This is a genomic window from Dokdonella sp. (genome assembly GCF_044227025.1).
Taxonomy (GTDB): Bacteria; Pseudomonadota; Gammaproteobacteria; order Xanthomonadales; family Rhodanobacteraceae; genus Dokdonella_A.
Map to the genome: position 1 here is coordinate 851,922 of NZ_JBGAFX010000001.1, position 115,343 is coordinate 967,264.

The following is a 115,343-nucleotide window of genomic DNA, read 5'->3' on the forward strand; positions in this document are numbered from 1 at the left end:
CCGCGCAATACGCTTTGCAGCCGGTCTATCTGCATCTGGTGGACGGTCGCCATCAACCCATGCGGGTCAGCGCGGCGCCGCTGCTCGACTACGTGGCCGAAGACCTTGCGCGGGTGCGCTACACCAGCATGATCCTCGCCGCCCTGTTCCTGCTTGGCCTGGTGGCGGCGATCTATTCGGTGGCGTTGCGACGCTGGCACCTGCTGCTGTTCGCGTTCTGGGTGTTGACCGCGGCGATCTACGTGATGGTGATGAGTGGCGAGATCGTCGCGTTCGTGCATGATGCGGGCCTTTTGCGGCATTCGATGCGCTTGCTGTCGGTCTCGATCAACATCGGCCTGGTCGCGGTCTATTTCTTCATCATCCAGTTCCTCTCCATCCCCGACCACTATCCGCGCGTGGCGCGGCTGATGTACGCGATCCTGATCGGCAGCGTGGCTTTGCTCGGCCTGCTGATCGTCGATCCGGGTTCTTCGTTCGGCAATCAGGCGAACAACATCGCCGTCATTGCGCTGGCGCTCCTCTCGCTCGGGGTTGCGGCGGCGCGCGCACGCGCGGGTTCCATGCAGGGCTGGTTCTTCCTCGCCGGCTGGGGAGTGCTGTCGATGGCCGGCACGTTGCGCGCGGGATACTTCCTGCAATTGCGCGGCACGCCCGACTGGCTCGAAGTGCTGCACCCGGCCGCGCAGGTGTTCGGTGCGCTGGTGCTGGTGCTCGCCACCGCGCGCGCGGCGCGCTACGCCGAGCGCGAAATGCAGGTGGCGCGCAGCGTCGCGCGCACCGATCCGCTGACCCGCTTGCCGAATCGGAGCCGCCTCGATCGCGACCTCGGCGAGCTCATGCTGCAGGCGGACCAGGGCGGGCAACCGCTGTGCGTGTTGTTCCTCGACCTCGATCACTTCAAGGCGATCAACGACCGCCATGGCCACGCCGTCGGCGACCGCTGTCTGGTGATGGTCGGCAACCTGTTGCGTCGGCACGTGCGCGCGAGCGACCTGATCGTGCGCTATGGCGGCGAGGAGTTTGTGATCGCCCTCGACGGTGCCGGTCGGGAGCGCGGCATCGCGGCCGCGGAAACCCTGCGCGCGGCGGTAGAGGAGACCGGAAAGGAAATCGACGGGCGCAGGATCGGCCTTACGGTTTCAATCGGGCTTGGCGACTACCGATCCGGCGATCGCGTCGAAACCCTGCTTGCCCGCGCCGATGCAGCCTTGTATTGCGCCAAACGCGAAGGACGCAACCGCGTCGCGGTCGATCTGCTGTAGCGCATTCCCGCACTCGTATCGCGGAGCTCGCTCCGTTGCCTGGGTCGATCCGGGTCACCGGCCGCGGAGGAAGCGCCGGTAGCCGCCGGCGACCAGTGCGGCGATGTCGATGAGCAAGCCGGGTACCCACAGCCCGCGCGGGTACGCGAGGTAGGATCCGGTCCATTCGGGCTGGAATTTCTCCTTGTAGCGACGCAGGCCCTGGTAGTTGTAGAAGCGCCCGCCGTACTGGAACGCGAGTGCGGCGAGGCGCTCGTTGATGCGCGCGTAGGGGTTGTCGCCGACGGCGGACAGGGGCGCCATGCCGAGGCTGAAGCTCGCGTGGCCGCTGTCCTTCGCCCACTGCATCACGCGTGCGAACAGGAAGTCCATGGTGCCGCGCGGGGCATCGTCGACGTGGCGCATGAGGTCCACGCTGGCAGTACCGTTCGGTCCGTATGGCGGCAGCACGTTCGCGAATGCGATCAGTTTGCCCGAGCGGCGCACCAGCGCGAGCGGGCTCCACGCGAAATAGTCCGGATCGAAATGGCCGAGCGAAAAGCTCTTCTCGTGCGCGCCCTTGTCGGCGAGCCACTGGTCGGAGACGTGCTCGAGTTCGCTCATCAGCACGGTGTCGAACGGCGGTTCCACCATCTCGAACGTGAGCTGTTCCTTGACCGAACGGTTGACCGCCTGGCGCAGGTCCTCCCAGCGCTTGCCGGCGAGCGTGAATTCGTCCAGCCGGATGGTCGCGAGTTCACCGAGCTTGAACAGGTCGAAGCCGAGGTCGTGGTACAGCGACAGGTCGGGCTCGAGGACTTCGTAGAACAGCGGCACGCGGTCCTGCGCGTCGGCGAACTGGCGGAAGTCGAGGATCGCGCGCTTGATCGCGGCCTCCGGTCCGCACGGTGAGCCGAGTGCGACAAGCCGGTCGCGCACCACGCCGTAGGCGACCACCGCATGATGGTCGCCGGACCAGAACAGGTGCTTGTCGCGCATGAACGAGAGGTGCGCGAACTCGCCGCCGCCGTGCGCGTGGTAGATGTCGCGCGCGCGTTCGAGTTCCTCGCGCGCGGGCAACTTGAGCGCCGGCCTGCGCACCGCAAAGAACTGCCAGACGAAATACGCGAACACGCCGACCAGCGCGGCGAACAGACCGCGCACGAAGCGCGAGGAATGTTCGCCGAAGCCGAAGTACCACAGGTCGAAGCTGTCGTCGCCGAGCATGGTGCCGACGCCGACCGCGAAGAATGCGAGCACGACCACGATCAGGCCGGCGAGCCAGGTGAAGGTGGTGAGCGAGGTCAGGCTCATCGCGCGCTGGGTGAACTCGCGCTTGCGCAGGCGCAGCAGCGCGGCGATCGTGAGCAGGAACAGTGCCTCGCCGAAGTGCAGGCCCTTGGTCACCGCCAGCAGGGCGGCGAAGATCAACAGCGGCTGGGTCAGGTTGTAGGCCACGCGCAGGCGGCCGTCGATGCCACGACCGAGGCCGAGCAGCAGCACGCCGGCGAGCACCGACAGCCAGTACGAACTCTCGACCGCCGCCAGCGGCAGGAACTGCCGCACCACCACCGTGTGTTCGTGCACGGCGGGGATCGCCGCAGATGCAAGCAGCAGCAGGCCGGCGCCGAAGGTGAGGATCGCGAGTGCGCGCATGCCGAGGCCTGCGAGCAGGTTGGCCGGCAGGCCGAGTACGCCGAACAGCGGATGGGTCTGCAGGCGCTGTGCCGCGCGCGTGACACCGGGCAGTTGCCCGACCAGCATGCCGGAGCCGACATAGAGGCCGCCGAGCAGCGGCAGCAGGTAGTAGGCGATGCGGAACAGGAACAGGCCGGACAGCACCTGTGCATTGTCGTAGCCGCCGCTGGAAAGCGCGAGCAGCATGAGTCCGTCGAACACGCCGAAGCCGCCGGGAATCAGGCTGAGCAGGCCGAGGGTTTGTGCCGCGGCGAAACTGCCGAGCAACGGACCCGGTTTCACGTGCGCGCCGGAAAGGTACAGGCAGCCGTACAGCACCGCCGCGCTCAGCACCCAGTCGATGAACGACAGCGCGGTGAGTGCGAGCTTGAGACGCAGCGGCGGCAGTTCGCTTCCGTGCGGCAACCAGCGCATCACGCGCCGGCGCGAGGTCAGCACGAAGAACGCGGGCAGGTAGCAGGCAGCCGCGAACAACACCGCCAACGCGATCCAGTGCATCGTCTCGGTTGGCGTGATCGGACGTGATCCGAGCGCAAGCGTGATCAGGATCAACACCGACAGACCGAGCGGCAGCGACAGCACCTGCAGGCCGATCAGCGCCGCGCCGCGCGCGAGTTCGACCTTGCGCGCGGCAAAGCCGAGCAGGCGCACGCCCGATCCGATCGCACCGGACAGGTTGAGGATGTTCGCCAGCGCATTCGCGACGAACGCGAGCCGCAGCATGTCGCGGGTCGGCACCGGCAAGCCGAGCCAGCGCGCGATCACGACATCGATGAGTCCGGTGAACGCGACCGCGGCGAGCGCGAGCACGCCGACGCCGAGCGCGGGAAGAGTAGGCACGCCGAGCAGGGTGCGCTGGATCTCCGGCAGGTCGAACTCGTCGACACCGAGCCACACCAGCCAGCCGACCAGCAGCAGGAATGCGACCGGCACGAGCCAGCGCAAGTGGGCGCGACGGCTGCGGGCGGCCGGTGCGTTCGATGCAGCGGATTCGGTGGCGGCGCTCATCGGCTTGGCATCATCCCTGATTACGCGGGGATGCGATTCTAGTGCGCGGTCCCGCAACCGGCACAGCCACCGTCAAGCAGGTCGTGCAGGCTTTGCTGGTACTGCGGCATCCAGTTCTTCGGCACGCCGAAGCCGTGGCCGACCTTGGGCAGCAGGATCGCCTTCGAGTCATGCTGGCCGGCAGCGAACTCGCCGGCGAACTTGGGGTCGCAGACCTGGTCACTCTCGCCCTGCAGGATGCGCCAGCGCGCCTGCACGGTATCGATCTTGTCGAACACCCAGGTTGGCGGCTGCTTCTGCCAATGTGCGGTCAGGCCGCCTTCGCCGCGGCAGAACGGCTTGTGGATCAGCAGGTCCGGGCAGAAGCCGAGGCTGATGCCGCCATCGAAGCGCTTGCCGGCATCCGCGGCGAGTGCGGTGTAGACGACCGTTGCGCCGGACGAATATCCGACGAGTACCGGGCGCGTGTCCGGTGGCAGCTTCAGTTCGCGCATGAGGCTGGCGCCAAGCCGCGCCAGCGCGCCGTCGGCGTCGCTGCACTGGCCGTCGCCGCCATCGAGTGCCTTGAGGTACTCCGGCGTGCTGAAACCCGCGACCCAGTAGCCGAGCGCGGACGCCTGGTGCGCCATGTCGGTCACGCCAAGGTTCCAGCCGCCGTCGCCCGACGCGAACAGCACCAGCCCGCGACTGTCGACCTTCGGCCGGTAGACTGCGATTTCGCCGAAGCCGCCGACATGGATCCAGCGGTCGACCTGCGGGTCGCGCACTGGCGCCTTGGTCCCGTGTGGTTTGGGTGCGCTCGCGACTGCGTGTGCGCTGACAACAGCGGCAAGGGTGAGGGCGGCCAGCGGCCAGATGCGGCGGATCACACGGACATCCCGTGAAAGGATGGCGCACGCTAGCGGATGCGCGCAGTGCTGTCACGCTTTGCTGCGCTCGCCCATGGCCAGCGTTCATCTTTCGCCCCGCCCTTGTAGCGAAGCTCGCTCCGCTGCTCTTCTGCCGTGTGGTCCTTGTGACGGATTGCCGCTGCGGCGCATCATGCCTGACGCAGGAGAGCGACGATGAATCCGGACGCGAACGGTGGAGACGAAACCGCTGAGTTGTTGCGACGTTGTTCGAGTGGCGATGCGCAGGCCTACGACACGCTGTTCGCCGCGATCTATGCGGACCTGCACCTGCGTGCGCGCCATCTCGCGCGAGGCGCTGGTGCGACGCTGTCCACCACGGCGCTGGTGCACGAGACCTACCTGAAACTCGCCGGCCGTGGCCTGGCCCTGAACGACAGGGCGCACTTCTTCGCACTTGCCGCGGGTGCAATGCGTCAGGTGCTGCTCAACGGAGCGCGCGACGCGCTCGCGCAGAAGCGCGGCGGCGGCATGAAGGAGACGACGTTCGATGGCGCGCTGGCGGTGCCGTCGGAAGCCGACGATCGGGTCGACATGATCGCCCTCGATCACGCGCTGCAGCAACTGGCGGCGACCGATGCCAGGCTCGCCCGCGTGGTGGAACTGCATTTCTTCGCCGGACTCGGGTTCGCCGAAGTCGGCGAGTTGCTCGGCCTCGCCGAACGCACGATTGCGCGCGACTGGCGCGCCGCGCGCGCGTTGCTCCAGATGCAACTCGAAGCAGGCGAGCGCGGATGACTGGGCAAAGGGTCGGGCCGCTTTCCGAAGGGGTCGCCGACCGTCTGCGCGAAGCGCTGGACCTGGCCGTCGACGATCGCGCGGCATGGCTCGATCGCATCCGCGTCGAAGATGCCGCTCTGCATTCGACGCTGCAGCGCCTGCTGCAACTGGATGCCCGCGACGATCTTGTCGTCGACCGTTCGCTCGATTCGCTCGCCGCCAACGCGTTGCAGGTGTGCGAGACGACGCGGACCAGCGAACGCATCGGTCCGTACCGGTTGCGGCGCAAGCTCGGCGAAGGCGGCATGGGCAGCGTGTGGCTGGCCGATCGCGTCGAGGGGGGATTCAGTCAGCAGGTCGCGTTGAAGCTGATCCGCCTCGGCATGGACAGTGCCATCGTGCTCGCGCAGTTCCAGCGCGAGCGCGAACTGCTCGCGCAACTGAATCATCCGGACATCGCACGCCTGCTCGACGGCGGACTGGACGTGCACGGCCGTCCCTGGTTCGCCATGGAATACGTCGAAGGCAGCGACCTGCACGAGTGGATCGCGCACACCGATGCCGACACGCATGCGCGGCTCGACCTGTTCCTGCGTCTGTGCCGCGCAGTTGCCTACGCCCACCAGCGCCTGATCGTGCACCGCGACCTGAAGCCGTCGAACGTGCGGGTGCGCGCGGACGGCACGCCGTGCCTGCTCGACTTCGGGATCGCCCGGCTGGTCGAAGTCGAGAGCGCCGAAGACGCGACCACCGGGCATCGCTTCCTGACCCGCGCCTACGCCGCGCCCGAGCAGCTGAGCGGCGGCGTGCTGACCACGGCGACCGATGTGTTCGCGCTCGGCGCACTGCTGTTCGAGCTGCTTACCGGGCTGCGCTACTCGAGCCAGCGTCGCGAAGATGGCGCCGTGACCCGGCCGAGCGCGGCCGTACGCACCGCCGCGGGAACGACATCGCGCCACGCCGGTACGTTGCCGTTGCGCGGCGATCTCGACGCCATCGTCCTGCGTGCCCTCGCCGCGGAACCGCAGCGCCGATACGCCGGCGCCGAAGCGCTCGCCGATGACGTCGAGCGCTTCCTCGACGGGCGTCCGGTAGTGGCGCGTCCGGACAGCGCGCTGTACCGGATCGGCAAGTTCGCTCGCCGCAATCGCCTTGCCACGGCCGCCGCCGGTGTTGCCGTGCTCGCGATGATCGTCGGCACCGCCGCCAGCCTGTGGCAGGCACAGCGTGCCGAGCGCATGGCCGATCGCGCCGAACGCAGCAAGGCGTTCCTTGCCGGGTTGCTCGAGGACGCCAATCCGTTCGACGACCATCCCGGGCGCAAGGCACCGCCCGATCGGCTGCTCGACAACGCCATTGCGCGCATCGAGCGCGACTTCGCCGATGCACCCGAGGTGCAGATCGAGATGCGCCAGCTGATCCAGATGACCCTGGTGCGCATTGGCGATCCGCAGCGCGCGCGCCTGCTCGCCCAGCGCAATGCCGATGCAGCGCGCCTGCGCTACGGCGATGATTCGCCCGAGTTCGGCGTCGCCCTGGCCAACCTCGGACTGGACCAGGAGCAGAGCGGGGACGCGAAAAGCGCGATGGCGACGTCGACCCAGGCCGAGCGCCTGCTGCGCGATGCCGGTCCCGCCTACGCGCGCGAACACATCTCCTCGATGACCAGCCTGGCAAAGCTGGCCAATGCGCGCGGCGACGCAGCAGAAGCCTTGTCGCTGCACGAAGCGGTGTTGCGCGAGCGACAGGAACTCGATGGTCTGGAGAGCCGCGACGTCGCGATGGACCTGATGAACCTTTCGGCCGACGCGTTCTACGCCGAACGGTACGACGAGGCCGAGGCGCTGGCACTGCGCTCGCACGCGATGGCGGTCAAGCTCCTCGGCGCGGAGCATGCGCGACTCATCTATGTCGACAACATGCTGGGCCTGGCACAGGCGCATGCCGGTCATGTGAGCGAAGCACTCGCGACGTTGAACGCGACCGAACGCCGGGCGCGCGCCACCCTGAAGCCGGATGCGCCGATGCTCGGCAGCGTGCTCGGCTCGCTCGGCACTGCGCGCTATCTCGCGCATGACTACGATGGCGCCCTCGTCGCGCTGGGAGAGTCGCGGCGCATCCTCTCCGACAGCAAGCAGACGATGCGGGGACGCGTGACCCTGCGCCTTGGATTGGTGCAGCTGGCGCTGCGCAGATCCGAAGCGCTGGCGACGCTGGAGGCGAGCCGTAGCGAACTGGCCGAGTCGGGCGGAGGCGCAGGGTACGCGGCGTGCGCGCGCGCCGCGTACGGTGTCGCGCTGGCGCGTACGGGCGATGCCGCGGGCGGCGAGAAGGAAGCACGTGGGGCGAGGCAAGACGTGCGCGCCGGAAAGGATGCAGGCAGCACGCGGTCCGGCGAAATCGACCTCATGCTGGCCGACCTGCTGCAACGGCCCGAGCAGGCGCAGGAAGCGCTCGGCCTTCGGCGTGAAGCGCTCGCCGTGTACCAGCGCGTGCTCGGCCCTGCGCACCCGCGCACCCGCGCGCTGGCTGTCCTGCTCGGAAGCCGGATCGACGCCTGAGTCGGCGGGTTGGCGGTCGGTCCGCCATCGACCATGTCATGAATTGCCGCGAAAGCGGGATTGCTTGAGTCACACCGACTGGAGCGAGTCTCATCGCCCGCTGCAGCACAAGCGATGGCCTCGCGGGAGAACCCCATGCGCGACTATCAGTGCCCGATCCCTTGTCGGCGTGCGCACACCTCCAACCTCTTCCAGGATGACTTCCAATGAAATCCCCAGGCCACCCGCCGCGGCGTACCGACGTCGTGGCGACGAGTCGTCGCCGCGCCATTGCAGTGCTGCTGCTCGCATCCCTGTTCGCGCCGGTTTCCGCGGCCACATTCTGCGTGCACGATGGCGTCGAACTTGAAGCCGCACTCGCGAGCGCGTCGACCAATGGCCAGGACGACAACATCAAGCTGGCGCCCGGGGCGTACACGCCGAGCGGCGCCAGCTTTGCATACCACTCCAGCGACCTGCACGGACTGACGATCAGCGGGGGTTACGCCGCTCCGCCGGGGTCGCCGCCCTGCGGGATCTTCCTCGGCGGTGCGCAATGGAGCGTGCTGGACGGAGCCGGCAGCAAGCGCCTGCTCGACACGTTCGTGCAGGGCGCGTCCGCTGCGCCGGTTTTCGTTCATGACCTGAGTCTTGCGCATGGCGCGGCCGACAGCTCCGCAGTTCTCAACATGAGCGGATCGAGCGACTGGACCGGCGATCTCATACTGGAGAACGTCTCCGTGCACGCGAACACGAGCTGGCTCGCGATCGCGCAGCTCAGCGCGAACGGGCGCATCTTCGTTCGCAGCAGCGAATTCTTCGACAACACGTCGACCGGCGGCTCCGGCGTCATCGTCGCCCTGGCCACGAATCGACCCGGCAGCGGCGTCGCGATCGCCTTCAACAACAACAGTATCGCCGGCAACAGCGTGCCGGCGACTTCAACCCGGGCGGGTCTTGCCGTCGGGGGCAATGGTCCGGGCGACGTGCACATCGCCAACAGCATCTTGTGGGGCAATGGTGGTACCGACCTCAGCCTGACCCCATCCGGCGCCGTAATCCTCGATCACGACGACATCGGCACGCGCGCAGTGGGCGGCGGCGTAGTCGTCACGGACACGAGTCCGTACCTGGTCGATCCGCATTTCGTCGCGCTTCACGACCTGCGCCTGCGCGCCGACTCGCCGCTGCGCGATGCCGGCCACACCGCGCCGATCGGCGGCAGCGGCGGCACCGACGTCGACGGCGCAGCGCGCGTCGTGTTCGGAATCGTCGACATCGGCGCCCACGAAGTGCAGGACCGGATCTTCGACGAAGGCTTCGATTCAGAACTTGGACCGTGACGGCGAGCACTCGAGCGCCTTCCGCTGGCGGGCGATCGAAAGCGAGCCCAGCGCCCTGTCATAGGACCAGGCCACCAGCTCCTTCAGGTAATCCGCAGGCACCGAATGCACATCGACGATCGTGACCCAGTGGAAACGCGCCATGTAGCGCGCCGGCTTGATGCCTGGAATGCCGGTCAGCTCGAGGAAGCGGTCGGGCGTGGTGCGCAGACTGAATCGCCATTTCTCCGGCTCGGACAGCTTGAAGTACGCGAACTGCCTGCCGCCGACTTCGTAGAGCAGGATGTTGTATGGCGGATCGAGCGCGCGCGAGGTCGCGCCGGGGAAGCGCGCGCAATACGCTCTGAGCGCGCGCGTATCCACTCCCGCGCTCGTATCAGCCGAGCGCCGCGAACGCATCGCGCGTGAGGTTTTCCGGCTCGCCCTCCGTGCAAACGACATCGTCCTCGATGCGGATGCCGCCGTACTTGCGGAACGCCTCGACGCGCGTCCAGTCGACGTCCTTCGCCGCGGGCTTGTTCTTCAGTTCCGCGAGAAGCATGTCGATGAAGTACAGGCCCGGCTCGATCGTCACGACCATGCCCGGCTCGAGTGCGCGCGTCATGCGCAGGTACGGATGGCCGGGCGGGCGCGGCAGCGTGCCGCCGCGGTCGCTCGCCATGAAGCCGGCGACGTCGTGCACCTGCAGGCCGATCGGGTGGCCGAGTCCATGCGGGAAGAACGTCGAGGTGACGCCGCCGTCGAGGGCGGCCTCCGGGCTCATGCGGACGAACCCGTGGTCTTTCAGGATGCCGCCAAGCACGATGTGCGCGTGCACGTGCAGGTCGGGATAGCTCTGGCCCGCGCGCACCTTCGCGACGAAGCCGCGCTGCGCCGCGTCGACCGCATCGATCAGTGCCTGGAATTCGGTCGCATCGGCGGCGGCGTAGGTGCGCGTGATGTCGCTGGCGTAGCCGTGGAAGCTCGCGCCCGCGTCGATCAGGAACGAGCGCGCATGCGCCGGTGGTGCATGCTGCAATTCCATGTAGTGGAGCACCGCGCAATGCTCGTTCAGCGCGATGATGTTGTTGTATGGCAGTTCATCGATCTGGCGCGCCGCGGTCATGTAGGCAAGATGGATGTCGAACTCCGACACGCCGGCGCGGAACGCACGCTCGGCGGCGCGGTGTGCGCGCGCGCCGATCTTGCTGGCGACGCGCATCATCGCCAGCTCGTAGGCGGTCTTGCACGACCGCTGCCAATGCAGGTAGTCGAGCACGCCCTGCGGATTGTTCGGCGCGAAGCCGTCGAGGCCGGTTTCGGAGACGATCGCGCAGCGCGCGGAATCGCCGGGCAAGTGCGCGCGCGCGTCCTTCGCTTCGCGGATGATGACGACGTCGAAATGCTCGACCCAGTAGCCGGCCGGTGCATCGGGCACGACGTGCCAGTAATCGTGCGGTTGCAGGTAGACGAGCCTGGGCCGCTTGCCCGGCGTGTACACGAGCCACGAGCCCGGCGCCTTCGTCACCGGCAGCCAGTGCTTGAAATGCGGGTTGACCGCGAATGGATACGGTCGGTCGTCGAGGAACTGCATGGCGGGCTGGCCCGCGCCAATCACGAGGTGCTCGAAACCTTCACGCGCGAGCGCCTCGTCGGCGCGCGCCTTCAGCGTCGCGATGTGCGCTGCGTACAGCGGGTGCAGGTCGGGATGCTGGGTGTCCATCGCGGGCTCCGGGCAGGGAACCCGCATTGTGCCGCGATCGGCGCGCGCCCGGTAGCGTGCTCAGCGAGGCCCTGCCGCGAACTCCTTGCGCAGCCACTGGTCGAGCAGGCGCTTCTCGAAGCGCAGCGAATCCGTCTCGTGCGCCCCGTCGCGCATCAGGAACGCGCTGTCGCGCAGCATGCGCTCGCCTTCGCGCACGATGCCACCGTTCGCATCGATCAGGCGGAAGCGGAGGTCGATGCGCGGCGGGTAGATGTCCCTGACGATGCGCACGTCGTCGAGGCGTGGCCCGTGCCAGGGTTCGTAGTTGCCGGCACGTTGCACATCGGTGAAGGTGACCTCGAGCCGGTCGCCCGGCGGCAGCACGCGTTCGGCGCGCTTGCGCAGATGCTGCGCGAGCGGGTCGAGCCACTCCGCCGGCCGCATGTCGCGGAAGCTGCGGTAGTGCTTGAGTTCGGTGAACTGCGCCGGATCGGTCCAGTCGACGCGCACGCGCGCGTCGTCCGCCGCGACTGCGGAGAGCGAGACGAACAGCAGCGCGAAGGCGACGAACGGCGTGCTACGACGGCGGGCGGCAATGTTCATGCACGGGTTCCAGGGATTTGATGTCCTGAGGACGTGGCTTGGACGCCTGCCGTCGCAGGAAAGTGCCGTCAGGTCGCCGTGCGATTCAGCCGCGGTTGCGTCAGCGCCACCAGCTGCGCTTGGTGCCGGCGAGGATCTTCAGCATCTGCGGTTGCAGGTACGGCAGGCGGCCGAGCGGACCGAAGCAGGCATCGCGCAGCGGCCCGAGCGTGCGCGAGCCGGACTGGAACAGCGGTGTCAACCAGCGGCTGACGAACTGGTAGATGGCCACGTGGCGCGCACGCTCGCGGGCGTACGCCGCGAGCGCGTCGTCGAGGCGCGCCTGCGCGCCGATCGCCGCCGCCAGCGCCTGCGCATCGAGCAAGGCCATGTTCGCGCCCTGGCCGAGTTGCGGGCTCATGCCGTGCGCGGCGTCGCCGATGAACACGACACGACCGCGCCATGCCTTGCGCAGAACGACGTCGCGATAGCGCGCGCGATTGAGTTGTGCCGGACCGGTCAGCGCGCGCGTGCGCTCGGCGAGCTCCGGCCAGATCGCGGCGACGTCGGCCTGCATGCGCTCGAACGCGGCATCATCGAACGTGTCGACGGCGCTGCCGGGCAGGCTGTAGTAGAACGTCAGCCAGCGGCGCGTGCCGGTGTCCGGTCGCAGACCGACCGGCAGCACGCCGAACATCGTGCGCGTGCCGTCGTAGCGCTGGCGCAGTTCGTCCATGGTCGGCCAGTCGTCGGCCGGCAGCAGGCACCACATCGCGCCCCACGGATAGAGCGGATCGCGTCGCGCCAGTCCGCTCGCGCCGCGCAGTGCCGAATGCGCGCCGTCGGCGACGACAACCAGATCGAAGCCGTCGTGCGAGCGACCATCGGCCGCGACCACGGTGCCGTCGTGTACTTCGACGATGCGTGCGCCGGTGCACACCTCGGCGACGCCGGCGCAGCAGCCGTGCAGAAGATCGAACAGCGCGCCGCGCGTCATGCCGAGGCCGAACGCGTCCGGCGCGAGCCGCGCGTAGCGCATGTCCATGACCAGCCGCCCGCGCGGATTGATGCCATGCAGGCGCGTGATGCGCGCGCCGCGTTCGAGCGCGGCATCGCGCAGGCCGAGCGCCGCGAGCACGCCGAGGCCGGTGGGTTGCAGCAGGAAGCCCGCGCCCACCGGACGCAGTTGCAGGCTCTGCTCGAACACGCTGACCGCATGGCCTGCACGCGCGAGGAAGATCGCCGCGGCCTGGCCCGCCGTGCCATAACCGACGATCGCGATGCGCATGGGCGTGGACTGTAGCAGCGCGTAGTGCCCGGTTCGAAGGGTTTGGCTGCTGCATGGCGCGTTTCGTACTCCGCTGCGCTCGACACGAACGGCCGGAAGCGCCGTACCAACGAACAAGAATCCGTTCGCCCTGAGCCCAGGCGCGTAGCGCCGGAGTCGAAGGGTCCGCAGCCGATTCGACTCCGCTCGCTGCCGCTCGCTGCGCTCAACGCGAACGGTGTGAAAACCGCCGCGGGTGGCCGCGGCGGGGCGAACGTGCTTCAATGCCGCCCTGAAGCGGGGGTGCCCGGCATGGCCGGGCTGAGAGAGTCCCTTTGAACCTGATCCGGCTGACACCGGCGTAGGGAGCTTGATGAGGCTTTGCGTGCATCCCCGCGCGAAGCGCGAAGACCGCGCATCCGCTGCGGGCTTCCCACAAGGCTCCTCGCCGCATCGATATCGAGGAGCCTGCAATGAATGCCCTGCCTTCCGACCTGCTGCGCGAGACCGCGGAGCTGTCCGAATCCGTGACGCGCCCGATCCCGGGCTCGCGCAAGATCCACGTCGAGGGCTCGCGAGCCGACCTGCGCGTGCCGATGCGCGAGATTGTATTGGCCGACACGCCGTCGATGTTCGGTGCGGAGAAGAACGCGCCGTTCACGGTCTACGACACCTCCGGTCCGTACACCGATCCGGCGTACGCGGTCGACCTCGCCGCCGGCTTGCCCGCGTTGCGCGCGCGCTGGATCGACGAGCGCGGCGACAGCGAACGCCTCGCCGATTTCACCTCGCCGTTCACGCGCCGTCACGCGCTCGCGCCGTCGCTGGCCGCGGTGCGCTTCCCGGAAATCCCGAAGCCGCGCGTCGCGAAGGCGGGCTCGAACGTGTCGCAGATGCACTACGCTCGCCGCGGCATCGTCACGCCCGAGATGGAGTACGTCGCGATCCGCGAGAACCAGCGCATGGAGGCGATCCGCGAGGCGCACCTGCTGCGCCAGCACGCGGGGCAGTCGTTCGGCGCATCGATCCAGAAGCTCATCACGCCGGAATTCGTGCGCGAGGAAATCGCGCGCGGCCGCGCGATCATCCCGAACAACATCAACCACCCGGAAAGCGAGCCGATGATCATCGGTCGCAACTTCCTCGTGAAGATCAATGCGAACATCGGCAATTCCGCGGTATCGAGTTCGATCGCCGAGGAAGTCGAGAAGATGGTGTGGGCGATCCGCTGGGGCGCCGACACCTTGATGGATCTCAGCACGGGCAAGCACATCCATGAAACGCGCGAGTGGATCCTGCGCAATTCACCCGTGCCGATCGGCACCGTGCCGATCTACCAGGCACTGGAGAAGGTCGGCGGCGTCGCCGAGGACCTCACCTGGGACCTGTTCCGCGACACGCTGATCGAGCAGGCGGAGCAGGGCGTCGACTACTTCACGATCCACGCCGGCGTGCGCCTGCCGTTCGTGCCGCTGACCGCGAAGCGCGTGACCGGCATCGTCAGCCGCGGCGGTTCGATCATGGCCAAGTGGTGCCTCGCGCATCATCGCGAATCGTTCCTCTACGAGCGCTTCGAGGAGATCTGCGAAATCATGAAGGCGTACGACGTCGCCTTCTCGCTCGGCGACGGCCTGCGCCCCGGGAGCATCGCCGACGCGAACGACGAAGCGCAGTTCGCCGAACTCGACACGCTCGGCGAGTTGACGCAAGTCGCATGGAAGCACGACGTGCAGGTGATGATCGAAGGCCCCGGCCACGTGCCGATGCACCTCGTCAAGGAAAACATGGAGCGCCAGCTCGAGAAGTGCGGCGAAGCGCCGTTCTACACACTCGGGCCGCTGACGACCGACATCGCGCCCGGCTACGACCACATCACGAGCGCGATTGGCGCCGCGATGATCGGCTGGTACGGCACCGCCATGCTCTGCTACGTGACGCCCAAGGAACACCTTGGCCTGCCCGACAAGCAGGACGTACGCGACGGCATCATCACCTACAAGATCGCCGCGCACGCAGCCGATCTCGCCAAGGGCCATCCCGGCTCGCAGGCGCGCGACAACGCACTCAGCAAGGCGCGCTTCGAGTTCCGCTGGGCCGACCAGTTCAACCTCGGTCTCGATCCGGAGAAGGCGAAGGAATTCCACGACGAAACGCTGCCGAAGGATGCGCACAAGACCGCGCACTTCTGCTCGATGTGCGGCCCGAAGTTCTGCTCGATGAAGATCACCCAGGACGTGCGCGACTACGCCAGGGAACACGGCGTCGGCGACGCCGAAGCGCTGGATGAAGGCATGGCGGAGAAGGCGAAGGAGTTCCGCGAGCAGGGCGGCGAGGTGTACCGGGCCGGTTGACCGCGACGAGCATCCGCGCGCGCCTCGTCGGTCCCGCGAACGACCGATGCGCCCCGGATCCGGCGCGATTGCGCGCCCTGCGACCCCGCGTCGCGGGCTCGGCCGGGCGCATGCGGCGTCCGGCCGGTATCATCGAGAATTCTCCCGCATGCCGGCCTGGTGCGAGGCACCTGCCACAGGATTCCCGATGAAGCTCCCGGTCCCGTTCATCCAGTTGCCGCTGTTGTTCGACGCGGGTGCGCTGCGGCGCGAGATCGCCGCGTTCGACGAGGGCATGTGGACCGCGCATCCGACCGGCATGCCGGGCAACTCGGCGCTGCCGCTGGTCACCGTCGACGGGGATCCCGCACGCGGTGATGCGCTCGATGGCCCGATGCGTCCGACGCCGGCGCTGCGGCAGAGCCCCTACCTGCGACAGGTGCTGGCGAGCCTCGACGCGGTGATCGGGCGTGTGCGCCTGATGCGCCTGGCCGGCAACGCGGAGGTGCGCTCGCACATCGACACCGACTACTACTGGCACGAGCGCGTGCGCGTGCACGTGCCGATCGTGACCCAGCCGAGCGTGCGCTTCTCGTGCGGCGACCAGCACGTGAACATGGCGGCCGGCGAGTGCTGGATCTTCGACACCTGGCGCCTGCATCACGTCGCCAACGAGAACGACGACGCGCGCATCCACCTGGTGGTCGACACGGTCGGCGGCGCCGGGTTCTGGAATACGGTCAACGCGGGGCGCGCTCACACGTCGCCGCGCGACGGCTTCCGCGCGCGCTACGTGCAGGCGCAGCCCGAGGCCGCGCCGACCATCATGTTCGAGCGCGTCAACAGCTGTTCGCCGATGAGCTACTGGGAACTGCGCGGCCTGATCACGTTCCTGTTCGGCGAGGCGCAGCCGCACCCGCGCGTGCAGGCGGTGTCGCAACTGGCCAACGGGTTCGTGGCGTTCTGGCAGACGCTCTGGTTCCGCCACGGCGAGGACCCGGCCGCGCAGCCGGAATACCTGCATGCGCTGGACCTGTTCCTCGCAAACGCGCTGCCGCTCGCGCGCGGCGTGCCGCTGCGCAACGGTGGCGACATGGGCGATGCGCTCGCCGGCCTGCTCAAGCGCGCGGTGCGTCGCAGCGGCCCGGGTGGGAGCGAGGAGGAATCGCGCAGCACGCCGATGCACAGCGCGCATGCATCCGCGCATGCGGCCGCGAGTGCGCCAAGAGCGCGGCACATCGAGCGGCCGGTGTTCATCGTGTCCTCGCCGCGCTCGGGGTCGTCGCTGCTGTTCGAGACGCTCGCGAAGAGTCCGGATGCGTGCACGATCGGCGGCGAGAGCCATCTGCTGATCGATGCCATTCCGGCGCTCGACGCGGCCAGGCGTTCGTTCGAATCAAATCGGCTGGTCGACGCGGATGCGAGCGCGGAGGTCATCGCGACGCTGCGCGAGCGGTTCGCCGCCGAAGTGTTCGATCGCGACCTGCGCATGCCGGCGGCGGGAGCGATCCGGCTGCTCGAGAAGACGCCGAAGAACTCGCTGCGCATTCCGTTCCTGCGCCGGGTGTTTCCCGACGCGTTGTTCGTCTATCTGCATCGCGACCCGCGCGAAACGCTTGCGAGCATGCTCGAGGCGTGGGAATCGGGTCGTTTTCGCACCTATCCGAACCTGCCCGGCTGGAGCGGCCTGCCGTGGTCATTATTGTTGACGCCGGGCTGGCGCGAACTGGACGGAAAGCCCCTGCCCGAAGTCGTCGCCGCGCAATGGGAGACGACCACGCGCATCCTGCTCGATGACCTCGCGACGGTGCCGCCGGCGCAGCGTGTCGTCGCGCGCTACGACTCCCTGGTCGCTGATCCGGCCAAGGAAATCGCGCGCCTGTGCGCCGCAGTCGGCTTCGGTTGGGACCGGGCGCTGGAAGGCGGGCTGCCGTTGGCAAACCACACCGTGTCCGCTCCTCGCGCGGACAAGTGGCGCACGCGCGAATCGGAGATCGCACCGCTATTGCCCGCGCTTGCAGCGACGATGGAGCGGGCCGCTGCCTTCGCGTCGCGTTGAGCGCCCGGCCACGGCGCAGCCGCAGCCTGCGTTCATCATCGCCATGCGACAAAGGCTACAATCGTTGCCCGTCTCGTTGTCGTGTGCGGGGCGAACGTTCCGAGCATTCAATCGACCCACCGAGGAGGCAGGCATGGCCGCGAAACCGTTCCTTTCCGACATCAAGGCGATCCGGCAGCGCGCCCGCGCGCACATGGAGCGCGGCGCGGTCACCGACAGCTACACGCTCGACCGCGACACGGTGTTGAAACTGCTCAACGAGGCACTGGCGACCGAGATCGTCTGCGTGCTGCGCTACAAGGCGCACTACTACCTCGCCTCCGGCATCAACGCGAAGAGCGTAGCAGCCGAGTTCCTCGAACATGCGGGCGAGGAGCAGGGCCACGCGGACCTGATCGCCGAGCGCATCACCCAACTCGATGGCACGCCGAACTTCTCCCCGGACGGCCTGTCCGGTCGCAGCCATTCCGAGTTCGTCGTGCCGGACGATCTCGCAGCGATGATCGAGGAGAACCTCGTCGCCGAACGCATCGCGATCGACAGCTATCGCGAGATCATCAACTATGTCGGCGATCGCGACACGACCACCAAGCGCATGCTCGAAGGCATCCTGGCGTCCGAAGAGGAACATGCCGAGGACATGAAGACATTGATGGAAGACTTCGGCAAGAAGGGCGAGCCGGCCAAGCCTGCCGGCCGCGGCAAGAAGAAGTAGGGCGGGCACGCGCGCCAGGCCCGCACTGGCCTAGAATGAGCGCTGCGGCGGGGAGACGGATCTCCGCTGCATCGTCTTTGTTTCCGATCGGAGGCCGTGGTGGACGGAACCCTGCTGGGTCGCGCGCGAGCGTGGATATTCGGTGGCATCGGCATCATCGCCGCCGCCGGCGTGATCGGACTGCTTGCGCTGATGTGGTGGTGGGACTATGAGCCGCCGCATTTCGACGTCGCGGCGACCACCCAGACGCGCATCGCCGCGAAGGGCGGCCGCCTCGTCACGGGCGCGGTGACGACGTCCGCCCTGATGAGCTCGGCCGAAACCCTGCTCGACAAGCGCGGCGGCTACCTCAGCAACGACCGCCTGCCTCCCGGCGTGTTGATGGACAACGTGCCGAACTGGGAATTCGGCGTGCTGACCGCGACGCGCGATCTCGCGCGCGCGCTGCGCAACGATTTCAGCCGCTCGCAGACGCAGTCGGTCGAGGACAAGGACCTGCAGGAAGCCGACCCGTTGTTCAGTTCGCCGAACGACCGCTGGCTGTTGCCGAGTTCGGAAAGCCAGTACCGCAAGGCGATCGACCACGTCGGTGCCTACCTGGCCCGCCTCGGCGACAACGACGACAGCAACGCGCAGTTCTACGCGCGGGCGGACAATCTCGCCGACTATCTGCAAGTGGTTTCCGCGCGACTCGGTTCGCTGTCGCAGCGCCTGTCGGCGGCGGCTGGCCAGGTGCGGCTCGACACCGATCTCGGCGGCGACCCGCATGCGCAGCAGTCGACGCCGGCGCCGAGCCCGCGCCTGGTGCAGACGCCGTGGGCGAAGATCGACGACAACTTCTACGAAGCGCGCGGCTACACCTGGGCGCTGCGCGAGCAGTTGGAGGCGATCCGCATCGACTTCGCGCCGATCCTCGCCAGCAAGAACGCGGCGGTGAGCCTGGAACAGGTGATCCGCGAGCTAGAGGAGTCGCAGAAGTCGCTCGGCAGCCCGATCGTGTTGAACGGCACGCCGTTCGGTTTCTTCGCCAACCATTCGCTGGTGATGGCGAACTACATCTCGCGCGCAAATGCGGCGGTGATCGATCTGCGCGAGCTGCTCAAGCGCGGATAGGACCGCGTTCGACGACCTGCCAGCGTGCCGACGCGACAGTGCATATCCCGGCGTGAGAACATCGGCGGCCTTGCTCCATCGCGTCCCGGGTTCCAATGACGTCCACGCTTCCGATCCGCGCCGCCGCACCCCCCTGGCGCGATCTCGTCGACCTGCCGATGCTCGCCGCGATCGCGCTGCTGCTGCCGGTGGTGTTCCTGCTGGCGCCGTTGCCGATCGACGAGACACGCTATCTCGCGGTCGCGTGGGAGATGCGCCAGACCGGCGAGTTCCTCGTGCCGCATCTCAACGGCGCGACCTATGCGCACAAGCCGCCGCTGCTGTTCTGGCTGATCAACGCGGGTTGGGCGCTGACCGGCGTGCACGCGTGGACCGCGCGCGCGATGACCTTGCTGTGTTCGTTCGCGAGCCTGGCCCTGCTGCATCGCCTCACCTGGCGCCTCACCGCTTCGGTCGCTGCGGCGCGCATTGCGGTGTGGGTGCTGCTCGGTGCGATCTACTTCGCGGCGTTCGCCAATGCGATCATGTTCGACGTGCTGCTGGCGACCTGCGTACTGCTCGCCGCGCACGGCGTGTGCGATCTCGTCGACGCACGCACCGCGCGTGGTGTCACGCTGACCGGCGTGGCACTCGGACTCGGCATCCTCGTAAAGGGGCCGGTCATGCTGCTCGACATCGCGGCGTTCGCGCTGCTCGCGCCCTGGTGGAGCGCGGACCGTTTGGCCGGCCGACGCGCGCGCTATTTCGGCGCCCTTGCGGCGTCATTGCTGCTCGGTGCGGTGATCGGTCTCGCCTGGGCGATTCCGGCCGCACTGCATGGTGGCGATGCGTATGCGCATGCGATCTTCCTGCGCCAGACATTCGATCGCATCGAGGGCGTCAAGGGCGCCAGCACGCACGGCCGTCCGTTCTGGTGGTACGGCATGATCTTCCCGTTCATGCTGTTGCCGTGGCCGCTGGTGCTGCGCGGACGCTGGAATGCACTGCGCGACCTCGCCGCTGCGCGCGACGTGCGTTTCGCGCTGGCCTGGCTGGCGCCGACCTTCATCGCGTTCTCGCTGATCGGCGGCAAGCAGCCGCACTATCTGTTGCCCGCGATTCCTGCATTCGCGCTGCTGGTCGCTGCCGCGATCGATCGCGGCGGCTGGCGCGTGCGCCATGGCCTGCTCGGCCTGTGCATGCTCGCGGTTGGCGCTGCGGTTGCGTATCTGCCGCACTATGCGCGCACCCATGGCGGTCCGATCGTGCTCGAAGACGTTTCGCCCGGCTGGGGCATTGCGACGGCCTTGCTCGGCGCGGCGATGCTCGTTTTCGCACGCCGCCTGCGCGGACCCGCGTGGGCGACCCTCGCAACGATTGCCTGCGTGCTGATGGTGAAGCTCGCGATCGTGCAGGGCACCGGCACGCGCTACGACATCGGTCTGGTTGCGCAGCGGATCCAGGTGGCGCAGGAACAGGGCAGGCCGATCGTGCACATGGGCTGGCACCACGGCGTGTACGAGTTCGCCGCGCGCCAGAGCGAACCGCTGCAGGTGCTCCACGACATCGGCGAACTCGAACGCTGGGCCGCGACCCATCCGGACGGCTTGGTGGTGAGCTTCTACGAGCGTTTCCGCTTCCGCGCGACGCCGGTGTTCACCACGCCGTTCCGCGGCGTCGAGGTATCGATCTGGAACGTGCGCGAGGCGCTCGCGTCCGGCGTCGACCCAAGCGTCGCACACAGCCGTGACGCCGAAGAGGATGCGTCCGACGATTGAGCGTGCGATCGAAGGCAGAAGCTGGACTCCGATCTACGCGGAACACCGTGTTCCCGCGTTCGGAAGGACATTCGCGTCCCGCCCACGCGTGATCAGAACGCCGGTTTTTCCTTGGCCGAGTCGTAGCGTGCGACGCCCGCGAGGATCTCGCGTTTCGCCTCGGCGGCATCCACCCAGCCGTCGATCTTGACCCACTTGCCCTTCTCGAGATCCTTGTAGTGCTCGAAGAAGTGGCCGATGCGTTCGAGCCAGTGGCCGGAGACCTGGCCGATGTCGGCGATGTGCGCGTAACCGGCGAACGTCTTCGGATGCGGCGCGACGACGAGCTTCTCGTCGGCGCCGGCCTCGTCGGTCATGCGCAGCATGCCGACCGGGCGACAGCGGATCACCGAGCCGGGTACCAGCGGCAGCGGCAGGATCACCAGTGCATCGAGCGGATCGCCGTCGCCGCCGAGCGTGTGCGGCACGTAGCCGTAGTTGCACGGGTAGCGCATCGGCGTCGACAGCACGCGGTCGACGAAGATCGCGCCGGAGGCCTTGTCGACCTCGTACTTGACCGGCTCCGCGTCCTTCGGAATCTCGATGATGACGTTGATCTCGTCCGGCACCTTGTTGCCGGCGGGAACGCGTTCCAGACCCATGATGATTCCTCTCGATGCCAGGCGCCCGCGGGCGCGTCGCGGACGCACGATCCGCAGGGGCGCGCAGGATACGGCAAAGGGTGCGGCGGCGCAGCATACGCGGCGCTGCGCGTCATCCCGCGGGCGTAACCGGCGGTGATAAGCTACGTCTGCAGGACTAGGTCTGCAGGCCGATCGAATCGGCTTCGGCGCGCCGGGTGGCTGCTCGAAACAGGGGAAAACTCATGTACCGTATTCGTGCTTGTTTTGCGGCGCTGGCACTGTCGTGCGCGCTGTATTCGTCGGTGCAGGCTGCCGAAGCGTCATCCGACCCCGGTGTGCGCATTCCGACCGCGGCCGGCGTTGCCCTGACGTCTGCCGAACTCATGCAGCGCCAGGCCGCCACCCCACCGCGCCGTGGCGAGCGGCCCGAGCACGAGCTCGAAGGACCCGATCGCAGCCAGCTGAAGTCGAACCCGAATGCCCTGCCAGTAGCGCGCTTCCCGGTCGGCCTGCCGAGCGCCAGCGATCATCCGCGCAACATCCATACGCCGTCGACATCGTTCAACGGCGCAACCCTGTCGGACACCGGCGCTTTCCCGCCCGATTCGATGGGAACCGTCGGGCCGACGCAGTACGTGGTCGCCGTCAACGGTCGCATCCGCTCGTTCACCAAGGCCGGCATTGCCGACGGCGTGCTGAACCTCGATCCGGACGTGTTCTTCGCCTCCGTGATGACGCCGGTCGTCGCGCCCGTCGTGCTCAATTTCACCAGCGATCCGCAGGTCCGCTACGACCGCTTCAGCGGGCGCTGGTTCCTCAGCATCATCGACGTGCCGTGCACCAACGCGGGCTGCACGACGACTGCCGCCAATCGCTGGCTGCTTGCCGTGAGCGACGCCGCCAGCGCCGGCACGATCAGCGGCAGCACGGTGTGGACCTTCTTCTTCGTCACGACCGATCCCGGCTCGAACTTCTGCGACTACCCGTCGCTCGGCATCGACGTCAACGCGCTGTACTTCGGCTGCAACATGTTCTCGAGTGCGGGCTCGTTCATCGGCACCAACGGTTACGTCGTCCGCAAGAGTTCCGTGCTTGGCGCCGGGCCTGCCGTCGTCACGTCGTTTCCGAACCTTGTAGTAGGCGCGGGCGCAGGACCTTACACGCCGCGTGGCGTCGACAACTTCGACCCGGCTGCGACCGAGGGCTATTTCGTCGGCGTGGACAACGCAACTTTCAGCACCCTCGTGTTCCGTCGCGTCAGCAATCCCGGCGGTACTCCGACGATTTCGGCCAACATCTCGGTAACGGTGCCGACCACCGTCTACCCCAATCCGGTCGAACATGCGGGCAACACGGGCGGCCTCAACGGCCGCCTCGATTCGCTCAACGACCGCCTGTTCGCGGCGATGATCCGCAACGGCCGCCTGTGGACCGCGCACAACCTGCGCGTGAGCACGACCGGCGTCGCAAGTACCTCCGCCACGGCGCGCAAGGCCGCACGCTGGTACGAGCTGCAGAACCTAACGACGACACCGACGCTGGTGCAGTCGGGCACGGTGTATGACAACGCAGCGACGCTCGCGACCGCATTGCAGTACTGGATCCCTTCGGTCGCCGTGACCGGCCAGGGCCATGCGGTGATCGGTTTCAGCCAGGCGGGAACTCCGCTGGGCGCGACGCCCGCCTATGCGGGTCGCCTCGCCGGCGACACGCTCGGCACGATGGCGGGCCCGCCGACCGTCGCCGCCGTGCAGTACGGCATAACCTCGGCGAACTACAACCCACCGTCCGATCCCGGCGGCGCGTCCGGTAGACGCTGGGGCGACTATTCGTTCACCGTCGTCGATCCGCTCGACGACATGACCGTGTGGACGATCCAGGAATACAACCAGGCGGCGAACAGCTACGCGGTGCGCGTCGGCAAGCTGCTGGCACCGCCGCCCGCGACGCCGACGTGCTCGGGCTCGCCGATCTCATTCAGCTCGGGAACCGGCAACGTCGTCATCAACGCGACATCGAGCGGCGGGTCGGGTTTCTACGATCCGGGCGCGAACCTGCCGGCGCCCGCGCTGCCATTCAGCCATCTGACGGCAAGCGTCACCAACGCAACGGTCAATGCCGTCACGTACAACTCGCCGACGCAGGCGACGCTGAATATCACCGCGGCGGTTGCCGGACTGCAGAACGTCACGATCACGAATCCGGATGGACAGTCGGTCACCGCGAACAATTGCATCAATGTCACGGTGCCCAACTTCACCTTGACCTACACGGCGGGCGCGAACGGCACGATCTCGGGCACGTCACCGCAAACGGTCAGCAGCGGTGGCAGCGGAACGCCGGTGACGGCTGTGCCGAATACGGGCTATCACTTCCTGCAGTGGAGCGACGGTTCGACCGCGAATCCGCGCACCGACACGAACGTGACGGGTAACATCAGCGTCACCGCGAGCTTCGCGATCAACACCTACACCCTGACCTACACGGCCGGCGCGAACGGCACGATCACGGGCACCTCGCCGCAGACGGTCAACCACGGTGCGAACGGCACGGCGGTGACTGCGACGCCGGATACCGGTTACCACTTCGTGCAGTGGAGCGACGGTTCGACCGCGAATCCGCGCACCGACACGAACGTGACGGGCAACATCAGCGTCACCGCGAGCTTCGCGATCAACACCTACACCCTGACCTATACGGCCGGCGCGAACGGCACGATCACGGGCACGTCATCGCAGACCGTGAACCACGGCGCGAATGGCACACCGGTGACCGCGACGCCGGACGCCGGCTACCTGTTCGTGCAGTGGAGCGACGGATCGACCGCGAACCCGCGCACCGATACCAACGTGACCGCGAACATCAGCGTCACTGCGACGTTCGCGATCAACACCTACACGCTGACCTACACGGCTGGCGCGAATGGCACGATCTCCGGAATTTCGCCGCAGACGGTCAGCAGCGGAGGCAGCGGCACGCCGGTAACGGCGGTGCCGAACACCGGCTACCACTTCGTGCAATGGAGCGACGGATCGACCGCGAACCCGCGCACCGACACGAACGTCACCGCGAACATCACGGTGTCGGCGAGCTTCGCGATCAATACCTACACGCTGACCTACACGGCGGGCGCGAACGGCACGATCACGGGCACCTCGCCACAGACGGTCAACCACGGAGCGAACGGCACGCCGGTCACCGCGACACCGAACGCGGGCTACCATTTCGTGCAGTGGAGCGACGGGTCGCTGGCGAATCCGCGCACCGACACGAATGTCACCGCGGACATCGCGGTGTCGGCGAGCTTCGCGATCAACACCTACACGTTGACCTACACGGCCGGCGCGAACGGCACGATCACGGGAACCTCGCCGCAGACGGTCAACCATGGCGCGAACGGCACGCCGGTTACGGCCACGCCGAATACGGGCTACCACTTCGTGCAGTGGAGCGACGGGTCGCTGGCGAATCCGCGCACCGACACGAACGTCACCGCGGACATCACGGTGTCGGCGAGCTTCGCGATCAACACCTACACCCTGACCTATACGGCCGGCGCGAACGGCACGATCACGGGAACCTCGCCGCAGACGGTCAACCATGGTGCGAACGGCACGGCGGTGACTGCGACGCCGGATACCGGTTACCACTTCGTGCAGTGGAGCGACGGTTCGACCGCGAATCCGCGCACCGACACGAACGTCACCGCGGACATCACGGTGTCGGCGAGCTTCGCGATCAACACCTACACCCTGACCTACACGGCCGGCGCGAACGGCACGATCACGGGCACGTCGCCGCAGACGGTCAACCACGGCGCGAACGGGACGCCGGTCACGGCAACGCCAAATACGGGTTATCACTTCGTGCAGTGGAGCGACGGGTCGCTGGCGAATCCGCGCACCGACACGAACGTCACCGCGGACATCACGGTGTCGGCGAGCTTCGCGATCAACACCTACACCCTGACCTACACGGCCGGCGCGAACGGCACGATCACGGGCACTTCACCGCAGACCGTGAACCACGGCGCGAACGGCACGCCGGTCACGGCCACGCCGAATACCGGCTACCACTTCGTGCAGTGGAGCGACGGTTCGACCGCGAATCCGCGCACCGACACCAAAGTGACCGCGAACATCAGTGTCAGCGCGAGCTTCGCGATCGACACGTTCACGGTGAGCGCCACGAGCGGCGGGAACGGCACCATCACGCCGGCCAGCCAGACGGTCAGCTTCAACGGCGTCGCAAACTTCACGGTCACGCCTGCACTCGGCTACCACGTGGCCAGTGTCACGGGAGATACCTGCACCGTCACGCATGGCAGCGGGCTGAACTGGTCGAGCAGCGCCATCACCGCGAATTGCGCGGTGTCCGCAACCTTCGCGATCAACACCTTCACGGTAACCGCGAGCTCCGGTCCGAACGGCACGATCACGCCAGCCACGCAAACGGTGAACTACAACAGCTCCGCGAGCTTCACGGTGACTGCGGCGAGCGCCTACCACGTCGTCCTGCCGGCGGGTGGTTCGTGTCCCGCGGGTACCCTCACCGCGGGCACGTATTCGACGGGACCGATCACCGGCAATTGCAGCGTGGCCGTCATCTTCGCGCCCAATCCGCCCGATCACCTGATGTTTGTGCAGCCGCCCACGGATGTCCCGCAGGGCGATCGCCTCGGTGCGGTCCAGGTTGCAATCGTCGACGCATTCGGCAACACGATAACGACCGACTCCACGTCGCAGATCAGCATCGCGACGCTTGCCTGTGGCGGTTCGATAGTCCTCGGACAGGCGACCGTGGTGAATGGCGTCGCAGCGTTTCCTGCGAACGCAGGTCAGCGCTTCTACACGCTCGCGAGCGGCAAGACGCTGTCGGCGACGAGCGGGACGCTGACCGGGACCAGCCCGACATTCGGGGTGGTGAGCAGCGGCGGGTTCGTCTTCGCCGATTCCTTCGAGACCTGTCGCCTGTAGCGCCGTCGGCCGCACCGCCGATCCGGTCGCACCCATGCGGACCCCGCTTCGGCGGGGGCCATCGTTCCCGGTGTGGCATTCAGGCGGGTCGAACTGAAGGAGCATCGGTCAGGTCCGGGTTGCGGAGTTCGGTGCATGGGACGACGATCCGGTGAATCATCCCGTTGGAAACGCGCATGTCCGAATCGATTCTTCGCCATGGCGTGCGCGCCGCCGCGAGCGTGTTGCTGATCGCGAGCGGCGTGCATGCGACCGCGCACTACCGCGCCTACGTGCGCGCTGACGAGGTCGACGCGCCGCGTCGCGCGTTGATGGCTGCGATGCAGGCGTATGAGATCCTGCCGCGCTGGCATGTCACTGTCTGGACGATGTTGGCCGCCTACAGCCTGTGTTTCGCGATCCTGCTGATGTTCGGCGGCACCTTGCTGTGGTGGCTGGGCAAGGAGTTGCCGGCCGCGCGCCTGCGTCCGCTCGCGGGGGCGGCGGCGTTCGTGCTGTTCCTCGGTGTCGCGCTGCTTGGCCTGCTCGATCCCGCTCCGGTGCAGATGAGCATTCTGCTGATCGCGGCGCTTTGCCTCGGTGTCGGCAGCGCATTCGGGTCACGCTCCAGTCGGGTGCCAGTCGACTCCCGCTAGGCGGTACGTGTCGCGCGCGCCGCCGGGGCCGCCGCGGCGCGTGATGATGCGATCGGCAGGACTCGCGCAGCGCGCTCGACCCGCCCTACGCGTTGCATGATGGCAAGTAGGGCGGTACGCGCGAAGCGCGTGCCGCCGGGGTCGTCGCGGAGCGTGATGATTGCCCGATCGGCGGGACTCGCGCTTCGCGCTCGACCCGCCCTACGTGCGTGATGGCGCGTAGGGCGGTACGCGGGAAGCGCGTGCCGCCGGGGTCGTCATGGCGCGTGATGATGCGCGATCGGCCAGACTCGCGCTTCGCGCCAGACCCGCCCTACCAGCGTGCTTCGAGGTCGAGCACCACGCGCCGGGTATGTTCGGCGACGCCGTCGCGTTGCTCGCGGAAGCCGGCGAGGCGAACGCTGAGCGAGTCGGTGAGGCCGTAACCGAGCCATGGCATCGCGCCGTGCGCGAAGCTGTGGAACCACCAGTCGTCTTCGGTGAACGCCGCGAGCACCGCGTCGCGTTGCTGGCGCTGCAAGGCGAAGCCGAACTCCCATGATCGTGCGCGCCGGCGGTCGCCGGCGACGATGCTGAAGCGCGCCGCGTCGGCGTCGTTGTCGGCGCCGAGGTTGCGCACGAGATCGAGGCGTGCCTCGAACGGCCAGTCGCCGAACTCGTGGCGCCCGACCAGTTGCAGGTCGAGCAGGCGGAAATCGCTGACGTAGCCGTTCGCATCGCGCAAATTGGTGCGGCCGAGGCCGTTGCGCGCAAGCGCGTCGAGGTGGGAGAAGTCGAGGTAGCCGAGCAGCACGGCGCCGCTGCTCGGCGCGCCTTCGTGCCAGCGCCATGCGGCTTGTACAGCCGCGATGCGCGAATGGTCGTGGTAGAGATGATCACCGACGAACGCGCCGGCGGTGAACTGCAGGCGGTTGAAGTCACCGAGCGCTAGGCCGTGGTCGATGCTGACGCCCGCGGGGCGCAGGTCGCGATCCCACACCAGCGGTGACAGTTCCAGCGGCAGCGCGCTCTTGCCGAACAGCAGCGAGGTCGATTCGCCCGGGCGCCAGCGCACGAACAACTGGTCGAGCGCGGCGCCGTTGCTGCGCTCGTTGTCATTGTTGATGCGATTGTCGCGATTGGAATCCGAACCGAGCGCGCCCTTCAGCGCGCCGCGGACTTCGACCGCGGCGTTCGGTGTCCACGTCACGCCGACGCGCACGCGCGCGCGTTCGCGATCGAGGTCGGGCGACGGCCGCGCACCCGGGATGTTCGTCGTGCGTTCGATGCGCAGCAGCGCTTCGCCGTCGAACGTCAGCGTCGATGCCGGCGCAGCTTCCTGCGGAGCCTGCAGCAGCGGATCGTCCTGCGCGCACGCGAGTGCGGGCAGGAGCAGGGCGAGCGAGCAGGAGAGTGCGGTGCGCAGCATCGGTCAGACCCTCAGTCGTGCGAGTGCGGCGCCAAGCTCGGCGGCGGACGCGAACCGCTCGCCCGGCACGCGGCGCAGGCAGCGCAGGATGATCGCTTCGAGGTCGGGTGGAATTTCCGGCCACAACGTCGATGGGCGCTTCGGCTCGTCCTGCATCTGCGCGATGTAGATGTCCATCGTCGACTTGCCGCTGTAGGGCAGCGCGCCGCAGAACATCTCGGTCATCAGCACGCCGCACGAATAGAGGTCGGCGCGTTCGTCGATTTCCTCGCCGGCGAGCTGCTCGGGCGCGCAGTAGTTCGGCGTGCCGAGGAAGGTGCCGGGCTCGGTGTTGCCGGGCTGCACGCGCGCGGTCGGGCGCGCGATGCCGAAGTCCATCAGCTTCGCGTTTGCGTTCGCTTCGAGGATGAGGTTTTCCGGCTTTATGTCGCGATGCAGGACGCCGACCGCGTGCGCCGCGCCGAGTCCGGCGGCGAGCTGGCGCGCGACGCGCAGTCCCGCGGAGTACGGCACGCGCTTGGCGTCGCGCAGCAGGTAGCGCAGGGTCAGGCCGCGCACGTATTCCATCGAGATGTACGGCAGGCCGCCGATCTCGCCGAAGTCGAAGGTACGCAGCACGTTCGGATGGGTGATGCGGCGCGCGAGCTTGATTTCATCTTTCAGTCGTTCGAGCTGGCTGCCGTCGGCGAGCGCGCCGGGCTTGACCATCTTCAATGCGACCAGATCGTCGAGTTCGAGATCGTGCGCCTTGTAGACGACGCCCATGCCGCCTTCGCCGAGCACGGAGACGATACGGTAGCGGTTGCCGAGCACGGAGCCGGGCGCTATCGCGAGCGCTGCAGCGCCACTGCGCACGGGCGACGCGGCGGGCGTGCTGCGGGCCTTGTCGAGCACCACGGTTTGCCCGGCGCCGGATGCTGCTTCTTTCGCTGCGCGCTCCCACGCGCTCGCGAGCACGGCCGCGCGCGGCTTGGTGCTGTAGGCGCCGGTGATCGTCTGCACCGCCACTTCGCCGTGCTCGCGCGAGAGCACATCGGCGAACGCGGCGAGCGTCAGCAACTGGCCTGCCGCAGCGTCGCACAAAAGGCGATGTACTTGCGCCTGCGCCATGCCGAGCAGGAACTGGCCATCGTGCAGCAACTCGCCATCGGTGATCGCGCCGCACGGCGGCGGATGGGCCTGGCCGGTGGCCATCTCGAGCAATGCCTGCCAGCATGCAAGGGCCCGTGCGTGCGGCGCGTCGCCTTCGAACGAGAAGAACCAGCGCGCGCCTTCGGCGACGTGCAGTTCCGCGCTCCACTGCCGCGCGAGTTCGTCGAGGCGCGCCTTGAGCGCGACACTTTCGGTCGCGGCCTGCTGTACCGGCGCGTCCGGCTTGTCGGCGAGCAGGTGGCGGAACTCGACGCCGAGCAGGGTTGCGCGCGTGCGGCGCACCGCGAGTTCGTTCGCCGAAGCGCGCTTGCGCGTCGGCGCATCGGTCACCCCTGCACCGGTCGGCTCGGGCAGGAAGCGTGCGAGATGGCCGACGTAGCCTTCCATGTCGCTCTTCTCGCGCAGCTCCGAAAGCAGCGTGTCGAACGCGCGCGACAAGCGGCCGAGCTCGTCGCTGCCACCGCTGTCGATGCGCGCCTGGTAGTTGCCGCTGGCGGCTTCCTCGGCCGCCAGCGCCATCGAGCGCACCGGGCTGAGGATGCGCTTGGACAGCAGCAGCGACAGCAGCAGCGCGGCGACCATCGAGGCCAGGCCGGCGAGCAGAACCCAGTTGAGGATGCTGCGGTAGCCGGAGACGAAGCGGTCGGCGGAAGCGAGTACCACCACGCTGCCGAGCTTTCCGTCGCCGCTCGCGCCCATCGGGCGGGCGCGACCGACCCATTCCTGGTTGGCGAACCGCACGCGGAACTGGTTGAGTGCGCGACCATTGTCGAGGGCGGCACGCTGCGTCGGATCCAGTGCCGCGATCGCCTGGCCGAGTTCCGGCGCCGCCGATGCATCGAGCGAGCTCGCCGCGAGCGCGGCCTTGCCTGCTGCCGGAATGCGGAATGCGACCTGCGCGCCGCTTGCCTGCGCGACTTTCTGCGCGAGCGTGTCGTCGACGTTCTGCGCCAGCAGCAGGTAGCCGAGCAGGTCGTTGTCCTGCACCACCGGCATGATCGTCGCCTGGTACAGGCGGTCGCCCTGCCGCCAGTAACCGGCGAATGGCGGCGTGTCGTGCAACGCGGCGGCGACCAGCGCATCCGAAGCGAGCGATTCCTTGACCGCTTCGGCGCGGTCGGTGCGCGCAAGCGTGTTGCCCTGGCCATCGAGCAGGATGCCGAGGTCGAAACCGAACTCGCGCTGGCGTTCGAGCAGCAGGTCGCGCATCGAGCGCAGGTCCGGTCCGCTCTGCGTCTCCACGCCGGGAAGGGCGCCTCCACCGGAGGCGCTGCCGATGTAGCGCGCGAAGCCGGAGTCGGCTGCGATCAGGCGCGCGTTCGATTGCAGCAGTTCGAGGCGATGCTGCTCGAACTCGCGCTGCACCGCATCGCTGGTTGCGACCGCCTTGTCGAGTGCGTCGGCGGCGATGCGCTGTCCCTGCGTGTAGGTCACGAAAACGGCGGCGCCGAGCGCGAGCGCGATCAGGATCGCGGTCGCGAGGAAGAATCGCAGCGCGAGCGGCAGCGTGAAGCCCTTCTGCTTGTCTTCAGTAACCGGCATCGCTGGACCTTCCGTATGGCTTGCCGAACTTGTTGAGATGCGGTGGCACCCGCTTCTGGATCAGATCGAGCTGGATCGCCAACCCCTTGCCGCCCGGGGCAAGCTTCTGGTGCCAGGGCGTCGCGCGGTCGTGCCAGACGACGAGGTCGCCATTGCCCGCGGGCAGGCCCTTGAGCACGAACTTGCCGCTCGCATCCGGACGCGTGAAGTACGGCGTGTCGAGCACGAGGATGTGACCGACCATCGACTGGTGCACGTTGCAGAACACGCGCACGTAACCGGCCTGCGCGAACGTGACGGCCTGGCCGTCGCCGTTGCCGTACACGCCGACATCGAACGTGCTGGCTGGCGAAGTCGAGAAGGCGTTGTGCAGGATCGGATCGCGGTTCGGGAAGCGCACCTGACTGCCGACCGTGATCGGCAGGATGCGTGGCACGAATTGCTTGCGCTGGGTGCCCATCACGTACGGTTCGACCGCGGGCGTCACCTTCGGGGGCGTCGCAGGGCGAAAGTACACGACCGCCTCGGCGGCTTCCTCGCTGCGAAGCGCCTGTCCGTCCGAAACCAGCGCGACGCTGCCCGACAGCTCGGCCGCGCCGACTGCATGCATCACGAGAATCCCCGCCAACAGCCACCCTCGACGCATCATGCGCTGAACCCCCAGACCGCGACGAAGCACCGCCGCATTCGCGCGGCCGGCTCGACTCCCCTCGGTCGCATCATAAGACACTGCGAGGGGGCGGCAACTTTCAGGGCCTGAAGAGGGCCGGGGCCAGCCACCGGTTTCCCGTTGCCGGACGCCATGCCGCGCCGTCTCATCCCGTGACACGACCGCATGGTCCAATCCTTCCGTGCTGAAAAGCACCCCGGCCGGCGCCATCGGGGCCCGACCGGTTTCCCGTCCTGCCCAGGAGAGAGCACCATGGCACAGAACATCGTTTCGCTGAACCTCACCCCCGACCAGCTGACCGCCGTCGACGTGGCCCTGACCGCACTGGAGACCCAGCTGTCAGGCCTGATCGCGCTGCCGGTCGAGCAAAAACGGTCACTCAAGAAGATGGGCGAAAAGTCGGAGGCGTTCTGCCGGCAGGCCCTGCGCGTGCTGGAGCAGAATCCGCAGATGGTGCCTGCCAACGTCCCGCTCGTGGATGCGATGGCGGACCTCGCGGCGCTGGATGCCCTGCGTCCGCGCATGGTCCGCCTGTCGCGGCTCAGCGAGCGTTTCGCCGATACCGACATCGCGCTCGGCAGCGACGTCATGAGCGTGGCGCTGCAGGCCTACAGCCTGCTCAAGGTCACCGGCAAGACGGACGGCCTGCAGGCGATGCGCAGGGAACTCGGGTCGCGGTTCGCGAAGGCATCGAAACCGCCCGCGACCCGGGCGGCCTGACCGCCCAGCGGTTTTCCACTTCGCACAATCTTCCGGGCCGCAGCAATGCGGCTTTTTTGTTGCCTCGCGTCCGGGTCGCCGTCGGCGCTCGGCAATCCGGGTTACCGCTTCAGCGATTTCCGGTGACGGATCAACACCTCCTGCTCATGAGTGTCCGGATCCGTGTAACGCGAGTCCGCGGCGCGGTCGGCGCTGTCGGTCGCTTGCTGTCGAGGGACCGGCTTTCAGTGATCCGTCACCGCCAGATGGTCGTGCATGACGAACCCAGCGCCCAGCGATGACTGCCCCGCGGTGATCGATCACCAAAAAAGGGACATCGCTGGAAGTCCGACCTTCGCGCGTCACCACAAATCGGTGGTCGATCACCGCGCGGCGGTCATCCGTGAGTCCGCAGATGTAACCGATGGTCCGCCGGGGCGCTCGCCCGTGCAGCGAATCGCCGATGGCCGTACCCGTCGGTCCGGACTAGACTGCGGCTACAGGCTTTCCCATAACCGAACGGAAGTTGGCCTCCATGAAGGAGTGGCTTCTCTATCCGCTTCTGGCCACCGCAGCGACCGGCTTGCTGTGTGCGCTCACCAGCATTCCTCTTGCGTGGGCCGCGTTCATCGCGTTTCTCGGTTGGCCAATCCTCGGCACGCTTGTAACAGCCGACGACGATCTGCCTGGCGGCTGGGCAAATCCGGATGGCTTGGCGGTGCCATCCTGGGAAACGTCAGCGTTCCGAGGGCAATTGTTCGGCGGCGCCGCGATTGTTGCACTCGCCTTCGCATTTCAGGAGCGTTACTCGAGAGCCTGGTTCTGGCTTCTGCTTTGCATGTCCTTGGCCCTCGCAGTGTGCTCGGGCTACCTGGTGTTTCGAGCCCTTCGGAGCGTTCGTCGTGATGTCGCTGTCCGCAAGGACAATACGACCCTTTTCCCACCCTAGGTCTCAGATGAGACTCCCGCCTCCGGCGCTGGATTGTGCGCATGCGATCGAATTCGCGATCGTTGACGACGCCGTCACATTCGTGCAACGACATGTGCTCAACGTCGGTGGAGAGTGGCTTGGTCGGGCCTCCAACTTGGCGGTTTGTCAGAACTTGGACGAAGCAGAATTCATGGTGTTCCACTGCGACTGCGAGTGGAATGTCCTAGGCGTGGCAGCTGGCTACGACACAGCAGAAGAAGCAAAAGCAAAAACCGAGCGCTCCTATCACGGCATCGCTACGAAATGGACGTCAACAGGTTACTCGCGTGAGCAAGCAACGAACTATGTCGCCGAACAGTTCAACGGTCAGGATTGCTCATTTTGCGGCCGGACGCCGCTGCAGTTCGAGTCGATTGCCGGTCGATCGGTTCGTATCTGCAATCATTGCGTAGATGGATTTCACGAGGTCATGCACCGTGAATTTTCAGAGACCTGACTATTAACAACGGGAGCAAATCTTGTGTTGTGTTTGAACCTCTTCGGCTTACTGGCCTTCTTCTTCTGTTCGTCGCCTGCCTGGGCCGCATCCATCGGCGTCCCGGGCAGGACCGCATCTAAAGACATTGCTTGCCCGAAGGTCGCCGACGCCGGAACGCCAGCTGCTGTTGTCGACGTTCTAAAGCGGGTTTTGGACACGGCGGAATCGCTCGCGCAGCTGCGCGTGCAGCAGCAAGCCCAAGGAAGCGAGATTTACGTGCTCATGCGCATCCAGGTCGTGAGCAATATCATGATCAGGAGCGCCGAGACACTTTCTCGCTCTCCAAACGATGCCGAGGCGATTGAAACGTCTCTCGATGAGCTGTCGATGCATTCCACGTTGTCAGCCAAAATTGTGGATGCCCTGATCGACGGCGATGCGACCCTTGCAATCGACAGGATCAAAGATCCGAATTCAGTCAAATTTCTGCAGGATCTCCATTGCCAGATGGATGCTCTTCGCATCAATCGGGAGCTGCTGGGGCAGAGATATCGATAGTGGACCGTTGCAGATCCGCACGATGTAGCATCACATCTCTCGCGGCATGTGCCGCCATTCTGGGGCGTTGGCGCTTCATCCCATGAAGATACTCATCGCCATCCTGCTCGTGGTTTCCGGCTTCGCCTTTGCAGAAGACCCATCGCCGGCGACGAACCGCGAGATCGACCAGCTGTTCGCCGCGCTGCAGGGTTCCGGGTGCGAGTTCAATCGGAACGGGTCCTGGTACGACGCGCAAAAGGCGACCGAACACCTGCACCGCAAGTACGACTACCTGCTCGGCAAGGGGCTGGTGACCACCACGGAGTCCTTCATCGAGCGTGCGGCCACCGGGAGCAGCGTGTCGGGCAAGCCGTATCTCGTCCGTTGCGGCGGCGCGCAGCCGGTGCCGAGCAGGTCGTGGTTCGGCGACAAGCTGAAGGACCTGCGTGCGCACGCTGCCGGCGCCGGCAAGTCCTAGCGCCATGGCCGCGACTGCCGACTCCTGGAAGCACGAACCGTTCACGGCGGGGACACGCATTTCCTACGAAGCGACGTTCGCTCCCCACGAGGTGGCGCGCCTGGAAGCGGGCCTTGTCCCCGAAGCGATGGAGGACAAGTGGTTCATCCATTTCCAAGCGCCCTGGCTGTTCCTGCATCGCAGCTGGACCGGCAAGCCCGTCTACCGGGTTGAGCTGAAGCGCGAAGCGAGCGGCGCGTCGGTCGTCGAAGCGCTCTGGGCCAGCGATGCCTCGCCCGCCGACGAGGCGGACCTCGCCTACCAGGCCTCGTTGCTGGAATTCCTGATAGCGAATCTGCTGCTCGGGCAGGCGAGGCCCTTTCCGCGTCCGGCGGATGCGAAGGAAGCGGTGCCGGGCATCCTTCAGCATCATGTTGCGGGGACGGATTTTCAGGAACTCACGGTGCCGAAGAAGACGAGGTGAGGATGCTGCCGCTGCCGACTGGAGCCGATTGAAACCCGGAAATCCCACCGATATTTTTTCGTCCCGGCTCGAAGCGCCGGATTGCCATTGCACTGCTACCAACACCGATGACTCTACAACCGCGCACCAAGGCAAATGTGATCGCCGGAATTCTTGTTTCGTTCGCCGCAAGCGGATTCTTCGACGCGAATGGCGAGTCGTTTGCGGTCGTCGCAAGCGTTGCCGGTGCGCTGGTTGCCATCGCTGCGAGTCTGGTTTTCCGCTGGCCTTTCGCTCGCATCGCTGCGCTTGTTCCAATGGCACTGACTTCGGTACTTGCCGTTCTTGCTGTTGCCTACAATGCCATCATGTTGTTTGCATATCGCCCGCCGACGCCCGGGCAAGTCGCGGCGCTCGTCGTGTCCGTGATCATTGGCATGGCTGCGGCACTGTCTGCTCGGTGGCTTGATGGTGCGCAAGCCAAGGCCTACTTCTCTCGTTCGGCAGCCTGAATCGGATCGAAGCTCAACGTGCTGCGCGGCGCGCGAAGACCGCTGCCCTCAGCATGAATTCGTCCATGACCGTGCGCGCGCATGGCGCATGAAAAGGCCGCCCGGAGGCGGCCTCTTCATTTGCGCGTCTGCAGGTTCCGTTACAGCAATGGGACGAGCAGCAGCGCGACGATGTTGATGATCTTGATGAGCGGGTTCACGGCCGGGCCGGCGGTGTCCTTGTACGGGTCGCCGACGGTGTCGCCGGTGACCGCCGCCTTGTGCGCGTCGGAACCCTTGCCGCCAAAATGGCCGTCCTCGATGTACTTCTTCGCATTGTCCCAGGCGCCGCCGCCGGTCGTCATCGAGATCGCGACGAACAGGCCGGTCACGATCGTTCCGATCAGCACGCCGCCGAGCGCCTGCGCGCCGGCAAGCGTGCCGCCGGCGATCCAGCTGAAGCCGAACGCGACGACGACCGGAACCACCACGGGCAGTATCGACGGGATCATCATTTCCTTGATCGCCGACTTGGTCAGCAGGTCCACCGCGCGCGAGTAGTCGGGCTTGGTCGTGCCTTCCATGATGCCCTTGATCTCGCGGAACTGGCGGCGCACTTCCTCGACCACCGAACCGGCGGCGCGACCGACCGCTTCCATCGCCATCGCGGCGAACAGGAACGGGATCAGGCCGCCGATGAGCAGGCCGATGATGACGAGGTGATTGGACAGGTCGAACGTGAAGATCTGACCCGGGTGCTCGACGCCGAGCTTGTGCGTGTAGTCGGCGAACAGCACGAGCGCGGCAAGGCCGGCCGAGCCGATCGCGTAGCCCTTGGTGACCGCCTTGGTGGTGTTGCCGACCGCGTCGAGCGGATCGGTGACGGCGCGCACTTCCTTCGGCAGTTCGGCCATCTCGGCGATGCCGCCGGCGTTGTCGGTGATCGGGCCGTAGGCGTCGAGCGCGACGATCATGCCGGTCATCGACAGCATCGCGGTCGCGGCGATCGCGATGCCGTACAGGCCGGCGAGGTGGTAGGCGCCCCAGATCGCGGCGCAGACCGCGAGCACCGGCCACGCGGTCGACTTCATCGAGATGCCGATGCCCGCGATGATGTTCGTCGCGTGGCCGGTCGTCGAGGCCTGCGCGACGTGGCGCACGGGCGCGTATTCGGTCGCGGTGTAGTACTCGGTGATGACGACCATCGCGCCGGTCAGCACGAGGCCGATCACCGCGCAGCCGAACACGTTCATCGCGCCGTAGGCACTGCCCGACATCAGCTGCGTCGTGACCGGGTAGAACGCGATCAGCGCGAGCACGGCGGAGACGATCACGCCCTTGTACAGCGCATTCATGATCTTGCCGCCGGGGCTCGCCTTGACGAAGAACGTGCCGATGATCGAGGCGACGATCGACACGCCGCCGAGCACGAGCGGATACAGCACCGCGTTCGCGCCGGCCTGCGCGGCCATCACGCCGCCGAGCAGCATCGTCGCGATCAGCGTGACCGCGTAGGTCTCGAACAGGTCGGCCGCCATGCCGGCGCAGTCGCCGACGTTGTCGCCGACGTTGTCGGCGATCACCGCGGGGTTGCGCGGATCGTCTTCCGGGATGCCGGCTTCGACCTTGCCGACGAGGTCGGCGCCGACGTCGGCGCCCTTGGTGAAGATGCCGCCACCGAGGCGCGCGAAGATCGAGATCAGCGAGGAACCGAACGCGAGGCCGACGAGCGCGTGCAGCGCCTCGTCCTGCGTCTTGCCGAAGTGCATCAGCGCGACGAAGTAGCCGGCGACGCCGAGCAGGGCGAGGCCGACCACCAGCATGCCGGTGATCGCGCCGCCGCGGAACGCGACCGCGAGCGCCGCCGGGATGCCGCTGCGCGCGGCTTCGGCGGTACGCACGTTCGCACGCACCGAGATGTTCATGCCGATGTAGCCGGTGAGCCCCGACAGGATCGCGCCGAGCGCGAAGCCGATCGCGGTCGTCCATCCAAGCGCCGGCACGAAGCCGATGATGACGAACAACGCCACGCCGACCATCGCGATCGTGCGGTACTGGCGATTGAGATAGGCGCGCGCGCCTTCCTGGATTGCTGCGGCAATCTCCTGCATGCGCGCGTTGCCAGCGGGCTTGGCCAGGATCCAGCGGATGGACCAGGCGCCATAGATGATCGCGAGGACCGCGCAGGCCAGCGCGATCGACAAACCGTGTTCATGGAACAACATCGAACCTCCCTTGACTCACAGGACCAGAGGAAAACCCCGAAAAACAACGCGCCCCCCAGAGAAACGGCGCGATATCCGCCCGAGTATAGCCATGCCCCGCGCGAACGCGCATTGGCGCGGCGCAACACGTGCGCCGGGACTGCGCGTGGCGGTCCGGCGCGAAGCGCGCAGCCTCCAGCGTGCGGCGCAGCCCGCCGATGCGGAACCCGCGGGCCGAACCCGTTCGCGGCGACGTTCCCTGGACGCGCCTGCGCGCCTTCGTCGGTCGCTTCAGTCGGCGATGTCGTACTCGGGAAGCTTCTTCTTCACCGCCGCGTTCTTCAGGCGCACGTAGTCGGGCAGGCCGTCGCGCAGGTATTTCGGCGGATCCTCGCCGCGGATCAGCGGTTCGAGGTAACGCCGCGCCGCCGCCGTGATGCCGTAGCCATCGCGCGTGATGTAGTTCTTCGGCAGCTTCTTCTCGTGGTTGGCGACCTTCGAAAGCGGCGCCGGCTCGATCTTCCAGCGATACGGCGCGTTCGAGGTGCGCACGATCACCGGCATGACCGCGTTCCTGCCGGCGAGCGCGTACTGCACCGCGGCCTTGCCGACCGCCCACGCCTGCTCGGCGTCGGTCTTCGAGGCGAGATGGCGGGCGGATCTTTGCAGGTAGTCCGGCAGTGCCCAGTGGTACTTGTAGCCGAGCTTCTGCTTGACCAGCGCGGCCAGCATTGGCGCGACGCCGCCGAGCTGGGCGTGGCCGAACGCATCGCGCGTACCGGCGTCGGCGAGGAACTTCCCGGCCTTGTTGCGCAGGCCTTCCGAGGCGACCACGGTGCAGTAGCCGACCTTGCGCACGGTCGCGCGCACGCGCAGCAGGAACGCCTCCTCGTCGAACGGGATTTCCGGGAACAGGATCAGGTGCGGCGGCTCGCCCGCCTTGCGCGCGGCGAGGCCGGCGGCGGCGGCGATCCAGCCGGCGTGGCGGCCCATCACCTCGACGATGAATACCTTGGTCGACGACGCGCACATCGACTCGACATCGAGGCTCGCCTCGGCCACCGACACCGCGGTGTACTTCGCGACCGAGCCGAAGCCGGGGCAGCAGTCGGTGACGGCGAGGTCGTTGTCGACCGTCTTCGGCACGCCGATGACATTGACCGGATAGCCGAGCTCGCGCCCGATCTGCGAAATCTTCAGGGCGGTGTCGGCCGAATCGTTGCCACCGTTGTAGAGGAACCAGCGGATGTCGTGCGCCTTCAGCACCGCGATCAGGCGTTCGTACTCGGCGCGGCTCTGCTCGATCGATTTGAGCTTGTAGCGGCACGAGCCGAACGCGCCGCCCGGCGTGTGGCGCAGCGCCTTGATCGCGGCGGCGCTCTCCTGCGAGGTGTCGATCAGTTCCTCGCGCAGTGCGCCGATGATGCCGTTGCGCGCGGCGAGCACCGGCACCTTGCGGCTGCGAGCAGTGTCGATGACCGCGGCGGCGGTCGCGTTGATGACGGCGGTGACGCCGCCCGATTGCGCATACAGCAGCTTGCCCTGGATCATTCTCGCTCCTTCCCTCGTTTTTCGGCGCGGTTTGACACTATTCTGGCCAGCCGCTAGCGTTGCCATCATTGTGGGGTAGCGCGCGCGGGCGTGGCCATCCCGTCCCGCTTTTCCTGCGAATCAAGCGCCTGGCGGCGCGATCGGAGCATCATGCGACTCGTTCTACTCGGCGCGCCCGGTTCGGGCAAGGGCACCCAGGCCGAGCTGCTCAAGGCGGAACTCGGCGTGCCGCACATTTCCACCGGCGACCTGCTGCGCGCGGCGGTCAAGGCGGGCACCCCGCTCGGCCTCAGGGCCAAGGCCGTGATGGAGGCGGGCCAGCTCGTTTCCGACGAGATCGTACTCGGCATGCTGGAGGAGCGTCTGGCGCAGCCGGACGCCGCCGCCGGTTTCATCCTCGACGGCTATCCGCGCAATGTCGCGCAGTGCGAAGCGCTCGAAGGCCTTCTCGCGCGCATCGGCCAGCCGCTCGAAGTCGCCATCAAGCTCGACGTTCCGACCGAACTCATCGTCGATCGCATCGCCGGGCGCGCTGCGAAGGAAGGGCGCAAGGACGACACGCCGGAAACCGTGCGCGAACGCCTGCGCGTCTACACCGAGCAGACCGAGCCGGTCGCCGGTCATTTCGCCGCGATCGGCAAGTTGACCAACGTCGACGGCGTCGGTGAGCTCGCCGAGGTATCGCGGCGCATCCTCGCGGCGCTGCCGCGTTCGGGTGCGCCTGCCTGAACCCGCGTTGCCCGGCCGCCGCTGCGCCGGGCCTCCGATCCGTGCGATGAGCATCCTGCCGCGACCTTTCCCCGACGCGTTCACGCGGCATGTGTTCGCGCTGTGCCGCCTGCGCGGCGATCCGCAGGACACGGTGTATTCGCGGCCGCTGCTGGTCGTGCTGCTGCTGGCGACCTTCGCGCTCGACGCGCTCGGCGGCGCCCTGCTCGGCGACGTCGCGGATGCGTTGGCGCATTCGCTGCTCGCGAGCGCGGTCGTCCTCGGCCTGTGCGCGGTCGCACTCGCCCTGCGCGGACTGCTCAACCGCTACGTGCAGACCGCGACGTCGCTGCTCGCGACCGGCATCGTCGTCTCGCTCGTGCAATTGCCTATCCTCGGCCTGCTCGGCTCGTTGGTCGACGGGGCAACGCTTTCTTCCGCTGACATGGCGTGGAACCTGCTTCAGATATTGCTGCGCTGGGCGGGACTGGCCACACTGGTATGGCAGGTGCTCGTGTACGCGCATGTCGTCCGCCATGCGATGGACAGCGGCTTCGGCTTCGCGCTCGTGCTGGTGGTGACGTGGTTCGTCGCCAACTGGGCGCTCGCCAGCGTGCTGCTCGGCGGCTGAGCATGCTGCCATCGCGCCTACCGACCTGACCGGAGTCACGAGCTTGAAGCTGCACATCCTCGGCATCTGCGGCACCTTCATGGGCGGCATCGCCGCGCTCGCGCGCGAACTCGGCCATGAGGTGGAAGGTTCCGACGCGAACGTGTATCCGCCGATGTCGACCCAGCTCGAACAGCTCGGCATCGTGCTGAAGTCGGGCTATCGCGCCGAACACCTGCAGCCGGCACCCGACCTCGTCGTGGTCGGCAACGCGCTGTCGCGCGGCAATCCCGCGATCGAGCACGTGCTCGATGCGCGCCTGCGCTACATCTCGGGTCCGCAGTGGCTCGGCGAGACCCTGCTCGCGGACCGGCGCGTGCTCGCGGTCGCCGGCACGCATGGCAAGACCACGACGACTTCGATGCTCGCGTGGATCCTCGACTGCGCCGGGCGGGATCCCGGGTTCCTCGTCGGCGGCGTGCCGGCGAATTTCGGAGTGTCGGCGCGGTCGGGGGAAAACGGAAACGACCGCGTTGCGATTCCCCTCACCCCAGCATCGGCATCCGCCGATGGTCCTCCCCTCTCCCGCGCAGCGGGAGAGGGACGATCGATGCGGTCTGCGCCCGCTGATTTCGTCTTGGAAGCCGACGAATACGACACCGCGTTCTTCGACAAGCGCTCGAAGTTCGTGCACTACCGGCCGAGCATCGCGATCCTCAACAACCTCGAGTACGACCACGCCGACATCTTTCCCGACGTCGCCGCGATCCAGCGCCAGTTCCACCACCTCGTGCGCACGGTCCCCGGCAACGGCCGGTTGATCGTCAACGCGGAGGACGCGCGCCTCGCCGAAGTGCTCGGACAAGGGTGTTGGACGCCGGTCGAGACATTCGGCATCGAAGCCGGCGACTGGCGCGCGCGCCTGACCGCGGCGGATGGCTCATCGTTCGTCGTCGCGCACGCGGGGCGCGAACTCGGCGAGGCGCGCTGGAACCTGAGCGGCCGCCACAACGTCATGAACGCGCTCGCGGCGATCGCCGCCGCGCATGCGGCCGGCGTCGCGCCGAGCGCCGCGATCGCCGCGCTGGCGACGTTCCGCAACGTCGCACGACGCATGGAACTGGTCGGCGAGCACGCCGGCATCCGCGTCTACGACGATTTCGCGCACCATCCGACCGCGATCGCAACCACGCTCGCGGGTTTGCGCGCGAAAGTCGGCACCGCGCGCATCCTGGTCGGCATGGAACCGCGCTCCAATTCGATGCGCATGGGCGCGCACGCGGACGAACTCGCTCCTTCGCTCGCCGATGCGGACGCGGTGGTGTTCCTCCAGCGCGCCGAGCTGCCGTGGGACGCGTCCCGCGTCGTCGGTGCGCTAAACGGTCGTGGCCGCACCGCAGCGAGCGTCGACGCGCTCGTCGCCGAATTGCTCGCGCAGGCGCGCGTGGGCGACCATGTCGTATTCATGTCGAACGGCGGCTTCGAGAACGCGCCGCGACGTTTCGCGACCGGCCTCGCCGCGAGAACGGAACGGGGAAAGGAATAGACTAGCTCCGTGCCGCTCGCCGACATACCGCTGTTCCCGCTGTCCGCCGTGCTGTTCCCCGGCGGGCCGCTCAACCTGCGCATCTTCGAACGCCGCTATATCGATCTCGTGCGCGACTGCTCGCGCAGCGACAGCGGCTTCGGCGTGTGCCTGATCCTCGAAGGTCGCGAAGTCGGCGAGCCGGCGGTGCCGGCGGCGATCGGCACGCTCGCGCGCATCACCGACTTCTGCACCCTGCCGGATGGCCTGCTCGGCATCAGTGCCGAAGGTGGCGAGCGTTTCCAGGTCGCGACCACGCGCGTGCGCAGCGACGGCCTCATGCACGGCGAAGTGCGCTTCTGGCCGGACGAGCCGAACGTGGCTATACCTGCGGAACACTGCCTGCTCGCGATGATCCTCGAACGACTGGTCGCGCAGATCGGTGGCGCACTGGCGAAGGTCGAACGCGCGCGCTTCGACGATGCGAGCTGGGTCGGCTTCCGTCTTGCCGAATTGCTGCCGCTGGCGCAACCCGAGAAGCAGCACCTGCTGCAGATGACCGACCCGCTGCAGCGCCTCGCTCAGCTGCAGCACTACGTGCCGCGCTTCCAGCGGGCATGAGCATGGCGGGAGCGCCTGGCGGCGCGATGCTATTGAGGGCCGAGGACGGCGCGGCGGCACGCGCTGCGCGCGTACCGCCCTACAGTATCGCGGACGAAGCCAGATGTTCTTGCTTTTGCTTCTGCGCGCAGGAGCGCGCTCGCAGGGATGCGAGTGGAAAGCGCATGGACGCGGGCCGGTCGTCGCGAAAAATGCATCCCCGGACGAACAAACCAACAGGACCAAGGAATCACGATGAGATACCTGCACACGATGATCCGCGTACGCGATCTCGATGCGACGCTGCGTTTCTTCTGCGAAGGACTCGGCTTGCGCGAGACGCGGCGGATGGAGAATGCGGCGGGGAAGTTCACCCTCGTCTTCCTCGCTGCCGACGAAACGCCCGATGCGGAGATCGAGCTGACCTACAACTGGGGCTCGGACGAGGACTACGGCTCGGCGCGCAACTTCGGCCATCTCGCGTTCCGCGTCGACGACATCTACGCGACCTGCGCGCACCTCGTGGCGATGGGCGTGACGATCAACCGCCCGCCGCGCGACGGTCACATGGCGTTCGTGCGTTCACCGGACCTGATCTCGATCGAACTGTTGCAGAAGGGGGCGCACCTCGCGCCGATGGAGCCGTGGGCGTCGATGCCGAACAGCGGGGTCTGGTGACGCCGTCGCCACCCGTACGACTCAACGCGGGCCGAGGCGGAAGCGGCAGGCGTGGCCGCCACGCACGAGGCATTCCAAATGCTGCACCGGGCGGCCGGTCGCGGCCTCCATGAACGCAAGGTCGAAGCGGCACACGTCCGGATGCGCCTTGGCGAGTGCATGGAACACGCAGTTGTAGGCCTCGACCTGGGTCTCGCCGTCGCGCTTGACCGCGAGCGCCTCGTAGCCGAGCGCGTCGAGTTGCTCGGCGAGGGCGCCGACGACTTCCTCCTCGGGCACCGCCGCGATGCGCTCGGCTGCCGCCGCGCCGAGCGCGCGACCCATGTCGGCAAGCATCGCCTGCACGCCGGGCTTGCCGGCCTGCGCGTACAGCTGCTCGATCAGGCCTCCCGCGATGAGGCCGTAGTTGCGCGGGAACAGCTCGCGCCCGCTCGCCGTCAGCACGTAGCGCGCCTGCGGCCGGCCACCGGTGAGGCGCGCCTCGCCGCGTTCGGCGAAACCGCCCGCGATCAGCGCGGTCAGGTGTTGCCTGACCGCGTTGTGGGTGACGCCCAGCGATTCGCACAGCGCCTCGACCGTCGCGCCCTGCGGTGCCAGCAGCAGGCGCCGCAGCAGTTTCTGCTGGGTCGTGCCGAGTTGGCGCAGGGCAGACGGTCGCTTCATGTCGCCTTCTGCGGGAACTGCTTCGCAATCGCGCCGGACAGCGCATCGGCGAGGGTGTCCATGTGCGCGCGCATCGCCGCCCAGGTGGTCGCCTCGGCCTGCATGTCGCCCTGCATGATCTCGCCGATCTGCGCCGAGTGATGACCGACATGGGTGGTGAGCAATCCGCGCACCGCGTCCTCGGGCAGGTTCGGATTCGCGCCGGACAGGAATCTCGAGATCTCGCTGCCGTTCGCGACGAGATCGTTCATCGCCTTGTCGCGCGCGGCGTTGTCGCCCGCATGCACGGCGTCGGTCATTGCCTTCACGCCACCCCAGTGGCCGGCGAGCAGGGTCAGCATCTGCTTGCCGGCGTCGGCGCCGTAGAAACCGCCGACTGCGTCGGCGATCTGCTTCGCATCCGCGACCACGTCGTCGGCGGCCTTCTTCGACGCCTTCGCGTCGTTCGCCTTCACCGCAAGTGCGTACGCGCGCGTCGCTTCGACGTGACCTTGCCACAGCGAACGCATCGCCGCGTGCAGCTTCGGTGCGGACGGAACTGCCGCGGGCGCATCGGCGCGCGCAGGTTGCGCGACGAGCGCGAGGCCGGCACTGCCGGCGACCATCAGGGCCAGCGCGAGCGCGCGGGCAACAGCCTTGGATTTCATCGGTTCGACTCCGGAACGCCGCCGGGCGGCGGCTGCGGGCATCCTGCCCGAGCCATTCCGATAGTAAACCCTGGCATGTGCAAAGCGCTTTCCTGTGGGCCGGATCAGCCCGCGGCGGCTTCCGCGAAGGCCGCGCGCGCGGCCGCATGGGTGTCGGCGATGATCTGCTCGCCGTGTGCGATCGAGACGAAACCCGCCTCGAATGCGCTCGGCGCGAGATAGACGCCGCGCTTCAGCATGGCGTGGAAGAAGCGGTTGAACATCGCGACGTCGCAGGCAGTCGCCTGGGCGAATGTGGCGACCTTGGATTCTTCGGTGAAGAACAGGCCGAACATGCCGCAGACGCGGTTGATGCTGAGCGGCACGCCCGCTTCCGCGGCAGCAGACGCGAAGCAGTCGGTGACGAGGCGCGTGCGCCGGTCGAGCTCGGGATAGAACTCCGGCGTCTGGATCAGTTCGAGCATCGCAAGGCCCGCCGCCATCGCGACCGGGTTTCCGCTGAGCGTGCCGGCCTGGTACACCGGTCCGGCCGGTGCGACCTGCTGCATGATGTCGCGACGACCGCCGTACGCGCCCACCGGCATGCCGCCGCCGATGATCTTGCCGAACGTGGTCAGGTCCGGCGTGATGCCGTACAGCGCCTGCGCGCCGCCGAGCGCGACGCGGAAGCCGGTCATCACCTCGTCGAAGATCAGCAGTGCGCCATGCTGCGTGCACAGCTCGCGCAATGCGGCGAGGTAGCCGTCGCGCGGAAGGATGCAGTTCATGTTGCCGGCGATCGGTTCGATGATGAGCGCGGCGATCTCGTCGCCGACGTCGGCGAACAACTGCTTCGCCGCGTCGAGGTCGTTGTAGGGCAGGGTCAGGGTGAGATCGGCGAGCGCCTTCGGCACGCCCGGCGACGTCGGCACGCCGAGGGTCAGCGCACCGGAGCCCGCCTTGACCAGGAACGCGTCGCCGTGACCGTGATAGCAGCCCTCGAACTTGACGATGCGCGAGCGCCCGGTGACGCCGCGCGCAAGGCGGATCGCCGACATCGTCGCCTCGGTGCCCGAGTTGACCATGCGCACGACCTCGACCGACGGCACCAGGCGCGTGATCGTCTCGGCCATCGTGACTTCGGCTGCGCATGGCGTGCCGAAGGAGAGGCCGTCCTGGATCGCGCGCGCGACCGCCTCGCGCACGCTCGGATGGTTGTGGCCGACGACCATCGGGCCCCATGAGCCGACGTAGTCGATGTAGCGCGTACCTTCGACGTCCCACAGGTATGCACCATCGGCGCGCGCGCTGAAGAACGGCTCGCCGCCGACCGACTTGAAGGCACGCACCGGCGAGTTCACGCCGCCGGGGATGCGCGCCTGCGCGCGCTGGAACAGTTCGTGATTGGTGGTCATGGGCAGGTTCCGTTGATCGTCGGCCGCGCGAACGCCGCGATCCAGCGGACGTCCGGCAGGCACTGGGTCCCGGCGTTCGCCGGGACGAAGAGGGAAGCATCGGGCCGGTATTGTGTTACGAAGGCAAGGTCTCGAACAGCGCGGCAAAGCGCCGCGCCGCCGCATGCACGTCGCTGGCGTCGAACAGCGCCGAGATGACCGCGACCGCGTCGGCGCCGGCGTCGATCAGCAACGGTGCATTGGCGTGCGTGATGCCGCCGATTGCCACCACCGGCAGGCCGAGCGTCTTCGCTTGGCTCAGCAGCTGCGGCGTCGCCACGCGTGCGTGCGGCTTGGTCGGCGAGGGAAAGAACGCGCCGAACGCCAGGTAGTCGGCGCCGGCTGCGGCGAATTGCCGCGCGCGTGCGAGCGAGTCGTAGCACGACACGCCGATGATCGCGTCGCGCCCGAGGCGTGCGCGCGCTTCGCCGATCGGTGCGTCGCCCTCGCCCAGATGCACACCGGCGGCGCCGCTCGCGGCGGCGAGGTCCACGTCGTCGTTGACGATCAGTGGCACGCGATGCCGCGCGCACAAGGCCTGCAGCGCCCGTGCTTCGTCGAGACGGCGCGGATGCGCGTCGGTCTTGTCGCGGTATTGCAGGATCGTCGCGCCGCCTGCAAGCGCCGCGGCGCACGCGTCGAGCAGGTCTGTGCGCGGTCCGTTGCTGATCGCGTACAGGCCACGCAGGGGCGGAAACTGGTTTGCGCTCATCGACGATCCGGCGGCGTGCTTTCGCGGGCGCGGGCAAGCTGCGAGAATACAGGGCCTTTCATTGATCCGATGCCGTCCGCGATGTCCGAGTCCGCTGCTGCCGCCCCCGTCGATGCGCCGTTCCGCACCTTCATGTGCGTCGTCTGCGGTTTCCTCTACAGCGAGGCCGAAGGATGGCCGTCCGACGGCATCGCCGCGGGCACGCGCTGGGAAGACGTGCCGGAGACCTGGACCTGCCCCGACTGCGGCGTGACCAAGTCCGATTTCGAGATGGTCGAGATCTAGGGTTTCCTGCAGCTCGCCCTGGATTTGCAGGGTGGGCTCAAGCCCACCGAACAACCGGACCGCGGGTCCGTGCCTGCCCCTGCGCTGCTCCAGCACCGACCTCCCTGCCCGCGTCCGGACATGCGGCGCACTGTTTCTGCCATGCCTGCGACATGCGGGCAGCATCGACGCGTGATGGACTGTGCTCGTCCATCAGGCGGAGGCACCATGCAGGTTTTCGTTCCGATCGAAGATGCCGGCGTCCAGCGCGGCGATGGTCCACTCGTGCCCTATCGCTGCGGGCTCGCCTGCGCGCACGAACTGCGCGGCGAGCTCGTCCTTCGAGACGGCGTGTGGGTCGAGCGCGCCCTGTTCAGCGCTGGATCTGCAGCTCGTCGCCCGGCGCCAGGCCCAGCTTGCGCGCCTGACCCGCGTTGAGCTCGAGCACGTAGCGCGCCGGCGCGCCGCTCGAATACGGCGGGCACGGATCGGCGGTGCACGGCTGCACGTCGTGCTGCACGCTGACCAGGCGGCGGTCGGCGTCGAAGAACAGCATGTCCAGCGCGATCTTCGTGTTCTTCATCCAGAACGCGCGCGGCGCATCGTCCTGGAACACGAACAGCATGCCGTGGTCCGCCGCCATCTCGGTGCGATCCATCAGGCCGTGTTCGCGCGCAGCGTCGTTCTCGGCGATCTCGATCGAGAAGCGCTGGCCCTTGAGTTCCACCGACGGACCGCGCGCGCACGCGGGCAGCGCCGCGACCAGGGCGACCAGCGCGACGGCGCGAAGGCAAGCGGATGCTTTCATCATCGATTCTCCCGTTGGAATCATGTGGCCGCTTCAGCCCAGCGCGTAGCCGAACTGCTGGCGGAACTGGTCGGCGAATTCTGCATAGCTGAAGCGCTGGTTCTGCGTGCCCGGATGTTCGATCTTGAGCGTGCCCATCAGCGAGGCGACGCGGCCCGTGGTCGGCCAGTCCATGCCGCGCATGAGGCCGAAGATGAGGCCGGCGCGGTAGGCGTCACCGCAGCCGGTCGGATCGACGATGCGTCGCTCCTGCGCGGCCGGAATCGTGTGGGTGGTGCCGTCGGCGTGCACGATCGAGCCCTTCGGGCCCTGCGTGACGATGTAGGCCTTCACGCGCTTGGCGATCTCGGCCGCGCTCCAGCCGGTGCGCTGCTGCAGCAGCTGCGACTCGTAGTCGTTGACGATCGCGTAGTCGGCCTGGTCGATCATCGTGCGGAATTCCTCGCCCGAGAACAGCGGCATCGCCTGGCCCGGGTCGAAGATGAAGGGAACGCCCTTCTCGGCGAACTCGCGCGAATGCTGCAACATGCCGTCGCGGCTGTCCGGCGCGACGATGCCGAACGTGACGCCCTCGACGTCGCGCACATGGTGCTCGTGCGAATTGAGCATCGCGCCCGGGTGGAACGCGGTGATCTGGTTGTTGTCGAGGTCGGTGGTGATGAAGCACTGCGGCGTGAACAGGTCGTCGAACACGCTGACGTGGTCGAGGCGGATGCCGCACTGCTGCATGTGCTCGCGGTAGGGACCGAAGTCCTGGCCGACCGCGGCGAACGGGATCGGATCGTCGCCGAGCAACTTGAGGTTGTAGGCGATGTTGCCGGCGCAGCCGCCGAACTCGCGGCGCATGCGCGGCACCAGGAACGAGACGTTCAGGATGTGCACCTGGTCCGGCAGGATGTGTTTCTTGAACTGGTCCTGGAACACCATGATGGTGTCGTAGGCGAGCGAACCGCAGATCAGTGCTGACATCGAAGGTCCCGAGCGGGCGGCGGCGCGAAAAGCGCCGCACAAACCGGTGAAGCTTAACCGGCTGCGGGCGTGACCGGAACGCCCCCGCGCGCCCGGGGCCGGCCCGGGTTGGCGCGGAACGTGACGGAAACCGGCAAAAGCCCGCGTCCGGAAAGGATTTTTTAACCTCGTCGTCCTTGCCCGCGCGGCCCGGTCTGACTACACTCGCGCGCTTTTCCCCGCATTCGCACAAGGCTCGCGCCGCGCTCATGTTCAAAGGTCTCCGCGGACTCTTCTCCAACGATCTCTCGATCGACCTCGGCACTGCCAACACGCTGATCTACGTGCGTGGGCAGGGCATCGTCCTCAACGAACCCTCGGTCGTGGCGATCCGCCAGGACCGCGGCCCGGGCGGCCCGCGCTCGGTCGCGGCCGTCGGCGCCGACGCCAAGCGCATGCTCGGCCGCACCCCCGGCAACATCGTGACGATCCGGCCAATGAAGGACGGCGTCATCGCCGACTTCACGATGACCGAGGAAATGCTCAAGCAGTTCATCAAGAAGGTGCACCGCGCGCGCATGTTCCGGCCAAGCCCGCGCGTGCTGGTGTGCGTACCCTGCGGCTCGACCCAGGTCGAGCGCCGCGCGATCAAGGAATCGGCCGAATCGGCCGGTGCGCGCGACGTCTATCTCATCGAGGAACCGATGGCGGCTGCGATCGGCGCCGGCATCCCGGTGCACGAGGCGCGCGGCTCGATGGTGCTCGACATCGGCGGCGGTACCTCCGAAGTCGCGGTCATTTCGCTGAACGGCATCGTGTATTCGCAATCGGTGCGCATCGGCGGCGACCGCTTCGACGAGGCGATCATCAATTACGTGCGCCGCAACCACGGCACCCTGATCGGCGAATCGACCGCCGAGAAGATCAAGGTCCAGATCGGCTGCGCGTTCCCGCAGTCGGACGTGAAGGAGATCGAAGTCTCCGGGCGCAACCTCGCCGAGGGCGTGCCGCGCATGTTCACGGTCAATTCGAACGAAATCCTCGAAGCGCTGCACGAACCGCTCTCGGGCATCGTCAGCTCGGTGCGCAGCGCGCTCGAGCAGACCCCGCCGGAACTGTGTTCGGACGTCGCCGAGCGCGGCATCGTGCTGACCGGCGGTGGCGCCCTGCTGCGCGACATCGACCGCCTGATCTCCGAGGAAACCGGCCTGCACGTGCACGCCGCGGACGATCCGCTGACCTGCGTCGCGCGTGGCGGCGGTCGTGCACTCGAGCTGATCGACCTGCACGGCAGCGATTTCTTTGCCCCGGAATAGAACGCCGTGATTCGTGATTCGTGATTGGTGATTCGGCACTGGCACGCAGGATCATCGGCCCGCACGAATCGTAGGCGACCGCGTACCGGTCGTCTTCGGGGTCTCTAGCAACCACGAATCACCAATCAACAATCACGGCCGATGCGCACCGACAACGCCACGCTTTTCGCCGAAGGCGCTGTCAGCACCCTGCGGCTGATCGTCTACCTCGCGGTGGCGATCGCGCTGATGGTGCTCGACCACCGCGGCAACTATCTCGAATCGGTGCGCCGCGTCGCCGGCACCGTGGTGGAACCGGTGTATCGCCTCGCCTCGCTGCCGGCGCAGCTTGCGCGCGCGACCCGCACCGCGGTCGTCACGCAGGACCAGCTCGCCAGCGAGAACCGCCAGCTGCGTGAACAGTTGTTGCTGGCGCAGGCGCGCCTCAATCGCCTCGATGCGCTGGTGGCGCAGAACGAACGCCTGAAGAGCCTGCTCGATGCGCAGAAGAACCTCGGCCTGTCGGTGCAGCTGGCGCGCCTGATCAACGTCGACCTCGATCCCTCGCGCCATCGCATCGTGCTCGACGTCGGCGCGAACCAGAACGTGACGGTCGGCCAGCCGGTCATCGATGCGCAGGGCGTGATGGGACAGATCGTCGAAGTGCTGCCAAACAGCTCGATCGCGATGCTGCTCAGCGATGCCACCCACGCGATTCCGGTGGTGGTCGAGCGCACCGGCTTGCGCACGATCGCCTACGGCAGCGGTGACATCGACCGGTTGCAGCTGCCGAACATCCCGATCAGTGCCGACGTCCGCGTCGGCGACAAGCTGTTGACCTCGGGTCTGGGCGGACGTTTCCCGGCCGGTTTTCCGGTCGGCGAGATCCGCAAGGTCAGCCCGGACCGCAGCGGCATGTTCACCGCCGCCGAAGCGCAACCTGCGGCCGCGCTCGACCGCAGCGCCGAAGTGCTGCTCCTGCGCGACCAGCCACAGCCCTACGGACCACCCGCGCCGCGCGAGGAGGTTGGTCCGCCGGTGGAAAACCCGGCGGCTGCAGGCCGTCCACCGCCGTCCCCCTCGCGCATCGCGGGAGAGGGCAGGGCCATCGGCGTAGCCGATGCCGCGATGAGGGCCGGGCCTTCGTCGAGCGATCCGTCACAGCCTCGCGCCGCAGGCCGCCCATGAACCGCGCGCGCATCCAGGGCTGGTTGTTCGCCGGCAGCCTGTTCGTTGCGTTCCTGCTGCAACTGATGCCGTTGCCGCCCGCGCTCGAACCGCTGAAGCCGTACTGGATCGGCTTGGTGCTTGTGTACTGGACGATCGAAGCGCCCGATCGCGTGGGCCTCGGCTTCGCGTTCTGCATCGGTCTGGCCGCCGACGTTTTCGCCGGTGAACTGCTCGGCGAGCAGGCGCTGCGCCTGCTCGTGCTGGTGTTCATCGTGCTGCGCTTCCGCGCGCGATTGCGTTTCTTCCCGGTCTGGCAACAGGCGCTGGCGGTACTCGCGTTGTTGCTAAATGATCGCGTGGTGATGCTGATGGCGCGCGGATTCGCCGGCGATCCGCTGCCGACCGGCGCGTCGTGGCTGGCGCCGCTGGTCGGCATGCTGGCGTGGCCGTTCGTGTTCCTGCTGTTCGACGACCTGCGCGCGCGCCTGCGCGCAGGTGACTGACGCAAGGCTCGGTCACATGCGCCGCTCCCGCTCGATCTCGCGGTTCAAGCCGCTGAAGGAGGCGCGCCACGAGGCGGCCACCTTCCGCCGGCGCGCGCTGGCGGGATTCGTCATCATCGTCGCGTGCCTGGTCGCGCTGGCGACGCGCTTCGCGTTCCTGCAGGTCGACCAGCACGAGGAATTCAGCGCGCGCTCGGAGGCGAACCGCGTGCTGACCCGGCCGCTTGCGCCCGCGCGCGGCCTCATCTACGACCGCAACGGCGTGCTGCTGGCGGAGAACGTCGCGGCATTCCGCCTCGAGGTCACGCCCGAGCAGGTACGCGACATGCCCGGCATGCTCGCCCGGCTCGGCGAGATCGTCTCGCTCAGCGACGACGACATCGCGCGCTTCAATGCGTTGCGCAAGAGCAAGCATTCCTACGAGGGCGTGCCGTTGCGCCTGAAGCTGTCGGAAGAGGAGATCGCGAAATTCTCGACGAGTCGCTGGGCGTTCCCGGGTGTCGACGTGGTGCCGTACCTGACCCGCTCGTATCCGCTCGGCGAGGAGTTCGCGCACACCGTCGGCTATGTCGGGCGCATCGACGAGAACGATGTCGCGCGGCTCGACAAGGGTGATTACGCGGGTACGACGCACATCGGCAAGACCGGCATCGAGCGCTTCTACGAAGATCGTCTGCACGGCGAGGTCGGCTACGAGAAGGTCGAGGTCAACGCCGATCATCGACCACTACGCGTGTTGCCGGACCGGCTCGCGCCAAAGCCCGGCGAGAACCTGTACCTGACGATCGATTCGCGCCTGCAGGAGGCGACCGAAGCCGCGTTCGAGGGGCGCGCCGGCGCTGCCGTAGCGATCGACCCGCGCAACGGCGAAGTGCTGGCGATGGTCAGCGTACCGAGCTTCGATCCGAATCCGTTCGTCAACGGCATCGCCAGCGCGGACTACGCGGCCCTGCTCGACGCCGACGACAAGCCGCTGCTGAATCGGCTGTTGCGCGGCAACTATGCGCCGGGCTCGACGATGAAGCCGTTCGTCGGTCTCGCCGGCCTCGAACTCGGTCTGCGGGTTCCCTCGGACACCGTGTTGTCGACCGGCGAGTTCTTCATCCCCGGACAGTCGCGCGCATACCGCGATGACGTACGCGGTGGCCAAGGTCGCGTCGACCTGGTGCAGGCGATCGCGAAATCGGTCAACACCTATTTCTATTCGCTCGCGCTGGACATGGGCATCGACCGCTTCAGCAGCGCGCTCGGGCGCTTCGGCTTCGGCCAGCAGACCGGCATCGACCTCATGGGCGAAGGCAGCGGCGTGCTGCCTTCGCGCGAGTGGAAGCGCGCGCGGTTCAACCAGCCGTGGTATCCCGGCGAGACAGTCATCGCCGGCATCGGCCAGGGGTACTGGGTGGTGACGCCGCTGCAGCTGGCGAACGCAGTCGCGATCATCGCCGCGCGCGGAGTCCCGCACACACCGCACCTGTTGCGAGCGGTGCAACGTGGCCTCGATGCGCCGCTCGAAGTGTTGCCGGCGGCGCCCCAGCGACCGAGCGCGATCGAAAAGCCGGCCGACTGGGCCGCGGTGCAGCAGGGCATGGTCGAGGTCGTGCGCAGCGGTACCGCGCGCGGGATCGATGCGGGATTCCCGTATCCGATCGCCGGAAAAACCGGTACCGCCGAACGCTATTCGCGCACGGGCACCGAGTGGACCAGCATCAGCGCGAGCCCGATCGAACGCCATCAGGTGCTGTTCGAAGCATTCACGCCCGCCGACGACGCGCGCATCGCGGTCATCGTCGCGCTCGAGGCCGGGCGCAGCGGCGCCCACGATGCGGCGCCGATCGCGCGCAAGATGCTCGACGCCTGGCTGCCCGGCGACCAGCAGCGCCAGGCGCACGAGGCGACAGCGAAGGCGGAGAATGCGCCATGATCGACGAGTTTCTGCTCGAATGGAGGCATCGCTTCGTTTCGATGTGGCGCAAGCCGCGCGTCGACCTGCCGCTGTTCGGCGCGCTGCTGCTGCTGATGGGCATCGGCCTCGGCACGCTCTACAGCGCCAGCGACAAGGATCTCGGACAGGTCATCTCGCAAGGGTTGCGTTTCATGCTCGGCCTGCTGCTGATGATGGCGGTCGCGCGCGTGCCGCCGCTTACGCTGCGCAACTGGACGCCATGGCTCTACGCGGCGAGCATCATCTTGCTGGTCATCGTCGTCGTGCACGGCGAGGGGCGCGGCGCGAACCGCTGGCTTGATCTCAAGGTCGTACGCTTCCAGCCGTCGGAACTGCTCAAGCTGACCATGCCGATGATGATCGCGTGGTATCTCAACGGCCGCCCGTTGCCGCCCGGATGGCTGACGCTTGGTGCGGCCGGCGCGCTGATCGCGGTGCCGGCGGCGCTGATCGCCAAGCAGCCCGACCTGGGCACGGCACTGCTGATCGTCGCCAGCGGCGCGTTCGGCATCTTCCTGTCCGGCCTCGCGTGGTGGCGCATCGGTCTGCTGCTCGGGGCGGTCGCCGGGATGGTGCCGATCGCCTGGCACTTCCTGCACGACTACCAGAAGAACCGCGTGCTGACCCTGCTCGATCCGGAAGCCGACCCGCTCGGCAACGGCTGGCACATCATCCAGTCGAAGATCGCGGTCGGCTCGGGCGGCTTGTGGGGCAAGGGCTGGCACCACGGCACGCAGTCTCGCCTCGAGTTCCTGCCCGAGCACACCACCGACTTCATCTTCTCGGTGTTCGCCGAGGAGTGGGGACTGGTCGGCGTTCTGCTGCTGCTCGCGCTGTACGTGTTCATCATCGCGCGCTGCCTGTGGATCGCGGCGGAAGCGAAGGATACCTATGCGCGCCTGCTCGCCGGCGCGATCAGCATGTCGCTGTTCGTCTACGTCGTCGTCAACGGCGGCATGATCACCGGCATGCTGCCGGTGGTCGGCGTGCCGTTGCCGCTGGTGAGTTACGGCGGCACCTCGGCGGTTTCACTGCTCGCCGGCTTCGGCGTGCTGATGTCGATCCACGCGCACCGCAAGGTGCTGGCGAGCCAGTAGTATACGAATTGACTTTCCAAGGACTTCACCGCCATGTTCCGATCAGTGCTGGTCGTGTCTGCAATGCTCCTTGCGGGCACCGCCTGGGGAGTGGCGCTGAGTCCAGCGGGATCGGGACAGGTGCTGCTGTTTCCGTACTACACGGTCAACGAGGGGCAGGACACGCTCGTAACGATCGGCAGTCTCGGCGATCACGCGCAGATCGTGAAGGTCCGCTTCCTCGAAGGCTACAACAGCCGGCCCGTGCTCGATTTCGACCTGTATCTGCCCGCCAACGAAACCTGGGTCGGCGCGGTAACGAAGAGTGCGGACGGGCGTGCGATGCTGCGAACGCCGGCGTTGACGTGCACGGTACCGGTGCTGCCTGCGGCCGGCGCGGTTTTCAGCACGGCCCAGTTCGACGGCAGCGGCGGGCTGCCGGCCGATGCAGGCCCGCATGACGCCGGACGCACGCGCGAAGGATTCATCGAGGTGATCAGCGGCGGAACGATCGCCTCGGAGACTTCCACGTTCGGAGCCATCGTCGGACTCGAACGCACGTGCTCGCCATTGCCGGGTTCCCTGCTCGAGGACATCGACGGGCCGGGTGAGGCGATCTACGGCACGGCCGCGGTGATCAGCGTCGGCCAAGGTCTCTACTACGCCTACGACGCCACGGCGTTGGACGACTTCTCACCCGATCCGCTGTACTCGCCGGCGATGGGGCCCCTCGATCCCTCGCTCGCGCAAGCGGGCGGACACGTCGCCGGTGCCGATGCGACGATCCACGGATACGGGCTGGTGCATTTCGACCGCAAGATCGACGCGGTCAGCGCCGTGCTGGCGAAGTCCACCATGTACAACCAGTACGTCGCGCCGGCCGGTCTGGGTGCGAGGAGTGACTGGATCCTCTCCATGCCGACGCAGCGCTACTACACCGACCCGGCGATGTCCGGCAGCACGACCGCGCTGCCTCCGTTCGACGAGGTGTTCCGCGCGCCGGGTGTGGCTCCACTGAGGTTCGTCAATCCCGCGATCTTCGATCGGCTGGGAAATCAATGCACCGGCGATTTCTGCCAGTACGAAACGGAGTTCCACCTCGATCGCGCGGTGAACGTCATCGCCTATGCGACGCCGGACCAGGCCAATGGCGCGTCCGGCGTATTCGCCTCGCGCCTGATGGCGTACCTCTATCCCTTTGGCGAATCGGGCCATACCCGGCTGCAGCCGTACCGCTTGCGCGCGATGGAGGGTGTCGACCGCAGTCCGCTGCAGCAGGGACGCGTCTGCGTCTCGGGCACTCCCGAGATAGGTTTCCTCGCCTACAACCTCGTCAACGGCAATGCGCAACCGGGGCGCCTCGCGAACTACGGCGGCATCTACCGCGATCAGTGGCTCGGCGCTGGCGTCGCGGCCCGCGACACGCCGTTCGGCCACGAATGCAACGTGCCCGAATGAGGGCACGCGCGACGACGGCTGCTGCGCGACGCGTGCAGCGCGCAGCAGCGGTCGGGTCACAGGCAGTACGACAACGCGTCGTAGACCGAGAGCGTCGTCCGCGGGAGCGGCGTGTACAACGGGTCGTCGCCGGCGAGCGCGGCAAGCAGTTCGGCGATCGTCGTGCGGGGCGCGACCGGCAGGACGCATCGCCAGGCTTGCGTGTCGACCGTGATCGCGCCGCTGCGCGCATCGATTTCCTCGTTGCTGGCCGCGAATGACCACACGCAGCGGCCGATTCGCCCCGAGCCGAGCTGCACGGAACAGCGCAGGCGCAGTGGCGTGATGTTGCTCCAGTCGCCCTCGCAGAACGTGTCGCCGCAAATATCATCGAAGCCGTCTTCGAGCGCTGCCCGGATCGAGTACCAGGCCTCGAACTGCGCATCGGTGGTGAAGTACTCGTAGGCGTCGACGTATGCACGCGTCGACGGTGCCGCAGCATGCAGCGGGTGTGCGGCGGCGATCCCCATGGCGATCGCGGCGAGCAGTGGACGAAGCATTGGAAATCCTCCCTGGATGATGGCGTCCCTCGGCGTCGATCGGTCGATCGGCAGGGAACCCGGCCAGCTTGCCCGCCGCCGCGTGGTGCGACGAGTGCGGATCGCCGCGTCGGCGTGTACGAAATCCGCGCGACGCGCCATGAGAGATGCTGCAGCATCGTCCGCTCTGCGCCGGCGACGCGCCGGCCGTGTGCATCCTGCTACAGTAGCGTCATGCAGGAAGTGCTTCGCGCGCTGCGCGCTCATCTGGTCATCGTGTCGATCTGCCTGTTCGGCGTCGGTCGCGGCATCGCTGCCGCGGCAGGTGCCCCGTCCGATGCCGAGGTCGCGGCAGAGCAACGCGCGTTTGCCGCCGAGGTCGCGGGCGAGGGCGGGCCGACCGAGGCCGAGGTGCTGAAGACGCTCGCCGGTGCGAAGACGCAGCAGTCGATCCTCGATGCGATCGCGCGTCCGGCCGAGGCGACCAAGCCGTGGAGCGCGTATGCGCCGATCTTCCTGACCGACAAGCGCATCGATGATGGGGTCGCGTTCTATCGCGCCAACCGCGACCTGCTCGATCGCACCTCTGCGCAGTACGGCGTCGCGCCCGAGATCATCGTCGCGATCATCGGCGTCGAAACCGGCTACGGCCAGAACACGGGCAAGTACCGCGTGCTCGACGCGTTGTCGACGCTCGCGTTCCACTATCCGCCGCGCGCGAAGTTCTTCCGCGGCGAGCTGAAGCAGCTGTTCCTGCTCGGCGATCGCCACCTCGCCTATCCCATCGACCAGCTTCGCGGTTCCTACGCCGGCGCGATGGGCTGGGGCCAGTTCATGCCGACCAGCATCGCCAAGTGGGCGGTCGACGGTGACGGCGACGGTCGCATCGACCTGTGGAGTTCACTGCCCGACATCGCGACCAGCGTGGCCAACTATTTCGCCGAGCACGGCTGGCAGCAGGGCAAGCCGGTCGCGGTGCGCGCGCAGCCGGCGGCGGACGCGCGCGTGTTACCCGATCCCGGCCTCGACCCGGTCTATCCGGTGCAGCAGATGGAAGCGTGGGGCTACGCACCGATCGAGCGCGTCGAAGCCGACATGCCATCGACCCTGCTCAGGCTCGACGGCGATCTCGGGCCTGAATACTGGCTGGTATTCGGCAATTTCCGCGCAATCACCCGCTACAACAAGAGTCCGCTGTATGCGATGGCGGTGTTCCATCTCGCGCAGGCGATCGCGCGCGGAGCCGCCACGCCGTGAAATTGCGACTGCTCGCCTGCATCGGCCTGTGCCTTGCAGTGGTCGCGTGCAGCAGCCACAGGCCGCGTCGCGATGGCGCCGCGCCGGCACCGACGCATGGCGTAACGACGCAGGGCGGGTCGACCGCGCGCGGCGGCCGGGATACCGATCGTCCGCAGTCCGAGCGCTACGCGCAGGACGCCGACAACGGACCCGGCGCGCCGCCGATCGATGTCAGCCAGATCCCCGAGCCCGTACCGAAAGCAGAGCCCCGCTCGCGTTACGGCAACAAGGACAGCTACAGCGTGCTCGGCAAGACCTACCGCGTGATGCCCGACGCGCGCGGCTATCTCGAGCGCGGCATCGCCTCGTGGTACGGCAACAAGTTCCACGGTTTCATGACGTCGTCGTTCGAGACCTACGACATGTACGCGTTCAGCGCCGCGCACAAGACGTTGCCGCTGCCGAGCTACGCGCGCGTCACCAATCTCGACAACGGCAAGAGCGTGGTCGTGCGCGTCAACGACCGCGGTCCGTTCCACGACGATCGCATCATCGACCTGTCGTATGCCGCGGCGGTGAAGATCGGCGTGTGGCCAAAGGGCACGGCGCGGGTGGAAGTGCGCGCGATTGATCCCGCGCACCCGGACGACCTGCCGCCATCGCGCATGGTGCAGGCGCCGCCGCCGGTCGATCGCCGCGCGCGCTCGACCGGCGTCGATCAAGCGCCGTCTCGCGCTCTTGCTTCCAGACCTCAGCCCTCGGCCCTCGGCCCCGCGCCAGCAACGCAGCGCTCAGCACCCAGCCCTGTTTCCCGCATCTACCTGCAGCTCGCCGCGTTCGGCGAGCGCGCGAATGCGGAGCGCGCTCTGGCCAACGCAAAACGCGCCGGGCTCGAGCAAGTCGGGATCGAATCGATCGCCGTCGGCGGGCGTACCGTGCACCGCGTGCGGGTCGGCCCGCTCGCCGATGCCGAAGCGGCGGATGTGCTCAGCGCGCGCATCGAACGGCTCGGCTTTGGCGTGCCGCGCGTGGCAATCGAGCCCTGAATCGCGTGCAGGAAGCCTGAACTCGTCCTGTCGGAGGCAGGATTCGCCCGTGTAATGGCCGGGCTCGTCTGCGACAATCGGGTTTTGTTGTCCGCAGGTCGATATTCCGCGATGAAGCTGCCGTCCCTCCTCGTTCCCGCCACCTTCCTTGTCCTGATCGGTTGCGCCGCGCACGCCGCTCCACCCGCGACTTCCGCGCCGGCGGCGACACCCGCCGCGAGCACGGCGCCCGCGTTGCCGACGCCGCAGCCGGTCGCGAAACCGACACCGACCCCGGCGGCTGCGATGCCTGGTGCGGCGCCGACGCCACCGGCGCCGTCAATCGACGCCAAGAGCTGGGTGCTGATGGACTATTCCAATGGCCAGGTGCTCGCCGAGAGCAACATGGACCAGCGCGTCGCGCCGGCGTCGATCACCAAGGTCATGACGTCCTATGTGGTTTCGGCCGAACTCGCGCACGGCAAGATCCATCTCGACGACCAGGTACTCATCAGCGAGCGTGCCTGGCGTTCGGGCGGTGCCGGCACCGATGGCTCGACCAGCTTCCTGCAGCTCAACAGCAAGGTCGCGTTGAAAGACCTGCTGTACGGCATGATCATCCAGTCCGGCAACGATGCCGCGATCGCGCTGGCCGAACATACAGCGGGTTCCGAAGACATGTTCGCCCAGCTGATGAACCAGTACGCGGCGAAGATCGGCATGACCGGAACGAACTACGTCGATGCGAGCGGCCTGCCGAATCCCGACCACTACACCACCGCCCACGACATCGCGCTGCTGTCGCGCGCGCTGATCCGCGACTATCCCGAGGAATACAAGATCTACGCGATCAAGGAATTCGAGTGGAACGGGATCAAGCAGCACAACCGCAATACGCTGTTGTGGCGCGATGAAACCGTCGACGGCATCAAGACCGGCCATACGTCCGAGGCGGGCTTCTGCCTGGCGACGTCGGCCAAGCGAGCCGACCAGCGCCTGATCGCGGTGGTGATGGGCGCGCCGAGCGAGAAGCAGCGTGCCGACGACAACCAGGAATTGCTGAACTACGGTTTCCGCTTTTTCGAGACGAAGAAGCTGTACGCGGCGAATGCGCCGCTGGCGACGCCGGAACTGTGGAAGGGTGCGATCGCGAACCTGCCGCTCGGCGTCAGTGACGATGTGTTGGTCACGTTCCCGCGCGGCCGTTACAACGATCTCAAGGCGAGCCTTGACATGCCCGCGCGGCTGGTCGCGCCGATCGCCAAGGGCAAGGCGCTCGGCACGCTCAAAGTGCAACTCGATGGCAAGTCGCTGCTGGAACGGCCGTTGGTCGCCCTCGCCGAGGGTGATGAAGGCGGATTCTTCAAGCGCTTCGGCGACGGCGTGTGGTTGTGGTTCAAGGGCGACGCCGGAGCCAGTGTGTCGTCGGCCGCGCCGAAGGGCGATTGACCAGCGGCGTTGCGTCGATTCCCACTAGAATCCAGCCGATGCCGCCGAGCCCCGATCCCGAACAGCGCCTCGCCCGCATCGGCTGGCGTGCGCAGGCACTGCCTTCGGATGTCGACGAGGTCGGCAGTGTCGCGCGCGTCGTCGCGCAGCATCGCGCCGGTTACCAGCTGCACGATGGCGTCGAGTTGTACAACGCGCAGCCGGCCGCGCGATTCCTCAAGCGCGATCTCGATCCGACCGAGCGTCCCGCGGTCGGCGACTTCGTGCTGGTCGCGCCGGGCAAGCCGCCAACGATCGAGCGCGTGCTGCCGCGACGCACCGAACTCAAGCGCGGCGCGGCGGGCGAGAGCCATCAGCGCCAATTGATCGCGACCAATATCGATACCGTGTTCGTGCTGAGCGGGCTCGACGGCGACCTCAATCCGGCGCGACTCGAGCGCTACCTGCTGCTGGTGCAGGGCAGCGGCGCGGCGCCGGTGCTTGTGCTGACCAAGGCGGACCGCAGCGATGCCGTGGATGCGATCGTGGCGGAACTCGAGCAGCGTATCGTCGGTGTCGAGATCCACGCGGTGAATGCGAAGTCGCCGGACAGCATCGCGCCACTGCTCGTCCATCTCGGGCCCGGACATACCGCGGTACTGGTCGGTTCATCCGGTGCCGGCAAGTCCACGCTGACGAATACGCTGCTCGGCGAAACGCGCCAGGCCACCGCCGCGGTGCGCGAACACGACAGTCGCGGTCGCCATACCACCACGCATCGCGCGCTGATCCTGTTGCCCAGCGGCGGTTGCCTGATCGACACGCCGGGCATGCGCGAGCTGAAGCTGACCGGCGAGGAGCAGCTCGATCTCGGTCAGTTCTCCGACATCGACGAGCTGGCGCAAGCATGCCGCTTCGGGGACTGCGCCCACGGCAGCGAACCCGGCTGCGCAGTACAGGCCGCGCTCGCCGATGGTCGCCTCGATCCGCAGCGCTGGCGCAATTACCTGAAGCTGCGCGACGAACTCGCCGCGACCGCCGACACGCTCGAGGCGCAGATGCGCAAGAAGGGCGAGGCGCGCGTGTTGACCAAGGCACTCGGCAAACGCCTCAACGAGAAGTACGGACGCCACTGACGCGCCGCATTTGCGTTTCAGCCCGTAGGGCGGTACGCGCGCAGCGCGTGCCGCCACGCCTTCAGCCGGCAAAGGGCGCGCCTACGGCACCGCAGTGCCGCCCGCCCGCACCATGAACGCGCCCGGCAATACCACGTATGCCGGATTGTCGTTGCGCGTGCCGAACGGCGCCGCGGCGAGGTTGTTTATCGTTGCGGCAATGTCGGGTGCATAGAAGAACCAGGAGTCGTGTCCGGATGCGTTCGTGTCGACGCGTGCCGGCCTATCCGCACCGCCGTCGAGCTTGGCGCTCGCGCCGACGAAGAACCCCCCATGCACCCAGGTGGGCAGGAAGTTGACCGTGGAGAAGTTGTCATTGAACACGATCGGCGCGTCGGTGACGCTCGCGATGGCGTACGCATTGCGCGGATCGCCGTCGCCGTCATCGTCCTCGAGCAACCAGAACGTGACCGGTCCGTTCGCGAGCGAGGGAAATGTCGGACCGAACGCGATCGACACATGCGTGATGACCTCGCCGCCGGGTGCCGCCGTGTAGTAGTTGCCCCACAGCATGTCCGGATCGAACGTTGACGGCGGCCCCTGGTTGGTGTCGCCGTCGCCGTCGTCGTAGGCATGCTCGGTCGGCGTCGGCACGATCGCGCCGTCGAAGCCGTCCTCGAAGATCGTGTCGCTGAGGGGCTGCTGCGTTTCGAATGCGCCGATGTCGGCCGCGCTGCCGGAGACGCGCGGGAAGTTCGCGCCGCGCTGGTCGGATGCGAGGCCGTCGTCGTTGCCTGCGTCGAGCGCGGGACTGCCGACGCCGAGCGCGATCGTCCGCGTCGGGCCGCCGTTCCATGCGAGGAAATACAGCAGCGGGTCGTCGGCGATCGTGTCTACCGGCAACGTGATGTTTGGACTTGCGGACATGATCAGGTTGCGCGTTCCGGCGACGGTGAGCGGTGATTGCACGGCTGTCGCGATATCGCTGCGAGGCGGCGGACTGCCGTCGTCGACGACGTTTCTCGCGAAGATCGAACTGCGGATCGTCAATGGCAGCGTAGGGTCGGCAAACAGCAGTCCGGCTCCGCTCCCCCCGAAGATTGCGTTTTGCGCAATCGTGCTGCTCGCGATCGTCGTCGGTCGCAGGGAGTAGATTCCGCCGCCGGATATGCCGGCGACATTGCCGTATACCGTGCTGCTGGTGATGTCGAGCCGCGTGTCCTGCGGCGGTGGCGGTTCGCCGAACACGCTGAAAGTGGCCTTGAACAGGCCGCCGCCCTTGTTGTTTGCCCGATTCCCGTCGATCGTCGATGACGTGATGGAGGTGACGCCGCGCACGAACACACCGCCGCCGAGGACGCCGTCGACGAGGTCGTTCGCCTCGACGGTATTGCCGGAAATCGTGCTGCCGGTCATGGTCAGGGCGCCACGCACGTAGAGGCCGCCGCCCGCGGTCAGGTAATAGCCATCGCCGCTGCCGCCGATCGCCGCGCTGACGCTGTTGCCACTGATCGTGCTGTCGATGAGTTCGGCGTCGCCCGTCACGTAGGCGCCGCCGCCGATCGCGACGTTGTCGCCGGCGGCGGTGCTGCTGGAAGCGCTGATCGTACTGGAGCGCATCGTCAGCGTGCCGGCGACGTCGATCGCACCGCCGAACGTCAACGGCCCGCCGCCGCTGGCGTGGCAGTTGGTGATGGTCGCGCGTTCGAGCACGAGATTGCCCGACGAGCGGATGCAACTGGCGAGGCCGTGCGTGTAGTTGCCGTTGCGGATCGTCAGGTCGCGGATCGTCAGCGTGCCGAGGCCGGTCTGGTAATCACCGTGTGCGAAGGCGCGATCGCCGTTGGCATCGATCGCGAGCGCATCACGACCCGGCCCGACCAGGGTCAAATCCTTGACCTGGTGCGGACCGAACATGCTGAGATCGATCAGGCCATGGGTCAGCGTGATAGTGCTGCAGGTCAGCGCGGACAGGTCGACGATGTCGCCTTCGGCCGCGCCGGCGAGCACGCTGCGCAGCGTTCCAGCGCTGTCGTCGTCGAGGCAGTTCGTGACCGGCAGCGTGTTGCCGCGCGGCGCCGCTGTGGCGCGCGGCGCGCGTGCGGGCGAGGGCGTACGCCGGGCATCAAGGCGCAGCGCATAGCGCGGATTGCTGAAGTCGGTCGCGGTTATCGCGGGGGAAGGCGTCGATGCGAGCGTCGCGCAGGCACAGGCGAGCGCGATGGCGAGGGGGGCAGGGCGTTGGGCGCGCATGCTCGATGACATGAGGATCTCCCGTATCGAAACTTTTCCCCGTTCCCGTCCTCCATCCTAGCAGGGCCGTCTGCTATGGTGACCACGAACACACGGACACGGGCGACATGCCGTCGAGCGACCAGCCTGACCTGTATGCGGAACTGGACCGTCGCCTGGTCGAGGCGACGCGCGGCATCCGCCTGCTCGATTCGGTCAGCTGGCCCGCTGCCGTCGAGGTCGGCTTCATCGCGGCATGGAAGGCCGGGACCGCAAAGCTGCCTGAGATCACCTATCCGCGCGTCGACTTCAGTGCGACGCGCGTCGCGCTCGACCAGGTCACCGCCGCGGCCGATCCCGCGCATCCCCTCGGCGACTACATCCGGCGCACGGCCGAATCGTGGCGCGTGGCGACCGATCTGCTCGAGGCGATGGGTACGACCGCGATCACCGCGCATTCGGCCAGGCTCTACGGCTTGCCGGCCGACCGCGTGCCGGGTGCGACGCTGACCAATGTAGACGCCGCGCAGCACTTCATCGCGATCGCCGACGAATACAACAGCGGCGCGCCGCTCGACGAGATCGAGACGCAGATCCCGGCCGAGCTGCTGCGCATCGAACTCAAGCAGCGCCTCGACGGTTTCTTCGGCGTCGATGCGATCAAGGTCGAGGTCGATCCCGACCTGATCGCGAAGGCCGCCGCCGGTGCGACGCGCATCCGCCTGCGTTCGGCGACCACGTTCTCCAACTACGACCGCGACCAGCTGCTCGCGCACGAGGCGTTCGTGCACTCGTTGACCGCGCTGAACGGGCGAGCGCAGCCGCGCCTGAAATCGCTCGCGCGTTCCTCCCCGCGCATCACCGCGACCCAGGAGGGTCTGGCGGTGTTTGCCGAACTGATGTCGGGCTCGATCGACATCGCGCGCATGAAGCGCATTTCGCTGCGCATCCTCGGTATCGACATGGCGATCAGGGGCGCCGACTTCATCGAGGTGTTCCGCTTCTTCATGGATGCCGGGCAAAGCGCGGGTGACAGCTTCAGTTCCGCGCAGCGCGTGTTCCGCGGCGCGCCGGTGACCGGCGGGGCCGCGTTCACGAAGGATGCGGTCTACCTGCGCGGGTTGCTGTCGGTGCACACGTTCTTCCGCTGGGCGCTGAAGAACCAGCGCATGACACTGTGCCGCAACCTGTTCGCGGGCAAGCTCGCGCTGCACGACGTGCTCGCGCTGGAAGCGTACTTCGACAACGGCTACATCGCCCAGCCGCGCTACCTGCCGCCATGGGTGCAGCATGCACACGGCCTCGCCGGCATGCTCGCGTTCTCGCTGTTCGCGAATCGGATCCGTCTGGACAGCGTCGAAGCGGAGGATCTCGTGCTCGGACTTTGAGCGCGAGGACTTGCGTCCGCGCACGCGATGCTTTCCCATGCAGATCCTTCCCGCCGGATGAAGCCCATGTACCGCCGCCTGATCGCTGCCGTCCTGTTCGCTCTCGCATCACCCGTTGCGGGCGCTGCCGATACGCCATCGTCGAAGATCGACGCGCTGCTGCCGCGGATCACCGCATGGCGACGCGACCTGCACCAGCATCCCGAACTCGGCAACCGTGAGGTGCGCACGTCGAAACTCGTCGCCGACGCGTTGCGCAACCTCGGCCTCGAAGTGCGCACCGGCATCGCCGGAACCGGCGTGACCGCGATCCTGCATGGCGGCAAACCGGGACCGAGGCTGGCGATCCGCGCCGACATGGATGCGCTGCCGGTAACCGAGCAGGTCGACTTGCCGTTCGCGTCGAAGGCGACCGGCGAATACATGGGCAAGACGGTCGGCGTGATGCACGCATGCGGCCACGACGCGCATACCGCGATGCTGCTCGGCATCGCGACCGCGCTCGCGTCGCTGCGCAAGGACCTGCCGGGCGAGGTGATGTTCGTGTTCCAACCGGCCGAGGAGGGCGCGCCGGCAGGTGAGGAGGGCGGGGCGCCGCTGATGGTCAAGCAGGGCGTGTTCAAGGACTACCAACCGGACGCGGTGTTCGGCATGCACGTGGTCAGCAGCTATGCGGTCGGCAACGTCGCGCTGCGCGCGGGCGGCGAGATGGCCAGCTCCGACACGTTCCGCATCACCGTGCATGGTCGCCAGAGCCACGGCGCGATGCCGTGGAAGGGCGTCGACGCGATCGTCACCGCTGCCGAGATCGTCACCAGTGCGCAGACCATCGTGAGCCGCCAGCTCGACATCAACAAGGACCCGGCGGTGGTCACGTTCGGCGTGTTCAACGGGGGCCAGCGCTTCAACATCGTGTCCGACAGCGCGCACCTTGAAGGCACGGTGCGCGCGTTCGACGAGGGCATGCGCCAGCAGGCGCTGGCAAGCCTCAACACGATCGCCGAGCACGTTGCCGCTGCCAACGGCGCAACCATCGACGCGCAGATTCCGGCGCCCGACGGCAATCCGGTTACCCGCAACGATCCGGCGCTGACGCTGCGCGTGCGCGCCAGTCTCGAAACCGCGCTCGGCAAGGCGCACGTCGAGGAGGCCGCGCGCTGGACCGCGTCGGAGGATTTCCCGTATTTCGGCCTCGCCGCGAAGGTGCCGAGCGTGTACTTCTTCGTCGGCGCGACGCCGGCGGGGCAGGATCCGGCGACCGCGCCGACCAACCATTCGCCGAAGTTCTTCCTCGACGAAGGGGCGCTCGCGGTCGGCAGCACGGCCATGTTGCAGGCTGCGCTCGACTACCTCGGCTACGCGCCCTAGCAGCAGCGGGATGTCCCATCCGGATTGCGCATGGGGAGGAGCTTGCTGCTATGCCACCTGCCGCGCCGGTCACGTCCTGTTGCACGGTCAACTGGCATGGCCCCGACGACGGCGTGGCGCCGATGTTCGCGGCATACCGCGGTGCGGTCGCCGGTGTGCTCGGCGCCGTCGCGGAGCAGGTGCGCCTCGGCGGGCATGCGTAGGGAACGGGGCGGCGTACGCGCGATGTTATAGTCCCGGACCCTGCTCCGACGCGTCCGCGACGCCTCCATGTCGACCATCGAAGAACTCAAGAAAGCCGCCCTCGACTACCATCGCAAGGCACCGTTCGGGAAGATCAAGGTCACTGCGACCAAACCGGTCGTGACCCAGCGCGAACTCTCGCTCGCGTACTCGCCCGGCGTCGCCGCCGCGTGCGAGGAGATCGTGCGCGATCCGGCCGAGGTCGCCACGCTGACCGCGCGCAGCAACCTCGTCGCGGTGATCACCAACGGCACCGCGGTGCTCGGCCTCGGCAACATAGGCCCGCTCGCCGCCAAGCCCGTGATGGAAGGCAAGGGCGTGCTGTTCCAGAAGTTCGCCGGCGTCGACGTGTTCGACCTCGAGATCGCCGAGAACGATCCGGACAAGCTGGTCGACATCATCGCCAGCCTCGAACCGAGCTTCGGCGGCATCAACCTCGAGGACATCAAGGCGCCTGAGTGTTTCGAGGTCGAGCGCAAGTTGCGCGAGCGGATGAAGATCCCGGTGTTCCACGACGACCAGCACGGCACCGCGATCATCGTCGGCGCGGCGCTGGTCAATGCGCTGCACATCGCCGGCAAGGACATCGGCTCGATCAAGCTCGTCTCGACCGGCGCGGGTGCAGCCGGCATCGCCTGCCTCGACATGCTGGTCAGTCTCGGCGTGAAGATGGAGAACGTGTGGGTCGCCGATCGCCTCGGCGTGGTCTGGAAGGGCCGCAAGGAAGAGATGGACCCGAACAAGTGCCGCTACGCGCGCGAGACCGATGCGCGCACCGTCGACCAGATCATCGACGGCGCCGACGTGTTCCTCGGCCTGTCCGCACCGGGCGTGCTGACCGGCGCGATGGTCGCGCGCATGGGCGCGCGGCCGATCATCCTCGCGCTGGCGAACCCGACCCCGGAGATCCTGCCCGAGGAAGCGCGCGCGGTCCGCAGCGATGCGATCATCGCGACCGGCCGCTCGGACTATCCGAACCAGGTCAACAACGCGTTGTGCTTCCCGTACATCTTCCGCGGCGCGCTCGATGTCGGCGCGACGACCATCAACGAGGCGATGAAGATCGCCTGCGTGCACGCGATCGCCGCGCTGGCGCGGCGCGAGGCGAGCGACGTCGCCGCGCGCGCCTATGGCGGCAAGACGATGTGCTTCGGTCCCGACTACATCATCCCGCAGCCGTTCGATCCGCGCCTGATCGTCGAGCTGGCTCCGGCCGTCGCCAGGGCGGCGATGGAGTCGGGCGTCGCGACGCGGCCGATCGCCGACATGCGCGCGTACACCGAGAAGCTCAACGAATTCGTGTTCCGCACCACCCTGCTGATGAAGCCGGTGTTCGCGCGCGCGAAGGCGGACCCCAAGCGCATCGTCTACGCCGAGGGGGAAGAGGAAACCGTGCTGCGCGCGGTGCAGGCGATCGCCGACGAGGGCATCGCGCTGCCGGTGCTGGTCGGTCGGCCATCGGTGATCGAGTCGCGCATCGAGCGCCTCGCGCTGCGCATCAAGCCGGGCGTCGACTTCGAGCTGTGCAACATCGAAAGTGATCCGCGCTTCAAGGATTACTGGATGCTTTACCACGAGTTGATGCAGCGCAACGGCGTGACGCCGGAAAGCGCCAAGCAGATCGTGCGCTCGCGCGCGACCGTGATCGCCGGCCTGATGCTTCGCCGCGGCGAGGTCGACGGCATGATCGCCGGCATCGTCGGCCGCTTCCACAAGAAGCTCGGCTACCTGCGCGGCATCATTCCGCTCGATCCGGGCGTGCATGCAATGTCGGCGATGAGCGCGGTGTTCAACGAGCGCGGCGTGTTCTTCTTCCTCGATACCCACGTCGCCAGCGATCCGGATGCCGAGCGCCTCGCCGAGGCGGCCGCGCAGGCGACGCTGCGCCTGAAGTATTTCGGCATCACGCCGAAGGTCGCGATCCTGTCGCATTCGAACTTCGGCAGCCACGACGATGCCAGCGCGGTGAAGATGCGCCGCGTGGTGGAACTGCTGCGCGAGCGCCTGCCGAAGGTCGAGATCGAGGGCGAGATGCACGCCGACACCGCGCTGAATCCGGAGATCCGCGAACGCCTTTTCCCGCAGTCGCGCCTGTCCGGCAGCGCCAACGTGTTCGTCTGTCCGAACCTCGACTCGGCCAACATCGCTTTCAACATCACGCGCGTGATGACCGACGGCGTGGTGATCGGTCCGATCCTGATGGGCCCGTCGAAGCCGGTGCACATCCTGACGCCGGCCGCGACCGTGCGGCGCGTGTTCAACATGACCGCGCTCGCGGTGGTCGAGGCGCAGATCCGCGCGCAGGCCGGCACGCGCTGATCCGTCGCGGCGATCAATCGTCGCAGCCGTCGGCGAAAATCAGATCGCCGGTGAGTTGCACGGCGGCGAAATACCACGCGCCCGCCACGTTGTAGTCGTGGGTGTAGCCGCCGAGCAGAAGTTTCTCGCCGGCGACGAAGGCGAGCGAGGTCGCGCGCGTTTCCGCCGCGGCGCCCGCGATCGCGACCTGGCCAGCCTGCACGCCGGGCAGGGCGGCGCTGAAGTCGCCGAACGACCCATCGGGTGAACCGTCGTCGCGCAGGCGCAACGCGGCAAAGCGTGCGTCGTCGGCAAGATCGTTCCAGTAGAACCAGCCGCCGAGGACGACGCGACCATCACGCTGCACGACGATGCCGTTCGACTGCGCGTGGCCGGTGTAGGCCGGCGGCACCGAGAAGTCGAACATCGCGCGGCCATTGCCGCCGAGGACACTGGTGTCGAGCGGGCCGCTCGGCAGGAAGGCGGCGACGCCCATTCGGTCGTCGCTGGCGCCGAGCGGCCGCACCGTTCCGCCGACCCACACGCGGCGACGCAGACGATCGTAGGCCACGCTGGTCGGCACGCTCGCCGCCGCGTTGACCGTGGCCGGATCGAACGACCACGAGACGAAGAACTCGCCGGCGAAGTCCGGCCAGCGCATGACTTCGAGCAAGGCGACCGGACGCAACGGACTGCCGCCCATCGCGTAGCCCACCGCATAACAGCGGGGGATCTCGTTCGCGGTGCAACCACCGAAGGCGTAGAACTCGTTGTCGAGCGGCGCCCCCGCGGAGAAGACGCCGAGGCGGAAATACTGGGTGCCATCGGGATCGGAATAGTTGCCGCCGGGCCGGTAGTCGCCTTCACCATCGAGCACGAACACGGCCCCTCGGCGCACGCCGTCGCCGGCGCCGTCGCGCACGCTGCCGGCGATCGCGAGCCAGTCGCGCGGGATGCCGTTGCGATCCTCGCCGGTGCCTACCACCATGCCCCATGCGCGGTCGTCGGGACCCAGGCTTGCCGAGCGCGGCAGTCGCGCCTGGCCGGCGTTGCCGTAGCCAGCATCGAACGCGCCATTTGCGAGCAGGCGCCAGGCGCTTGCGTACTGCAGGCCGAGGAAGAAGTCGCTGCCGGCAATGACAATGCGTCCGTCGTCCTGGATGGCCAACGCGTTGGCGCCGAAGTCGTGATTGCAGCCAGCGTGGATCACCGTTTGTCCCGGCGTCGCCGCATCACCGAAGGAGGCATCGAATGAACCGTCGGCGAGCAGGCGTGAGATGCCGATCGAGGTCGTACTGCCGCCGCAGAAGAAATCGTAGTCATTGATGGGCCCGGCGAGCACGATACGACCGTCGCGCTGCACGGCGGCTGCGTGCGCGAAGTTTTCCGGTGGATCGCCGGTCGCCTGTTCGTTCCAGTACAGGTAGCTGCGGCCGAGATAGCCGAACGCGGGGTCGGGCAGTCCGTCCTGTGCGACTGCGTTCGTCGCAACAAGCACCATGGCGCACCGTGCAAGGATGCACGCAGGACGAGAAGGGGCAGGATGCATGGGCATTTCAGTCGAATCCATCGTTGAAGATCGCATCGCCAAAACCGATGACGCCGACCGGTGAACTGCTGTCGGCGCCGAGTCCGTCGCCGAGCTGGCCGAGATCGCCGCGGCCCCAGCAGTGGATCGAGCCATCGGCGCCGACGACACAGCTGTGGCTGTCACCGGTGCCGATTGCGACGCCATCGTTCGCGAGTCCGTCCACCGCGACCGGTACATGGCGTTCCAACTGTGTCCCGTCGCCGAGCTGGCCGCGGTCGTTCCCGCCCCAGCAGAGCGCGGCGCCGTCCAACAGCGCGCAGGCGTGATGACCGCCGGCCGCGATGGCGACGGCGCCGCTGTCGAGACTGGCGACGCCGACCGGCGTATTGCTGTTCGATGCGCCATCGTTGCCGAGTTCACCGTTCACATTCGAGCCCCAGCACCACGCGCCGCCATCGGAGATTGCGCAGGTGTGCCACAAGCCTGCGCTGATCGTCGCGACACCGGTGGACAGGCCGCTCACCGCGACCGGCTTGTGGCGGTCGCCATTGGCGCCGTCGCCGAGCTGGCCGAGGTTGCCGGCACCCCAGCACCACGCGCCACCGCTGCTGTCGATCGCGCAACTCGTGTCGATGCCGGCGGAAATGTCGGTGGCCGTGCCCGGCAAGCCGCTGACGTCGGCCGGGAGTGGATGATCCGCGCTCGAGCCGTCGCCGAGCTGGCCGTTCGAATTCGATCCCCAGCACTGCACGCTGCCGCCATCCATCAGCGCGCAGGTGTGGAACCCGCCCGCGGCGATTGCGCGCGCAGGTGCGGCGAGACCGGCGACCGCGACTGGCGCATTTGCGTCGAGCGTGCTGCCGTCACCGAGCTGGCCGGCGTTGTTGTGGCCCCAGCAGGAGACGGTGCCGTCACTCGCGAGTGCGCAGCTGTGCAGGTAACCGGCGGAGATGGCGACGACGCCGCGGCCGAGTCCGCTGACCGGCACCGGCAGCGCGCGCAGATTGCCCGAGCTGCCGTCGCCGACCTCGCCATGCAGATTGAGTCCCCAGCACCACACCGCGCCGGCTGCGTCGAGCGCACAGGTGTGGCCTTGCCCGGCCGCGACCTGCAGCGCGAAGCCGATCGCGTTCGCGTCTGGGCGGGCGCGCGCAGCGCCATCGTTCGCAGGCCCCGCCGCATGCGCGCCCAGCGCCAGTGCGCAACTGGCGCCGCAGATCAGCAGCAGAACGCGTGTCATCCGCTTCTCCCGTGCGCCTACAATCGGCGCCGTTGCGGACGACTCTAGGCACGCGCAGGCCGTGCCGGTAGCCGCGCGATCGCGGAATGGTCATGCACAATTGCATAGCGCGCGTGCCGCCATGAGCGGCATCGACTGGAACGACCTCAAGTATTTCATCGCAGTCGCGCAGCACGGCAGCACGCTGGCGGCCGCGCGCGCGCTCGGCGTCGCGCAGTCGACCGTGCAACGACGCATCACCGAGCTGGAGCGCTGCGCCGGCCGCCAGCTCGTGCGGCGCCATGCCTCGGGATATCGACTCACCGAGTTCGGCAAGGCGATGCTGGTGCATGCCGAGCGCGTCGGCAGCGCGGCACAGGCGCTTCAGCAGCACTTGGAATCGTGCGAGCGCGAAGTGTCCGGCGTGGTCCGCGTGACGTGTCCGGAACCGGTCGCAGGCCGCATCGCGCAGACCACGCTGCTCGACCGCTTCCACGCACGCCATCCGCGATTGCGCGTAGAGTTCGTCCTCAGCGACCACTACATCGACCTCATGAAGGGCGAGGCCGACATTGCGTTGCGCTCGGGTGACACCGACGACGGCGAGTTGGTCGGACGCAAGATCGGCGATTCGGTGTGGGCCTTGTACGCAAGTCGAGGCTACGTCGACCTGCACGGCGCGCCGGCCGACGTAGCGGCATTGTCGCAGCACGCACTGGTTGGCTTCGACCACACCATGCAGAACCATCGTGCAGCAAAATGGCTGGCACAGGTTGCGCCGGACGCACGCTTCGCCGCGCGCAACAACAGCGTCCTGGGCGTGATCGGTTCGGTCAAGGCGGGCATGGGCATCGCGCCGCTGCCGCTCGCGCTCGGCGATGCAGAGCCGGAACTGGTGCGCGTGCTCGGCCCCGTGCCCGAGCTGACGCGCATCTGGCGCATCCTGACACGCGCAGACCTGCGCAAGACGCCGCGCGTCGCCGCGTTCTTCGACTATATCGTGGAGGAGATTGATGCGTTGCGCCCGATCTTCGGCGGGTGAGCGGCCGACCGCGCCGATTCAGTGCCCGCCGGGCGGCGCGGCGAAGATCGAGCTGCCGGTCGCCGCGGCGAAGCGTTCGATCGCGGCCGCAGCGGCGATCGAATTGCCGTTCGCGTCGAGACCGGGCGCCCACGCGCACACGCACAGCTTGCCCGGCACGATGGCCAGCACGCCGCCGCCGACACCGGTCTTGGTCGGTAGGCCGATGCGGAACGCGAAGTCGCCGGCGGCGTCATAGGCGCCGCAGGTCAGCATCAGCGCGTTGATGCGCCGCGCGGCGAGCGGTGCCAGCACTTCGCCGACGCGCGGTTGCCGGCCGTCCGCAGCGAGAAACAGCGCGGCGCGCGCGAGTTCGCGGCACGACATCGCGATCGCGCATTGCGCGCAGTATGCATCGAGGACTTCCGCGACATCGCCATGCAGGTTGTCGAAGCCGCGCATGAAGTGTGCGATCGCCGCATTGCGGTCGCTGTGCGCGCGTTCGGACTGCGCCACTTCGGTGTCGATGGCGACGCCGGTTTCGCCGAGCAGGCGATGCACGAATTCGAGCACCGCGCGTCCCGGTTGCAGGTAGCGGCTGCACAGCACGTCGGTGACGACCAGTGCGCCGGCGTTGACGAACGGGTTGCGTGGAATGCCGCGCTCGCGTTCGAGCAGCACGAGCGAGTTGAACGGCGTTCCCGATGGTTCCCGCGCGACCCGTCGCCACAGTGCATCGCCTTCGCGCTGCAGCGCCAGCGTGAGCGCGAACAGTTTCGACAGGCTCTGGATCGAGAAGCGCGTGTCGCACTCGCCGGCGCCGACGCACTCGCCGCCGACGGTTGCGACGGCGATGCCGAATTGCGCGCGCGGCACGCGCGCGAGGGCCGGGATGTATTCGGCGACGCCGCCCTCGCCAAGCAGCGGCTGCACGTCGGCGGCAATCGTGCGGAGCAGGGTGTCGAGGTCGTGCTGCATGGCGTGGCGCAAGCGGGTCCGGCCGCCAAGCCTAAGCGATCGGTGTCGGCGCGCGAAGCGCCCCCGTACTTCGCCTCACGGAGGCAGGTACGACGTTCGCAACGCATCGAGCAGCGGGTCACGCGATCCGGGCGGGTTCGACGCGACGTGGCCCTGGCCGATGGTCCAGATGATCACGCTGCCGATGCCGTGCGCCTTTGCGTAAGCCCCCTTCTCGGCGACCGATTGCGCGTCGTCGTAGCTGACGAAATTGCAGCCGGCAGGGCCGATGGCGGCGACGGACGAGAGGTAGGGGACGTGCGCGGCCGCGTCCCACTGGCGGGTGGTCGCGACCGGATATTGCGTCGCGATCGTCGCGTAGCTCATGGTGCCGTCGCTTGCGGAGATGCTGCCGCCATCCTGGTGCGGAGCGGTCACGCCCTGCCAGCAATAGCCGTAGAACGCGAGGCCGATGCCGAGCTTCGCCGCCGGCACGCCGGTCGGCAGGAAGCCGAGGCGGAAGCTCACATCGACCGCGGATGGCGTGCTGACCGTCGGCGGATCGGTGTTGTAGAGCGCCGAGTTGTGCCAGCTCTTCCAGCCGTCCCAGCCCTGCAAAGCGGCGCCGGCCATGTCATAGGTCATCACGTTGATGCGGTCGAACAGTGGTGCGATCTCGGCCCAGTATGGATCGGGTGTCATGTAGTTCGGATTGAACCAGCCGACCGGTACGGTCAACAGCATCTGCGGACGCGCCGCGCGCAGTGCCGCGGCGACCGCCTTGAACGGCACCTTGTCGGCGTCATCGAGCGGCTCCCAGTCGAGGTCTATGCCATCGAGGCCGTACTGGTCCATGCGCGCGAGCAGGTTCGCGACGAAGACTGCCCGATTCGCCGCGCTCGCGGCGTCGCGCCAACCGTCGATTTCACCGGCGCCGCCGACCATCAGGATCGCCTTGCGTCCGGCGGTGTGCGCGGCGTCGACCGCCGCCTGCGCAAACAGCGGCCCGTTGACGGTGTCGATGTCGAAATCGTTCGAGACACCGCCGCCGGCAAGCGGTGTCACGCGCCCGACCATGAGGTGGGTGACGGCGTCGAACGGGATGTCCTGTGGCGCGAGCAGGGTGCGCTCGTATCCGACGTAATAGCCCTGCACCCAGCCCGTCGGATCGAAGCCGTCACCGAAAATGCGGTCGGCGGCGTGCGCGGCGGGCGCGCCGGTGAGTGCGCAGGCAAGCGGGGCGAGGATCGCGATCGGGCGGCGCATGGGTGGTTCCTCCGGGAGTCCTGCACCTTACTACGCGAGATGGCGGCGCGAGCCGACACGTGCCGTGCGCCGGCGCATGGCTGCGCAGCATGCAAGGCGCGCGCCGGGCGACTAAACTGGACCACCCGCGGCGTCGTCAGGCGCTGCCCGCGGCCACTACGCAGCGCGCCCGCACGCTGCAGACGAGAGTACGCATGAACCAGCTCAACGACATCCTCGACCAGGACCTCGATCCGCGCGAGACGCGTGAATGGACCGAAGCCCTGACCGGCGTGATCAAGGCCGACGGCACCGACCGAGCTCATTACCTGCTCGGTCGCATGGTCGAGGAGACGCGCCGCGCGGGCGGCCACCTGCCGTTCGCGCCGACCACCGAGTACATCAACTCGATCCCGCCCGAGCGCGAGGCGAAGATGCCCGGCGACGGCAACATGGAGTGGCGCATCCGATCGCTGATCCGCTGGAACGCGATGGCGATGGTGGTGCGCGCGAACCGCAAGCCGGGCGAACTCGGCGGCCACATCGCGAGCTTTGCCTCGAGCGCGACCTTGTACGACGTCGGCTTCAACCATTTCTGGCGCGCGCCGAGCGCCGATCATCCGGGCGACCTGGTGTTCCATCAGGGCCATTCGAGTCCCGGCATCTACGCGCGCTCGTACCTCGAAGGGCGCATCGGCGAGGACCGGCTCGACCTGTTCCGCATGGAAGTCGAAGGGCGCGGCAATGGCCTGTCGTCATATCCGCACCCGTGGCTGATGCCGGAATACTGGCAGGTGCCGACCGTGTCGATGGGCCTTGGGCCGCTGCAGGCGATCTACCAGGCGCATTTCATGAAGTACCTGGAGCATCGCGGCCTGATCGCGCCGAGCGATCGCAAGGTGTGGTGCTTCATCGGCGACGGCGAATCGGACGAGCCGGAGTCGCTCGGCGCGATTTCGCTCGCCGGGCGCGAAGGTCTCGACAACCTCATCTTCGTCGTCAACTGCAACCTGCAGCGCCTCGACGGCCCGGTGCGCGGCAACGGCAAGATCATCCAGGAACTCGAAGGCGTGTTCCGCGGTGCCGGCTGGAACGTGATCAAGACGATCTGGGGCAGCTACTGGGATCCGCTGCTCGCACGCGACACGACTGGCAAGCTGCGCCAGCTCATGATGGAAACCGTCGACGGCGAGTACCAGAACTGCAAGGCGTTCGGCGGCAAGTACACGCGCGAGCACTTCTTCGGCAAGTACCCGGAGACGGCGGCGATGGTCGCGAACCTGTCCGACGACGACATCTGGCGCCTCAACCGTGGCGGCCACGATCCGCACAAGGTCTACGCGGCCTACCACGACGCGACGACCACCAAAGGCATGCCGAGCGTGATCCTCGCCAAGACGGTCAAGGGCTACGGCATGGGTTCGGCCGGCGAGTCGCAGAACCCGACCCACCAGCAGAAGAAGCTCGACGACGATGCGGTGCGGCATTTCCGCGACCGCTTCCAGATCCCGATCGCCGACGACAAGCTCAAGGACGTGCCGTACTACCACCCGGGCAAGGATTCGCCGGAAGTCGAGTACATGCTCGAGCGGCGCCGCGCGCTTGGCGGTTTCCTGCCGCAGCGACGCACGAAGAGCGCATCGATCGCGGTGCCCGACCTCGGCGCGTTCGAGGCGATCACCAAGGGCAGCGGTGAGCGCGAGATCTCCACCACGATGGCGTTCGTGCGCGGCATGAACCTGCTGCTGCGCGACAAGGTGCTCGCACCGCACGTGGTGCCGATCGTCGCCGACGAGGCGCGCACGTTCGGCATGGAAGGCATGTTCCGCCAGATCGGCATCTACGCGCCGTTCGGCCAGAAGTACAACCCGGTCGACCGCGACCAGCTCATGTACTACCGCGAGGACCAGAAGGGTCAGGTGCTGCAGGAAGGCATCAGCGAGCCGGGCGCGATGAGCGCCTGGATGGCCGCCGGCACCAGCTATTCGAACAGCAACGTGCCGATGCTGCCGTTCTACATCTACTACTCGATGTTCGGCTTCCAGCGCATCGGCGATCTCGCCTGGGCCGCCGGCGACATGCGCACGCGCGGCTTCCTCGTCGGCGGCACCGCCGGGCGCACCACGCTCAATGGTGAAGGCCTGCAGCACGAGGACGGCCATTCGCACCTGCTGGCCGGCGCGATCCCGAACTGCCGCGCCTACGACCCGACCTTCTCGTACGAAGTCGCGGTGATCCTGCAGGACGGCTCGCGTCGCATGCTGCAGGAACAGGAAGACGTCTACTACTACGTCACCGTGATGAACGAGAACTACCCGCACCCGGACATGCCGGCCGGCGCGGAGGCCGACATCATCAAGGGCATGTACCTGTTCAAGGATGGCGGAAAACCGAAGAAGAACGAGCCGCGCGTGCAACTCCTGGGCTCCGGCACGATCCTGCGCGAGGTGATCGCCGCGGCCGAACTGCTCGAGAAGGACTTCGGTGTCGCGAGCGACATCTGGTCGTGCCCGAGTTTCTCGGAGTTGCGCAAGGACGGTTTCGATGCGGAGCGCTGGAACCGCCTGCACCCGATGGACAAGAAGCCGCGCCAGGCGCACGTGACCGCGTGCCTCGAATCGCGCGGCGGCCCGGTCGTCGCCGCCACCGACTACGTGCGCGAGTACGCCGACCAGATCCGCGCATTCGTGCCGCACGGGCGGCGCTACAGCGTGCTCGGCACCGACGGCTTCGGGCGCAGCGACACGCGCGCGAACCTGCGCGCGTTCTTCGAGGTCGACCGCTGGTGGATCGCGCATGCGGCGATCGCCGCACTCGCCGCCGACGGTCAGATGAACCCCGAGGACGTCGCACGCGCGATCAAGCAGTACAAGCTCGATCCGGACAAGCCGAATCCGTCGACCGTTTGAGCGCGTTGCGTCGACACCTTTTCCACCAGACCCTCCCTCGAATGGGAGGGTGTGCAAGGCGCGGGCCGATCGCGCCTGAAGCGCCGCCGAACCATTTTCCGCTCGAGCATTGACCGCATCGGCGTGCGCTTCGATCATGCGCGGATGCGCCTCCTTCCCCGTTGTTTCCCCGCGCTCGTGCTTTCGCTGGCGAGCGTCGCATGCTTCGCCCAGTCCCCGGACACCGGCAAGATGCTCGACGACGCGCGCCAGCAGATCGCCGAGGCGCGCAAGGCACTCGACGCCGGCAGTGTCGACGATGCCGCGCTGACCGCGCTGCGCGAAGGCATGGGTGCGATCGACACCCATGCGAATACGCTGCTCGGCGATCTCGCGCCGCGCTTCGACGCGGTCAGCGCGCGCCTCGCCGAACTTGGTGCCGCCCCGCCCAAGGGAGGGGAGGCGCGCGACATCGCCGCCCAGCGTGCCGATCTCGAAAAGCAGCGCAGTTCGCTCGATGCGGACATCAAGCGGGCCAAGCTGCTGATCGTCGACAGCGGTCAGGTCGTCGGCACGATCGCCGAAGCGCGCCGCGCGAATTTCCAGGCGCGCCTGTCGCAACGCACACCCTCGCCGCTGACGCCGACGTTCTGGCGCGGCCTCGCTGCCAACCTCGATCGCGATCGCGTGGGCGCGGCGACGCTCGTCGCATCGGCGGCCGCCGGCTTCGCAGGTGCATTCGCGCCAGGCAACCGCGTGCCGACCGTCGTCGGCCTCGTGCTCGGCGTACTGCTGATCCTGCTCGGTCGCTGGTGGGTCGAGCGCGCGCTGCTGCGCTGGACCGCCGACCGCGTGCCGCAGGGGCGCCTGCGTCGTTCCGCGCTGGCGACCGCGCTGGTTATTGCGACGACCCTGCTGACCGGACTCGGCGCGCAGGTCATTGTCACCGGTATCGACTGGCGCGGCGTGCTCGATGCCGATGCGCGCGCGCTCGCGCATGCGTTCGTCAATGCGGTGGTGTTCGGCAGCTACATCACCGGACTGGGCCGCGCGCTGCTCGCGCCGACGCGTCCTTCGTGGCGCCTGCCTGCCGTCTCCGATGCCGTCGCTCGCCGTCTGCGGCGCTGGCCGCTGCTGCTCGGCGTGGCGGCGTCTGCGAGCGTGCTGCTCAAGCACTTCAACGAGATCGCCGGTTCGAGCCTGTCGGCGACGATCGCCGCGAGCCTGGTCGTAGCGGTCCTCTACGCCGCGATCATCGGCTGGGGGCTCGTGCGCGCCGCGCGCACGCGCATTCAGACTGGCAAGGACGACCGTGCGCCGCGGCCGGCACTGATTGGCCTCGGCATCGCGCTGCTCTGGCTCGGTGTGGTCGTGACGTTCGTCGCCGCGCTCGCCGGCTACGTCGCGCTCGCACACCAGGTCGCGCGGCAGATGATCGGCCTCGGCATCGTCGCGGCGACGTTCTATCTCATCGTGCACGTCGTCGAGGACGCATTCGCCGCCGCGCTGTCGTCGCAGGCCGGCTGGGCGCAGCGCACGCTCGGCCTCGACCAGCGCGTGCTCGACCAGATTGCTGTCGTGTCCTCGGGCCTGTTCCGCGTGCTGGCGACCGCGATCGCGGTATTCGCCGCGCTCGCGCCGTTCGGCACCGATCCGTCCGACCTCGTCGCGCAACTCGGCCGCAGCGCTGCGGGACTCAAAGTCGGCGAAATCAACGTTGCGCCGGTCGCGCTCGCCGGTGCGGCGCTCGTGCTCGCGCTCGGCATCGCCGCGATCCGCGCGCTGCAACGCTGGCTGCTCGAGCGCTTCCTGCCGACGACGAAACTCGATCCCGGCATGCGCACGTCGGTGACCAGCCTGCTCGGCGCCGCCGGCATCGTGGTGGTGGTCGCGTTCGCGCTGTCCGCGCTCGGCTTCGGCCTCGATCGCATCGCCTGGGTCGCGAGCGCACTCTCGGTCGGCATCGGTTTCGGCCTGCAGGCGATCGTGCAGAACTTCGTGTCCGGCCTGATCCTCTTGATCGAGCGGCCGGTCAAGGTCGGCGACTGGGTCGTGCTCGGCGACGCCGAAGGCGACATCCGCCGCATCAACGTGCGCGCCACCGAAATCCAGATGGGCGACCGCTCGACCGTGATCGTGCCGAATTCGGAATTGATCACCAAGAGCGTGCGCAACGTAACACTCGCGAACGCCGAGGGACGCGTGCGCCTGCGCCTGCCGCTGCCGCTCGACAGCGATGCGACGCGCGTGCGCGAGATCATGCGCGAGGCGCTAGCGGCGAACCCCGATGTGTTGAAGACGCCGACGCCGAGCGTGCTGCTCGACGGCATCGAGAACGGCGAGCTGATGTTCGTGGCGGTCGCGTTCATCGCCAATCCGCGCCAGTCCGGCAGCGTTCGCAGCGACTTGCTGCTCGACGTGCTCGCGCGCCTGCGCGCGGAGCGCATCGCGCTGTCGTCGCCGCAGCAGATCAGGCTGCGCCGCTCGCCGCGCAAGGCAGCAGCGTCGGCGGTCGAAACAGGTGGGGGAGAAGCACCGGCCTGAGGCGCGGATCGCGCGGTCGGCGCTACGGAAGCGCTCCGCAACAGGGTGCTGCACCGCCGGCGACGCCGGCGGTGCAGCAGGGTCTTACTGTGCAGCGTCCTTGAGCTTCTTCAGCGCGCGGACCTTGACCTTGACGCTGGCCGGCTTGGCGGCGAACCAGCGCTCTTCCTTGGTGAAAGGATCGATGCCCTTGCGCTTCGGCTTGGCCGCAACCGCGACCGAGCTGATCTTCAGCAGGCCCGGCAGCGTGAACGTGCCGGCGCCCTTCTTGTGCACCGAGTTCGCAACCGCCTGTTCCAGCGCTGCGAGGACGGCACGGACGCCCTTCGACTCGACGCCACTCTGCTCGGCGAGGTGCGCGACGAGGCCGGACTTGCTCAGTGGTTCCGTAATCGGCTTCGAGGCGGACTTCTTGCCGGCAGCGGGCTTCTTGGATGTAGCCATGGTTTTCGTTTCTCCGTGGGGGTAGCGCGATGCAGCTCGTGCACCGCTGTGCCTAGCGTAGCCGGTTTTTTGCGTGTGCGCGCAAGAGTGGGCGCAAAAAACCGCGGTTTGTGCGCGATTGTGCGCCGCGACGTGCATGTTTGGCGCCAACGTGGCCGCTTTTGGCCGGTCGCCTTGGCGGAGCCGTCGGCCTGCGCGCCTGCGTGTGCGATGAAGGCCGCCGGTGCGTCGCGTGGCGATACCATTGCGGGGAACATCCAGAAGCATCCACGGCAAATCGCGGCGGATGAGACGGACCAGCCGGATGGTCTCGCCGCAATTCGCCGCGCCACACGCGCCAACCGCAATACGCCGAAGGGAGCGAGGTTTTGGATAGTGATGTCGCCGTCACCGGCTTGACCCTGCTGCGCGCCAGTCGTCTGGAATCCCTGCTCGATCCGTTGCTGGCGCTGCTGGATGAAACGCGGCCCGACAATCCGCTGCTGCCGCAAACGGTGATCGCCGCGCATCCGGGCATGAAGCAGTGGCTGACCGGTGCGCTTGCGAAGAGGGTCGGCACGCGGCGCATCGTCGCCAACCTCGACGTGTTGTTGCCGAGCACGTGGCTGGATGCACTGTCGCACCAGCGGTTGGGCGAGCGGGCGATCGCGCTGCCGCGCTATCGGCGCGGCAACCTGCGCTGGACGTTGCATGCGATGCTCGGGGAGCCTGCGCGCTGCGGCATTTCCGATTCGCGCGTGCTGGCCTATCTGGGCGATGCCGCGAGCGCCGACGAGCGCGCGTTGCGTCGCTTCCAGCTGGCCGATCGAATGGCGCGGACGTTTTCGCAGTACCTCGTCTATCGCAGCGACTGGCTCGATGCGTGGGAGGCGGGCAAGTACGCATTCGCCACCGCAAGGTCCGACGATGCCGCGCTGCGCGCACTGGAGGGCCGCTGCCTGGCGCCGTTGTGGAATGCAGTGGCCGCACGGCTTGGCGAGCATCGCGGCAAGCTGGTCAAGGCGCTGGTCCCGGCGCTGGAATCGTCCGACGTCGCGCTGCCGCCGCTGCATGTGTTCGGTCTGTCGCATCTGCCGCCGGCGGAGCTGTCCGTGCTGCGGGCCTGCGCGCGCACCACCCCGGTGTTCCTGTACATGCCCGATCCGTGCCGGGAGTACTGGGGCGGGCTGCACAGGAGCCAGGGAGGCGATGCGCGCTGGCGGGGTGCGGATGTCGACGCGTGGCGACGCTTCGGCGAGGACGAGTCGAGACGACTCGCCGACGCCGAGGCGCTGGACTGGCGCGAGCAGGGTCATCCGCTGCTGGCGCGCTGGGGTCGCCTCGGCCAGCACTTCTTTGCCGCGCTGGTCGATGGCGCGGTGCGCGAGGACACGCGTCATTGGCAGGACGAAGTCACGACATCGCCGCGGGACCGGTTGCAACGCCTGCAGGAAAGCATCCGTCGACTGGAGCCGGTCCTGATCGCCGAAGACGCGCGCGCGTCCACTGCCGAGGCCGACGCGAGCCTGCGCATCCATGTCTGCCACACGCGCCAGCGCGAGCTGGAAGTGCTGCGCGACGCGCTGCTCGATGCGATCGAACACGACGGCGTGCGACCGGACGGCATCGTGGTGATGGCGCCGGATATCCAGGCGTTCCTGCCCCTGATTCCGGCAGTGTTCGGCGAGCCGGGTTCGGCGCGCGAACGCTTGTTGCCCTATCACCTGGCCGATGTGCCGGTGGCGCGCAGCCATCCGCTGCTTGGCGTGTTCGAAACGCTGCTCGGCATCGGTGCCTCGCGCATCACGGCGCCGGAAGTCGTCGACCTGCTCGCGGTGGCCGAGGTTCGCCGCGCGCTGGCGCTGGACGATGACGGCGCCGACACGCTGGTGGAATGGCTCGGCAACAGCCGCGTGGCGTGGGCGCTGGATGGTGCGCACAAGGCGGCGCTGTCACTGCCGGCACGTGCCGAGTACAGCTTTGCGTGGGCGATGGATCGCATGCTCGCGGGCTATCTGATGGCGGATGTGCCGGGCGTGACCGATCCCAAGGCTGTGCGTCTTTCCGACGGCACGGAGCTGCTGCCGATGAGTGGCATCGAAGGCCCCAACGCTGCGGCACTCGGCAGTCTTGATCGCCTGTTGCGCGAGCTGCAGGGTTGGCGCGATCTGGCGCAGGCGGAACAGCCGGCCAGTCGCTGGGCCAGCGAACTGCGCGATCGTGCGGATGCGCTGATCCGCATCGATCCCGTCGACGCCGATGCGCGTGCGGCGCTGTCGGTGGTGCATCGCGTGATCGCCAATCTCGCTCTCGAACCCGCCTGCAACGGTGTCGATCCCGTGTTGCGCCTCGGCGTCGTGCGCGAACTGCTGCAGGATGCGCTGGCCGGCGCGCCGGAGCGGCAGCGCTTCCTGATGGGCGGCATCACCTTCTGTGGCATGGTGCCGCAACGCGCGATTCCGTTCGACGTCGTGTGCGTCCTCGGACTGGATGAAGGCGCGTTCCCGCGCAATCCATCCGACGGCGGCATCGACCTGATGGGGCGCATTCGCCGCATCGGCGATCGCGATGTGCGCGCCGATGATCGCTATCTGTTTCTGGAAACCGTGATGTCGGCGCGCAAGCGCCTGCATCTTTCGTACATCGGCCAGGGCGTGCGCGACGGCAAGCCGCGCAACCCTGCGGCGCCGCTGGCCGAACTCATGGCAGAACTGGAACAGCGTGCGGGCATCGCGCCCGATGCGGATGACAAGACGCCGCGTCCATGGCGCGTGCAGCATCCGCTGCAACCGTTCGATGCGCGCTACTTCGATGGTGGGCACAAGGCGCTGTACTCGTACTCGAGCGCATTGGCCGGCATGCGCGGCGACGGTCGCGCTCCGCTGCCGCGTCTGCGCGACGGCGCCCTGCCGAAGGCCGAGCCACCGCCCAAAGCGCTGCCGCTGGGTGCGTTGGAGAACTTCTTCAAGGATCCGGCCAAGGCGCTGCTCAAGGACCATCTCCAGCTGTCGCTGGAGGCGCTGGACGACGACGCGCGCCTGCCCGAAGACGAGCCGATGGATGGCATCGCGCCGATGCACACGGTCGCGCGGCGTGTGTTCCTGCGTCATGTGTTGCCGCGCCAGTGTGCCGATCGCGCGTGGGTCTGGGATCGCTCGCCACCGGCGTGGATCGAGCAGGGTGGCTTGCTGCCGCTCGGCGCCGCCGCGGATGCGGCCTGGACCAACGAGGTCGAAGCGGTGCAAGCGCTGTGGGCGCAGGCCGATGCCAGCGCTCGATTCGACCAACGCAGCGCGCGCGGGGGGCAGGCGGTGCGCATCGAGGTGGCGCTGGTCCATGCCGGGGACGCCGTGACGGAGAACAGCATGCCGCAGCACATCACCGGCATCGTGCGCAATGTGTTTCCGCTGCGTGACTCCGAACACGGCGTGCAGGTGGTGTTCGCGTATCCGAAGCCCAATGAGAAAACGCGGCTGAAGGCACCGAAGACGTTGGACTTCAAGGACCGGGTGCCACCGTTCCTGCACTGGGCGCTGCTTCGCCTGCACGCTGCCGGCAACGATGCGCCCGCGCCGGTGCGCCTGACCATGCTGGCCGAAGGCGAGCCGGATCTCGCCGCCGAGGTCAATGCGTGGGACGAAGACTACTGCGCGGCTGACACCGCCAAACGCGCAGAATGCGAAGCGGACCTGCGCCGCCGCCTGCGCGCACTGGTCGAATTGTGGTGCGCGGGCCGCGAGGGCTCATCGCGCCTGTATCCAAAAACTGGATGGGCCGCACTACAGGCCAAGCCGGAAGACGCAGCGATCGCCAGTGCCGTGCGCGGTACCTGGGTCAGGGAGTTCGGCGAGTACGAAGGCGAGCGCGACTATGCGCCGGGGTATACCCGGCTGCTCGAAGGCAATCTCGTTTTCGGCGATCCGGAAACCGATGCAGGGGGCCATGCGTTGGACGCGCTCGTGCGCGACGCGCGGCTGGTCAATGCGCTGATCATGCTGGGGGAAGCGAACGCGAGCGCGCAGGAGAAACACCCATGAGCGCGCCCGCCGATTGGACTGCACTGAAGTTGGCCGGGCATGGTCGAAGCCTGGTCGAGGCGAGCGCCGGTACCGGCAAGACCTGGACCATCGGCATGGTGTACTTGCGCCTGCTGCTCGAACAACGACGGTCGCCGCGACGCATCATCGTCAGCACCTTCACCAATGCTGCGGCGGCCGAGCTGGCCGAGCGCCTGCGCGCCAGGCTGCTGTGGGCGTTGGCCGAGGCGACGCGACACGCTGCCGGCGATGGGGTGGTCGCCGACAGGGACGAAGCGTCCGACCGAGCATGGCTGCGTAATCGCTGGCGCGCCGACGCCTCCGCACTGAGCGCCGATACGCAGCTTCTGCAGGCCGCGCTAGGCGAACTCGATGCCGCGCCGGTGTTCACGCTGCACGCACTGTGTGCACGCGTGTTGGTCGATCATCCATTCGTGGCCAGCGCGCTGTTCCACGGACGCGAGATGATCGATGGCCGCACGCTGGAGACTGCGTTGGTCGCCGACCTGTGGCGGGTCGTCGCGCAGGGGGAAGCGTCGGACCCGCTGGTCGAGCTCGCGCGCCATGCGCAGATGACCCGCGCCCGGCTCAGGAAGTACGTGCCGGTGTTGGCGCAACCGAATGTGACCGTCGCCGGTGCATCGCCGGAAGCACTGGTTGCGGCGACCGAAGACATCGTTGGCAGTCGGGCGGACTTCGCGGGAAAACTGCGCTCGGTTCTGGATGAGCCGGGCTTGTTGAGTGCCAACGGCAGAACCCGCAAGGCATGGAGTGCGCTCGCCGATGCGCTGGCTAGCAGCGCGGAACTGGGTCAGGCCATCGCCGATCATCACGACACGCTGCGCGATGCCATCCAGTTGATGAAGGGCGTCAACAAGTCCGGCAAGGAACACCCTGCGGTACTCCAGCTCGTGGAGCAATCTGCGCTGATTGCGAACTCGCTGCCGTTGCTGGCGGACCTTGCCAGCAACCTCCCGCTGCGCCGCTTCCTGGCCGCCGCCCAGCGCTGGTGTCGGGACAGCATGCAGTCGCGGCTGGATGCGCTCAACCAGTCCACGTTCGATCAGCTGCTGCATGCCGTGCATGCGGCGCTGGAACCGCGCGACGGGCAGCGCGCGCTGGCCGATGCGCTGTACGCGGCGTGGCCGGTGGCCCTGGTGGACGAGTTCCAGGATACCGATCCGGTGCAGTTCGGCATCCTCGATGCGATCTATCGCGCTGCCGACCGCGAGCCGCGTGGACGGCTGCTGATGATCGGCGATCCCAAACAGGCGATCTACCGCTTTCGCGGCGGCGACGTGCAGGCGTACGAACGCGCAAAGGGGGCGGTGCCGCCGGAAGATTGCTTGACCCTCGACGTGAACCACCGCTCGAGCCGTGGCTACGTGAATGCGATCAACGCGTTCTACGCCGTGACCGGCACGCGACTCGGCCCCGAGGATTCGGAGACGACCATCACGTATGAGAGGGTCCAGGCCAGTGGCCGACGCGATGGCGCGCCGTTGCGCTCCGCCAGATCCGGCAAGCCGATCACACGCCCGCTGGTGTTGCACGAGCAACGCGAGAGCAGTTCTGCGCCGATGCTCGAAGCCGACGCGTTGCGCGCCTGCGCCGGACAGATCGTGTGGGCACTGTCGGACGAGGGCTACTGCATCGGCGAGGACCCGCTCAAGCCGGGCGATATCGCGGTCCTGTTGCCGAGCCATGTGCAGATAGCGCGGCTCGCCGCGATGCTGAAAACACGCGGCGTGCCGTGCGTGACGGTGTCGCAGACGAGCGTGTTCGATACCGACACCGCGCGCGACCTGCGCCTGCTGCTGCACGCGGTGCTGCATGCGGACGATCCGCGCACGATGCGCGCCGCGTTGGTCACGCGCGTATGGGGCAGGAGCCTCGGCGACTTGCAGGCGCTGCGCCATGACGCGGCGGCATGGGATGCCGAAGCCGCGCGCGTGCATGCGCTGCAGGCGGTGCTGGCGACACAAGGCCCGCTCGCGGTCGTCATCCGTCTGCTGAAGCAGCACGCGGCGCGCCTGCTCGCGACCGTCGAAGGTGAACGCATGCTCACGGACCTGCGCCACCTCGGCGAGTTGCTGCAGGAGGCTTGGGAAGAACGGGGTGGCGGCGAACGACTGATGGCGTGGTTTGCCGATCAGATGGATGGCGGCGACGGCACCGAGACCGCCGCCGACGCGCGCGCACTGCGTCTGGAATCCGAAGCCGGGCGCGTGAAGCTGATGACCTTGCACGTCAGCAAGGGGCTGGAGTTCGGCGTCGTGTTCCTGCCGCTGATGTGGAAGCACACGCGCCCGCTGCCAGCGCGGAACGGAGCGCAGTGGCTGGCCGATCACGATGGCAGGAACAAGTATCTGGTGGAAGATCCGGCCAGGGCGCTGGTGCAGCAGCAGGAATTCGAAGAACGCTACCGCATGCTGTACGTGGCGCTGACGCGTGCCATTCACGCCTGCCATGTCTTCACGCTGTCGCCGGAGGTCCGGGACGAGCAAAAGCAGCTCGACGATGCGCCACTGAATGCGCTCGATCTCTCGGGCCTGTGGTCCGCCGGGAGCGCCGCAAGCGCATCCGTCGCACATCACGTCGGCTGGGAAACGCATGGCGAGCTGCAGTGGTCAGCGCCCGCGGCAGGGAGTGCGGCGCGCGTCGCTCGCGCACTGCCCCCCGCGCCGCGCGGGCCGCTGCCGATGCGCCACAGCTTCACCACGCTCAGCGGTGGCGGCGGATCACGCGTGGCCGAAGCGGACGCCGCCGCGGACGACGAGGGTGTGGAGTCGACGTCGCCGGAGGCCGCGCTCGACGCCGCCGAGGTGGAGGCCACCCCGCCCACCTGCACCTTCCACGCCGAGCTTGATCACCTGTCGACGGTGGCTGGCACGGATTTCGGCAACGCCGTGCATTCGATTTTCGAGAAGCGCGTTGCCGGTGTTTCTCTGCTCGCGCAGCCAGCGCGCGTGCGCGCTGCGCTGGACGAGTTTGGCGTGCGCGCGCGCGACGGCGACACCGACGCGCTGGGCAAGGCGCTCGCCGTGCGCCTGCAGGGCGTGCTCGAAGCGCGGCTCGGCGGCGACGACGGCCCGTCGCTGTTCGATCTGTCGGCAGAGGACATGCGTGCCGAAATGGAGTTCAACTACCTGCTCGGCGGCGCCTCGCTGCGGGCGCTGCGCGAGACCTGCGAGGCGAACGGCGAGCATGGACTCGTGCCCGCGCGCGAGCAGGCGCTGGCGGGACTCATGAACGGCAAGATCGATCTCCTGTTCGCCCATGGCGGGCGCTTTCATGTGCTCGACTACAAGGGCAACCAGCTCGCCCGCGGCGCGCGCGCGTGTCTGGAGGACTATGCGCCCGAAGCGCTCGAAGAAAAAATGAACCACACCGGCTACCGCTTCCAGGCGCTGCTGTACACGATCGCCGTGGAGCGCTATCTGCGCGAACGTCTCGGCACGCGCTACCTGCGCACGCAACACCTGGGCGACTGCTGGTATCTGTTCATCCGCGCGGCTGGCCTGCACCTGCCGGACGGAACGCCTTGCGGTGTCTGGCGCCACCGCTTCAGCGACGCACTGCTCGATGGCGTGCAGGACGTGCTCGGCTCCAGTCTGCGGGAGGTCGCATGAACACGTACGTCGCCGGACAGCAATTCGATTTTCGCGAACGGCCATCGCACACCGCGCTGCCCGAGGAATGGCGCGAACTCGACCGCGCCGTGTGGCGCTGGGTGCGCGCGCACGGCGGTGATGAAGCCACCGCGCACGCAGCGGCATGGGCGAGCCATGCCGAAGGGCAGGGACACAGCGCGTTGCCGCTGTCGATGACGGTGAACAACGGCGACCCGGCGCTGGCTGCGAAACTGCGCACGACGCTTGCGCGCAGCACCCTGGTGGCCGATGTCGGCAAGGAGCAGGAAGGACCGCGTCCATTCGTGCTCGAGGGCGAGCATTTCTACCTGATGCGCAACCACCGTGCCGAAGTCGCGGTGGCGCGCGAGCTCGCGCGTCGGCGTGGCGCGAGCGTGCCCGCGCGCTGCCCGTTGTCGGACGATGAACTGCGTGGGTTGTTCAACGGCAGCTGGTCCGATGCGGAAGAGCGCCAGCGCGCCGCCGTCCGTCAGGCCATCGGTCGACGCCTGATGGTGCTCACCGGTGGTCCCGGTACCGGCAAGACCACCACCGTGCTGCGCATGCTGCTCGGCCTGTCGCGCGAGCATCACGCGCAGACCGGCCGCTTGCCACAGTTGCGGATCGCGGCGCCGACCGGGAAGGCGGCGCAACGTTTGAGCGAATCGCTGCGCAACGGCGCCATGCGCCTGCGCGGTGCTGCACAGCCCGTGGGTGAGGCTTGGATCGCGCATCTCGATGCCGTGCTTGGCGCGGAATCGGGCACCGTGCATCGACTCCTCGGCAGTCGCGGCCGCAATGGCGGCTACGCATTCCACGCCGACGAGCCGTTGCCCGCCGACATGGTGGTCGTCGACGAGGCCTCGATGCTCGACCTCGGCCTGCTGCGCGCGCTGCTCGATGCACTGCGCGACGATGCCGCGCTGGTGCTGGTCGGGGATGCCGACCAGCTCACTTCGGTCGGCACCGGCTCGATCATGATGGACATCGTGCAGGCGCTGGACGCGGATCCGCGCGAGGATCTGGTGCGCCTCGTGCACTGTTTCCGCGCCGATGTCACGTTGGTGCCCATCAACGAAGCGGTGCGCGCCGGCGATCCGGCCGCTTTCGCCAGCGCGATGGAAAGCGCGGCGGCACACACCGCGTCCAACGGACGCTGCGCGGCCGTGTCGAAGCTCGTCGCCGACCTGCCTTCGCTGCGCCGCCAGTTGACGGCCTGGACGCGCAACCTGCAAGGCGTGCTGGAAGACGCGAACATCACCACCGCCGTCGCTGCGACCGACGTCTCGCTTGCCGTGCGTCTGGATGCGCTGCGTCGTCAGCAGTTGCTGTGCGCGTTGCGCGAGGGACCGTTCGGTGCCGTGCAGGTCGCCACCGCGATCGCCGCGCGCTTGCGCAACTGGGACGCATTGTCGCCATGGGCGGGGAGTCCCTGGTACCCGGGTCGTGCCGTCATCATCACGCGCAGCGACCATGCCGCGCGCCTGTACAACGGCGATGTCGGCCTGTGTGTGCTGGTCGAGAGCGCCAATGATCAACCCGTGTTGCAGGTCGCGTTCGAGCCCACGCCGGATGCGTCCGCGGAGTCGGTGGACTCCGGTGCAAGCGCGCGCGTGCGCCTGTTCGATCCGGGCACCCTGCCGCCGCACGAGGATGCCTTCGCGCTGACCGTGCACAAGAGCCAGGGCTCCGAGTACGACCACGTCGCCGTGCTGCTTCCGCCCGACGCCGAATCCCCGCTGCTGGTGCGCCAGACGCTGTACACCGGCCTGTCTCGCGCGCGCCGATCGCTGGAGCTCTGGAGCGTTCCCGCCGCGACCGACAAAGCCATCGGCACGGTGCTGCGCAGGCATGGCCGGCTCGCGCAAAGGGTGCTGGACGAAGCGGGGTCCGGGCTGGACGGGCCGTGAAGCTCGGGGGCTCGCGTCCCGCGGAGCGGGTTTTCACCGGCAGCTTTTTGGTGGCTATGGGTGGACTCGAACCACCGACCCCAGCATTATGAGTGCTGTGCTCTAACCGGCTGAGCTACATAGCCAAGAGGCGCCTCGCCGGACATGCGCGAGGGGCGTGCGATTCTAGTGCGCTGCGTCACGGTGTCAAGCCGCCTGTCTCGTCCAGCCTTGCCGCGCGTGCGAGGCGTGTGGAAGAATCGGGCGCATGTACTTGATTGGCCATCATCCATGATCGATCCCGATGGCTACCGACCCAATGTCGGCATCATCCTGCTTAACGCCCACGGGCATGTGTTCTGGGCGCGCCGCATCGGCCGTGACGGCTGGCAGTTCCCGCAGGGCGGGATGCGCAGCGACGAGACGCCGATCGAGGCGATGTACCGCGAGCTCGAGGAGGAAACCGGCTTGCGCCCGCAGCATGTCGAGGTGCTCGGCGCCACGCCCGGCTGGTTGCGCTATCGCCTGCCGCCGCGGCTGGTGCGCCGGCATTCGCATCCGGTCTGCATCGGCCAGAAGCAGGTCTGGTTTCTGCTGCGACTGGTCGGCGATGAATCGGCGGTGTGCCTCGATGCCAACGAAAAGCCCGAGTTCGATCTGTGGCGCTGGGTCGACTTCTGGTATCCGGCTGCGCATGTGGTGACCTTCAAGCGGCGCGTCTACGAGCAGGCGTTGCGCCATCTGGTCGTGCTGGCCGAGAACAGCTGTTCCGTGACCCTGCGCGAGCAGCACTGGACGGTCGAGCTGGCGACCGCAACCTGAACGAAGACTCCGACGCCCGTTCGGGTGTTGACAATCATTCGCATTTACATTCAAATGGCGACCATCCAGCCTTGGATATCCGCCGAATGTACGTCTGCATCTGCAACGCCGTCACCGACCGGGCAATCCGCGAAGCCGCCGCGAGCGGCGCGAGTTCGTTCGACGAAGTGCGCAGCCGCACCGGTTGCGCCGATTGCTGCGGCAGCTGCGAAGACCTCGCCGCGCAGATCTTCCAGGACGCGCAACGCGCGAACATGCGTCCGCTTGACCTGCCGGTGTTCGCCCGGGCCGCCTGAGGCCCCCGCCGCCGTCGCATGGCTGGGCGGCGAGTGTCCGTGTGGTACGTCGCGCACTGCGCTCCTGCCACCGCATCGGACCCGCGACATGCGACGTGCGTCATGCATCGGTCGCACTTCAGTGCTTCACCGCGCGCAAATGCGTGCGATTTTCGTTTCGACCCGGCATGGCGATGCGGCGTTATGCTCGCGTATCGATCGGTGGTCCTGTCGCACGCGAATCCACGCTGGCGCCCACCCCGCATCACGGGAGAATCCGCATGAAGGGCGATCCGAAGATCATCGCGCACCTCAACAAGGCGCTGTTCAACGAACTCACCGCGATCAACCAGTATTTCCTGCACGCGCGCATGTATCGCAACTGGGGCTACAAGGAACTGGCCGAACACGAGTACAAGGAATCGATCGACGAGATGAAGCACGCCGATCGCCTGATCGAGCGCATCCTGTTCCTCGATGGCCTGCCGAACCTGCAGGCACTCGGCAAGCTGCTCATCGGCGAGTCGCCGAAGGAAGCGCTTGTGTGCGATCTCAAGCTGGAGATGCTTGCGGTGCCCGACCTGAAGGCCGCGATCGTGGATTGCGAGGCGCTCGGCGACTATGTCAGCCGCGAGCTGTTCGAGGACATCCTCGGATCCGAGGAGGAACACATCGACTGGCTCGAGACGCAGCTCGGCCTGATCGACCGTCTCGGCGAGGTTGCGTATCTGCAGACCAAGGTTGGGAGTTGATCGCAGCGCGCGTTCGCTTTTCAGGCTTGCCGCTCCTGTCATCCGGCGGGAAGAGCGCGCGAACCGCCCAATGATGCGCATGCGGAGTTGATCGTTTCGCGCAATCGCCAAGCGCTTGCGTGGATTGAGGGCCGGGCAGGGCGGGTCGAGCGCGCAGCGCGAGTCCGGCCGCGCGTCGCGAAATCGTCGCCGATCGACGGCGGCACACGCTTCGCGCGTACCGCCCTACCGTACTGCGCCGGACACAAACGGTTTCGAGCGCGGTCAGACTTTGTGGCCGTGGAAGTCGAATGCGAGGTCGCTGTCGGCGGCCTGCACGAAATTGCCCTGGATGAGATCGACGCCGGTCAGGCACAGCGCCGCGGCGCCGCGTGCGTCCTCGACGCGCGGTGCGATCACGCGCGTGCCCCGCGCGTGCAGGCTTTCGACCATTGCGACGAACGCTTCGCGTGATTCCGGTGTATCGGCAGACGGCCGAGGCGCCAGTTTGACGAAGTCGAGCGGGAGCGAAGGCAGCGGATGCACGTCGGCGAGTTCCTCGTCGAACCCCGACACCGACAGGCGCACTCCGAGTTCGCGCAGCGCGCCCGCATAGCGCTGCACCTCGGCAGGTGCCTCGATCGCATCGGTGGCGCGCAGTTCTAGCGTGAGCAGGCCGGGCTCGATCGCGTGGCGCGCTAGCACTGCGGCCAGCCACGCCGGCATCTGTGCTTCGCGCACGCTGGCGAGCGACTGGCTGACGAACAAGTGCATCGGCGCTTGTCCGTCGCGACCGACCATGCGCTCGACGCAGTGCCTGATCACCCATCGATCGATCGCACCGATCAGCCCGGCGCGTTCCGCCGCAGGCACGATTTCGGAGGCGGCGTGCAATTGCCCGTCGCGATCGCGCAGGCGCAGCAGCGCCTGGAAGCGTTCCTCTTCGTCGCCGCGCACCGACATGATCGGCTGGAACACGACTTCGAATCCGGAATTCTCGAGTGCGAAGCGGATCACGTCGACGAGCTTGCCATCGACGCGGGCATCGATGTCGCGCACGAGGAAGACGCCGTGCCGATCCTGCGCCTGTGCGGCATGCACGACTGCACGCGCGGCGTCATACATGGCGCCGGCATTGCGTGCGCCGCGCAGTGTGCATACCGCGACGTCGAAGACGGTGCCGCGTCGCACGCTGTCCTCGCGCAGCCGCCGTGCATAGCGTTCGATCGCGGCCAGATCGAAATTGCGATTGAACACCAGGAAGCGGCCTCCGCCATCCGACGCGACCCGGTCCTCGGCTTCGACCTGCGAGCACAGCACGCGCAAGGTCTCCGCGGTGCGCACGGCCGCGTGGGCACGATCCCGGTCCGCTTCGCTCGCCGGCGCCAGCAGCAGCAGGCCGCCGCTGTGGATGCCGGCATCGTCGCGGACCAGCGCGTCCGACAGTTGCCGCAGCAGTTGCTCGCGCGAGCAGGCCGAGGTGGAGGAAGTCGGCGCGCGTGGTCCCAGCGCGGGTCGTGGCGGTTCGGCGACCGGCGGTGCGGGCGCCGGTGCCGCAGCGTGCTTCGCTGTCGCGCCGGAGTCCTGGATGGCTGCGGCGCTCGCGACAGCCTCGCGTGGCGCACCCGGGAGCTGTGTCGGGTCGAGGGCGCCGACCAGCGCCGCCAGTTGCGCGAGGCTCGCGCGATCCGGCGCGCGCGGCGGATCGAGCAGGGCCGCGCAGGCGGACTGCAAGGCGTCCAGTTGCGCGGAAACCGCGATCGCGCCGAGCAGGCGGCATGCATGCGAAAGATGCCGTGCATCGTCGGCGACCAGGCGCAGCACGTTGACGTCCCACGCCGTGGTCAGGCCACGGCTGCGCCGACGCAGGCGCTCGATGCGCTGCGGCATTTGCAGCACCCAGAGCTGATGCAGCGGCGGTTGGGGTGCAGCAGGGTCGTTCGCCATCATGGCAGTCCCTCGCGTCACACCGCGAAACTATACCAGTGCCGGCGCGGATCGGCCTGCCGGTGCCCGCGCGGAGCGTCCGCGCCCGGCGAGGCCCGTTCCTGCCTCGCCGGCTGCCGGGAGGCCTGTCCGGAATTCAGTTCGCTTGGCGCAGCGCCGGAGGCGCGCCGTAAAGGAGCCCGGACACCTCGGTTTTGCGACTTCGCGAAACTTCATTCCGCTGCGCTCGACACGAACGGCTTGTGGCGGACTCGTCGCTTGCCGGGATGACGACGTTGGACTTAGTTCCAGGCGGGCTTGAGCACGACCAGCAGCACGATCGCGATCAGCAGCAGCGCCGGAATCTCGTTGAAGATGCGCAGCCAGCGGCTGGAGCGGCGGTTGGCGTCGCGCGCGAACTCGCGTGTCATGCGCGCGAGCAGGGTGTGGTAGACGACCAGCAGCGCGACGAGCGCGAGTTTCGCGTGCAGCCATCCCTGTTGCAGATAGGCGGTGCTCGCGTGCGCGAACGCGGCAAGCGTGAGCGCGCCGAACAGCAGCGCCAGCGCGCCGCCGATGTGGGTGATGCCGAGCAGGCGTCGCTGCATCACCTTCAGGCGTTCGCGCACGACTGCTTCCGTCGCCTCGGCGTGGTAGACGAACAGGCGCGGCAGGTAGAACAGGCCGGCGAACCAGGTCACGACGAAGATGATGTGGAATGCCTTCAGCCAGAGCATGCGGTGTGCCGGTTCGCTGCGAAGCCGCCATTATGCAGGGTGCAGGCAACGCGGGCGCGCTGTCCTTGACCGTCGCGCCGGACGCGTCTATAAGCCTGCACCTCGCATCCACCGGCGCGAACGACGCCCGCCCATGTCCCCGCTTCCATCCCTCGTCATCCGCCGCCACGATCCGGCGCAGGAGCGGCGCGCGCGCCTGTTGCTTGGCGCGATCTGGCTCGGTTCGCTGTTGATCGTCGCCGGAGTGATGGCGATGTTCGGCAGCCATCCGCACGGTCCCGACCGCTCGGCCGAGCTGGCAGCGGCGGTGAAGGAGGGCGAGGCGCTGAAGACGCGCGTGGCGATGCTGACGCGTTCGGAACAAGTCGCCAAGGCGGCGCTCGCCGACGTGCAGCAGACCCTGCGCGACCGCGAGGAGGAAGTCGACGGCCTGCGCGCCGATCTCGCGTTCTACGGACGCCTGGTCGGAGGGGGCACGCGCGAGGGTCTTGCCGTGCATGCATTGCGGGTCGTGCCGGTGAAGGGCTCGCAGGCGTGGAATTTCACCGCGACCCTGACCCAGAACTTCAAGCGCGGCGAGGAGATCAAGGGGCGCCTGGTCCTCGGCGTCGAGGGAATCACGGCCGGCAAGCTGGAGACCCTCGACTGGGCCTCGCTCAGCCAGGGCCAATCGAGCGGAATCGAGTACGGTTTCAAGTATTTCCAACAGGTCAGCGGTACCATCATGCTGCCCGCTGGGTTTGCGGCAAATCGCGTGATCGTCCGTGCTGAGGGCGAGGGCGGTCGCGTCGAGCAGGAGTTTTCCTGGAAGGATGCCATCAAGGGCGAGGAGAGCGAAAATGTTCCGCAGTGACAAACGCAACGACCGGGCGGTCGCGGCGATCAGCACCTTGATCGCGGCCGGAACGACGATTCGCGGTGACGTCCATTTCACCGGCGGCCTCCATCTGGAAGGCGTGGTCGAAGGCTCTATCGCGGCCGAGGGCGCGGACGCGGTGCTGACCCTGAGTGAAAAAGGTCGGGTCGTGGGCGAGGTGCGCGTATCGAACGCGGTCGTCAACGGCACCGTGAATGGCGACATTTTCGCGGCCGAGCGCCTCGAACTCGCCGGCAACGCGCGCGTCTCGGGCAACGTGCACTACAAGGTGCTGGAGATGGCCGCGGGCGCGCAGGTCAACGGCAAGATGCAGCACCAGGCCGATGCGCCGCGCCAGTTGCCATCGCCGACGATTGCCGACATCGACGCCGATGACGTCGAGGCCGCGCATGCGTGAGGGCTTGAAAGCGCGCCTTGCTGCACCGATCTGCCAAGCATGAGCGCGACGCACACCCCGACCTACCTGGACGCCGACGCCGCGCCGCTGGTGTTCACCGGCGCCGCGGCAGGCAAGGTACGCGAATTGATCGCGGAAGAAGGCAATCCGGAGCTCAAGCTGCGTGTCTACATCAGCGGCGGCGGTTGTTCCGGTTTCCAGTACGGCTTCACGTTCGACGAAGCGCGCGCGGAGGATGACCTTGCGGTCGATCGCGACGGCGTGACGCTGCTGGTCGATCCGCTCAGCCTGCAATACCTCGCGGGCGCCGAGATCGACTATTCCGAATCGCTCACCGGCGCGCAGTTCGTGATCCGCAATCCGAACGCGAAGACGACCTGCGGGTGCGGCTCCTCGTTCACCGTCTGAGCGTGGACCTGCGTTCGAACATCTTCGCCGGCCTCGAACTGGAGCGCAATGCCGAGTTGCGCGACGACGCCGAGTGGGCGAACGCGCAACACACGGATCCGCGCGCGCGCTTCCTGCTGCTGGGTGCGGACGGAGCCGCTGGCCGGCGCGCGCTGTTCGACAAGGAACGCGGCACATTGCGCCTGCTCGATGTGGGCGAACGGCGCAGCCTCGCCGGCGAATCGAGCGTGATCTATCTGGGTGCCGACGCGGCGGGTCCGCTGTTCGCGTTGCCGATCGACGCCGACGGCGACGCGCGCGTCGCACGCGAACTGGCAGCCGACTACATCGACCTGCGCAGCGCCGGCACGCGCCTGTCCGCTTTCCAAAGCGGCCTGTTCGCCTACGCACGCGCGCTCGCGCATTGGCAGGCGCGCACGCGCTGGTGCAGCGCCTGTGGCGCGCCGCTCCAACTCGTCGCGCTTGGTCATCGCGGCAAGTGCACCAATGCGCAGTGCGCGAGCGAACACTTCCCGCGCGTCGACCCGGCCATGATCGTCATCGTCAGCTGGCAGGATCGCTGCCTGCTCGGCCGCCAGGCGAGCTGGGGCGACAACCGCTGGTCGACCCTCGCCGGTTTCATCGAACCGGGGGAATCGCTCGAGGACGCGGTGCGCCGCGAGGTGTACGAGGAAGCCGGCGTACGCGTCGGCGCCTGCGAGTACCATTCCTCGCAGCCGTGGCCGTTTCCGTCCGCGCTCATGCTCGGCTTCTGCGCCGAGGCGGTCGATGCGTCGATTCGCGTCGGCTGCGAACTCAGCGACGCCCGCTGGTTCAGCGCGGCGGAGATCATCGACGGCATCGCCTCCGGCGGCCTCGTGCTGCCGCCGAAGTTGTCGGTGTCGCACGAGCTCATCGCGCACTGGCTTCGCTCGCACGCCGGCGTCGAACTCGGCGCACTCGTCGCGACCGACGCTTGGGCAACGCCACGCGGCTGAACTCCGGCCGTTCGGGAGTTCGTCGGGACGCGGAGCATGCGGCTCGACGGGCAAGAGCGGCGCAGCCGCTACAGGTGCTGGGCGCGCGCCGGGCGTTGGTCGCGCGGGCAGCAGCTCCGGCACGAACACGTTCGCATTCGCCGCGATGCTCCCCGGTCCCGGCCCCGCTCGCCTGCGCGCACCTTTGATGCAGCACGCCGCCCGGGGCGCCGCGTCCGCTAGAATGCGCCGCAACGCCCAACGCAGCGCATGACGGTTCCATGGCCCAGACCCTGCTCGCGATCCTGCTCGTCCTCGCCGTTGGCTTTGCGTTGCCCGATCTCTCGCGCTGGCGGGATTTTTACTGGTTGCAGGTATGGATCGCGCAATGGACCCGCGCGAGTGGTGATGCGGCGCGCCCGCGCTTCGCCGCCGCCCTGCTGCCCTTGCTGCTGGTCGTCGTGTGTTCTCTGATCCAGCTCGTGCTGAGCCATGTGCTGTTCGGCCTGCCTGCATTCGCGTTCGGCGTCGCGGTGCTGTTCTACTGCTGGGGACCGCGCGATCTCGATGCCGACATCGAGGCGGTGTTGAAGGCACCCGACAGCGATCGGCGCATCGCCGCCGCGCAGGCCCTGCGCGCCGACACCGCGGGCGCGCCACTCGCGTTCGAGTCGGGCGCGCTGGTCGAAGCGACGTTCGATGCGGCGCTGTCGCGCTGGTTCGGCGTGCTGTTCTGGTTCGTCGTGCTCGGTCCGGCTGGTGCGCTGGGTTATCGCGTGGTGCAGTTGATGGCGCGCAACTCGGTATTCAACAATGGAATCGACGCGACCCAGCGCGACACGCTCGAACGCACCGCGCGCATCCTCGACTGGGCGCCGGCGCACCTCGTCACGCTGACACTCGCACTGGTCTCCGATTTTGACGCGGTGATCGCCTCCTGGCGCACCTATCATGCCGCGCACGGCAAGGGCTACTTCACGCTCGACCTTGGTTTTCTCGGCGCGGTCGCCAAGGCCGGCATTGACGCGGACGTCGAAGCCGGCGACGGCTACGCGACCGATGTCAGCAATCCACTGGTCGAACTCGCCGATGCGCAGCGCGCGCTGCGCCGCATCCTGGTCGGCTGGCTCGCCCTGATCGCACTCGTCGCGCTGGTGGTGCTGACGCGCTGACCCTCGATGCGAGCTTTCAGGGCATCACCGGCGGATGCCATTCGAGCGTGAGGCCGAGCGCCCACAGCAGGAACAGCACCAACGGCACGTGCACGACGAACTGCACGAAGGTGAAGCCGACGAGGTCGCGTGCCTTGAGGCCCAGAATGCCGAGCAGCGGCAGCATCCAGAACGGGTTGATCAGGTTCGGCAGTGCTTCCGCAGCGTTGTAGACCTGCACCGCCCAACCGAGGTGCGCATGCACGTCGTTCGCGGCCTGCATCACGTACGGCGCCTCGATGATCCACTTGCCGCCGCCGGAGGGCACGAAGAAGCCGAGTACCGCCGAGTACAGGCCGATCACCGGTGCGAACGTGTCCTTCGAGGCGAGCGCAACGAACATCGATGACAGGTGGTGCGTGAGCGTCTGTCCGTCGCCGCCCTTCGCGCCGGTGAGGATGCCGGCGAGGCCGCCGTAGAGCGGAAACTGGATCAGCACGCCGGTCGTTGCCGGCACAGCGCGCGCGACCGCGTCGAGGAACCGGCGCGGTCGCCAGTGGAGCACGAGCCCGGCGACGAGGAACAGGAAGTTGTAGGTGTTGAGATTCGAGATCGCGCTCGCGAATCCCTTGCCGGCGAATTCGCGGCCGAGCCAGGCGATCCCGAGTGCGGCGAGCGCGAGGCTGACCAGCGGGCTGTATTCCAGCCATTCGCCGGGCCGGCGCGGTGTGCGGACATGGTCCGCAACGGCGGTTTCCGGCGCCACTCCGCAAGCGACTGCATCGCGGACCGCTTCACCGCGCGGCGCGCTCCACCAAGCGATCGCCACCGAGACAAGGATCAGGACTGCGGTCAGCAGCATCGACTGCCACAGGAATATCGTCTCGCTGAAGGGGATCACGCCGGTGATCGCCAGTACCGCCGGCGGCAGGCTCGCTGGATTGGCCTGCAATTGCGCCGCCGAGGAACTGAGTCCCATCGCCCAGCTCGCGCCGAGGCCGAGGTAGGCAGCCGCGCCGGCTGCGCGATAGTCGAGGCGCAGGTCCTGGCGGCGCGCGAGCGCGCGCACCAGCAGGCCGGCGAAGATCAGGCTGAAACCCCAGTTGAGCAACGATGACAACATGCTGACCAGCGCGACACCGGCGATCGCGCCGCGTCCGCTGCTGGGCACACGCGCGAGGCGATCGACGATGCGCGCGACCGGCGGCGAGGTTGCGACGACGTAGCCGCCGACGACCACGAACACCATCTGCATGGTGAACGGGATCAGGCTCCAGAAGCCGTCGCCGAACGCGCCGGCGGTGTCGAGCGCGCGCGCACCGGTGCCGAACGCGGCCAGCGCGACGAGCACGACGCCGAGCGCGGCGAATGCGAACGCATCGGGAAACCAGCGTTCGGCCCATGCCGCCGATCGCAGCGCGAACCGCGCCACCCACGCATCGTGTGCGTTCCCGCTCATCGCGACCTCCACGCCGGCAACGCGTCATTATGGACACGCCGAGCGCGCCATTCTCAACTCGTTCGCGTCGGTGCCCCTTCGACCCGCCCTCGGGGCCTGCGCTCAGGGCGAACGGGTTTTCTTTTCAGTGCGCGGGAAGGCCGTTTGCGTTGAGCGCAGCGGGCGCAAGCGAGCGGAGTCAAGACGCTTTCTGTTCAACCACGCTCGCGCGCAAGCGCAATCAGGGCGACGCCGCCGAGGATGACGGCCATTGCGACCAGGTCGAAGCCGTGCACCGCTTCGCCACCGAACAGCGCACCGACCAGCACCGCGACGGGCGGGTTCACATAGGCGTAGCTCGTCGCGAGCGCGGGGCGCACGGTGTTGAGCAGGTACAGGTAGGCGCTGAAGCCGACCAGTGAACCCGCAATCGCGAGATAGACGACGGCGAGATTCGCGGCCAGCGGTGGTGACACCGGAAGGCGTTCGCCGATCAGCAAGGCGAACGCGAGCAGGACCGCGCCGCCGGTGAGCATCTGCGCCGCGGTGTTCATCGCCGCCGGGGGCATGTCGCGGCGCTTGCTCCATACCGAGCCGAATGCCCACGATCCGGCCGCGACGACCAGTGCCAGCGCGCCGATTGGCGAGCCGGCCATGCTGCCGCCGAGATTGAGCAGGATCACGCCGGCGAAACCGACGCCGAGGCCGAGCCATTCCATCCGCCGTGGCCAATGCCCGTACAAGCCGCCGAACACTGCGGCGAACAGCGGCATGCTCGCGACCGCGACGGCGGCGAGACCGGAGGCGACGCTCTGTTCGGCGAAACACACCAGGCCGTTGCCCAACCCGAGCAGCATGACGCCAGTCAGCGCGGAGTTGATCCATTGCTTGCGGGTCGGTGCGGCCATGCCGCGCCAGCGCAGGAACGCGTACAGCGCGCCGCCCGCGCACAGGAAGCGCACCGCCGCCATTAGGAACGGCGGCCAACTGGCGACCGCAATGCGGATCGCGAGATAGGTAGAGCCCCAGACGAAATACAGCGAAATCAGGGCGATCGGCACCAGCAGGCGCGGCCCGAGCAAGGTCGGACTCGCGCCGCGCTCACGTGCGCCGCTGTGGGAAAGATCGTTCATCGGTTCGGCGTCAGAGCGTTGGCGCTATCCTGAAGCGAGGATGGCCCCTGCGCGAGGACCGCCCCCGGGTCATTCGATGGAGCCACCGGCGCCGGGTTTCAGGAATGGGTCGCGTGCCCGTGGGCATCGTGATCGACGACGCGGAACTCGCCCTCGATGACGCCCTGCGTGTCGCGCGTCGCGGTCGCGGCGTGTCCGGTCGTTGCTGCGCGCGGAGCACGCAGCGCGCGCATCAGCGCGAACACCATGCCGCCAAGCGCGAGCACGGCGATCGCGAACACCCCGATCGCGAGCAACACGACCACCGCCATGACCGCGAGCACGAGCGCGGCCAACCGCGCGAGCGGATGGCGCGACTTCAGCCTGTAAAAGCCGGCGTGGAACATGACGCGAATCTCCGTGTGCCAGAATGCAGCGAGGATGCAGCGTTCCACCATAGGGGTGACGGCGCGCGCCCACAAGTGCTGGAAGTTGCATGAACGAATCCGCGCCGCTGTGCCGGCTCGATGACATCGCCGATGGCGGCGCGATCGCCGTGCAGGTCGACAGCGCGACCGGCGGTTTCGAGCTGATCGTGTTGCGCCAAGGCGAACTGGTGTTCGCCTACCACAACGAGTGCCCACACGCCGGGCGGCGCCTCGACTATGCGCCCGGGCAATTCCTCGTCAGCGACGGTCGTGTCGTCTGCGCCGCACACGGCGCGACCTTCCGCGTCGACAACGGCGCCTGCCTCGGCGGACCGTGCAGCAATGGACTCGTGCCGATGCCCGTGCGCGTCGTCGATCGCGAGATCCGCCTGCGTTGATGCGTGCGGCGGTGGTGTGGCCATGCGGAGCAGCGCTCCACGCGAAGGGGTTCACGTTCGCTCCCGGATCATGGTCCGGGGCAGGTTCCGAGCGCAGCGCCGCAGGCGCGGAGTCGAGGGGACATTCGATGCGTCGCGGGTGTTTCGACTTCGCGGAACAGCGCCCAACACGAATGGTACGGATGTGCCCGGGCTTCCCTAGTCGACTTGCGCGCGCACGTCCTGTTGTGCGACCTGGCCCGCGCCGCAGGCACAGTTCGCCGTCATGCCGAGGATCGAGCGCGTAGGGATGCGCGTGCCGGTGACCACCGTCGGCGCGCTCAACAGGTCGACGCGATAGCGCCCTATGTCGGATGGTACGACGGTGTCGAACGAGAACGCCGCGTGCCGGTCGGCCGCGCTGAACTGCGTCTGGCCGGTGTCGATGTCGAGCAGGCGCACGACCGCCGAACCGATTGGCCGGCCGCCTGCATCGTAGGCAGTGCCGGAGACGCGGCAGCCGTCGGCGGCGAGCGCGCCGGACGCGGATAGCGAAAGGACCAGGACGACGACGGTGCGGTTCATGGCGTGCCTCCTCGGGATGGCAGCGTCCATGCGGTGCAGGTCCGAGCGTTCATGCTACACCCGCAAGCTGGGCGCGAATGCGCAAATCCTGCGCGATCGGTCGACCTCGGTGTGGGGCTCGCTCAGCGACGGAATACCAGGTTCACGCTTGCCAGCATGATGACCAGCATCAGCAGGGTCAGCGGGATGCCGACGCGCAGGAAATCGCGTGAGCGGTATCCGCCCGGGCCGGACACGATCATGATCACCGGGTTCGCGCTCGGGATAAGGAACACGTTCGACGTCGAGATCGCCACAATGAGCGCGTAGATCGCGGGATTGCCGCCGGAAACGAGCGCGACGTTGATCGCCATCGGGACCATCATGACCGTCGCGCCGACATTGGAGACGACCTGCGCAAACAGCAGGCTGAGGATCGCGACCACCGCCTGCAAGCCCCATTGCGGCCATTCGCCGAGATATTTCAGCACTTCCTGCGCCAGCCACGCGGCGGCGCCGGTCGAATCCATCGCCCAGCCGAGCGGGATCAGGCAGGCGAGCGTGAAGATCGTTTTCCAGTTGATCGCGCCATACGCCTCGTCCATGTCCAGCACGCCCGAGAGCAACATGCCGAGTGCGCCGACCAGCATCGCGATCGACAGGCGGATGTCGGTGAACAGGCCAAGCCCCATCGCGAGCCCGAAGAAAGCGGTCGCGTGCCAGATCTTGCTTGGCCGGTGCTCTTCCTTCGGGTAGTCGGTGACGACGACGAAGTCGCGCGATTCGGCCGTCTGCGCAAGGTCGCGCCAGAAGCTGTGCAGCACCAGCGTGTCGCCGGCGCGCAGCGCGACCTGGCGCACGTCCTCGCGGAACACCTGATCGCCGCGGTTCACCGCGAGCACGGATATCGCGTAGGTCTTGCGCACGCGCAGGTCGCCGACCGTCTTCTTGATCCAGGTCGAGTTCGGCGGAATCACGACTTCGGAGATGCCCGCGCGCGCCGGATTGAACAAGTCGGCGAAATTGCGCAGGCGCGCCTGCACCTGGCACAGCTGCACGTTGGCGAAGTCGCTGACCGCTTCGCGCTTGCCGAGCACGCCGAGCACGCTGCCGACCCAGATCATCTGGTCGCCGGGCGGTGCAAGGCGCGCCTCGCCGCCGGTCTTGAGCGCGAGGATCAGCGGGGCGCCGCGCAGTTGCTCGACTTCGGTCACGCTCATGCCGACCAGCGGGCTGTCGGTGGTGACCGTCAGTTCGAACACTTCGCCGTCGATGCCGTAGGTCTCGGCGAAGTACGTTTCGGTGCGCCCCGGTGTGACCTTCTGGCGTTCCTCGTCGCCGGGCAGCAGGCGGCGCGTGAACAGCGCGAAATAGGCGAGGCCGCCCAGCAGGAGCGGGATGCCGACCGGCGCGATCGCGAACAGGCTGAAGGTCTGGATCGTCTGCGCGCCCGGCGGCAGGTTGCGGTTCGCGCTCGCGATCAGGTCGTTGAGCAGGATCAACGGCGAGTTCGAGATCATCGTCATGTTGGTGCCGCACAGGATCATGCAGGCCATCGGCAACAGCAGGCGCCTGAGCGGCAGTCCGGTGCGCGCGCTGATGCGGCTGACCACCGGCAGGAACAGCGCAGACAGTGCCTGGCTCTGGATCACCGCGGAGAGGCTGCCGACCATCGCGTTGATCAGCAGCGACACGCGTGACTCGACGCCGCCAGCGAGGCGCAGGATGAACGAAGCGGCCTTGTTAAGCACGCCGGTGCGGTCGAGGCCCGCGCCCATGATCATCACCGCGATCAGCGAGATCACCGCATTGCCGGCAAAGCCGTCGAACAGCTGCTCGATCGGCAGCAGGCGCGTGATGCCGATGACGACTATGACGAGCAGGGCGACCAGGTCGGCGCGGATCCACTCGAGCACCAGCATGACGACCGTGAACGCGAGCAGCGCGAACACGAGCGCCATGTTGGTGGTGAGGGTCAGGCCGGCGTCCATTCGGGGCAGCTTCTTGTTATCGGCCGATGCGCATCAGCTGCGCTCAGGTTCGTTCATGGACGAAGTCCCATACGCCATGGCCGAGGCGCAGGCCGCGACGTTCGAAATGGGTCTCGATGCGCCAGGGCGGGCGTACGGCCGGATCGGCATGCTGCGCATCGATGCGCCAATGTGGCGCCGACGCGAGCACGTCGCGGATATGCTCGGCATAGTCGGCCCAGTCGGTCGCCAAATGCAAGCGCCCGCCGGGGATGACGCGGCTCGCGAGCAGGGCAAGGAACTCCGGCTGGACCAGGCGCCGCTTGTTGTGGCGCTTCTTGTGCCAGGGATCGGGAAAATAGATGCGCACCTCGGCCAGCGATGCGGGCGCGATCTCGTGCTCGAGCACCTCGACCGCATCGTGGTTGTACAGGCGCACGTTGTCGACCGCGGCCTCGGCGAGTCCGTTCATCAGCCGCCCGACGCCGGGGCGATGCACCTCGATGCCGATGAAGTCGCTTGCGGCTTCGGCCTGCGCGGAATGCAGCAACTGTTCTCCGTTGCCGAAGCCTATCTCGAGCACGCGGGCGGCGTCGCGGCCGAAGCTCGCAAGGAGATCGCGCCGGGCAGCGGTGTAGTCGAGGCCGTAGCGCGCCCAGTGCTGGTCGAACGCGCGTTGCTGGGCCGGCGTGAATCTCCCCTGGCGCAGCACGAAACTGCGGATGCGGCGCTGGTGGAGCGCGGACTCATCCATGGGATGGCGGGTACGGGCTGGTTGTCGAATGCGATCGCCGCGGTTCGGGTTTCGCGAGCCAGCCAATTTCCGAACCACGCGTCTCCTGCCCGTCATTCCCGCGAACGCGGTGATCGAGTGTCTTTTCCTGCAACCGCCCGAAGTCGCTGGATCCGCGCATTCGCGGGGACGACGGCACGTGTTCGAATCTTGCCGGGAATGATCGCATCGGCTCAGATCAACCCGTCGACGGGGCTGGATGCCGAGGCAAAGCGCTTGCGCGGGATGCGGCCGGCGCGGAACGCGGCGCGGCCCGCTTCGACCGCGAGCTTCATCGCATGCGCCATCAGCACGGGGTCCTTCGCACCGGCGATCGCGGTGTTCATGAGTACGCCATCGCAGCCGAGTTCCATTGCGATCGACGCGTCGGAAGCGGTGCCCACGCCAGCATCGACGATGACCGGCACCTTCGCGTTCTCGACGATCTCGAGCAGGTTCCAGCGGTTCTGGATGCCAAGGCCCGAGCCGATCGGCGCCGCCAACGGCATCACCGCCACGCAACCAATCTCCTCCAGGCGCCGTGCGAGGATCGGGTCGTCGCTGGTGTAGACCATGACCTCGAAGCCATCGGCGACGAGCGTCTCGGCGGCGGCAAGCGTCTGCACCACGTCGGGGTAGAGGGTCTTCTGGTCGCCCAGCACTTCGAGCTTGACCAGGGTATGGCCGTCGAGCAGCTCGCGCGCGAGGCGGCAGGTGCGCACCGCCTCGTCGGCGGTGTAGCAACCCGCCGTGTTCGGCAGGATCGTGTAGCGATCCGGTGGCAGCACATCGAGCAGGCTGGGTGCGCCCGGGTCCTGGCCGATGTTCGTGCGACGGATCGCGACCGTGACGATTTCCGCGCCGGCCGCTTCGGTCGCGCGCCGCGTCTCGTCGAGGTCCCTGAATTTGCCGGTGCCGGTGAGCAGGCGCGAGCGGTAGGTCTTGCCGGCGATCACCAGGGCGTCGGTGGTGGCATCGAACGGGGATTGCGCGAGGGCTGTCATGGGAGTCTGTCGCGATGGATCGAATGGGCCATTTTCGCCCATCCGAGCCTGCCGTGGACGAGTGACCGGAAGAATGGGCGGGATTCGAGCCGGATCCGGCATCTGGCCGGACGCGGGCCAAGTGGTGCCGCGTCAGCCGCCGCCGATCGCCTGCACGATTTCGACGCGGTCGCCTTCAGCGAGGAGATGCTCCGCGTGGCGGCTGCGAGGGACGATGTCGCGATTGATCTCGACGGCGACGCGGCGCGCGCCGAATCCGCTCTGCTCCAGCAACTGGGCCAGCGACGTGGTCGCGGATACCTCACGCGATTCGCCGTTCAATACGATCCTCATGCGCGGATTGTAGGCGAGCACCAGGCTCGGACACACGCGCAGGCCGGAAGAAGAGGCCGCGCCTCGCGCGGCGCCCGCTGACGATCAGCGCCTGCGACGGTCGTCGTCGCTCTTGTCGCTCTTGTCGCCGTTGTCACGCTGGCGCTCCTGCGGCTGAGCGCGCTGCGGCGGCGGCTGGCGCACCTGCGGGGCCTCACGCACCTGCTGCTGCGGCGGCGGAGCCTGACGCATCTGCGGTGCCTCGCGCTGCGGCATCTCGCGGACTTCGCGCTGCGGCTGCTGGCGCATCTGCGGTGCCTCGCGCTGCGGCATCTCGCGGACTTCGCGCTGCGGCTGCTGGCGCACCTGCGGTGCCTCGCGCTGCGGCATCTCGCGGACTTCGCGCTGCGGCTGCTGGCGCATCTGCGGTGCCTCGCGCTGCGGCATCTCGCGGACTTCGCGCTGCGGCTGCTGGCGCACCTGCGGTGCCTCGCGCTGCGGCATTTCGCGGACTTCGCGCTGCGTCTGCTGGCGCATCTGCGGTGCCTCGCGCTGCGGCATCTCGCGGACTTCGCGTTGCGGCTGCTGGCGAACCTGTGGCGTTTCGCGCTGCTGCGGCAATGCCTGGCGCTGGGCCGGCGTGTTACGGCTGTCGCCCTGCGCGTTCCCGCGGTCGCCATGCGGAGCGAAACGCGACGACGGCAGGCCGCCGCGATCACCGGACGGCTGCACACGGCTGTCGCCACGGGGAGCGACGTTCGGCTGCGTGCGCGTGTCCGCGCGCGGCGCGACCGTGGCACGGCCGGGCATCGGCTGCTGTCGGGCATCGCCCGCCGGGCCGCGCTGGGGCGCAGCATTCGGACGCGTCGGCAGCGGCTGCGGGCGTTCGGCACCCGCGCCCACGACCTGCACCCGGCTGCGCGAGTTCGCTGCCGGGGCTTCACCCGCAGCTCCCGGGCGCGTGGCGATCTGACGTTGTTCGCTGCGTGCGAGCGGTTGTGCGTCGTTGCGCTGGATCGCCTGCACTCGCGCGGCGGTCGCAATGGGTTGCGGCGGCGGTGCCGTGCGTGCGATCACGCGGCGGTCGACCGCGGCCGTCTGCGGCACGTTGCGCGTGCGCGCGTTCGCCGCGACGAAACTTGCCTGGGTCGGCGCGATCGCCAGCCGACTCGCCACTTGCGCATTGCGCAGTTGCGCCGCGTTGACCTGCACGCGTGCATCGCCGACCGCGCGGGCGCCGACGAACGTCTCGCGGGAAACCGCGGTCACCGCGTTGACGTTGTTGCGATAGGCATAGTTGGCGTTGGTGATCGGTCGACCGCTCGAGTAGTTGTTGTACACGTTCGTGATGTAGGTGTTGTTGATCACGGTCGTGTTGCGCACGTTGATGTTGTTGAAGTAGCCACGCGAGGCGCGGTACCACGGCACGTAGACGTCGCGCGGACCGAGCGGGAACCAGCCGACCGGGCCGCCGCCGATCGAGACGCTGGCACCCCAGCCGCCGCCGCCGACGAACGCGACCAGTGCCGGTGCGTAGATCGCGCGTACATGACGCGGCCCCGGGCACCAGCCCCAGCGATCGCGTACCTGCACCCAGCGACCGTAGTGGAACGGTGCGAAGCCCCAGGAGGCATTGTCGACCCAGGTCCAGCCCCACGGGTCGATCCACGACCAGTGGCCATCGCGGTACGGTGCCCAGCCGACCGATACCGAGGCCGGATACCAGACGTTGCCGTATTCGCGCTCGTCGCTCCACGAACCGTTGTCGTCGAGGTCGGCGTAGCCGATCATGTCGTCGGCGACGTAGCGGCTCGAAACCGAACGCTGGTGGCGCGTATCGCGCGCATCGGCCCAGCGGTCGAAGTCGTCCGCACGGGGCAGGTCGAGCACTTCGTAGTCGCGCAAGGCAGTGTCGTTGAAGCGGTACGAATTGCCGGCGCGCACGCTGTAGCTGGCGTTGTTTTCGCCGTACACGTCGCCGCCGCCGTCGAACACCGTCACCATGGTCGAAGTGCCCTGGGGATCGATGTCGATGCGGTACTGGCCGGGCTGGCCGATGACGAAGGCCAGCGTCGGCGTGTCGATTTCGTAGCTCTGGCCGTTGTCGAGGCGACGCACCCGCAGGTTGAGCACGCCCTCGGTGAGTTCCATCTGCGCGATCTGGTCGTCGAGATTGAGCAGGTTGAACGTGCTTCGCTCGTCGAGGCGGACCGCGGCAGCACCGATTTCCAGTTCGACGCGTGAATCCCGATCGGTGTAGACCTTGTCGCCGGTGCCGAGCGGCCTGTTCAACGAGGCTTCGACCCAGCGGTCGTCACCGGCCGCCTGGAAGCTGACCTCGCCGCGCAGGAATCCGACGCGCGCGACGCGATCCGGCGGGTCGGCCAGCGCCGAACCCGCAAACGCGCCAAGCACGGTTGCCAGCGCGGCGGCGCACCACGCACGTGGAAAGAAACGCTTCGTGTACATCGATGATCTCCAAGTGCCTACGCCAACCCCGGTCGCGGTGGGACCGAATCCCCAGACCATCGGCCGCCGGGTTTGACAGGCTGTGCACAGTATCCGCGTAGTCAGGCTGAATGATGACTTTCCGCTGTATCGACCTTGCAATCCCTTGCGAGTCCGCTAGGCGGACATTCAGGATCGGCAGCCGTCTTGTCCGCGTCGATGGCGACCGCTACGCTTCGCGTCTTGCGCTGTCACCGGGCAAAACGCCGGACCGGTCCCGTGCGGGTGTAGCTCAATGGTAGAGCTGTAGCTTCCCAAGCTACTGACGAGGGTTCGATTCCCTTCACCCGCTCCATCCCGGCAGCGACCGCATCCGCCCGGGTCACCCGCCGTCAAGTGCGCCATACGCGCGTCACGTCCTCCTCCCCGAGGTGTCCCGAGTGCCCCGACCAGACGCCGCTGCCGCCGCGCTTTCCGTCGACCGTCCCGCCAGCCTCGGCTGGCGCGAGTGGGTTGCGCTGCCTGGACTGGGCATCGGCGCGATCAAGGCCAAGCTCGACAGCGGCGCACGCTCCTCCTCGCTGCATGTCGAGGCGATCGAGACGTTCGACCTTGCGGGCGTCGCGCACGTGCGCTTCCAGGTGCGCGTGCGGCGGCGCGGCAACGCGATCGTCGCCTGCACGGCGCCGGTGCTCGACCGCCGCAGCGTCACCGATTCCGGTGGGCATCGCAGCGAGCGCTGGTTCATCCGCGTGGAGCTGGAGATCGCGCGACAGCGCTTCAGCACGGAAATGAACCTGACCGATCGGCGCGCGATGCTGTTCCCGCTGTTGCTCGGCCGTTCCGCGCTGGCGGGTCGATTCCAGATCGACCCGGCCTCGTCCTATTGTTGTCCGCGGCCGCCGCGGACCCCCACGCCCCGGATCCCCGCATGAAGATCGCCATCCTGTCGCGCAACGCCAGTCTGTACTCGACTCGCCGTCTGGTGGAGGCCGCTCGCGCGCGCGGCCACAGCGTGCGCGTGCTCGATCCGCTGCGCTGCTACATGCGCATCGCCGCCGGCAAGTTCGAGATGCACTGGAAAGGCAAGGCGTTGCACGGCTTCGACGCGGTGATTCCGCGCATTGGCGCATCGATCACGTTCTACGGCACCGCCGTCGTGCGCCAGTTCGAGATGATGGGCGTGTACACGCCGAACGACTCGGATTCGATCTTGCGCGCGCGCGACAAGCTGCGCTCGCTGCAGCTGCTCGCGCGCGAGGGCATCGACTTGCCGGTGACCGTGTTTGGCGACAATCCGGACGACACGCGCGACCTGCTCACCATGCTCGGCGAGCCGCCGCACGTGATCAAGCTCAACGAAGGCGCGCAGGGGCAGGGCGTGATGCTGGCCGAGAAGCGCGGCGCCGCACTCGGCATGATCGAGGCGTTCCGCAGCCTGTACGCGAACTTCCTCGTGCAGGAGTTCATTCGCGAGGCCGACGGAGCCGACCTGCGCTGCTTCGTGGTCGGCGATCAGGTCGTTGCGGCGATGCGGCGGCAGGCGCCCGAAGGGGACTTCCGCGCGAACATCCATCGCGGCGGCAGCGCCAGTGCGGTGACGCTTAGCGCGCTTGAGGTCCAGACCGCGCTGCGTGCAGCGCGGGTGATGGGCCTCGGCGTCGCTGGCGTCGATCTGCTGCGCTCGGTGCGCGGGCCACTCGTGCTCGAGGTCAATTCCTCGCCCGGGCTGGAGGGGATCGAGGGCGCGAGCGGGGTGGATGTCGCTGGCGCCATCATCGAGTACATAGCGCGAATTCGCGCCGTGGCCACGCCGGTGCGCAGGAAGCGCAAATAGACGTGGCGTCGCTCTCCGCAGCCGAGCAGGACCGCCGCGCCGGGCCGTCGGAATCAACGACAACCGATGTACGAGGAGAATCGTTGACAACGCCGGGAGGGCGGCCTTAGCATCACCAAAGGTTTCCGTCAGGGGACCCCGGAAGGCATCAGCCCATTGCGCCTCCGGCCATCGATTCTCAAGGGGTGTAACTCATGAAGGTCCGTTTCATTGGTGCGCTGTTGTTGCTCGTCATGTCGGTGCAAGTCGCCGGCGCCGCCGACAAGGCGAATCCCGCGGTCAACGCGAGCGACAAGGATTCGTTCCAGACCGTGTCGGAATGGGTGCGCAAGCAGATGGATGCGGGCGGTCGCTACGCCGAGACCAATGGCGAGGAGCGCCAGGTCGTCAACGCGCGCCTCGACGAGATGAGCAAGTTGTTCGAGCAGAAGTCGTCGGTGGACCAGATGAGCATCGACGAGAAGAAGAAGTTGCTGGTCGACCAGGAAGAGATCAATTCGATCCTCGGCAAGCGCGATGGCGACCGGCTGATCTGCAAGTCCGAGCGACCGATCGGCTCCAACCTTCCGGTCAAGACCTGCGTGACGGCGCGCGAGCGCGACCAGCGTCGCCGCGAGGACAACAAGGAACTCGAGCGTCAGCAGGTGAACAGACAGAAGAAATGGGGTTGAATCGACACCTTGCGGATGTCGGGAAAAGGCCGGGAGTGGGCATGACCAAGATCGACAGTGTTCCGAAGCCGACGGAAGCGGAGCTCGGCATCCTCAACGTCCTGTGGGAGCGCGGGCCATGCACGGTCCGCGACGTCCACGAGGCGCTGTATCGGGAAGAAGGTGCCGGCTACACGACGGCACTCAAGCTGCTGCAGATCATGCACGGCAAGGGGCTGGTCCTGCGCGACGACTCCGAGCGCGCTCATGTGTTCCGTCCGGCGGTCAGCAAGGAGCGCACGCAGAAGCGCTTCGTGGTCGACATCGTGCAGCGTGTGTTCGACGGCTCGCCTTCGCAGCTCGTGTTGCAGGCGCTCGGTGGCCGCCCGAAGGCGACGCGCGAGGAGCTCGACGAGATCCGTGCGCTGCTCGACCGGATCGAGGGTGCGCAGCCATGAACGCATTGACGCCGTGGATCCATGCTCTGGGATGGACATTGCTGCATTTCCTGTGGCAGGGCGTGCTGGTCGGCATCGCATTCGCGGCGGCGCGCGCGCTGCTGCCGAAAGCCAACTGCCGCGCCCGCTATGCCACCGGCCTGGCCGCACTCGCCGCGCTTGCCCTGTGGCCGCTCGCGACCTTGATCGCGCTGCGACCGCAGTTCGATGCGGATGTCGAGGCGATCGATCTCGGTGCGGCGAACATCGTGCAGGCGGCGCCGGTTCAGGCCTTTGACCTGCTCGCCCGTCTCGACCAGGCCTTGCCGTGGCTCGTGCTGCTTTGGGGCGTCGGCGTGCTGGCCATGGCCGCACGCACCGTGCAGCAATGGCATGCGTTGAGTCTGGTGGCGCGACGCTGGGCGCACGCGCAGGCGGACCTTGATGCGATGATGCTGGGATTGACGCGGCGCTTCGGCTTCGTGCGGCGCGTGCGCGTGCTGGTGTCGGGGCGCGTCGACACGCCGATGCTGTTCGGCTGGATCAAGCCGGTCGTGCTGCTGCCCGCTGCGGTCGTGCTCGGATTCCCCCGCCACCAGATCGAACTGATCCTCGCGCATGAGCTGGGTCACCTGCGTCGCTACGACCACGTGGTCAATCTCGCTCAGGCGCTGCTTGAGAATCTCATGTTCTATCACCCGGTCGTGCACTGGATTTCCCGTGAGGTGCGCGACGAGCGCGAATTGTGCTGCGACGAACTGGTATTGCAGCTGACGTCCGGCGAGCCGCGCGAATACGCGCGCACGCTTGCCTCGCTGGAGGAACTCCGCCACACGGCAGGTTCGCTGGCGCTGGCCGCGAATGGCGGCGAGCTGCTCGAACGCGTGCGCCGCATCGTCGGCATGCCGGCGCCACGCATCGGCGTCGAGCGCCGCGCTTCGGGTCGCTGGTTGCTGGTCGCGTTCGGGCTGGGCGCCGCACTGCTGGTCGTGCAGCGGATCGAGCGCGCGACCGGTCATGCGCTTACCACGCCGCGTCTTGCAGTCTCATGGCTCGGCGGTCTGGATGCCGCGGGCCTGTTGCCAAGTGTGGCGCCGATGGATGCGTTCCACCTGCCGCGCTTGCGATTGGCGCCGATAAACCTGCCGGCCGCCGAGGTTGCCGCGTCGGTGCCGGCTGCGGTCGCGGCTACGAGCGCGAAAGCGACGCTCGCGCCGGAAGCCGTGGTGAGCACCCGCAGCGCGATCGCACCGACCCCCGCAGCGACACCGGCTCCGACCGCAGTCGTGCCGCCCGCGACCGCGACGTATGCGCAGAAACCGACCGAGCTGGCTTCGATCCCGGTCGAGCAACGGGTGCCGGTGGAGACGGGCGCGATCCGCCAGCGCAAGCCGGTTGCAATGCATACCGTCGCACCGACCTTCCCGAGTTTTGCGCACACCGAAAGCAGCCGGGTCGAAGTGAGTTTCGGCATCGCCGCCGATGGTTCCGTACGCGACATCCGTTTTGCACAGGGCGGCGACGGGGCGTTCGAGCGGGCGGCAGAGAAGGCCCTGAAGCAATGGCGTTTCGATCCGGCGACCCTGCCTGCCGACGGCGGCATCCGCTATACGCAGGTGTTCGTGTTCGCGAAGTCGCGGGCGTCGGGCGAGCGCTGCATCCTGGCGACCGGCTCGCGCATCTGCCGGGACATCGGCGAGGGCACGCTGGCCAAGGTCTACAACGACGGAAACTGAGCGCTGGGGAACCTCGGGCAACGAGTCAAGCCGAGTTGTTCAGAGGTTCCTTAACGGCAAGATCAGGGCCGTTTAACAAAGCCTTAATCCGGACGTACCTATATTCGATTCCACTGTAGTTCTGCTCGACACTCCTAAGTCAGGTTCTGTGACTGGCAGAGTACGGTAATCGGGGCAGTAGCTTTTTGGCCCAAGCGAGGTGTGTTCCCCCAATGAACACCTCCTTGGGCCATTTTCTTTTTGCGGTTTGCCCGTGGGGTCGTCCCTGACCGCTGCGTCCGATGCGGGTTCGTGCCACGTTTTCCGGCTTGGACTTTCGGGCGCGTCCTCAGCGGCCGTCGCCGCACTCCCCATCGGGAGCCGTCCTGCCAAATCGCTTGGCCTTTTCCGGCAAGACCCCATCTTGTGGAACTTCCAGCGCGCCGGTGCGCTCCGCATCAGCGGATTTCCCGCGTAAAGTAGACACCATGCGAATTCTCGTCATTGAAGACAACAGCGACATCGCCGCGAACATCGGCGATTTCCTCGCCGACAAGGGCCACGTGGTCGATTTCGCCGGCGATGGCGTGACCGGGCTGCACCTCGCGGTCGTCAACGACTTCGACGTGATCGTGCTCGATCTCGGCCTGCCGGGCATGGACGGCCTCGAGGTTTGCCGCAAGCTGCGCCAGGAAGCGAAGCGCCAGACTCCGGTGCTGATGCTGACCGCGCGCGACACGCTCGACGCGAAACTCACCGGCTTCGATTCCGGTGCCGACGACTACATGGTCAAGCCGTTCGCGCTGCAGGAGCTGGCGGTCCGCCTCGATGTGCTCGGTCGCCGCGGCAAGGGCGGCAAGAGCCGTGTGCTGCAGCTCGCCGATCTCGTCTACAACCTCGATACCCTCACGATCAGCCGCGCCGGCAAGCA

General features: G+C 67.7%; 95 protein-coding genes, 2 tRNA genes and 1 riboswitch (2 of these 98 cut by a window edge). Of the genes, 60 read left to right on the forward strand and 37 right to left on the reverse strand.

All coding sequences use genetic code 11. From position 1 onward, the window contains the following. Window positions 1-1,265: the 3' portion of a diguanylate cyclase gene (locus ACILRJ_RS03785; RefSeq protein WP_395680534.1), read on the forward strand. The gene continues 373 nt to the left of window position 1, outside the view; 1,265 of the gene's 1,638 nt are visible here — the last part of the coding sequence; its start codon lies beyond the left edge, outside the window; its stop codon occupies window positions 1,263-1,265. Between the two features lie 54 nt (window positions 1,266-1,319). Here ACILRJ_RS03785 and mprF read toward each other — a convergent pair whose 3' ends face one another. Beyond that, complete coding sequence (mprF, locus tag ACILRJ_RS03790; protein ID WP_395680536.1) at window positions 1,320-3,950, reverse strand: bifunctional lysylphosphatidylglycerol flippase/synthetase MprF; 2,631 nt, start codon at window positions 3,948-3,950, stop codon at window positions 1,320-1,322. A gap of 38 nt (window positions 3,951-3,988) precedes the next feature. Then, a complete protein-coding gene (locus ACILRJ_RS03795) occupies window positions 3,989-4,819 on the reverse strand; it encodes an alpha/beta hydrolase (RefSeq protein WP_395680538.1) in 831 nt (276 codons plus the stop codon). Between the two features lie 195 nt (window positions 4,820-5,014). Between ACILRJ_RS03795 and ACILRJ_RS03800 the strand changes: the two genes are divergently transcribed. The 3 genes from ACILRJ_RS03800 to ACILRJ_RS03810 all read left to right on the forward strand — a co-directional run bounded on the left by ACILRJ_RS03800 (window position 5,015) and on the right by ACILRJ_RS03810 (window position 9,461). Beyond that, window positions 5,015-5,596, forward strand: a complete 582-nt coding sequence (locus ACILRJ_RS03800; RefSeq protein ID WP_395680540.1) for an ECF-type sigma factor — start codon at window positions 5,015-5,017, stop codon at window positions 5,594-5,596. Beyond that, window positions 5,593-8,139, forward strand: a complete 2,547-nt coding sequence (locus ACILRJ_RS03805) for a protein kinase domain-containing protein (protein WP_395680542.1) — start codon at window positions 5,593-5,595, stop codon at window positions 8,137-8,139. The genes ACILRJ_RS03800 and ACILRJ_RS03805 overlap by 4 nt, the downstream gene beginning before the upstream one ends. 206 nt (window positions 8,140-8,345) lie before the next feature. Next, window positions 8,346-9,461: a choice-of-anchor Q domain-containing protein gene (locus ACILRJ_RS03810; protein WP_395680544.1), complete on the forward strand. Its 1,116-nt coding sequence runs from the start codon at window positions 8,346-8,348 to the stop codon at window positions 9,459-9,461. On the opposite strand, the gene ACILRJ_RS03815 is transcribed toward ACILRJ_RS03810, so the two are convergent. The 4 genes from ACILRJ_RS03815 to ACILRJ_RS03830 all read right to left on the reverse strand — a co-directional run bounded on the left by ACILRJ_RS03815 (window position 9,444) and on the right by ACILRJ_RS03830 (window position 13,015). Then, window positions 9,444-9,824 (reverse strand): MmcQ/YjbR family DNA-binding protein, encoded by a 381-nt coding sequence (locus ACILRJ_RS03815; protein ID WP_395680546.1) that lies wholly within the window; start codon window positions 9,822-9,824, stop codon window positions 9,444-9,446. The genes ACILRJ_RS03810 and ACILRJ_RS03815 overlap by 18 nt on opposite strands. Before the next feature lie 13 nt (window positions 9,825-9,837). Further along, window positions 9,838-11,163: a Xaa-Pro dipeptidase gene (pepQ, locus tag ACILRJ_RS03820; protein WP_395680548.1), complete on the reverse strand. Its 1,326-nt coding sequence runs from the start codon at window positions 11,161-11,163 to the stop codon at window positions 9,838-9,840. Between the two features lie 60 nt (window positions 11,164-11,223). Next, window positions 11,224-11,748: a DUF3016 domain-containing protein gene (locus tag ACILRJ_RS03825; RefSeq protein ID WP_395680550.1), complete on the reverse strand. Its 525-nt coding sequence runs from the start codon at window positions 11,746-11,748 to the stop codon at window positions 11,224-11,226. Between the two features lie 100 nt (window positions 11,749-11,848). Beyond that, on the reverse strand, window positions 11,849-13,015 hold the full coding sequence (locus ACILRJ_RS03830; protein WP_395680552.1) for an FAD-dependent oxidoreductase: 1,167 nt from the start codon (window positions 13,013-13,015) through the stop codon (window positions 11,849-11,851). A gap of 268 nt (window positions 13,016-13,283) precedes the next feature. Then, a riboswitch (TPP riboswitch) is annotated at window positions 13,284-13,379 on the forward strand. An 88-nt stretch (window positions 13,380-13,467) separates the two neighbouring features. Here ACILRJ_RS03830 and thiC point away from each other — a divergent pair. The 5 genes from thiC (at window position 13,468) to ACILRJ_RS03855 (ending at window position 20,968) form a co-directional block, all read left to right on the forward strand. Further along, window positions 13,468-15,345, forward strand: a complete 1,878-nt coding sequence (thiC, locus tag ACILRJ_RS03835) for a phosphomethylpyrimidine synthase ThiC (protein ID WP_395680554.1) — start codon at window positions 13,468-13,470, stop codon at window positions 15,343-15,345. Between the two features lie 187 nt (window positions 15,346-15,532). After that, entirely contained in the window at window positions 15,533-17,383 is a 1,851-nt protein-coding gene (locus ACILRJ_RS03840; protein WP_395680556.1) for a sulfotransferase, read from the forward strand. 133 nt (window positions 17,384-17,516) lie between these two features. After that, window positions 17,517-18,098 (forward strand): bacterioferritin, encoded by a 582-nt coding sequence (locus tag ACILRJ_RS03845; protein ID WP_395680558.1) that lies wholly within the window; start codon window positions 17,517-17,519, stop codon window positions 18,096-18,098. A gap of 99 nt (window positions 18,099-18,197) precedes the next feature. Continuing rightward, window positions 18,198-19,211, forward strand: a complete 1,014-nt coding sequence (locus tag ACILRJ_RS03850) for a DUF2333 family protein (protein WP_395680560.1) — start codon at window positions 18,198-18,200, stop codon at window positions 19,209-19,211. 95 nt (window positions 19,212-19,306) lie between these two features. Beyond that, the gene (locus ACILRJ_RS03855) at window positions 19,307-20,968 is read left to right on the forward strand and encodes an ArnT family glycosyltransferase (protein WP_395680562.1); all 1,662 of its coding nucleotides are present in this window, start codon (window positions 19,307-19,309) and stop codon (window positions 20,966-20,968) included. Between the two features lie 92 nt (window positions 20,969-21,060). Here the strand turns inward: ACILRJ_RS03855 and ppa are convergent, their stop codons facing one another. Continuing rightward, entirely contained in the window at window positions 21,061-21,609 is a 549-nt protein-coding gene (gene ppa, locus ACILRJ_RS03860; protein WP_395680564.1) for an inorganic diphosphatase, read from the reverse strand. A gap of 224 nt (window positions 21,610-21,833) precedes the next feature. On the opposite strand from ppa, the gene ACILRJ_RS03865 reads away from it, so the two are divergent. Continuing rightward, the gene (locus ACILRJ_RS03865; protein ID WP_395680566.1) at window positions 21,834-26,567 is read left to right on the forward strand and encodes a beta strand repeat-containing protein; all 4,734 of its coding nucleotides are present in this window, start codon (window positions 21,834-21,836) and stop codon (window positions 26,565-26,567) included. Window positions 26,568-26,743: 176 nt separating this feature from the next. After that, on the forward strand, window positions 26,744-27,202 hold the full coding sequence (locus tag ACILRJ_RS03870; RefSeq protein ID WP_395680568.1) for an LIC_13387 family protein: 459 nt from the start codon (window positions 26,744-26,746) through the stop codon (window positions 27,200-27,202). A gap of 313 nt (window positions 27,203-27,515) precedes the next feature. Here ACILRJ_RS03870 and ACILRJ_RS03875 read toward each other — a convergent pair whose 3' ends face one another. Genes ACILRJ_RS03875 through ACILRJ_RS03885 form a run of 3 tightly spaced genes read right to left on the reverse strand, consistent with a single transcriptional unit; the run spans window position 27,516 to window position 31,914 of the window. Beyond that, entirely contained in the window at window positions 27,516-28,610 is a 1,095-nt protein-coding gene (locus ACILRJ_RS03875) for a hypothetical protein (protein ID WP_395680570.1), read from the reverse strand. A gap of 3 nt (window positions 28,611-28,613) precedes the next feature. Then, a complete protein-coding gene (locus ACILRJ_RS03880) occupies window positions 28,614-31,304 on the reverse strand; it encodes a protein kinase domain-containing protein (RefSeq protein WP_395680572.1) in 2,691 nt (896 codons plus the stop codon). Beyond that, window positions 31,291-31,914 (reverse strand): hypothetical protein, encoded by a 624-nt coding sequence (locus ACILRJ_RS03885; RefSeq protein WP_395680574.1) that lies wholly within the window; start codon window positions 31,912-31,914, stop codon window positions 31,291-31,293. The genes ACILRJ_RS03880 and ACILRJ_RS03885 overlap by 14 nt, the downstream gene beginning before the upstream one ends. A gap of 312 nt (window positions 31,915-32,226) precedes the next feature. On the opposite strand from ACILRJ_RS03885, the gene ACILRJ_RS03890 reads away from it, so the two are divergent. From ACILRJ_RS03890 to ACILRJ_RS03920, 7 genes are all read left to right on the forward strand, one after another. Next, on the forward strand, window positions 32,227-32,694 hold the full coding sequence (locus tag ACILRJ_RS03890) for a hypothetical protein (protein WP_395680576.1): 468 nt from the start codon (window positions 32,227-32,229) through the stop codon (window positions 32,692-32,694). 514 nt (window positions 32,695-33,208) lie between these two features. Next, window positions 33,209-33,622 carry a hypothetical protein gene (locus ACILRJ_RS03895; protein ID WP_395680578.1) on the forward strand — a complete coding sequence of 138 codons (414 nt, stop codon included), beginning with the start codon at window positions 33,209-33,211 and terminating at the stop codon, window positions 33,620-33,622. Between the two features lie 7 nt (window positions 33,623-33,629). After that, window positions 33,630-34,100, forward strand: a complete 471-nt coding sequence (locus ACILRJ_RS03900) for a ClpX C4-type zinc finger protein (protein WP_395680580.1) — start codon at window positions 33,630-33,632, stop codon at window positions 34,098-34,100. Between the two features lie 33 nt (window positions 34,101-34,133). Then, a complete protein-coding gene (locus ACILRJ_RS03905; protein WP_395680582.1) occupies window positions 34,134-34,640 on the forward strand; it encodes a hypothetical protein in 507 nt (168 codons plus the stop codon). 82 nt (window positions 34,641-34,722) lie between these two features. Further along, on the forward strand, window positions 34,723-35,100 hold the full coding sequence (locus tag ACILRJ_RS03910) for a DUF5329 domain-containing protein (protein ID WP_395680584.1): 378 nt from the start codon (window positions 34,723-34,725) through the stop codon (window positions 35,098-35,100). A gap of 4 nt (window positions 35,101-35,104) precedes the next feature. Further along, window positions 35,105-35,563, forward strand: coding sequence for a hypothetical protein (locus ACILRJ_RS03915; protein WP_395680586.1), 459 nt, complete (start codon window positions 35,105-35,107; stop codon window positions 35,561-35,563). Window positions 35,564-35,670: 107 nt separating this feature from the next. After that, window positions 35,671-36,054, forward strand: coding sequence for a hypothetical protein (locus ACILRJ_RS03920; protein WP_395680588.1), 384 nt, complete (start codon window positions 35,671-35,673; stop codon window positions 36,052-36,054). Between the two features lie 140 nt (window positions 36,055-36,194). Here ACILRJ_RS03920 and ACILRJ_RS03925 read toward each other — a convergent pair whose 3' ends face one another. Beyond that, entirely contained in the window at window positions 36,195-38,258 is a 2,064-nt protein-coding gene (locus ACILRJ_RS03925) for a sodium-translocating pyrophosphatase (RefSeq protein WP_395680590.1), read from the reverse strand. A gap of 270 nt (window positions 38,259-38,528) precedes the next feature. Next, window positions 38,529-39,788 carry a 6-phosphofructokinase gene (locus ACILRJ_RS03930; protein WP_395680592.1) on the reverse strand — a complete coding sequence of 420 codons (1,260 nt, stop codon included), beginning with the start codon at window positions 39,786-39,788 and terminating at the stop codon, window positions 38,529-38,531. 150 nt (window positions 39,789-39,938) lie between these two features. Here ACILRJ_RS03930 and ACILRJ_RS03935 point away from each other — a divergent pair, with 150 nt between their 5' ends. The 5 genes from ACILRJ_RS03935 to ACILRJ_RS03955 all read left to right on the forward strand — a co-directional run bounded on the left by ACILRJ_RS03935 (window position 39,939) and on the right by ACILRJ_RS03955 (window position 43,909). Next, window positions 39,939-40,517, forward strand: a complete 579-nt coding sequence (locus ACILRJ_RS03935) for an adenylate kinase (protein ID WP_395680594.1) — start codon at window positions 39,939-39,941, stop codon at window positions 40,515-40,517. A gap of 46 nt (window positions 40,518-40,563) precedes the next feature. Beyond that, on the forward strand, window positions 40,564-41,127 hold the full coding sequence (locus tag ACILRJ_RS03940; RefSeq protein ID WP_395680596.1) for a hypothetical protein: 564 nt from the start codon (window positions 40,564-40,566) through the stop codon (window positions 41,125-41,127). A 43-nt stretch (window positions 41,128-41,170) separates the two neighbouring features. After that, on the forward strand, window positions 41,171-42,652 hold the full coding sequence (gene mpl, locus ACILRJ_RS03945; RefSeq protein WP_395680598.1) for a UDP-N-acetylmuramate:L-alanyl-gamma-D-glutamyl-meso-diaminopimelate ligase: 1,482 nt from the start codon (window positions 41,171-41,173) through the stop codon (window positions 42,650-42,652). Window positions 42,653-42,661: 9 nt separating this feature from the next. Continuing rightward, window positions 42,662-43,252 carry an LON peptidase substrate-binding domain-containing protein gene (locus ACILRJ_RS03950; RefSeq protein ID WP_395680600.1) on the forward strand — a complete coding sequence of 197 codons (591 nt, stop codon included), beginning with the start codon at window positions 42,662-42,664 and terminating at the stop codon, window positions 43,250-43,252. A 234-nt stretch (window positions 43,253-43,486) separates the two neighbouring features. Beyond that, window positions 43,487-43,909: a VOC family protein gene (locus tag ACILRJ_RS03955; RefSeq protein WP_395680602.1), complete on the forward strand. Its 423-nt coding sequence runs from the start codon at window positions 43,487-43,489 to the stop codon at window positions 43,907-43,909. A gap of 21 nt (window positions 43,910-43,930) precedes the next feature. Here the strand turns inward: ACILRJ_RS03955 and ACILRJ_RS03960 are convergent, their stop codons facing one another. The 4 genes from ACILRJ_RS03960 to thiE all read right to left on the reverse strand — a co-directional run bounded on the left by ACILRJ_RS03960 (window position 43,931) and on the right by thiE (window position 47,364). Further along, window positions 43,931-44,572, reverse strand: a complete 642-nt coding sequence (locus ACILRJ_RS03960) for a helix-turn-helix transcriptional regulator (protein WP_395680604.1) — start codon at window positions 44,570-44,572, stop codon at window positions 43,931-43,933. Continuing rightward, a complete protein-coding gene (locus tag ACILRJ_RS03965) occupies window positions 44,569-45,219 on the reverse strand; it encodes a hypothetical protein (protein ID WP_395680606.1) in 651 nt (216 codons plus the stop codon). Before ACILRJ_RS03965 ends, ACILRJ_RS03960 begins: the two co-directional genes overlap by 4 nt. Window positions 45,220-45,323: 104 nt before the next feature. Next, complete coding sequence (gene hemL, locus ACILRJ_RS03970) at window positions 45,324-46,613, reverse strand: glutamate-1-semialdehyde 2,1-aminomutase (RefSeq protein WP_395680608.1); 1,290 nt, start codon at window positions 46,611-46,613, stop codon at window positions 45,324-45,326. Window positions 46,614-46,728: 115 nt separating this feature from the next. Then, window positions 46,729-47,364, reverse strand: a complete 636-nt coding sequence (thiE, locus tag ACILRJ_RS03975; protein ID WP_395680610.1) for a thiamine phosphate synthase — start codon at window positions 47,362-47,364, stop codon at window positions 46,729-46,731. Between the two features lie 81 nt (window positions 47,365-47,445). On the opposite strand from thiE, the gene ACILRJ_RS03980 reads away from it, so the two are divergent. Beyond that, window positions 47,446-47,649 (forward strand): rubredoxin, encoded by a 204-nt coding sequence (locus tag ACILRJ_RS03980; protein WP_395680612.1) that lies wholly within the window; start codon window positions 47,446-47,448, stop codon window positions 47,647-47,649. Between the two features lie 352 nt (window positions 47,650-48,001). On the opposite strand, the gene ACILRJ_RS03985 is transcribed toward ACILRJ_RS03980, so the two are convergent. Further along, window positions 48,002-48,436 carry a DUF192 domain-containing protein gene (locus tag ACILRJ_RS03985; protein ID WP_395680614.1) on the reverse strand — a complete coding sequence of 145 codons (435 nt, stop codon included), beginning with the start codon at window positions 48,434-48,436 and terminating at the stop codon, window positions 48,002-48,004. A gap of 33 nt (window positions 48,437-48,469) precedes the next feature. Further along, window positions 48,470-49,405 carry a carbohydrate kinase family protein gene (locus ACILRJ_RS03990; protein ID WP_395680616.1) on the reverse strand — a complete coding sequence of 312 codons (936 nt, stop codon included), beginning with the start codon at window positions 49,403-49,405 and terminating at the stop codon, window positions 48,470-48,472. A gap of 248 nt (window positions 49,406-49,653) precedes the next feature. Here ACILRJ_RS03990 and ACILRJ_RS03995 point away from each other — a divergent pair, with 248 nt between their 5' ends. The 6 genes from ACILRJ_RS03995 (at window position 49,654) to ACILRJ_RS04020 (ending at window position 56,828) form a co-directional block, all read left to right on the forward strand. Next, complete coding sequence (locus ACILRJ_RS03995) at window positions 49,654-50,700, forward strand: rod shape-determining protein (protein ID WP_395680618.1); 1,047 nt, start codon at window positions 49,654-49,656, stop codon at window positions 50,698-50,700. A gap of 141 nt (window positions 50,701-50,841) precedes the next feature. Continuing rightward, window positions 50,842-51,867: a rod shape-determining protein MreC gene (gene mreC / locus ACILRJ_RS04000; RefSeq protein WP_395680620.1), complete on the forward strand. Its 1,026-nt coding sequence runs from the start codon at window positions 50,842-50,844 to the stop codon at window positions 51,865-51,867. Continuing rightward, window positions 51,864-52,352 carry a rod shape-determining protein MreD gene (gene mreD / locus ACILRJ_RS04005; RefSeq protein WP_395680622.1) on the forward strand — a complete coding sequence of 163 codons (489 nt, stop codon included), beginning with the start codon at window positions 51,864-51,866 and terminating at the stop codon, window positions 52,350-52,352. The genes mreC and mreD overlap by 4 nt, the downstream gene beginning before the upstream one ends. A 16-nt stretch (window positions 52,353-52,368) precedes the next feature. Further along, window positions 52,369-54,273, forward strand: coding sequence for a penicillin-binding protein 2 (mrdA, locus tag ACILRJ_RS04010; RefSeq protein ID WP_395680624.1), 1,905 nt, complete (start codon window positions 52,369-52,371; stop codon window positions 54,271-54,273). Continuing rightward, window positions 54,270-55,391: a rod shape-determining protein RodA gene (gene rodA, locus ACILRJ_RS04015; protein WP_395680626.1), complete on the forward strand. Its 1,122-nt coding sequence runs from the start codon at window positions 54,270-54,272 to the stop codon at window positions 55,389-55,391. The genes mrdA and rodA overlap by 4 nt, the downstream gene beginning before the upstream one ends. Window positions 55,392-55,424: 33 nt before the next feature. Then, a complete protein-coding gene (locus ACILRJ_RS04020; protein ID WP_395680628.1) occupies window positions 55,425-56,828 on the forward strand; it encodes a hypothetical protein in 1,404 nt (467 codons plus the stop codon). Between the two features lie 56 nt (window positions 56,829-56,884). On the opposite strand, the gene ACILRJ_RS04025 is transcribed toward ACILRJ_RS04020, so the two are convergent. Continuing rightward, window positions 56,885-57,367 carry a hypothetical protein gene (locus ACILRJ_RS04025; protein WP_395680630.1) on the reverse strand — a complete coding sequence of 161 codons (483 nt, stop codon included), beginning with the start codon at window positions 57,365-57,367 and terminating at the stop codon, window positions 56,885-56,887. 213 nt (window positions 57,368-57,580) lie between these two features. Here ACILRJ_RS04025 and mltB point away from each other — a divergent pair, with 213 nt between their 5' ends. The 4 genes from mltB to rsgA all read left to right on the forward strand — a co-directional run bounded on the left by mltB (window position 57,581) and on the right by rsgA (window position 62,174). Beyond that, window positions 57,581-58,603 carry a lytic murein transglycosylase B gene (mltB, locus tag ACILRJ_RS04030; protein ID WP_395680632.1) on the forward strand — a complete coding sequence of 341 codons (1,023 nt, stop codon included), beginning with the start codon at window positions 57,581-57,583 and terminating at the stop codon, window positions 58,601-58,603. Next, window positions 58,600-59,631, forward strand: coding sequence for a septal ring lytic transglycosylase RlpA family protein (locus ACILRJ_RS04035; protein WP_395680634.1), 1,032 nt, complete (start codon window positions 58,600-58,602; stop codon window positions 59,629-59,631). Before mltB ends, ACILRJ_RS04035 begins: the two co-directional genes overlap by 4 nt. Before the next feature lie 111 nt (window positions 59,632-59,742). Next, window positions 59,743-61,059 (forward strand): D-alanyl-D-alanine carboxypeptidase family protein, encoded by a 1,317-nt coding sequence (locus tag ACILRJ_RS04040; RefSeq protein WP_395680636.1) that lies wholly within the window; start codon window positions 59,743-59,745, stop codon window positions 61,057-61,059. A gap of 38 nt (window positions 61,060-61,097) precedes the next feature. Then, a complete protein-coding gene (gene rsgA, locus ACILRJ_RS04045; protein WP_395680638.1) occupies window positions 61,098-62,174 on the forward strand; it encodes a ribosome small subunit-dependent GTPase A in 1,077 nt (358 codons plus the stop codon). Between the two features lie 81 nt (window positions 62,175-62,255). On the opposite strand, the gene ACILRJ_RS04050 is transcribed toward rsgA, so the two are convergent. Continuing rightward, complete coding sequence (locus ACILRJ_RS04050) at window positions 62,256-64,418, reverse strand: choice-of-anchor Q domain-containing protein (protein WP_395680640.1); 2,163 nt, start codon at window positions 64,416-64,418, stop codon at window positions 62,256-62,258. Between the two features lie 95 nt (window positions 64,419-64,513). Here ACILRJ_RS04050 and ACILRJ_RS04055 point away from each other — a divergent pair, with 95 nt between their 5' ends. From ACILRJ_RS04055 to ACILRJ_RS04070, 4 genes are all read left to right on the forward strand, one after another. After that, window positions 64,514-65,773: a flavohemoglobin expression-modulating QEGLA motif protein gene (locus ACILRJ_RS04055; protein WP_395680642.1), complete on the forward strand. Its 1,260-nt coding sequence runs from the start codon at window positions 64,514-64,516 to the stop codon at window positions 65,771-65,773. A 66-nt stretch (window positions 65,774-65,839) separates the two neighbouring features. Then, window positions 65,840-67,141, forward strand: a complete 1,302-nt coding sequence (locus ACILRJ_RS04060) for an amidohydrolase (protein ID WP_395680644.1) — start codon at window positions 65,840-65,842, stop codon at window positions 67,139-67,141. 50 nt (window positions 67,142-67,191) lie between these two features. Continuing rightward, window positions 67,192-67,344 (forward strand): hypothetical protein, encoded by a 153-nt coding sequence (locus ACILRJ_RS04065; RefSeq protein ID WP_395680646.1) that lies wholly within the window; start codon window positions 67,192-67,194, stop codon window positions 67,342-67,344. A gap of 67 nt (window positions 67,345-67,411) precedes the next feature. Beyond that, on the forward strand, window positions 67,412-69,703 hold the full coding sequence (locus tag ACILRJ_RS04070; protein ID WP_395680648.1) for an NADP-dependent malic enzyme: 2,292 nt from the start codon (window positions 67,412-67,414) through the stop codon (window positions 69,701-69,703). A gap of 13 nt (window positions 69,704-69,716) precedes the next feature. On the opposite strand, the gene ACILRJ_RS04075 is transcribed toward ACILRJ_RS04070, so the two are convergent. Together ACILRJ_RS04075 and ACILRJ_RS04080 are read right to left on the reverse strand one after the other, a co-directional pair. Further along, on the reverse strand, window positions 69,717-71,183 hold the full coding sequence (locus ACILRJ_RS04075; protein WP_395680650.1) for a hypothetical protein: 1,467 nt from the start codon (window positions 71,181-71,183) through the stop codon (window positions 69,717-69,719). Window positions 71,184-71,238: 55 nt separating this feature from the next. Further along, a complete protein-coding gene (locus tag ACILRJ_RS04080; protein ID WP_395680652.1) occupies window positions 71,239-72,453 on the reverse strand; it encodes an RCC1 domain-containing protein in 1,215 nt (404 codons plus the stop codon). Window positions 72,454-72,574: 121 nt separating this feature from the next. Here ACILRJ_RS04080 and ACILRJ_RS04085 point away from each other — a divergent pair, with 121 nt between their 5' ends. After that, on the forward strand, window positions 72,575-73,474 hold the full coding sequence (locus ACILRJ_RS04085; protein WP_395680654.1) for a LysR family transcriptional regulator: 900 nt from the start codon (window positions 72,575-72,577) through the stop codon (window positions 73,472-73,474). 18 nt (window positions 73,475-73,492) lie between these two features. On the opposite strand, the gene ACILRJ_RS04090 is transcribed toward ACILRJ_RS04085, so the two are convergent. Next, complete coding sequence (locus ACILRJ_RS04090) at window positions 73,493-74,443, reverse strand: glutaminase (RefSeq protein ID WP_395680656.1); 951 nt, start codon at window positions 74,441-74,443, stop codon at window positions 73,493-73,495. 63 nt (window positions 74,444-74,506) lie between these two features. Beyond that, window positions 74,507-75,676, reverse strand: coding sequence for a glycoside hydrolase family 18 protein (locus ACILRJ_RS04095; RefSeq protein ID WP_395680658.1), 1,170 nt, complete (start codon window positions 75,674-75,676; stop codon window positions 74,507-74,509). A 194-nt stretch (window positions 75,677-75,870) separates the two neighbouring features. Here ACILRJ_RS04095 and aceE point away from each other — a divergent pair, with 194 nt between their 5' ends. Both aceE and ACILRJ_RS04105 read left to right on the forward strand, forming a co-directional pair. Then, the gene (gene aceE, locus ACILRJ_RS04100; RefSeq protein WP_395680660.1) at window positions 75,871-78,564 is read left to right on the forward strand and encodes a pyruvate dehydrogenase (acetyl-transferring), homodimeric type; all 2,694 of its coding nucleotides are present in this window, start codon (window positions 75,871-75,873) and stop codon (window positions 78,562-78,564) included. A gap of 144 nt (window positions 78,565-78,708) precedes the next feature. Beyond that, on the forward strand, window positions 78,709-81,087 hold the full coding sequence (locus ACILRJ_RS04105; RefSeq protein WP_395680662.1) for a DUF3772 domain-containing protein: 2,379 nt from the start codon (window positions 78,709-78,711) through the stop codon (window positions 81,085-81,087). An 84-nt stretch (window positions 81,088-81,171) separates the two neighbouring features. Here ACILRJ_RS04105 and ACILRJ_RS04110 read toward each other — a convergent pair whose 3' ends face one another. Then, window positions 81,172-81,531 carry an HU family DNA-binding protein gene (locus ACILRJ_RS04110; protein WP_395680664.1) on the reverse strand — a complete coding sequence of 120 codons (360 nt, stop codon included), beginning with the start codon at window positions 81,529-81,531 and terminating at the stop codon, window positions 81,172-81,174. Window positions 81,532-81,899: 368 nt separating this feature from the next. Between ACILRJ_RS04110 and recC the strand changes: the two genes are divergently transcribed. The 3 genes from recC to recD are packed head-to-tail and all read left to right on the forward strand — an operon-like array spanning window position 81,900 to window position 91,089. Further along, a complete protein-coding gene (recC, locus tag ACILRJ_RS04115) occupies window positions 81,900-85,547 on the forward strand; it encodes an exodeoxyribonuclease V subunit gamma (protein WP_395680666.1) in 3,648 nt (1,215 codons plus the stop codon). Further along, on the forward strand, window positions 85,544-89,179 hold the full coding sequence (locus ACILRJ_RS04120; RefSeq protein ID WP_395680668.1) for a UvrD-helicase domain-containing protein: 3,636 nt from the start codon (window positions 85,544-85,546) through the stop codon (window positions 89,177-89,179). The genes recC and ACILRJ_RS04120 overlap by 4 nt, the downstream gene beginning before the upstream one ends. Beyond that, window positions 89,176-91,089: an exodeoxyribonuclease V subunit alpha gene (gene recD, locus ACILRJ_RS04125; RefSeq protein ID WP_395680670.1), complete on the forward strand. Its 1,914-nt coding sequence runs from the start codon at window positions 89,176-89,178 to the stop codon at window positions 91,087-91,089. Before ACILRJ_RS04120 ends, recD begins: the two co-directional genes overlap by 4 nt. A 48-nt stretch (window positions 91,090-91,137) precedes the next feature. Here recD and ACILRJ_RS04130 read toward each other — a convergent pair. Continuing rightward, a tRNA-Met gene (locus tag ACILRJ_RS04130) sits at window positions 91,138-91,214 on the reverse strand. Between the two features lie 145 nt (window positions 91,215-91,359). On the opposite strand from ACILRJ_RS04130, the gene ACILRJ_RS04135 reads away from it, so the two are divergent. From ACILRJ_RS04135 to bfr, 3 genes are all read left to right on the forward strand, one after another. Further along, the gene (locus ACILRJ_RS04135; protein ID WP_395680672.1) at window positions 91,360-91,890 is read left to right on the forward strand and encodes an RNA pyrophosphohydrolase; all 531 of its coding nucleotides are present in this window, start codon (window positions 91,360-91,362) and stop codon (window positions 91,888-91,890) included. 86 nt (window positions 91,891-91,976) lie between these two features. Continuing rightward, window positions 91,977-92,186 (forward strand): bacterioferritin-associated ferredoxin, encoded by a 210-nt coding sequence (locus ACILRJ_RS04140; RefSeq protein WP_395680674.1) that lies wholly within the window; start codon window positions 91,977-91,979, stop codon window positions 92,184-92,186. A gap of 260 nt (window positions 92,187-92,446) precedes the next feature. Continuing rightward, on the forward strand, window positions 92,447-92,917 hold the full coding sequence (gene bfr / locus ACILRJ_RS04145) for a bacterioferritin (protein WP_395680676.1): 471 nt from the start codon (window positions 92,447-92,449) through the stop codon (window positions 92,915-92,917). 264 nt (window positions 92,918-93,181) lie between these two features. On the opposite strand, the gene ACILRJ_RS04150 is transcribed toward bfr, so the two are convergent. After that, window positions 93,182-94,846: an EAL domain-containing protein gene (locus ACILRJ_RS04150; protein ID WP_395680678.1), complete on the reverse strand. Its 1,665-nt coding sequence runs from the start codon at window positions 94,844-94,846 to the stop codon at window positions 93,182-93,184. A gap of 278 nt (window positions 94,847-95,124) precedes the next feature. Then, window positions 95,125-95,559: a protoporphyrinogen oxidase HemJ gene (gene hemJ, locus ACILRJ_RS04155; protein WP_395680680.1), complete on the reverse strand. Its 435-nt coding sequence runs from the start codon at window positions 95,557-95,559 to the stop codon at window positions 95,125-95,127. A 133-nt stretch (window positions 95,560-95,692) separates the two neighbouring features. Between hemJ and ACILRJ_RS04160 the strand changes: the two genes are divergently transcribed. The 5 genes from ACILRJ_RS04160 (at window position 95,693) to ampE (ending at window position 99,369) form a co-directional block, all read left to right on the forward strand. After that, window positions 95,693-96,412, forward strand: a complete 720-nt coding sequence (locus ACILRJ_RS04160) for a DUF6776 family protein (protein WP_395680682.1) — start codon at window positions 95,693-95,695, stop codon at window positions 96,410-96,412. Further along, on the forward strand, window positions 96,399-96,833 hold the full coding sequence (locus tag ACILRJ_RS04165; protein ID WP_395680684.1) for a polymer-forming cytoskeletal protein: 435 nt from the start codon (window positions 96,399-96,401) through the stop codon (window positions 96,831-96,833). Before ACILRJ_RS04160 ends, ACILRJ_RS04165 begins: the two co-directional genes overlap by 14 nt. Before the next feature lie 39 nt (window positions 96,834-96,872). Continuing rightward, a complete protein-coding gene (erpA, locus tag ACILRJ_RS04170) occupies window positions 96,873-97,241 on the forward strand; it encodes an iron-sulfur cluster insertion protein ErpA (RefSeq protein WP_395680686.1) in 369 nt (122 codons plus the stop codon). Window positions 97,242-97,243: 2 nt separating this feature from the next. Continuing rightward, window positions 97,244-98,218 carry an NAD(+) diphosphatase gene (nudC, locus tag ACILRJ_RS04175; RefSeq protein ID WP_395680688.1) on the forward strand — a complete coding sequence of 325 codons (975 nt, stop codon included), beginning with the start codon at window positions 97,244-97,246 and terminating at the stop codon, window positions 98,216-98,218. 260 nt (window positions 98,219-98,478) lie between these two features. After that, window positions 98,479-99,369 carry a regulatory signaling modulator protein AmpE gene (gene ampE, locus ACILRJ_RS04180; RefSeq protein WP_395680690.1) on the forward strand — a complete coding sequence of 297 codons (891 nt, stop codon included), beginning with the start codon at window positions 98,479-98,481 and terminating at the stop codon, window positions 99,367-99,369. Between the two features lie 16 nt (window positions 99,370-99,385). Here the strand turns inward: ampE and ACILRJ_RS04185 are convergent, their stop codons facing one another. The 3 genes from ACILRJ_RS04185 to ACILRJ_RS04195 all read right to left on the reverse strand — a co-directional run bounded on the left by ACILRJ_RS04185 (window position 99,386) and on the right by ACILRJ_RS04195 (window position 102,305). Then, the gene (locus ACILRJ_RS04185) at window positions 99,386-100,807 is read right to left on the reverse strand and encodes a short-chain fatty acid transporter (RefSeq protein WP_395680692.1); all 1,422 of its coding nucleotides are present in this window, start codon (window positions 100,805-100,807) and stop codon (window positions 99,386-99,388) included. Between the two features lie 194 nt (window positions 100,808-101,001). Then, complete coding sequence (yedA, locus tag ACILRJ_RS04190; RefSeq protein ID WP_395680694.1) at window positions 101,002-101,919, reverse strand: drug/metabolite exporter YedA; 918 nt, start codon at window positions 101,917-101,919, stop codon at window positions 101,002-101,004. 98 nt (window positions 101,920-102,017) lie between these two features. Then, complete coding sequence (locus tag ACILRJ_RS04195) at window positions 102,018-102,305, reverse strand: hypothetical protein (protein WP_395680696.1); 288 nt, start codon at window positions 102,303-102,305, stop codon at window positions 102,018-102,020. A gap of 89 nt (window positions 102,306-102,394) precedes the next feature. Between ACILRJ_RS04195 and ACILRJ_RS04200 the strand changes: the two genes are divergently transcribed. Next, on the forward strand, window positions 102,395-102,724 hold the full coding sequence (locus ACILRJ_RS04200) for a Rieske (2Fe-2S) protein (RefSeq protein WP_395680698.1): 330 nt from the start codon (window positions 102,395-102,397) through the stop codon (window positions 102,722-102,724). A 198-nt stretch (window positions 102,725-102,922) separates the two neighbouring features. Here the strand turns inward: ACILRJ_RS04200 and ACILRJ_RS04205 are convergent, their stop codons facing one another. From ACILRJ_RS04205 to ACILRJ_RS04230, 6 genes are all read right to left on the reverse strand, one after another. After that, a complete protein-coding gene (locus ACILRJ_RS04205; protein ID WP_395680700.1) occupies window positions 102,923-103,288 on the reverse strand; it encodes a carboxypeptidase-like regulatory domain-containing protein in 366 nt (121 codons plus the stop codon). 122 nt (window positions 103,289-103,410) lie between these two features. Continuing rightward, window positions 103,411-105,258, reverse strand: coding sequence for an SLC13 family permease (locus ACILRJ_RS04210; RefSeq protein WP_395680702.1), 1,848 nt, complete (start codon window positions 105,256-105,258; stop codon window positions 103,411-103,413). Window positions 105,259-105,301: 43 nt separating this feature from the next. Continuing rightward, entirely contained in the window at window positions 105,302-105,991 is a 690-nt protein-coding gene (gene trmB / locus ACILRJ_RS04215; protein ID WP_395680704.1) for a tRNA (guanosine(46)-N7)-methyltransferase TrmB, read from the reverse strand. Between the two features lie 212 nt (window positions 105,992-106,203). Continuing rightward, a complete protein-coding gene (locus ACILRJ_RS04220; protein ID WP_395680706.1) occupies window positions 106,204-107,013 on the reverse strand; it encodes a thiazole synthase in 810 nt (269 codons plus the stop codon). Between the two features lie 132 nt (window positions 107,014-107,145). Continuing rightward, a complete protein-coding gene (thiS, locus tag ACILRJ_RS04225; RefSeq protein ID WP_395680709.1) occupies window positions 107,146-107,346 on the reverse strand; it encodes a sulfur carrier protein ThiS in 201 nt (66 codons plus the stop codon). 84 nt (window positions 107,347-107,430) lie between these two features. Further along, window positions 107,431-109,794: a DUF6600 domain-containing protein gene (locus tag ACILRJ_RS04230; RefSeq protein WP_395680711.1), complete on the reverse strand. Its 2,364-nt coding sequence runs from the start codon at window positions 109,792-109,794 to the stop codon at window positions 107,431-107,433. A 260-nt stretch (window positions 109,795-110,054) separates the two neighbouring features. Here ACILRJ_RS04230 and ACILRJ_RS04235 point away from each other — a divergent pair. The 7 genes from ACILRJ_RS04235 to ACILRJ_RS04265 all read left to right on the forward strand — a co-directional run. After that, a tRNA-Gly gene (locus tag ACILRJ_RS04235) sits at window positions 110,055-110,128 on the forward strand. An 85-nt stretch (window positions 110,129-110,213) separates the two neighbouring features. Beyond that, window positions 110,214-110,708: an ATP-dependent zinc protease gene (locus tag ACILRJ_RS04240; protein ID WP_395680713.1), complete on the forward strand. Its 495-nt coding sequence runs from the start codon at window positions 110,214-110,216 to the stop codon at window positions 110,706-110,708. Continuing rightward, on the forward strand, window positions 110,705-111,610 hold the full coding sequence (rimK, locus tag ACILRJ_RS04245) for a 30S ribosomal protein S6--L-glutamate ligase (protein ID WP_395680715.1): 906 nt from the start codon (window positions 110,705-110,707) through the stop codon (window positions 111,608-111,610). The genes ACILRJ_RS04240 and rimK overlap by 4 nt, the downstream gene beginning before the upstream one ends. A gap of 194 nt (window positions 111,611-111,804) precedes the next feature. Then, window positions 111,805-112,281: a hypothetical protein gene (locus ACILRJ_RS04250; RefSeq protein WP_395680717.1), complete on the forward strand. Its 477-nt coding sequence runs from the start codon at window positions 111,805-111,807 to the stop codon at window positions 112,279-112,281. 41 nt (window positions 112,282-112,322) lie between these two features. Beyond that, window positions 112,323-112,718 (forward strand): BlaI/MecI/CopY family transcriptional regulator, encoded by a 396-nt coding sequence (locus tag ACILRJ_RS04255; RefSeq protein ID WP_395680719.1) that lies wholly within the window; start codon window positions 112,323-112,325, stop codon window positions 112,716-112,718. Continuing rightward, complete coding sequence (locus tag ACILRJ_RS04260) at window positions 112,715-114,433, forward strand: TonB family protein (RefSeq protein ID WP_395680721.1); 1,719 nt, start codon at window positions 112,715-112,717, stop codon at window positions 114,431-114,433. Before ACILRJ_RS04255 ends, ACILRJ_RS04260 begins: the two co-directional genes overlap by 4 nt. A gap of 467 nt (window positions 114,434-114,900) precedes the next feature. Then, window positions 114,901-115,343, forward strand: partial view of a response regulator transcription factor gene (locus ACILRJ_RS04265; protein WP_395680723.1) — the 5' portion only. It continues 244 nt past the right edge of the window; the window shows 443 of its 687 coding nt (coding positions 1-443); its start codon is at window positions 114,901-114,903; the stop codon falls past the right edge of the window.

Coding starts and splice junctions, on each gene's coding strand:
- ACILRJ_RS03955 (WP_395680602.1), top strand. CDS start 43,487: ATGAGATACCTGCACACGATGATCCGCGTACGCGATCTCGATGCGACG.
- ACILRJ_RS03890 (WP_395680576.1), top strand. CDS start 32,227: ATGGCACAGAACATCGTTTCGCTGAACCTCACCCCCGACCAGCTGACC.
- ACILRJ_RS04025 (WP_395680630.1), bottom strand. CDS start 57,367: ATGCTTCGTCCACTGCTCGCCGCGATCGCCATGGGGATCGCCGCCGCA.
- ACILRJ_RS04055 (WP_395680642.1), top strand. CDS start 64,514: ATGCCGTCGAGCGACCAGCCTGACCTGTATGCGGAACTGGACCGTCGC.
- ACILRJ_RS04230 (WP_395680711.1), bottom strand. CDS start 109,794: ATGTACACGAAGCGTTTCTTTCCACGTGCGTGGTGCGCCGCCGCGCTG.
- ACILRJ_RS03930 (WP_395680592.1), bottom strand. CDS start 39,788: ATGATCCAGGGCAAGCTGCTGTATGCGCAATCGGGCGGCGTCACCGCC.
- thiE (WP_395680610.1), bottom strand. CDS start 47,364: ATGAGCGCAAACCAGTTTCCGCCCCTGCGTGGCCTGTACGCGATCAGC.
- ACILRJ_RS03980 (WP_395680612.1), top strand. CDS start 47,446: ATGTCCGAGTCCGCTGCTGCCGCCCCCGTCGATGCGCCGTTCCGCACC.
- ACILRJ_RS03900 (WP_395680580.1), top strand. CDS start 33,630: ATGAGACTCCCGCCTCCGGCGCTGGATTGTGCGCATGCGATCGAATTC.
- ACILRJ_RS04120 (WP_395680668.1), top strand. CDS start 85,544: ATGAGCGCGCCCGCCGATTGGACTGCACTGAAGTTGGCCGGGCATGGT.
- ACILRJ_RS03805 (WP_395680542.1), top strand. CDS start 5,593: ATGACTGGGCAAAGGGTCGGGCCGCTTTCCGAAGGGGTCGCCGACCGT.
- ACILRJ_RS03920 (WP_395680588.1), top strand. CDS start 35,671: ATGACTCTACAACCGCGCACCAAGGCAAATGTGATCGCCGGAATTCTT.
- ACILRJ_RS04260 (WP_395680721.1), top strand. CDS start 112,715: ATGAACGCATTGACGCCGTGGATCCATGCTCTGGGATGGACATTGCTG.
- mltB (WP_395680632.1), top strand. CDS start 57,581: ATGCAGGAAGTGCTTCGCGCGCTGCGCGCTCATCTGGTCATCGTGTCG.
- ACILRJ_RS04210 (WP_395680702.1), bottom strand. CDS start 105,258: ATGGACGCCGGCCTGACCCTCACCACCAACATGGCGCTCGTGTTCGCG.
- ACILRJ_RS03965 (WP_395680606.1), bottom strand. CDS start 45,219: ATGAAATCCAAGGCTGTTGCCCGCGCGCTCGCGCTGGCCCTGATGGTC.
- ACILRJ_RS03810 (WP_395680544.1), top strand. CDS start 8,346: ATGAAATCCCCAGGCCACCCGCCGCGGCGTACCGACGTCGTGGCGACG.
- ACILRJ_RS04085 (WP_395680654.1), top strand. CDS start 72,575: ATGAGCGGCATCGACTGGAACGACCTCAAGTATTTCATCGCAGTCGCG.
- ACILRJ_RS03940 (WP_395680596.1), top strand. CDS start 40,564: ATGAGCATCCTGCCGCGACCTTTCCCCGACGCGTTCACGCGGCATGTG.
- ACILRJ_RS03845 (WP_395680558.1), top strand. CDS start 17,517: ATGGCCGCGAAACCGTTCCTTTCCGACATCAAGGCGATCCGGCAGCGC.
- ppa (WP_395680564.1), bottom strand. CDS start 21,609: ATGGGTCTGGAACGCGTTCCCGCCGGCAACAAGGTGCCGGACGAGATC.
- ACILRJ_RS04060 (WP_395680644.1), top strand. CDS start 65,840: ATGTACCGCCGCCTGATCGCTGCCGTCCTGTTCGCTCTCGCATCACCC.
- ACILRJ_RS03915 (WP_395680586.1), top strand. CDS start 35,105: ATGGCCGCGACTGCCGACTCCTGGAAGCACGAACCGTTCACGGCGGGG.
- ACILRJ_RS04070 (WP_395680648.1), top strand. CDS start 67,412: ATGTCGACCATCGAAGAACTCAAGAAAGCCGCCCTCGACTACCATCGC.
- ACILRJ_RS04050 (WP_395680640.1), bottom strand. CDS start 64,418: ATGTCATCGAGCATGCGCGCCCAACGCCCTGCCCCCCTCGCCATCGCG.
- mreC (WP_395680620.1), top strand. CDS start 50,842: ATGCGCACCGACAACGCCACGCTTTTCGCCGAAGGCGCTGTCAGCACC.
- mreD (WP_395680622.1), top strand. CDS start 51,864: ATGAACCGCGCGCGCATCCAGGGCTGGTTGTTCGCCGGCAGCCTGTTC.
- mprF (WP_395680536.1), bottom strand. CDS start 3,950: ATGAGCGCCGCCACCGAATCCGCTGCATCGAACGCACCGGCCGCCCGC.
- ampE (WP_395680690.1), top strand. CDS start 98,479: ATGGCCCAGACCCTGCTCGCGATCCTGCTCGTCCTCGCCGTTGGCTTT.
- ACILRJ_RS03825 (WP_395680550.1), bottom strand. CDS start 11,748: ATGAACATTGCCGCCCGCCGTCGTAGCACGCCGTTCGTCGCCTTCGCG.
- ACILRJ_RS03910 (WP_395680584.1), top strand. CDS start 34,723: ATGAAGATACTCATCGCCATCCTGCTCGTGGTTTCCGGCTTCGCCTTT.
- thiC (WP_395680554.1), top strand. CDS start 13,468: ATGAATGCCCTGCCTTCCGACCTGCTGCGCGAGACCGCGGAGCTGTCC.
- ACILRJ_RS03830 (WP_395680552.1), bottom strand. CDS start 13,015: ATGCGCATCGCGATCGTCGGTTATGGCACGGCGGGCCAGGCCGCGGCG.
- ACILRJ_RS03995 (WP_395680618.1), top strand. CDS start 49,654: ATGTTCAAAGGTCTCCGCGGACTCTTCTCCAACGATCTCTCGATCGAC.
- ACILRJ_RS04065 (WP_395680646.1), top strand. CDS start 67,192: ATGCCACCTGCCGCGCCGGTCACGTCCTGTTGCACGGTCAACTGGCAT.
- ACILRJ_RS04110 (WP_395680664.1), bottom strand. CDS start 81,531: ATGGCTACATCCAAGAAGCCCGCTGCCGGCAAGAAGTCCGCCTCGAAG.
- ACILRJ_RS04095 (WP_395680658.1), bottom strand. CDS start 75,676: ATGCGCCGCCCGATCGCGATCCTCGCCCCGCTTGCCTGCGCACTCACC.
- ACILRJ_RS04040 (WP_395680636.1), top strand. CDS start 59,743: ATGAAGCTGCCGTCCCTCCTCGTTCCCGCCACCTTCCTTGTCCTGATC.
- rodA (WP_395680626.1), top strand. CDS start 54,270: ATGATCGACGAGTTTCTGCTCGAATGGAGGCATCGCTTCGTTTCGATG.
- ACILRJ_RS04150 (WP_395680678.1), bottom strand. CDS start 94,846: ATGATGGCGAACGACCCTGCTGCACCCCAACCGCCGCTGCATCAGCTC.
- ACILRJ_RS03870 (WP_395680568.1), top strand. CDS start 26,744: ATGTCCGAATCGATTCTTCGCCATGGCGTGCGCGCCGCCGCGAGCGTG.
- ACILRJ_RS04140 (WP_395680674.1), top strand. CDS start 91,977: ATGTACGTCTGCATCTGCAACGCCGTCACCGACCGGGCAATCCGCGAA.
- recD (WP_395680670.1), top strand. CDS start 89,176: ATGAACACGTACGTCGCCGGACAGCAATTCGATTTTCGCGAACGGCCA.
- hemL (WP_395680608.1), bottom strand. CDS start 46,613: ATGACCACCAATCACGAACTGTTCCAGCGCGCGCAGGCGCGCATCCCC.
- aceE (WP_395680660.1), top strand. CDS start 75,871: ATGAACCAGCTCAACGACATCCTCGACCAGGACCTCGATCCGCGCGAG.
- ACILRJ_RS03985 (WP_395680614.1), bottom strand. CDS start 48,436: ATGAAAGCATCCGCTTGCCTTCGCGCCGTCGCGCTGGTCGCCCTGGTC.
- ACILRJ_RS04080 (WP_395680652.1), bottom strand. CDS start 72,453: ATGACACGCGTTCTGCTGCTGATCTGCGGCGCCAGTTGCGCACTGGCG.
- thiS (WP_395680709.1), bottom strand. CDS start 107,346: ATGAGGATCGTATTGAACGGCGAATCGCGTGAGGTATCCGCGACCACG.
- erpA (WP_395680686.1), top strand. CDS start 96,873: ATGAGCGCGACGCACACCCCGACCTACCTGGACGCCGACGCCGCGCCG.
- pepQ (WP_395680548.1), bottom strand. CDS start 11,163: ATGGACACCCAGCATCCCGACCTGCACCCGCTGTACGCAGCGCACATC.
- ACILRJ_RS04205 (WP_395680700.1), bottom strand. CDS start 103,288: ATGAACCGCACCGTCGTCGTCCTGGTCCTTTCGCTATCCGCGTCCGGC.
- ACILRJ_RS03935 (WP_395680594.1), top strand. CDS start 39,939: ATGCGACTCGTTCTACTCGGCGCGCCCGGTTCGGGCAAGGGCACCCAG.
- ACILRJ_RS04255 (WP_395680719.1), top strand. CDS start 112,323: ATGACCAAGATCGACAGTGTTCCGAAGCCGACGGAAGCGGAGCTCGGC.
- ACILRJ_RS03885 (WP_395680574.1), bottom strand. CDS start 31,914: ATGCATGCAGTCGGCGCGGCCGAGCTGTCGGGCAGCGTCGCGCTGGTT.
- ACILRJ_RS04020 (WP_395680628.1), top strand. CDS start 55,425: ATGTTCCGATCAGTGCTGGTCGTGTCTGCAATGCTCCTTGCGGGCACC.
- ACILRJ_RS04195 (WP_395680696.1), bottom strand. CDS start 102,305: ATGTTCCACGCCGGCTTTTACAGGCTGAAGTCGCGCCATCCGCTCGCG.
- ACILRJ_RS04105 (WP_395680662.1), top strand. CDS start 78,709: ATGCGCCTCCTTCCCCGTTGTTTCCCCGCGCTCGTGCTTTCGCTGGCG.
- ACILRJ_RS04185 (WP_395680692.1), bottom strand. CDS start 100,807: ATGAGCGGGAACGCACACGATGCGTGGGTGGCGCGGTTCGCGCTGCGA.
- mrdA (WP_395680624.1), top strand. CDS start 52,369: ATGCGCCGCTCCCGCTCGATCTCGCGGTTCAAGCCGCTGAAGGAGGCG.
- ACILRJ_RS03925 (WP_395680590.1), bottom strand. CDS start 38,258: ATGTTGTTCCATGAACACGGTTTGTCGATCGCGCTGGCCTGCGCGGTC.
- ACILRJ_RS03855 (WP_395680562.1), top strand. CDS start 19,307: ATGACGTCCACGCTTCCGATCCGCGCCGCCGCACCCCCCTGGCGCGAT.
- yedA (WP_395680694.1), bottom strand. CDS start 101,919: ATGAACGATCTTTCCCACAGCGGCGCACGTGAGCGCGGCGCGAGTCCG.
- ACILRJ_RS04160 (WP_395680682.1), top strand. CDS start 95,693: ATGTCCCCGCTTCCATCCCTCGTCATCCGCCGCCACGATCCGGCGCAG.
- hemJ (WP_395680680.1), bottom strand. CDS start 95,559: ATGCTCTGGCTGAAGGCATTCCACATCATCTTCGTCGTGACCTGGTTC.
- ACILRJ_RS03800 (WP_395680540.1), top strand. CDS start 5,015: ATGAATCCGGACGCGAACGGTGGAGACGAAACCGCTGAGTTGTTGCGA.
- ACILRJ_RS04250 (WP_395680717.1), top strand. CDS start 111,805: ATGAAGGTCCGTTTCATTGGTGCGCTGTTGTTGCTCGTCATGTCGGTG.
- ACILRJ_RS03990 (WP_395680616.1), bottom strand. CDS start 49,405: ATGTCAGCACTGATCTGCGGTTCGCTCGCCTACGACACCATCATGGTG.
- ACILRJ_RS04200 (WP_395680698.1), top strand. CDS start 102,395: ATGAACGAATCCGCGCCGCTGTGCCGGCTCGATGACATCGCCGATGGC.
- ACILRJ_RS03895 (WP_395680578.1), top strand. CDS start 33,209: ATGAAGGAGTGGCTTCTCTATCCGCTTCTGGCCACCGCAGCGACCGGC.
- ACILRJ_RS03880 (WP_395680572.1), bottom strand. CDS start 31,304: ATGCCGGTTACTGAAGACAAGCAGAAGGGCTTCACGCTGCCGCTCGCG.
- ACILRJ_RS04075 (WP_395680650.1), bottom strand. CDS start 71,183: ATGGTGCTTGTTGCGACGAACGCAGTCGCACAGGACGGACTGCCCGAC.
- rimK (WP_395680715.1), top strand. CDS start 110,705: ATGAAGATCGCCATCCTGTCGCGCAACGCCAGTCTGTACTCGACTCGC.
- ACILRJ_RS03865 (WP_395680566.1), top strand. CDS start 21,834: ATGTACCGTATTCGTGCTTGTTTTGCGGCGCTGGCACTGTCGTGCGCG.
- ACILRJ_RS04220 (WP_395680706.1), bottom strand. CDS start 107,013: ATGACAGCCCTCGCGCAATCCCCGTTCGATGCCACCACCGACGCCCTG.
- rsgA (WP_395680638.1), top strand. CDS start 61,098: ATGCCGCCGAGCCCCGATCCCGAACAGCGCCTCGCCCGCATCGGCTGG.
- ACILRJ_RS03960 (WP_395680604.1), bottom strand. CDS start 44,572: ATGAAGCGACCGTCTGCCCTGCGCCAACTCGGCACGACCCAGCAGAAA.
- ACILRJ_RS03875 (WP_395680570.1), bottom strand. CDS start 28,610: ATGCTGCGCACCGCACTCTCCTGCTCGCTCGCCCTGCTCCTGCCCGCA.
- ACILRJ_RS04135 (WP_395680672.1), top strand. CDS start 91,360: ATGATCGATCCCGATGGCTACCGACCCAATGTCGGCATCATCCTGCTT.
- trmB (WP_395680704.1), bottom strand. CDS start 105,991: ATGGATGAGTCCGCGCTCCACCAGCGCCGCATCCGCAGTTTCGTGCTG.
- bfr (WP_395680676.1), top strand. CDS start 92,447: ATGAAGGGCGATCCGAAGATCATCGCGCACCTCAACAAGGCGCTGTTC.
- ACILRJ_RS04165 (WP_395680684.1), top strand. CDS start 96,399: ATGTTCCGCAGTGACAAACGCAACGACCGGGCGGTCGCGGCGATCAGC.
- ACILRJ_RS03840 (WP_395680556.1), top strand. CDS start 15,533: ATGAAGCTCCCGGTCCCGTTCATCCAGTTGCCGCTGTTGTTCGACGCG.